At 70.2% G+C, this 115,343-nt stretch carries 103 protein-coding genes, 1 tRNA gene and 4 pseudogenes; 55 read left to right on the top strand and 53 right to left on the bottom strand.

The window, feature by feature from the left end; translation table 11 throughout:
- Positions 1-1,508: 1,508 nt before the first annotated feature.
- Positions 1,509-2,787: pseudogene (locus QYS60_RS21270) on the top strand (ISL3 family transposase).
- 168 nt (positions 2,788-2,955) lie between these two features.
- Here QYS60_RS21270 and QYS60_RS21265 read toward each other — a convergent pair.
- From QYS60_RS21265 to QYS60_RS21240, 6 genes are all read right to left on the bottom strand, one after another.
- Entirely contained in the window at positions 2,956-4,221 is a 1,266-nt protein-coding gene (locus QYS60_RS21265) for an IS256 family transposase (RefSeq protein WP_371384200.1), read from the bottom strand.
- A gap of 77 nt (positions 4,222-4,298) precedes the next feature.
- Complete coding sequence (locus QYS60_RS21260) at positions 4,299-5,696, bottom strand: Hsp70 family protein (RefSeq protein ID WP_371384199.1); 1,398 nt, start codon at positions 5,694-5,696, stop codon at positions 4,299-4,301.
- Between the two features lie 55 nt (positions 5,697-5,751).
- On the bottom strand, positions 5,752-6,273 hold the full coding sequence (locus tag QYS60_RS21255) for a DinB family protein (protein ID WP_371384198.1): 522 nt from the start codon (positions 6,271-6,273) through the stop codon (positions 5,752-5,754).
- Positions 6,274-6,348: 75 nt separating this feature from the next.
- Positions 6,349-8,091: a selenocysteine-specific translation elongation factor gene (selB, locus tag QYS60_RS21250; RefSeq protein WP_371384197.1), complete on the bottom strand. Its 1,743-nt coding sequence runs from the start codon at positions 8,089-8,091 to the stop codon at positions 6,349-6,351.
- Positions 8,091-9,395 carry an L-seryl-tRNA(Sec) selenium transferase gene (gene selA / locus QYS60_RS21245; protein ID WP_371384196.1) on the bottom strand — a complete coding sequence of 435 codons (1,305 nt, stop codon included), beginning with the start codon at positions 9,393-9,395 and terminating at the stop codon, positions 8,091-8,093. The genes selB and selA overlap by 1 nt, the downstream gene beginning before the upstream one ends.
- Before the next feature lie 32 nt (positions 9,396-9,427).
- Positions 9,428-9,522: transfer RNA gene (locus tag QYS60_RS21240), tRNA-Sec, on the bottom strand.
- Positions 9,523-9,579: 57 nt separating this feature from the next.
- Between QYS60_RS21240 and selD the strand changes: the two genes are divergently transcribed.
- The 5 genes from selD to QYS60_RS21215 all read left to right on the top strand — a co-directional run bounded on the left by selD (position 9,580) and on the right by QYS60_RS21215 (position 17,319).
- The gene (selD, locus tag QYS60_RS21235; RefSeq protein ID WP_371384195.1) at positions 9,580-10,602 is read left to right on the top strand and encodes a selenide, water dikinase SelD; all 1,023 of its coding nucleotides are present in this window, start codon (positions 9,580-9,582) and stop codon (positions 10,600-10,602) included.
- Positions 10,603-10,710: 108 nt separating this feature from the next.
- Complete coding sequence (fdh, locus tag QYS60_RS21230; RefSeq protein WP_371384194.1) at positions 10,711-14,034, top strand: formate dehydrogenase; 3,324 nt, start codon at positions 10,711-10,713, stop codon at positions 14,032-14,034.
- The gene (locus QYS60_RS21225; RefSeq protein WP_371384193.1) at positions 14,031-14,945 is read left to right on the top strand and encodes a 4Fe-4S dicluster domain-containing protein; all 915 of its coding nucleotides are present in this window, start codon (positions 14,031-14,033) and stop codon (positions 14,943-14,945) included. The genes fdh and QYS60_RS21225 overlap by 4 nt, the downstream gene beginning before the upstream one ends.
- Entirely contained in the window at positions 14,942-15,961 is a 1,020-nt protein-coding gene (gene nrfD / locus QYS60_RS21220; RefSeq protein ID WP_371384192.1) for an NrfD/PsrC family molybdoenzyme membrane anchor subunit, read from the top strand. The genes QYS60_RS21225 and nrfD overlap by 4 nt, the downstream gene beginning before the upstream one ends.
- 35 nt (positions 15,962-15,996) lie before the next feature.
- Positions 15,997-17,319, top strand: a complete 1,323-nt coding sequence (locus tag QYS60_RS21215) for an OFA family MFS transporter (protein WP_371384191.1) — start codon at positions 15,997-15,999, stop codon at positions 17,317-17,319.
- 115 nt (positions 17,320-17,434) lie between these two features.
- Here QYS60_RS21215 and QYS60_RS21210 read toward each other — a convergent pair whose 3' ends face one another.
- Positions 17,435-17,998, bottom strand: coding sequence for a helix-turn-helix domain-containing protein (locus QYS60_RS21210; protein ID WP_371384190.1), 564 nt, complete (start codon positions 17,996-17,998; stop codon positions 17,435-17,437).
- 78 nt (positions 17,999-18,076) lie between these two features.
- Here QYS60_RS21210 and QYS60_RS21205 point away from each other — a divergent pair, with 78 nt between their 5' ends.
- Both QYS60_RS21205 and QYS60_RS21200 read left to right on the top strand, forming a co-directional pair.
- Entirely contained in the window at positions 18,077-19,648 is a 1,572-nt protein-coding gene (locus QYS60_RS21205) for an FAD-dependent oxidoreductase (protein ID WP_371384189.1), read from the top strand.
- 527 nt (positions 19,649-20,175) lie between these two features.
- Entirely contained in the window at positions 20,176-24,732 is a 4,557-nt protein-coding gene (locus QYS60_RS21200) for an AAA domain-containing protein (RefSeq protein ID WP_371384188.1), read from the top strand.
- Between the two features lie 504 nt (positions 24,733-25,236).
- Here QYS60_RS21200 and QYS60_RS21195 read toward each other — a convergent pair.
- A complete protein-coding gene (locus QYS60_RS21195) occupies positions 25,237-26,346 on the bottom strand; it encodes an alpha/beta hydrolase fold domain-containing protein (protein WP_371384187.1) in 1,110 nt (369 codons plus the stop codon).
- 343 nt (positions 26,347-26,689) lie between these two features.
- Positions 26,690-27,994, bottom strand: a complete 1,305-nt coding sequence (locus QYS60_RS21190; protein WP_371384186.1) for a hypothetical protein — start codon at positions 27,992-27,994, stop codon at positions 26,690-26,692.
- 375 nt (positions 27,995-28,369) lie between these two features.
- Between QYS60_RS21190 and QYS60_RS21185 the strand changes: the two genes are divergently transcribed.
- From QYS60_RS21185 to QYS60_RS21175, 3 genes are read left to right on the top strand one after another with little or no spacing between them, the layout of a single operon-like run.
- Complete coding sequence (locus QYS60_RS21185) at positions 28,370-29,923, top strand: succinic semialdehyde dehydrogenase (RefSeq protein WP_003939364.1); 1,554 nt, start codon at positions 28,370-28,372, stop codon at positions 29,921-29,923.
- A gap of 57 nt (positions 29,924-29,980) precedes the next feature.
- Positions 29,981-31,312, top strand: a complete 1,332-nt coding sequence (locus QYS60_RS21180) for a diguanylate cyclase domain-containing protein (protein ID WP_371384185.1) — start codon at positions 29,981-29,983, stop codon at positions 31,310-31,312.
- Between the two features lie 51 nt (positions 31,313-31,363).
- Positions 31,364-32,467: a CapA family protein gene (locus QYS60_RS21175; protein ID WP_371384184.1), complete on the top strand. Its 1,104-nt coding sequence runs from the start codon at positions 31,364-31,366 to the stop codon at positions 32,465-32,467.
- 10 nt (positions 32,468-32,477) lie between these two features.
- On the opposite strand, the gene QYS60_RS21170 is transcribed toward QYS60_RS21175, so the two are convergent.
- Both QYS60_RS21170 and QYS60_RS21165 read right to left on the bottom strand, forming a co-directional pair.
- Positions 32,478-33,320 carry a DUF427 domain-containing protein gene (locus QYS60_RS21170; protein WP_371384183.1) on the bottom strand — a complete coding sequence of 281 codons (843 nt, stop codon included), beginning with the start codon at positions 33,318-33,320 and terminating at the stop codon, positions 32,478-32,480.
- Positions 33,321-33,361: 41 nt separating this feature from the next.
- Positions 33,362-34,837, bottom strand: coding sequence for a flavin-containing monooxygenase (locus tag QYS60_RS21165; protein WP_371384182.1), 1,476 nt, complete (start codon positions 34,835-34,837; stop codon positions 33,362-33,364).
- Between the two features lie 92 nt (positions 34,838-34,929).
- On the opposite strand from QYS60_RS21165, the gene QYS60_RS21160 reads away from it, so the two are divergent.
- Positions 34,930-35,523 (top strand): TetR/AcrR family transcriptional regulator, encoded by a 594-nt coding sequence (locus tag QYS60_RS21160; RefSeq protein ID WP_371384181.1) that lies wholly within the window; start codon positions 34,930-34,932, stop codon positions 35,521-35,523.
- A gap of 13 nt (positions 35,524-35,536) precedes the next feature.
- Here the strand turns inward: QYS60_RS21160 and QYS60_RS21155 are convergent, their stop codons facing one another.
- Positions 35,537-35,839, bottom strand: coding sequence for a DUF1540 domain-containing protein (locus tag QYS60_RS21155; protein ID WP_003939370.1), 303 nt, complete (start codon positions 35,837-35,839; stop codon positions 35,537-35,539).
- A 148-nt stretch (positions 35,840-35,987) separates the two neighbouring features.
- On the bottom strand, positions 35,988-37,376 hold the full coding sequence (locus QYS60_RS21150; protein ID WP_193788748.1) for an MFS transporter: 1,389 nt from the start codon (positions 37,374-37,376) through the stop codon (positions 35,988-35,990).
- Positions 37,377-37,570: 194 nt separating this feature from the next.
- On the opposite strand from QYS60_RS21150, the gene QYS60_RS21145 reads away from it, so the two are divergent.
- From QYS60_RS21145 to QYS60_RS21130, 4 genes are all read left to right on the top strand, one after another.
- Positions 37,571-38,074, top strand: a complete 504-nt coding sequence (locus QYS60_RS21145; RefSeq protein ID WP_371384180.1) for a MarR family winged helix-turn-helix transcriptional regulator — start codon at positions 37,571-37,573, stop codon at positions 38,072-38,074.
- A 78-nt stretch (positions 38,075-38,152) separates the two neighbouring features.
- Positions 38,153-38,779, top strand: coding sequence for a TetR/AcrR family transcriptional regulator (locus QYS60_RS21140; RefSeq protein WP_371384209.1), 627 nt, complete (start codon positions 38,153-38,155; stop codon positions 38,777-38,779).
- Between the two features lie 25 nt (positions 38,780-38,804).
- Complete coding sequence (locus QYS60_RS21135) at positions 38,805-41,993, top strand: carboxyl transferase domain-containing protein (RefSeq protein WP_371384179.1); 3,189 nt, start codon at positions 38,805-38,807, stop codon at positions 41,991-41,993.
- A 44-nt stretch (positions 41,994-42,037) separates the two neighbouring features.
- Positions 42,038-42,676, top strand: coding sequence for a UdgX family uracil-DNA binding protein (locus QYS60_RS21130; protein WP_371384178.1), 639 nt, complete (start codon positions 42,038-42,040; stop codon positions 42,674-42,676).
- Positions 42,677-42,731: 55 nt separating this feature from the next.
- Here QYS60_RS21130 and QYS60_RS21125 read toward each other — a convergent pair whose 3' ends face one another.
- Genes QYS60_RS21125 through QYS60_RS21115 form a run of 3 tightly spaced genes read right to left on the bottom strand, consistent with a single transcriptional unit; the run spans position 42,732 to position 45,890 of the window.
- The gene (locus tag QYS60_RS21125) at positions 42,732-44,111 is read right to left on the bottom strand and encodes an MFS transporter (protein WP_371384177.1); all 1,380 of its coding nucleotides are present in this window, start codon (positions 44,109-44,111) and stop codon (positions 42,732-42,734) included.
- Positions 44,108-45,031, bottom strand: coding sequence for an NAD(P)-dependent oxidoreductase (locus QYS60_RS21120; RefSeq protein ID WP_289379166.1), 924 nt, complete (start codon positions 45,029-45,031; stop codon positions 44,108-44,110). The genes QYS60_RS21125 and QYS60_RS21120 overlap by 4 nt, the downstream gene beginning before the upstream one ends.
- 46 nt (positions 45,032-45,077) lie before the next feature.
- Positions 45,078-45,890, bottom strand: a complete 813-nt coding sequence (locus QYS60_RS21115) for an SDR family NAD(P)-dependent oxidoreductase (RefSeq protein ID WP_371384176.1) — start codon at positions 45,888-45,890, stop codon at positions 45,078-45,080.
- A gap of 143 nt (positions 45,891-46,033) precedes the next feature.
- Here QYS60_RS21115 and QYS60_RS21110 point away from each other — a divergent pair, with 143 nt between their 5' ends.
- A complete protein-coding gene (locus tag QYS60_RS21110) occupies positions 46,034-46,795 on the top strand; it encodes an IclR family transcriptional regulator (RefSeq protein WP_371384175.1) in 762 nt (253 codons plus the stop codon).
- A 363-nt stretch (positions 46,796-47,158) separates the two neighbouring features.
- Here the strand turns inward: QYS60_RS21110 and QYS60_RS21105 are convergent.
- From QYS60_RS21105 to QYS60_RS21095, 3 genes and pseudogenes are all read right to left on the bottom strand, one after another.
- A pseudogene (locus tag QYS60_RS21105) lies at positions 47,159-48,798 on the bottom strand (alpha/beta hydrolase).
- Between the two features lie 50 nt (positions 48,799-48,848).
- Positions 48,849-49,229 carry a PLDc N-terminal domain-containing protein gene (locus QYS60_RS21100; protein WP_003939381.1) on the bottom strand — a complete coding sequence of 127 codons (381 nt, stop codon included), beginning with the start codon at positions 49,227-49,229 and terminating at the stop codon, positions 48,849-48,851.
- Between the two features lie 159 nt (positions 49,230-49,388).
- Positions 49,389-50,321, bottom strand: coding sequence for a helix-turn-helix domain-containing protein (locus tag QYS60_RS21095; RefSeq protein WP_371384174.1), 933 nt, complete (start codon positions 50,319-50,321; stop codon positions 49,389-49,391).
- A 300-nt stretch (positions 50,322-50,621) separates the two neighbouring features.
- Here QYS60_RS21095 and QYS60_RS21090 point away from each other — a divergent pair, with 300 nt between their 5' ends.
- A complete protein-coding gene (locus tag QYS60_RS21090) occupies positions 50,622-51,266 on the top strand; it encodes a DUF998 domain-containing protein (protein ID WP_371384173.1) in 645 nt (214 codons plus the stop codon).
- Here the strand turns inward: QYS60_RS21090 and QYS60_RS21085 are convergent.
- The 5 genes from QYS60_RS21085 to QYS60_RS21065 all read right to left on the bottom strand — a co-directional run bounded on the left by QYS60_RS21085 (position 51,219) and on the right by QYS60_RS21065 (position 54,846).
- Positions 51,219-51,947 (bottom strand): ABC transporter substrate-binding protein, encoded by a 729-nt coding sequence (locus QYS60_RS21085; protein WP_371384172.1) that lies wholly within the window; start codon positions 51,945-51,947, stop codon positions 51,219-51,221. The two genes, QYS60_RS21090 and QYS60_RS21085, sit on opposite strands and share 48 nt — an antisense overlap.
- A gap of 156 nt (positions 51,948-52,103) precedes the next feature.
- Complete coding sequence (locus QYS60_RS21080) at positions 52,104-53,051, bottom strand: CopD family protein (protein ID WP_371384171.1); 948 nt, start codon at positions 53,049-53,051, stop codon at positions 52,104-52,106.
- A gap of 16 nt (positions 53,052-53,067) precedes the next feature.
- Positions 53,068-53,643 carry a copper resistance CopC family protein gene (locus QYS60_RS21075; RefSeq protein ID WP_099528116.1) on the bottom strand — a complete coding sequence of 192 codons (576 nt, stop codon included), beginning with the start codon at positions 53,641-53,643 and terminating at the stop codon, positions 53,068-53,070.
- A gap of 31 nt (positions 53,644-53,674) precedes the next feature.
- A complete protein-coding gene (locus QYS60_RS21070) occupies positions 53,675-54,160 on the bottom strand; it encodes a hypothetical protein (protein ID WP_371384170.1) in 486 nt (161 codons plus the stop codon).
- A gap of 11 nt (positions 54,161-54,171) precedes the next feature.
- Positions 54,172-54,846, bottom strand: coding sequence for a DUF6474 family protein (locus QYS60_RS21065; protein WP_371384169.1), 675 nt, complete (start codon positions 54,844-54,846; stop codon positions 54,172-54,174).
- A 106-nt stretch (positions 54,847-54,952) separates the two neighbouring features.
- On the opposite strand from QYS60_RS21065, the gene QYS60_RS21060 reads away from it, so the two are divergent.
- Positions 54,953-56,545: a TM0106 family RecB-like putative nuclease gene (locus tag QYS60_RS21060; RefSeq protein WP_371384168.1), complete on the top strand. Its 1,593-nt coding sequence runs from the start codon at positions 54,953-54,955 to the stop codon at positions 56,543-56,545.
- Positions 56,546-56,594: 49 nt separating this feature from the next.
- Here the strand turns inward: QYS60_RS21060 and QYS60_RS21055 are convergent, their stop codons facing one another.
- From QYS60_RS21055 to QYS60_RS21025, 7 genes are all read right to left on the bottom strand, one after another.
- A complete protein-coding gene (locus QYS60_RS21055) occupies positions 56,595-57,410 on the bottom strand; it encodes an alpha/beta hydrolase (RefSeq protein WP_371384208.1) in 816 nt (271 codons plus the stop codon).
- 65 nt (positions 57,411-57,475) lie between these two features.
- The gene (locus tag QYS60_RS21050) at positions 57,476-58,243 is read right to left on the bottom strand and encodes an SDR family NAD(P)-dependent oxidoreductase (RefSeq protein WP_003939392.1); all 768 of its coding nucleotides are present in this window, start codon (positions 58,241-58,243) and stop codon (positions 57,476-57,478) included.
- A gap of 182 nt (positions 58,244-58,425) precedes the next feature.
- A complete protein-coding gene (locus QYS60_RS21045) occupies positions 58,426-59,646 on the bottom strand; it encodes an MFS transporter (protein ID WP_371384167.1) in 1,221 nt (406 codons plus the stop codon).
- The gene (locus QYS60_RS21040) at positions 59,643-60,062 is read right to left on the bottom strand and encodes a MarR family winged helix-turn-helix transcriptional regulator (protein WP_003939394.1); all 420 of its coding nucleotides are present in this window, start codon (positions 60,060-60,062) and stop codon (positions 59,643-59,645) included. Before QYS60_RS21040 ends, QYS60_RS21045 begins: the two co-directional genes overlap by 4 nt.
- Positions 60,063-60,188: 126 nt before the next feature.
- Positions 60,189-60,893, bottom strand: coding sequence for a TMEM165/GDT1 family protein (locus QYS60_RS21035; protein WP_371384166.1), 705 nt, complete (start codon positions 60,891-60,893; stop codon positions 60,189-60,191).
- 254 nt (positions 60,894-61,147) lie between these two features.
- Complete coding sequence (locus tag QYS60_RS21030) at positions 61,148-61,675, bottom strand: hypothetical protein (protein WP_003939396.1); 528 nt, start codon at positions 61,673-61,675, stop codon at positions 61,148-61,150.
- 179 nt (positions 61,676-61,854) lie between these two features.
- The gene (locus QYS60_RS21025; RefSeq protein WP_003939397.1) at positions 61,855-62,478 is read right to left on the bottom strand and encodes a superoxide dismutase; all 624 of its coding nucleotides are present in this window, start codon (positions 62,476-62,478) and stop codon (positions 61,855-61,857) included.
- A 275-nt stretch (positions 62,479-62,753) separates the two neighbouring features.
- Here QYS60_RS21025 and QYS60_RS21020 point away from each other — a divergent pair, with 275 nt between their 5' ends.
- The 3 genes from QYS60_RS21020 to QYS60_RS21010 all read left to right on the top strand — a co-directional run bounded on the left by QYS60_RS21020 (position 62,754) and on the right by QYS60_RS21010 (position 65,273).
- Complete coding sequence (locus QYS60_RS21020; RefSeq protein WP_371384207.1) at positions 62,754-63,857, top strand: acyltransferase family protein; 1,104 nt, start codon at positions 62,754-62,756, stop codon at positions 63,855-63,857.
- A 9-nt stretch (positions 63,858-63,866) separates the two neighbouring features.
- On the top strand, positions 63,867-64,535 hold the full coding sequence (gene msrA, locus QYS60_RS21015) for a peptide-methionine (S)-S-oxide reductase MsrA (RefSeq protein ID WP_003939399.1): 669 nt from the start codon (positions 63,867-63,869) through the stop codon (positions 64,533-64,535).
- 141 nt (positions 64,536-64,676) lie between these two features.
- Positions 64,677-65,273 carry a hypothetical protein gene (locus tag QYS60_RS21010; protein WP_371384165.1) on the top strand — a complete coding sequence of 199 codons (597 nt, stop codon included), beginning with the start codon at positions 64,677-64,679 and terminating at the stop codon, positions 65,271-65,273.
- A gap of 13 nt (positions 65,274-65,286) precedes the next feature.
- On the opposite strand, the gene QYS60_RS21005 is transcribed toward QYS60_RS21010, so the two are convergent.
- Entirely contained in the window at positions 65,287-66,213 is a 927-nt protein-coding gene (locus tag QYS60_RS21005; protein WP_371384164.1) for an LLM class F420-dependent oxidoreductase, read from the bottom strand.
- Positions 66,214-66,682: 469 nt separating this feature from the next.
- On the opposite strand from QYS60_RS21005, the gene QYS60_RS21000 reads away from it, so the two are divergent.
- From QYS60_RS21000 to QYS60_RS20985, 4 genes are read left to right on the top strand one after another with little or no spacing between them, the layout of a single operon-like run.
- Complete coding sequence (locus QYS60_RS21000) at positions 66,683-67,024, top strand: rhodanese-like domain-containing protein (protein WP_003939402.1); 342 nt, start codon at positions 66,683-66,685, stop codon at positions 67,022-67,024.
- The gene (locus tag QYS60_RS20995) at positions 67,024-68,010 is read left to right on the top strand and encodes a DUF4328 domain-containing protein (protein ID WP_371384163.1); all 987 of its coding nucleotides are present in this window, start codon (positions 67,024-67,026) and stop codon (positions 68,008-68,010) included. Before QYS60_RS21000 ends, QYS60_RS20995 begins: the two co-directional genes overlap by 1 nt.
- Positions 68,007-68,780: a glycerophosphodiester phosphodiesterase gene (locus QYS60_RS20990; protein ID WP_003939404.1), complete on the top strand. Its 774-nt coding sequence runs from the start codon at positions 68,007-68,009 to the stop codon at positions 68,778-68,780. Before QYS60_RS20995 ends, QYS60_RS20990 begins: the two co-directional genes overlap by 4 nt.
- 9 nt (positions 68,781-68,789) lie before the next feature.
- The gene (locus tag QYS60_RS20985; protein WP_371384162.1) at positions 68,790-69,704 is read left to right on the top strand and encodes a DUF5926 family protein; all 915 of its coding nucleotides are present in this window, start codon (positions 68,790-68,792) and stop codon (positions 69,702-69,704) included.
- Between the two features lie 35 nt (positions 69,705-69,739).
- On the opposite strand, the gene QYS60_RS20980 is transcribed toward QYS60_RS20985, so the two are convergent.
- Positions 69,740-71,026, bottom strand: a complete 1,287-nt coding sequence (locus tag QYS60_RS20980; RefSeq protein WP_371384161.1) for an LCP family protein — start codon at positions 71,024-71,026, stop codon at positions 69,740-69,742.
- A 79-nt stretch (positions 71,027-71,105) separates the two neighbouring features.
- On the bottom strand, positions 71,106-71,909 hold the full coding sequence (locus QYS60_RS20975) for a CPBP family intramembrane glutamic endopeptidase (RefSeq protein WP_371384160.1): 804 nt from the start codon (positions 71,907-71,909) through the stop codon (positions 71,106-71,108).
- A gap of 249 nt (positions 71,910-72,158) precedes the next feature.
- Here QYS60_RS20975 and QYS60_RS20970 point away from each other — a divergent pair, with 249 nt between their 5' ends.
- Positions 72,159-72,428: a GlsB/YeaQ/YmgE family stress response membrane protein gene (locus tag QYS60_RS20970; protein WP_003939408.1), complete on the top strand. Its 270-nt coding sequence runs from the start codon at positions 72,159-72,161 to the stop codon at positions 72,426-72,428.
- A gap of 16 nt (positions 72,429-72,444) precedes the next feature.
- Here the strand turns inward: QYS60_RS20970 and QYS60_RS20965 are convergent, their stop codons facing one another.
- Positions 72,445-75,486 (bottom strand): kelch repeat-containing protein, encoded by a 3,042-nt coding sequence (locus tag QYS60_RS20965; RefSeq protein ID WP_371384159.1) that lies wholly within the window; start codon positions 75,484-75,486, stop codon positions 72,445-72,447.
- 65 nt (positions 75,487-75,551) lie between these two features.
- The gene (locus tag QYS60_RS20960) at positions 75,552-76,316 is read right to left on the bottom strand and encodes a DUF2470 domain-containing protein (RefSeq protein ID WP_289382569.1); all 765 of its coding nucleotides are present in this window, start codon (positions 76,314-76,316) and stop codon (positions 75,552-75,554) included.
- 82 nt (positions 76,317-76,398) lie between these two features.
- Between QYS60_RS20960 and QYS60_RS20955 the strand changes: the two genes are divergently transcribed.
- From QYS60_RS20955 to QYS60_RS20940, 4 genes are all read left to right on the top strand, one after another.
- The gene (locus QYS60_RS20955) at positions 76,399-77,100 is read left to right on the top strand and encodes a hypothetical protein (protein WP_371384158.1); all 702 of its coding nucleotides are present in this window, start codon (positions 76,399-76,401) and stop codon (positions 77,098-77,100) included.
- Between the two features lie 55 nt (positions 77,101-77,155).
- Entirely contained in the window at positions 77,156-78,070 is a 915-nt protein-coding gene (pheA, locus tag QYS60_RS20950) for a prephenate dehydratase (protein ID WP_289381932.1), read from the top strand.
- Positions 78,067-78,729, top strand: a complete 663-nt coding sequence (locus QYS60_RS20945; protein WP_371384157.1) for a histidine phosphatase family protein — start codon at positions 78,067-78,069, stop codon at positions 78,727-78,729. The genes pheA and QYS60_RS20945 overlap by 4 nt, the downstream gene beginning before the upstream one ends.
- Before the next feature lie 119 nt (positions 78,730-78,848).
- Positions 78,849-79,496, top strand: a complete 648-nt coding sequence (locus tag QYS60_RS20940; protein ID WP_054373410.1) for a TetR/AcrR family transcriptional regulator — start codon at positions 78,849-78,851, stop codon at positions 79,494-79,496.
- A 9-nt stretch (positions 79,497-79,505) separates the two neighbouring features.
- On the opposite strand, the gene QYS60_RS20935 is transcribed toward QYS60_RS20940, so the two are convergent.
- Entirely contained in the window at positions 79,506-80,288 is a 783-nt protein-coding gene (locus QYS60_RS20935; RefSeq protein WP_289381935.1) for an enoyl-CoA hydratase, read from the bottom strand.
- Between the two features lie 32 nt (positions 80,289-80,320).
- Entirely contained in the window at positions 80,321-81,289 is a 969-nt protein-coding gene (locus QYS60_RS20930; RefSeq protein WP_289381938.1) for an NADPH:quinone oxidoreductase family protein, read from the bottom strand.
- 188 nt (positions 81,290-81,477) lie between these two features.
- Here QYS60_RS20930 and QYS60_RS20925 point away from each other — a divergent pair, with 188 nt between their 5' ends.
- The 11 genes from QYS60_RS20925 (at position 81,478) to QYS60_RS20875 (ending at position 91,178) form a co-directional block, all read left to right on the top strand.
- Positions 81,478-82,278 carry a crotonase/enoyl-CoA hydratase family protein gene (locus QYS60_RS20925; protein ID WP_003939417.1) on the top strand — a complete coding sequence of 267 codons (801 nt, stop codon included), beginning with the start codon at positions 81,478-81,480 and terminating at the stop codon, positions 82,276-82,278.
- A gap of 100 nt (positions 82,279-82,378) precedes the next feature.
- On the top strand, positions 82,379-83,572 hold the full coding sequence (locus tag QYS60_RS20920; protein WP_289381939.1) for a thiolase family protein: 1,194 nt from the start codon (positions 82,379-82,381) through the stop codon (positions 83,570-83,572).
- A gap of 32 nt (positions 83,573-83,604) precedes the next feature.
- Positions 83,605-84,366 (top strand): 3-hydroxyacyl-CoA dehydrogenase, encoded by a 762-nt coding sequence (locus QYS60_RS20915; RefSeq protein WP_371384156.1) that lies wholly within the window; start codon positions 83,605-83,607, stop codon positions 84,364-84,366.
- Between the two features lie 37 nt (positions 84,367-84,403).
- Entirely contained in the window at positions 84,404-85,042 is a 639-nt protein-coding gene (locus QYS60_RS20910; protein ID WP_371384155.1) for a TetR/AcrR family transcriptional regulator, read from the top strand.
- 46 nt (positions 85,043-85,088) lie between these two features.
- Positions 85,089-86,246, top strand: a complete 1,158-nt coding sequence (locus tag QYS60_RS20905; RefSeq protein ID WP_371384154.1) for an acyl-CoA dehydrogenase family protein — start codon at positions 85,089-85,091, stop codon at positions 86,244-86,246.
- Positions 86,247-86,274: 28 nt separating this feature from the next.
- Entirely contained in the window at positions 86,275-87,033 is a 759-nt protein-coding gene (locus tag QYS60_RS20900) for an SDR family NAD(P)-dependent oxidoreductase (protein ID WP_371384153.1), read from the top strand.
- 46 nt (positions 87,034-87,079) lie between these two features.
- The gene (locus QYS60_RS20895; protein WP_371384152.1) at positions 87,080-87,367 is read left to right on the top strand and encodes a putative quinol monooxygenase; all 288 of its coding nucleotides are present in this window, start codon (positions 87,080-87,082) and stop codon (positions 87,365-87,367) included.
- A gap of 147 nt (positions 87,368-87,514) precedes the next feature.
- Positions 87,515-87,673 carry a hypothetical protein gene (locus QYS60_RS20890; protein WP_371384151.1) on the top strand — a complete coding sequence of 53 codons (159 nt, stop codon included), beginning with the start codon at positions 87,515-87,517 and terminating at the stop codon, positions 87,671-87,673.
- A gap of 77 nt (positions 87,674-87,750) precedes the next feature.
- On the top strand, positions 87,751-88,809 hold the full coding sequence (locus QYS60_RS20885; RefSeq protein WP_289381694.1) for a RimK family alpha-L-glutamate ligase: 1,059 nt from the start codon (positions 87,751-87,753) through the stop codon (positions 88,807-88,809).
- A complete protein-coding gene (locus QYS60_RS20880; RefSeq protein WP_289381692.1) occupies positions 88,806-89,879 on the top strand; it encodes a SagB/ThcOx family dehydrogenase in 1,074 nt (357 codons plus the stop codon). The genes QYS60_RS20885 and QYS60_RS20880 overlap by 4 nt, the downstream gene beginning before the upstream one ends.
- 6 nt (positions 89,880-89,885) lie before the next feature.
- On the top strand, positions 89,886-91,178 hold the full coding sequence (locus QYS60_RS20875) for an MFS transporter (RefSeq protein ID WP_371384150.1): 1,293 nt from the start codon (positions 89,886-89,888) through the stop codon (positions 91,176-91,178).
- On the opposite strand, the gene QYS60_RS20870 is transcribed toward QYS60_RS20875, so the two are convergent.
- The 4 genes from QYS60_RS20870 to QYS60_RS20855 all read right to left on the bottom strand — a co-directional run bounded on the left by QYS60_RS20870 (position 91,071) and on the right by QYS60_RS20855 (position 93,801).
- On the bottom strand, positions 91,071-92,048 hold the full coding sequence (locus QYS60_RS20870) for a nitronate monooxygenase family protein (protein WP_119699302.1): 978 nt from the start codon (positions 92,046-92,048) through the stop codon (positions 91,071-91,073). The genes QYS60_RS20875 and QYS60_RS20870 overlap by 108 nt on opposite strands.
- 68 nt (positions 92,049-92,116) lie before the next feature.
- The gene (locus tag QYS60_RS20865) at positions 92,117-92,515 is read right to left on the bottom strand and encodes a nuclear transport factor 2 family protein (RefSeq protein ID WP_371384149.1); all 399 of its coding nucleotides are present in this window, start codon (positions 92,513-92,515) and stop codon (positions 92,117-92,119) included.
- Positions 92,516-92,584: 69 nt separating this feature from the next.
- Positions 92,585-93,442 carry a crotonase/enoyl-CoA hydratase family protein gene (locus tag QYS60_RS20860; protein ID WP_193788770.1) on the bottom strand — a complete coding sequence of 286 codons (858 nt, stop codon included), beginning with the start codon at positions 93,440-93,442 and terminating at the stop codon, positions 92,585-92,587.
- A 110-nt stretch (positions 93,443-93,552) separates the two neighbouring features.
- Positions 93,553-93,801, bottom strand: a complete 249-nt coding sequence (locus tag QYS60_RS20855; RefSeq protein WP_289381684.1) for a WhiB family transcriptional regulator — start codon at positions 93,799-93,801, stop codon at positions 93,553-93,555.
- 520 nt (positions 93,802-94,321) lie between these two features.
- On the opposite strand from QYS60_RS20855, the gene QYS60_RS20850 reads away from it, so the two are divergent.
- Entirely contained in the window at positions 94,322-95,083 is a 762-nt protein-coding gene (locus tag QYS60_RS20850; protein WP_010596001.1) for a crotonase/enoyl-CoA hydratase family protein, read from the top strand.
- Positions 95,084-95,162: 79 nt separating this feature from the next.
- Here the strand turns inward: QYS60_RS20850 and QYS60_RS20845 are convergent.
- Positions 95,163-95,557, bottom strand: a pseudogene (locus QYS60_RS20845) (DUF1269 domain-containing protein).
- Positions 95,558-95,833: 276 nt separating this feature from the next.
- Between QYS60_RS20845 and QYS60_RS20840 the strand changes: the two are divergent.
- The 3 genes from QYS60_RS20840 to QYS60_RS20830 are packed head-to-tail and all read left to right on the top strand — an operon-like array spanning position 95,834 to position 98,240.
- Entirely contained in the window at positions 95,834-96,238 is a 405-nt protein-coding gene (locus tag QYS60_RS20840) for a hypothetical protein (protein WP_102031845.1), read from the top strand.
- Between the two features lie 30 nt (positions 96,239-96,268).
- Positions 96,269-96,808 carry a potassium channel family protein gene (locus QYS60_RS20835; protein WP_102031846.1) on the top strand — a complete coding sequence of 180 codons (540 nt, stop codon included), beginning with the start codon at positions 96,269-96,271 and terminating at the stop codon, positions 96,806-96,808.
- A gap of 13 nt (positions 96,809-96,821) precedes the next feature.
- Positions 96,822-98,240 carry a DUF2252 domain-containing protein gene (locus QYS60_RS20830; RefSeq protein WP_102031847.1) on the top strand — a complete coding sequence of 473 codons (1,419 nt, stop codon included), beginning with the start codon at positions 96,822-96,824 and terminating at the stop codon, positions 98,238-98,240.
- A gap of 75 nt (positions 98,241-98,315) precedes the next feature.
- Here QYS60_RS20830 and QYS60_RS20825 read toward each other — a convergent pair whose 3' ends face one another.
- The 3 genes from QYS60_RS20825 to QYS60_RS20815 form a co-directional block, all read right to left on the bottom strand.
- The gene (locus tag QYS60_RS20825) at positions 98,316-98,588 is read right to left on the bottom strand and encodes a hypothetical protein (protein ID WP_140188181.1); all 273 of its coding nucleotides are present in this window, start codon (positions 98,586-98,588) and stop codon (positions 98,316-98,318) included.
- Positions 98,589-98,811: 223 nt separating this feature from the next.
- Positions 98,812-99,282: a DUF6325 family protein gene (locus tag QYS60_RS20820; protein ID WP_289381678.1), complete on the bottom strand. Its 471-nt coding sequence runs from the start codon at positions 99,280-99,282 to the stop codon at positions 98,812-98,814.
- Positions 99,283-99,583: 301 nt separating this feature from the next.
- Positions 99,584-100,798, bottom strand: a complete 1,215-nt coding sequence (locus tag QYS60_RS20815) for a cation:proton antiporter (protein ID WP_371384148.1) — start codon at positions 100,796-100,798, stop codon at positions 99,584-99,586.
- A gap of 281 nt (positions 100,799-101,079) precedes the next feature.
- Between QYS60_RS20815 and QYS60_RS20810 the strand changes: the two genes are divergently transcribed.
- Positions 101,080-103,434, top strand: coding sequence for an arylsulfatase (locus tag QYS60_RS20810; RefSeq protein ID WP_371384147.1), 2,355 nt, complete (start codon positions 101,080-101,082; stop codon positions 103,432-103,434).
- Positions 103,435-103,499: 65 nt separating this feature from the next.
- Here the strand turns inward: QYS60_RS20810 and QYS60_RS20805 are convergent.
- Positions 103,500-103,638 (bottom strand): annotated as a pseudogene (locus QYS60_RS20805) (SUMF1/EgtB/PvdO family nonheme iron enzyme); the annotation flags it as partial.
- A gap of 112 nt (positions 103,639-103,750) precedes the next feature.
- A complete protein-coding gene (locus QYS60_RS20800; RefSeq protein WP_289379669.1) occupies positions 103,751-104,164 on the bottom strand; it encodes an SHOCT domain-containing protein in 414 nt (137 codons plus the stop codon).
- Positions 104,165-104,403: 239 nt separating this feature from the next.
- Between QYS60_RS20800 and QYS60_RS20795 the strand changes: the two genes are divergently transcribed.
- The 5 genes from QYS60_RS20795 to QYS60_RS20775 all read left to right on the top strand — a co-directional run bounded on the left by QYS60_RS20795 (position 104,404) and on the right by QYS60_RS20775 (position 108,858).
- The gene (locus tag QYS60_RS20795) at positions 104,404-105,021 is read left to right on the top strand and encodes a hypothetical protein (RefSeq protein WP_289379667.1); all 618 of its coding nucleotides are present in this window, start codon (positions 104,404-104,406) and stop codon (positions 105,019-105,021) included.
- A 64-nt stretch (positions 105,022-105,085) separates the two neighbouring features.
- Positions 105,086-105,313, top strand: a complete 228-nt coding sequence (locus QYS60_RS20790) for a hypothetical protein (protein ID WP_289379664.1) — start codon at positions 105,086-105,088, stop codon at positions 105,311-105,313.
- Between the two features lie 71 nt (positions 105,314-105,384).
- Entirely contained in the window at positions 105,385-105,846 is a 462-nt protein-coding gene (locus QYS60_RS20785; protein WP_371384146.1) for a hypothetical protein, read from the top strand.
- 130 nt (positions 105,847-105,976) lie between these two features.
- Positions 105,977-107,503, top strand: a complete 1,527-nt coding sequence (locus tag QYS60_RS20780) for a hypothetical protein (protein ID WP_371384145.1) — start codon at positions 105,977-105,979, stop codon at positions 107,501-107,503.
- Positions 107,500-108,858 carry a diacylglycerol kinase family protein gene (locus QYS60_RS20775; RefSeq protein ID WP_371384144.1) on the top strand — a complete coding sequence of 453 codons (1,359 nt, stop codon included), beginning with the start codon at positions 107,500-107,502 and terminating at the stop codon, positions 108,856-108,858. Before QYS60_RS20780 ends, QYS60_RS20775 begins: the two co-directional genes overlap by 4 nt.
- Here the strand turns inward: QYS60_RS20775 and QYS60_RS20770 are convergent.
- From QYS60_RS20770 to QYS60_RS20755, 4 genes are read right to left on the bottom strand one after another with little or no spacing between them, the layout of a single operon-like run.
- Positions 108,822-110,480: an MFS transporter gene (locus QYS60_RS20770; RefSeq protein ID WP_289379658.1), complete on the bottom strand. Its 1,659-nt coding sequence runs from the start codon at positions 110,478-110,480 to the stop codon at positions 108,822-108,824. The two genes, QYS60_RS20775 and QYS60_RS20770, sit on opposite strands and share 37 nt — an antisense overlap.
- 45 nt (positions 110,481-110,525) lie before the next feature.
- Positions 110,526-111,401: a class II glutamine amidotransferase gene (locus QYS60_RS20765; RefSeq protein WP_289379656.1), complete on the bottom strand. Its 876-nt coding sequence runs from the start codon at positions 111,399-111,401 to the stop codon at positions 110,526-110,528.
- Positions 111,402-111,460: 59 nt separating this feature from the next.
- Positions 111,461-112,219: an SDR family oxidoreductase gene (locus tag QYS60_RS20760; RefSeq protein WP_371384143.1), complete on the bottom strand. Its 759-nt coding sequence runs from the start codon at positions 112,217-112,219 to the stop codon at positions 111,461-111,463.
- Complete coding sequence (locus tag QYS60_RS20755) at positions 112,216-113,103, bottom strand: slipin family protein (RefSeq protein ID WP_289379653.1); 888 nt, start codon at positions 113,101-113,103, stop codon at positions 112,216-112,218. The genes QYS60_RS20760 and QYS60_RS20755 overlap by 4 nt, the downstream gene beginning before the upstream one ends.
- A gap of 181 nt (positions 113,104-113,284) precedes the next feature.
- Between QYS60_RS20755 and QYS60_RS20750 the strand changes: the two genes are divergently transcribed.
- On the top strand, positions 113,285-113,659 hold the full coding sequence (locus tag QYS60_RS20750) for a glutaredoxin domain-containing protein (protein ID WP_371384142.1): 375 nt from the start codon (positions 113,285-113,287) through the stop codon (positions 113,657-113,659).
- On the top strand, positions 113,659-114,291 hold the full coding sequence (locus QYS60_RS20745) for a class I SAM-dependent methyltransferase (RefSeq protein ID WP_371384141.1): 633 nt from the start codon (positions 113,659-113,661) through the stop codon (positions 114,289-114,291). Before QYS60_RS20750 ends, QYS60_RS20745 begins: the two co-directional genes overlap by 1 nt.
- Before the next feature lie 100 nt (positions 114,292-114,391).
- Here the strand turns inward: QYS60_RS20745 and QYS60_RS20740 are convergent, their stop codons facing one another.
- Positions 114,392-114,694: a metal-sensitive transcriptional regulator gene (locus QYS60_RS20740; protein WP_003939454.1), complete on the bottom strand. Its 303-nt coding sequence runs from the start codon at positions 114,692-114,694 to the stop codon at positions 114,392-114,394.
- A 124-nt stretch (positions 114,695-114,818) separates the two neighbouring features.
- On the opposite strand from QYS60_RS20740, the gene QYS60_RS20735 reads away from it, so the two are divergent.
- Positions 114,819-115,343 (top strand): MBL fold metallo-hydrolase (locus QYS60_RS20735; protein WP_371384140.1); only part of this gene is annotated, 525 nt, incomplete at its 3' end.

The raw sequence follows: 115,343 nt of genomic DNA, 5'->3' as shown, positions 1-115,343 counted from the left end.
AAGTTCCGCCGGAACGATTGGGGCTTCCTTTGCAGGCCTGGCAGGTTAATAGTGGGACGAAGTGCTTCTCGCATTGCAACATTATCTAGTTTCCTTCCCAAAATTCACTTCTTGAACTCAAAGGTTGCTTTCACCTGACCGGTGAGCCGACTGGCTGAATTGATCATCTGAGGCATACTCGTAATAGTGCTTTGACTCCATGATGAGCTCGGCGATCAATCAACCTTTGGTGGTCGGAAGATCTACATAGGTAGGTGTGGTGTGCCGACTTCGGGCGGTCTGCTCGCTAGCTCGACTAGCCCGTTCGGTTTCGACTGTGCAAGGACTGTGCAAGTTTGCCGGTAGGCTGCTTCGGTGGTAGTCATCTGAACCTCGACCCGTTACCGTGTCCCGATACTTTGGCGTGTGATGGTGTCCGATGCCGTCGGTTGACCGGCCGCACGTCCCACCGCACCTCACTGCGTGGCACGTAATAACGACCACGCTCTCCGTTCGCGCTTCACGGGATCGTCCCCCGGCGCCGATCTCCGAACAGTTCTCATTATCGCAGGATAGAAACCTGACTGGTCGGATTTGCGGAATTCTTGCGGCTAGCTAGGCCGGAAGCTCTGCCAGCGCCGTCCCGACCTGAACGATCGGCGATCACTTCCCTGTGTACGGTGCATGAGGTTTTCTCGTGTGCCATGAACGGGCTGGTACGTGAATCTGAGGTGACCGGCAGGGCGAAGCCACCCGGCGCAGCCGGGTCGGGGGATTTGGTCCGGCGTTCGAGGGGTGCGCAACTCGTCCACGAGTGCATCCGCGTCGACCTGGCTGCGTGCCATGTTCACTACGAGGGCATTGTCGGGCAATTTCGCCAGAACGGAGCCACGGCATCTCCCGTTCGGCCGTTACGTCCAATTATGTTGCATCGAAGGATAATTGGTGGATAATCGTGCTTATCTATCATCTCAGCCTGGATCTGGCAGGCGGTGCACCTGCGTCCCGGCTCGATGGGGCGTCGACAGACGCGGACCCGCAGTCCTGATCGTCCAGCGAGCCGAAACGAACATCCCGCCAGAACTCGCGCAGCGGAGTCGGCGAGGCGTGCTGATCCCGCTCCCGTAGCGCTGCTACGTACCAGGCCGCGCCGACGTCCTGCTCGAGGACTTGCGCACCGTGCTGGACGGCCTGTAGTCGCTCTCGAGGTGTCCACTGAGGACTGCTACTACCGGAAGCGATGGTAGAGATGACGATCGACGAGCCGGTTACGGCCGCAGAGAACAAGCAGCGGCCTGCCGGTACCGTGTTCCAGGCACAGCCTGTGGACCGGTGCGGTAATCAGGCTCTTCCGGAAATGGAGTGCGCTTGAAGGCGAAGTGAGGTGTTCGGTGCCGTCGGTGTCGTTGACGTAAGGCGGGCCCCAGGTGGCAGATGATGAAGGTTCCTACACCGAATCGTCATCCACACCCGGGAGCCCTGTGTCCGAGCCTACTTGCCTGGCCGCCTCGATCGTCGCCGACACGATCATGCGCACGATCGAACTCGGTGTGACGATCACCGACGCCGCCCTCGACGACGAGGTCACCGTGGTGTTCTGCGATCTGCTGGTCGACGGACCCGGCCGGTGCCCGGGCTGCAGCCAGGCAGGGACGTACCGGGACACGATCGTGCGCACCGTGACGGATCTGCCGGTGGTCGGCCACCCGCTCCAGTTGCGGGTGCGGGTGCCCCGCTACCGGTGCGAGAGCGCCTCGTGTGAGCGGGAGGTGTTCGGCGCACAACACCGATCGTCTGGCTCGTCCCGGCGGGTCGACCACCCGACGCTGTGCCCGGCACATCCTGCGCCGGTTGATGATCGACCGCACTTCGGTGGCCGCGATCGCCCGCGAGCTCGGCCTGTCGTGGGACACGGTCAACGCGATCGCCGTCGAGGCCACCACCGGGCTGCTCGCCGCCGATCCCGCCCGGCTCGATTCGGTGCGGGTGATCGGGGTCGACGAGCACCGATGGGCGCACACCCGCCGGGCGGCCGGCGACGGGTATGTCACCGTGATCGTGGACCTGACGCCGGTGTTCGACGGCACCGGGCCGGCCCGTCTGCTCGATCTGGTGGCAGGCCGGTCCTCGGCGGTGCTCGCGACCTGGCTCGACCGGCAGAGCGCCGCGTTCCGGGACCGGATCGAGGTGGTCGCCATGGACGGGTTCGGCGGCTACAAACATGCCGCGACCAGCCACGTTCCCGATGCGGTGACGGTGATGGACCCGTTCCACGTTGTCGCCCTCGCCGGTGCCAAGCTGGATCTGTGCCGTCAGCGCATCCAGCAGCACACCTGTGGGCACCGCGGCCGTGCGGGCGATCCGCTCTACGGCGTCCGCCGCGCCGCCCGCACCCGGCAGGAGTTGCTCAGCGACCGGCAACGCCGCCGCCTCGAGTCGGTGTTCGCCGAGGATCGGCATCTGCCGTTCGCGGTGACGTGGCGGGTCTACCAGGACGTCATCGACGCCTACGCCGACCACGACCGTCGGCGTGGCAAGAAGCGGTTGATCCGGGTCATCGACGCGATCCGCTCCGGTGTCCCGGACGGTCTCGAGGAACTCGCCCAACTCGGGCGAACCTTGCACCGGAGACGTGCCGATGTGCTGGCCTACTTCGAGTACCGGGCCTCGAACGGACCCACCGAGGCGATCAACGGCCGGCTCGAAGCACTGCGCCGACACGCTCTCGGATTCCGCAACTTACTGCACTACCGAATCCGGTCACTGCTGCACTGCGGCAACCTCACCCACGCGATCGATGCACTCTAGATCCGGAACAGCCGGTAATCACCACCTGCCACGCCGCTTCGATCACCTGTCGTCGACAACTTCGACCATGACCGAAGACGGACCCTCGTTTTCCGAGGTCGTCGATGGTATGTGGGATGAGGGGTGGGAGTGTCAGCTTTCCGGTGGATCCGGTTCTGGCGCATCGGTTTAGTTCTCACTCGGGGTGATCCGGCCCTCGAACGTGATAGCGAAAGCGTTCAGTGCCGGCTTCCACCTCGTTGCCCATCGTGCTCTTCCCTTCCCTGTCGGGTCCAGGGCCCGGGTCGCCAAATACAGACACTTCAACGCGGCTTGCTCATTGGGGAAATGTCCGCGGGCCCGGGTCGCCCGGCGGTATCGCGCGTTGATGCTCTCGATCGCGTTGGTGCTGCAGATGACGCGTCTGATCTCGGGGTCGTAATCGAGGAACGGTACGAATTCGCTCCAGGCGCTGCGCCACAACCGGATGATCGTCGGGTATCGCGAGCTCCATTTCGCGGCGAACTCGTCGAACCGCTCGCCGGCCGCGGCCTCGTTGGCTGCGGTGTAGATCGGCCGCAGATCGCGGCTCATCTCATCCCAGTATCTGCGTGACGCGTAGCGGAAGGTGTTGCGCAGCAGATGGATCACACACGTCTGGACGATCGCCTGCTCCCACACGGTGGTGATGGCCTCAGGCAAGCCTTTGAGTCCGTCACACACCACGATGCACACGTCACCGGTGCCGCGGTTCTTGATCTCGGTCAGGACGGCGAGCCAGAACTTTGCGCCCTCGCCGCCGTCGCCGGCCCACAACCCCAGGATGTCGCGGTGCCCGTCCACGGTCACGCCGATCGCGACGTAGACGGGCCGATTGGTGACCTGCCCGTCGCGAATTTTGACGTGGATGGCGTCGATGAAGAGCACCGGATACACCGGGTCGAGCGGCCGGGCCGACCATTCGGCCATTTCGGCGAGCACCTTGTCGGTGATCTTGCTGATCGTCTCCTTCGACACCGTGGCGCCGTAGACGTCGTCGAAGTGGGCGGCGATCTCACCGGTGGTCAGACCCTTCGCCGACAGCGACAAGATGATCTCGTCGACCCCGGTCAGGCGCCGCTGACGTTTCTTGACGATCTGGGGGTCGAACGAGGCATCAGTGTCTCGCGGGACTTGGATCTGCACCGGGCCGATCTCGGTCAGCACGGTCTTGGTGCGCCGGCCGTTGCGGGAATTCCCGCTGTTGCGGCCTTCGACCTGGTGTTTCTCGTAGCCGAGGTGCTCGTCCATTTCCGCTTCGAGGGCGGTTTCGAGCACGGTGGCGGTGAGTTGGTTGAGTAGTCCGTTCGGGCCGACCAGCTCGACGCCGTCGGCTTTGGCCTGGGCGAGCAGTTGTTGCGCCAGCTGTTGGGGATCGATCTTCGGCTGATCCATGGGATCGAGTGTTTCGGTCATGATCGTGCCTTCTCGCCAAGCAAGCTCGGCGTGTCGGCCAGAACCAGATCAACCTTTATTCCGACAGTCCCTGAGGGTCAGAGCCCGGGTATCCGGGGCAACTCCGGTAGGGGGAGCGGCGGCGGAGGCGGGGGAAGTGTCGGCAGCTGGAACTGTGGCAGACCGGGTACGAGCGGGGCCGGTTCCGGCGGGGGTGCCGGAGCCGATGCGTCGGCGGGCGCGCTGTTCTGCGTCTGCGGGGTGAAGGGTGCCTGAGTCGCGCTCTGGGTTTGCGGCTGGTCCGCGGTACGACCCTGGCCGGGGGCCGGGGGCTGCGTGCCGGCCACCGGTGGGGTGCTTTCCGGAGGCGGAGCTACCGCCGGGATCTTCATGGGCTGTGGCAACACTGCTTGCCGCGCCGGTGCCTGCGTGTTCTCTTGCGTGACGGTGGGGTGTGCGTCGGAACCCTGCAGCAACGCGGCGCCGAGGCCGATCGCAGCGACGGCGGTGACGACACTGCCGGCGAGAAGAAGGCCCCGACGCTTCCGCGACGGTGGGGTGGTGTCGACGGTGTGCCGGGTGTCGACGGTGTCGCTCGTCTCGTGTGGCGCGGGTACCTCGGTCGGGAACACGGCCGCGCCGGTTGCCGGGCGGGCCAGCAGCGCCGCACCCTCCGCCGCGACGAGCTCGGGCTGTGCGGGCACGATCACCGGAAGCTCGAGCCACGACTCCATCACGGACGTGACCAGCGGAATGTTCGCGCCGCCGCCGATGAGAACCGCGGCGTCGGGGGTGCGTCCCGAGCGGCGGATGACCTCACGGGTGAGGCGGGCCGACGCCTTCACAGGGCTGTCGATGAGCGAATCGAAGTTGTCCTGGGAGAGCAGCAGCAGGCCACCGTCGCCCGGCATGCACACCGCGCCCTTGGTGGACAGCTGCTCCTTCGCGTCGCGGCACCTGGCGGCGAGGGCGAGCTGTGCTGCGGTGTCGTCGGGCTGGGTGAAGCGGTGCAGTGCGAGGTGGTGGTCGTAGATCAGCCGGTCGACGAGGTCGCCGCTGATCTGGTCCGAGCGTGCGGTGCTCAGCACGATCCCGGTGGTGCGGTCGACGACGGTGACGGTGAGACCGGAACTGCCGAGGTCGTAGAACACGAGCGTCTCGTGGTCGCCGAGCTCCCCGGACGTCTCCAGCATCTCGAGCGCGGCCGTCACTTCGGGCACCAGGTGGAAGTTGCCGATCTCCAGTCGGGTCATCGCGGCCTGGACGGCACCGGCCTGCGCCTGGTTCCGGTACGCGACGCCGATGGCGTCTACCTCGTCGATCTCGTCGGTTTCGGTGAGCACCGTTTCGAGGGATTCGGCGGTCGGGTCCCCCGGCCGTTCGAGCGTCGCGGTCACCGACCGTGACCGGAAGATCGGGCCGTGGGGGCTCTCGGCGTCGCGGCATGCGAAGCGCACAGCGCTGGCCCCGACCGACACACCGAGAACTGACGTCATGACGCCGACTATAACGGTTCGGTCACGGGTCGCGCGAGGTGCCGACCCGGCCGGATCAGCCCGCGACGTCGTGCAGATGGTGCTCGACGTCGTGCAGCAGATACCGGCACAACTGCGTGATGGTGAACCTGCGGCCGTCACTGCGCAGGCCGTCGCGCTCCCAGTCCTCGACGCCCTCGACGATCTCCGCGGTCTCGTCGGTGCGCGCCGCGATCTGCCGGGCGACCTCGGCGGGATCTGCTGCCCAGAACCGCCGACGGATCGCCTCGGCCTCACCGTCGTAATCGGCGAACACCGGGGTGTCCTCGTTGATCATCGCCCGCACTCGTTGTCCGAGGACGGAGATGAGGTCACGCGAGTGGCAGGCATACTCGAGCGTCGACCACACCGTCGGAGCGGGACGCTCGGCGACGTCCGGCCGTCGCAGCACGGCCTGCCAGCGGGGCACGCCCGCTCGCAATCGTGCACCGGTCGTGGCCGGATCGTGCAGCGCGTACCCGCACTCGGGGCACCCTCCGTCGAGCACGAAGGTCCAGTCGCGAGTGTCGGGCGTAGCGGGTTCGGGCGCGATGTCCATGGCACCCATGGTGCCGCCGTACGGGCTCCTCCGGATCCGGATCGATCGGGTCGCCTCGGTATCGCTGTAGCGGCCTTACCGGGCGACCTCGCGGCGGTCGTCGGCGAGCCGTCGCGTGCGGCCCGCCCGGTCGAGTTGGTCGAGCAGCGGGAGCACCACCCGGCGAGTCGTCTGCAGCCGCTCGCGCGCGGCACTGGTCGTGAACGGCTGTTCGAGCTCCCGGAGCCGTGCGACGGCTGCGTCGCCGGCGTCGGGGAGCAGGACGATCCCCGGGGCGACCCGCCACAGCTGCCCGCTGCGATGCGCTGCTCCCAGAGCGCGGTCGTCGAGACCGAGTTCGCGAAGCCGATCGGCGGTCGGGGCGACGAACGGAGCGGCCAGCAGGTCGCGGCGCACCGCGTCGACGGCCTTCCGGACATCGCTCGGCAGCACGTCGGCGCCGGGTCCGACGACCCGGCCTCCGACGACCCGCAGCGGCGGGCGCACCAGCGCTCGGACCAGGTCGGGGGCCGGGAGTCGCAGCTGCGAGGCCAGAACGGTCAACGGGACGGCCGGATCCAGCGGGTGTGCGCGGGCATGCTCTTCGACGAGTGCGGGCAGCCGGTCGGCGACCGCTTTCGCGAAGGCGGGTGCGACGAGCCACGGCCCGACCACCAGGTGGTCGCCCTCCTGGCGAGGAATGCCCAGCTGACGTAGCCGATCCTGGTGCAGGAGTCCGCGGCGGCCGAGCTCGTCGGCCAGGTGTGGAGTGCCGTCGGCGCCCGCGAGTCGGCGGGCGCGGCGTGCCGCGGCACCGCGGCGCCGCAGGCGGGGCGGGTCCGGATCGAGTACGTCGGCCCGCCAGATCATCCGGCGGCCCGGGTCGCGCAGCAGGGCACGGTCACCGATTCGGAGTGGCAACGGCCGGTCGAGGGTGAGTCTGACGAGATCGTCTCCGAGTGGGCGGCAGCGGACACCGACGTCCGCGGCCCCGACGTGCAGCACGGGGCTGACAGGGGGCCGGTCCGAGCCCGTGATGCGCACGTCCACGACGGAAGTGTGATGCCACGCGCCGGGGGTCACGAGCACACGGCCGCGGGCCAGGTCGTCGATTCGGCCGGTGACATTGAGAGCGACCCTGGCCACGCCGCTCACCGCCTCCCGGTCGCGCCCGAGTGCCTGAACCCCGCGCACCCGCAGCGGTGTGTCGCCGAGAGCGAGGGTGTCGCCGACCCGGACCGTCCCGGCGGGAAGCGTTCCGGTGACGACGGTCCCGGCTCCGCGCACGGTGAACCGGCGGTCCACCCAGAGCCGGACATCGGCGTCCGGGTCCGGGTCCGGCAGAGCAGCGACCGTCGTCGCCAGAGCGGCGCGGAGGTCGTCGAGGCCCTCTCCGGTGTGGCCGCTCACGGCGACGACGGGAGCTCCCACCAGACCGGTGCGAGCGACCTCCGCGGCGGCCCGCGCGGCGGCGGGACCCGGATCGGCGAGGTCGGCGCGGGTCACCGCGACGACCGCGTGCCGCACACCCAGGGCGTCGAGCGCGGCGAGGTGCTCGGCTGCCTGGGGCATCCACGGGTCGTCGGCGGCCACCACGAACAGGGCGGCCGGGACCGGGCCCACCCCGGCGAGCATGGTGGTCAGGAACCGCTCGTGTCCGGGGACGTCGACGAAGGCGACCTCTCCCACCCCCGGCCAGGAGGTCCAGCAGTAGCCCAGCTCGATGGTCAGCCCCCGCCGCTGTTCCTCGGCCAGCCGATCGGGGTCGGCCCCGGTCAGCGCTTTCACCAGCGTGGACTTGCCGTGGTCGACGTGCCCCGCGGTCGCGACGACGTGCATCAACGCTCCTCGAGCTCGGCGGCACGTCGTACGGCATCGACCAGGTGGTCGTCCTCCTCGGGAGCGACCGTCAGCAGGTCGAGCAGCAGCCGGCCACGCTCGAGGCGGCCGACGACGGGGGGCTCGCCCCGGCGCAGCGGACCGGAGAGGCGCTCGGGCAGCGCGATCGCGATGCTGGGCAGGGCCACGTCCGGGGCTCCGCCGCCGCCCACCACGCCTTCGGAATCGACCACCTCCGGCTCCGTTTCGGCCGGGAGCGCCGCGCAGATCGTCCGGGCCCGGTGCCGAAGGTCGTCCGGCCGGCGGGCCAGCGCAGCCGGTACGGGAGGCGTCGGTCCGGTCAGCGTGGCCTCGAGCGCCGCCAGGGTGAGCTTGTCGACGCGCAGCGCACGGGCGAACGGGTCGCGTCGCAGCCGCTCCACCAGTCCGGCCTCGCCGAGCAGCAGCCCGGACTGCGGGCCCCCCAGCAGCTTGTCGCCCGAGGCGGTCACGAGGTCGGCTCCGGCGCGCAGCACGCTGGTGGCGTCGGGCTCGTTCGGCAGGCGCGGATGAGGGGCCAGCAGTCCCGACCCGATGTCGGCCACGACGGGAACGCCCAGTCCCGTCAGCTCCCGGACCGACACCGACGACGTGAAGCCGCTGACCGTGAAGTTGGAGGGATGCACTTTGAGAACGAAGGCGGTGTCGGAGTCGACCGCCGCGGCATAGTCGCTCAGGCGCACCCGGTTGGTCGTACCGACCTCCCGCAACCTGGCGCCCACCGACTCCAGCAACTCCGGGATCCGGAAGCCGTCGCCGATCTCGACCAGCTCGCCCCGCGCGATCACGACCGAGCGGCCGCCGCGGGCGAGCACCCGGGTGACCAGTGCGAGGGCGGCGGCGCCGTTGTTGACCACGTGGACGGCGCCGGCGTCGGGCACCTGCGCGGCGAGTGCCTCGAGAGCGCCGCGCCCGCGCCGGCCGCGCCTGCCGGTGGCCAGATCGAGCTCGACGTCGGTCGCGCCGGCCGCCGTGCTCACGGCGTCCACCGCGGCGCGAGAAAGCGGGGCGCGTCCGAGGTTGGTGTGCACCACCACGCCGGTCGCGTTGACCACGCGGCGCAGGGTGGTCGCGCCGGCCGGCAGCAAGGCGACCGCGTGGTCGACGACGGCGGCCGGCTCGATCTCGCCGTCGCGGCACCGCTGCTGGGCCGCGACCACCGCTTCCTTGACCAGACGGGTACCGAGCCGGTCGACGGCCGCACGCAGGCGCGGCTCCGCCAGGACCTGGTCGGTGCGGGGGATTCCCCGCCTCGGATCCGGCACGCGCCTCCTCATCCCACGGCTGACGGAAGAACTGGCGGAGGCGGACGGGAATCGAACCCGCCTGGCCCAGCTACTGGGCCACAACGGTTTTGAAGACCGCGTCCGTCACCAGACGAGAACCGCCTCCGCGCTCACCTTAACCGGAAGTCGAACCCGGGGTCGCAGTCGGCCGTATGTTGAGGCCATGACCGCACACGTCGACCTGCCCGAGGGCACCTTCCGGCTCACCCAGTTCGCCGCCGGTGGCGGCTGCGCCTGCAAGGTCCCGCCGGGTGAGCTCGAGCGAGTGCTCGGTGGCCTACCGGGAGGCCGCGCGACCGGCGACCTGTTGGTCGGTGTGGAGAACGGTGACGACGGCGCCGCGGTCCGGATCGACCCGGCGCCCGACGGGAGCGGCCGGGCGGTGATCGTGACTGCCGACTTCTTCACCCCGGTCGTCGACGACCCCTACGACTGGGGACGAATCGCCGCCACCAACGCCATGTCCGACGTCTACGCGATGGGGGGCACGCCGATAGTTGCGGTCAACCTGCTCGGCTGGCCGCGGGAGATCGTCCCCTTCGAACTGGCCGCCGAGGTGATGCGGGGCGGTGCCGACGCGTGCGCCGAGGCCGGCGCTCACCTCGCCGGCGGACACAGCATCGACGACCGCGAGCCGAAGTACGGGCTCGCGGTCACCGGGCTGGGGGACCCGGATCGGTTGCTGCGCAACGACGCTGCCGAGCCGGGCCTGCCGCTCACCCTCACCAAGCCGCTCGGTCTCGGCATCCTCAACAACCGCCACAAGGCCACTGGCGAGCGGTTCGGCGAGGCGGTCGCGGTGATGACGACCCTCAACCGCGACGCGGCACAGCTCGCCCACGCGGGCGGGGTCCGTGCCGCCACCGACGTGACGGGCTTCGGCCTGCTCGGGCACCTGATGAAGATGATGCGGGCCAGCGGCACGACTGCCGTCCTCGACGCCGCGAGCGTGCCGTATGTCGGCGGGGCGAGGGAATCGCTCGCCGAGGGGTTCGTGCCGGGCGGGAGTCGCCGCAACCTCGAGTGGGTTCGCGAGGAGGTGGATGCCGACATGGACGAGGACGAACTGCTCCTGCTCGCCGACGCGCAGACGTCCGGCGGCCTGTTGGTCGTCGGGGAATTGCCCGGTCATCCCGTCATCGGCGAAGTGGTTCCCGCGGGCGAGCACGCGATCCGGGTGCGCTGACCCCACGGCCGGCGGACAGGCCGCACACCTGCACGGGATCCCGAATACTCGGCACGAAGTGTGGGTAGACGGTAACTTCGAGAACGAGCGCGCAGGAGAGGAGGACCGATGGCGGAGAAGGACTCGTCCCTCCCGTGGCCCGTCCTGCGCCAGTTCCTCGGTAAGGATCTGCTCGGGCGCGGCAAGGCGGCGCGGTCGCGACGTACCGACGAGATCGAACCGCGCACCTCGACCGCCGATCGGGTCGCGCGCAGTGTGTGTCCCTACTGCGCCGTCGGATGCGGACAGAAGATCTTCGTCAAGGACGAGCAGATCGTCCAGATCGAAGGGGATCCCGACAGCCCGGTGAATCGGGGGCGACTGTGTCCCAAGGGATCTGCGAGCAAGAATCTCGTCACCAGCGACCTGCGCGAGACCCGGGTCCGCTACCGCCGGCCCTACGGCACCGAATGGGAAGACCTCGACCTCGACACGGCCATGGAGATGGTCGTCGACCGCGTGCTGCAGACCCGGCACGACACCTGGCAAGAACTCGACGAGAAGGGTCGCCGCGTCCGGCGCACGATGGGCATCGCCAGCCTCGGCGGTGCCACGCTGGACAACGAGGAGAACTACCTCATCAAGAAGCTGTTCACGGCGATGGGGGCGATCCAGGTCGAGAACCAGGCCCGCATATGACACTCCGCCACCGTCCCCGGTCTGGGGACCAGCTTCGGGCGCGGCGGCGCCACCGGCTACACAGCCGATCTGGCCAACGCTGACTGCATCGTCATTCAGGGCTCCAACATGGCCGAGGCCCACCCGGTGGGCTTCCAGTGGGTCGTGGAGGCCCAGAAGCGGGGTGCCCGCGTCATCCACGTCGATCCGCGCTTCACCCGCACCAGCGCGGTGGCGGACACGCACGTGCCGATCCGGGTCGGCAGCGACATCGCCTTCCTCGGCGGCATCGTCAACTACGTACTGAGCAACGAGCTGGATTTCCGCGAGTACGTCGTCAACTACACCAACGCCCCGGTGCTCGTCAGCGACAAGTTCGTCGACACCGACGACCTCGACGGTCTCTTCTCGGGCTTCGATCCCGAGAAGCGGACCTACGACCCGACGAGCTGGCAGTACGACGTCGAGGACGAGCCGGGCGACCTGCACGAGTCCCAGGCCGACACCTCCGAGGATCACGCGAAGCACCGGGCGACCGCTGCAGGTATGCAGCACGAGGCGCACGGCATCCAGACTGCGGGCCACCCGAGGCGCGACGACACCCTGCAGCACCCCCGCTGCGTCTACCAGATCCTCAGGAGGCACTTCGCCCGCTACACCCCCGAGATGGTGGAGCAGGTGTGCGGCGTCTCGCAGGCGGATTTCCTCGACGTCTGCCGAGCGTGGACGGAGAACTCCGGTCGCGAGCGGACGACCGCGCTGGTCTACAGCGTGGGCTGGACCCAGCACAGCGTAGGTGTGCAGTACATCCGCACCGGCGCAATCCTGCAGCTGTTGCTCGGCAACATGGGCCGTCCGGGCGGCGGCATCATGGCGCTGCGCGGCCACGCGAGTATCCAGGGCTCCACCGACATTCCGACCCTGTACAACCTCCTTCCGGGTTACCTGCCGATGCCCAATCCCGACGAGCACGGGTCGCTCTCGGACTGGATCGACGCCGTCCGCAAGCCCGGGAGCAAGGGCTTCTGGTCGAAGGCCGACGCGTATGCGGTGAACCTGCTCAAGGCGTACTGGGGCGACGTGGCCACCGCGGACAACGACTTCTGCTACGACTACATGCCCAAGATCACCGGCGACCACGGCACCTACCGGTCGGTGCTCGACATGATCGACGGAAAGGTCAAGGGCTACTTCCTCCTCGGCCAGAACCCGGCGGTGGGGTCCGCCCACGGCCGGGCCCAGCGGCTCGGGATGGCGAATCTCGACTGGCTCGTGGTGCGCGATCTGTTCGAGATCGAGAGTGCGAGCTTCTGGAAGGACGCGCCGGAGGTCGAGACCGGGGAGATCGTGACCGAGGAGTGCGGCACCGAGGTGTTCCTGTTCCCGGCGGCCTCCTATGCGGAGAAGGAAGGCACCTTCACGCAGACCCAGCGGATGCTGCAGTGGCGCGAGAAGGCTGTCGAGCCGCCGGAGGACTGCCGGTCGGAGTTGTGGTTCTTCTACCATCTCGGGCGCATGATGCGGGAACGCCTGGCAGGGTCGACCGACGAGCGCGACCGTCCGCTGCTCGACCTGGCGTGGGATTATCCCGTGCACGGGGAGCACGACGAGCCCAGCGCCGAGGCGGTGCTGAGGGAGATCAACGGATACGACATCGCGACCCGACGGCCGCTGTCGTCGTTCACCGAGATGAAGGCCGACGGCTCCACGCTGGGTGGCTGCTGGATCTACTCCGGTGTGTATGCCGACGGGGTCAACCAGGCCGATCGCCGCAAGTCCCGCCACGAGCAGTCGCTCGTCGCTCCGGAGTGGGGCTGGGCGTGGCCGATGAACCGCCGCATCCTCTACAACCGGGCCTCCGCCGACCCCGAAGGCAGGCCGTGGAGCGAACGCAAGGCCTACGTGTGGTGGGACGCCGACACGCAGCAATGGACCGGCGAGGACGTGCCGGACTTCGAGAAGACGAAGCCGCCGAGCTACCGCTCGGCCGTGGGCTCCGAAGGTATCGAGGCCATCGAGGGCATCGATCCCTTCATCATGCAGGGCGACGGCAAGGGTGCGCTCTACGTGCCGCAGGGACTCGTCGACGGCCCGATGCCGACCCACTACGAACCCGTCGAGTCGCCGTTCCGCAATCCGTTCTACGGGCAGCAGGCCAACCCGACGCGTGTGGAATACCGGCGCGACGACAACCCGATGAACCCGGCACCGCCGGAGGAACACGTCGACGTCTTCCCCTTCGTCTTCACGACGAGCCGGCTCACCGAACATCACACCGCGGGCGGCATGAGTCGCTATCTCGAACACCTCGCCGAACTGCAACCCGAGATGTTCGTGGAGGTCTCTCCCGCCCTGGCCGCCGAGCGCGGACTCGAGCACATGGGCTGGTGCCACGTGATCACCGCACGTTCGGCGATCGAAGGCCGCGTGCTGGTGACCGACCGACTGCGACCGCTGAAGGTCGAGGGCCGGACCGTCCACCAGGTGTGGATGCCCTATCACTGGGGCAGCGGCGGCAAGGTGACGGGCGACTCGACCAACGATCTGATCGGGATCGCGCTGGACCCCAACGTGCTCATCCAGGAAAGCAAGGTCGGCACGTGCGATGTGCGTGCAGGACGCCGCCCGACCGGAGCGGCGCTCCGGGAGTACGTCGAGGGATACGCGCGCCGGGCCGGGGTAACCGACGGTGTCTACCCGCCCATCGTCACGGTCGCGAGCGACCCCATCGGCACCGTCTCGGACGGTGCGCGCACCCCGGAGGAGAACGAGTGACCGGCCGCAACAGTCTTTTCGGACCGCTCGATCCGGCACCCGACGCCGGTTACGAGGATTCGCCGGCGCGGAAGGGCTTCTTCACCGACACCAGCGTGTGCATCGGCTGCAAGGCCTGCGAGGTCGCCTGCAAGGAGTGGAACGACGTCCCCGAGAACCTCTTCGCGATGCTCGGCACGTCCTACGACAACAGCCATTCGCTCAACGCCAACCAGTGGCGTCACGTCGCCTTCATCGAGCGACCGGCCGAGAAGCAGGCATCGGTGTCGCTGGGGATGCCCACCGTCGGGGCGGGGGCCAGCGACCGCCCGGACGAGGAGAAGCCGGATTTCCAGTGGCTGATGTCCTCGGACGTCTGCAAGCACTGCACCCACGCCGCCTGCCTCGACGTGTGCCCCACCGGGTCGTTGTTCCGCAGCGAGTTCGGCACGGTGGTCGTGCAGGACGAGATCTGCAACGGCTGCGGTTACTGTGTGGCCGCCTGTCCGTACGGCGTCATCGACCGCCGCAAGGGACCGGACGGTGACCCGAAGGTCGGCATCGCCCAGAAGTGCACGCTGTGCTACGACCGGCTCACCGACAACCAGACACCCGCGTGCGCGCAGGCGTGCCCCACCGAGTCGATCCAGTACGGCGACGTCGAGGAATTGCGTGCGCGGGCCGACGAACGACTCGCCCTGTTGCACGAGCGGGGCGTGGCGGAGGCACGGCTGTACGGCAACGATCCCGAGGACGGGGTCGGCGGAACCGGCGCCTTCTTCCTGCTCCTCGACGAGCCCGAGGTCTACGGCCTGCCTCCGGACCCGGTGGTGACCACCAAGGACCTGCCGGAGATGTGGAACCGGGCTGCCGTCGCGGCGGTCGCGATGCTGGCGGGCGCGGCCGTGTCGTTCCTGAGGAGGCGCGGATGACCCAGGTGCAGCACGGCGGCAGCCCGGGCAGCCCGCACCGGTCGGGAGCCGGTCGCGGTGGCGACCAGCTGATGGTGCCGGAGGCCGACTTCGACTCCTACTACGGGCGCCCCATCGTGAAGCCGGCACCCTGGGAACACGACATCGCCGTCTACCTGTTCACCGGAGGGGTGGCGGCCGGATCCTCGTTGCTCGCCGCGGGCGCGGACCTGACCGGCCGTCCTGCGTTGCGTCGGGTCGCCCGGTTCGGGTCGCTCGCGTCATTGCTCGTCAGTGTGGTCGCCCTCGTCCACGACCTGGGCAAACCGAGCCGTTTCCTCAACATGCTGCGGGTGGCCAAGCCGACCTCGCCGATGTCGGTCGGCACCTGGATCCTGTCCCTGCACGGTCCGTTCGCGGGCGTCGCCGCGGCAGCGGAACTGGCCGCAATGCTGCCCATCCGATGGCAGCGCGGACCGGTCCGGCTCCTGCTCGCCCTCGGCCGGTCCGCCGGGATCGTGGGGGCCGTGACCGCGCCACCCGTGGCCGCCTACACCGGAGTGCTGCTGTCCGACACCGCCACCCCGGCCTGGCACTCCGCCTACAAGGAACTGCCCTTCGTGTTCTGCGGGTCGGCGGCCGCCGCGTCCGGCGGTCTCGGCATCCTGGGTGCGCCGGTCGCCGAGGCCGGACCCGCGCGCGCCTTCGCTGTGGGCGGCGCGCTCGTCGAACTCGCGACCGAGCAGCGGATGGAACAGTCGATGGGTCTGCCGGCCGAGACGCTCCACCGGGACAGGGCCGGACGACTCATGAAGGCCAGCAAGGCATTGACGACGGCAGGTGCCGTCGGTGCCCTCGTCGGCCGTCGCAACCGGGCGCTGTCGATGGTTTCCGGTGCCGCACTCATGGCCGGTTCGCTGTGCACTCGTCTCGGCGTCTACGAAGCCGGCATCGCCTCGGCGAAGGACCCCAAGTACACCGTCGTCCCGCAGCGTGACCGGGTCGATCGCGGGGAACCCGTGCGTTATCGGAGCTGACGGTCCGGCTCCCGGGCACAACGAAGGAGAACGGCATGGACTCCGAGAAGGTTACGCACGAGCGGCGCGACATCACTGCACGGGACGCACAACCGCCGGGAAGCTTCCGCTGGTTGCTGGTGGCCGGAGGACTACTGCTGCAGTTCTCGATCGGCGCGGTCTACGCCTGGTCGGTCTTCGGCGGTGCACTGGAGAGCGCCGACTCCTGGCAGCTCAGCACGGTCCAGGCCTCGTTGCCGTTCACCGTCACCATCGGCATGATCTTCGTCGGCACCTACGCCGGGGGTCGACTACAGGACGTGAAGGGCCCCCGCATCGTCGCGCTCATCGGGGGTGTCGTCTACGCCCTCGGCATCCTCCTCGCCTCGTTCACCAACGGTGCCGAGGACTACTGGCTGCTCATCCTCGGATACGGCATCATCAGTGGCTTCGGGCTGGGCTTCGCATACATCGTCCCGATCGCCATGCTGCAGAAGTGGTTCCCCGACAAGACCGGTCTCATCACCGGATTGGCGGTGGGCGGCTTCGGATTCGGCGCAGTGCTCACGTCGCCGGTCGCGCAGTGGCTGATCAACCGGAACCCCGAGGACCCGACGAGCGCGTTCCTGCCCCTGGGCATCGCCTATCTCGTGATGTCCCTGGCCGGCGCAGCACTCTTCCGCAATCCGCCCGAGGGCTATACGGTGCCCGGGTACGAGCCTGCTTCCGAGAACGGGGCGGGAGCCGACGGTGGTAAGGAGTTCACCCAGGGTGAGGCCTTGCGCACGCCCCAGTGGTATCTCCTGACCGCGATCCTCACCCTCAGCGTCGCAGCGGGAATATCCCTGATCTCCCAGGCCAAGCCGAGCGCTACGGACATCGCGGGCTTCAGCGTCACCGGTGCGGCGGCACTGGTGGGTGTGCTGGCGATCTTCAACGGAGCAGGCCGGATCGTGTGGGCGGCCGTTTCCGACTACCTCGGCCGGATGAAGACCTTCACCGCCATTCTCGTGCTCCAGGGTGTGTGTCTGATCGTGTTGCCGCACGCCGACAACATGGTCCTGTTCTCGATCCTGGCTGCGATCGTCTACCTGTGTTACGGCGGCACTTTCGGCACCATGCCCGCCACCGCCGGCGACTTCTTCGGGGTCCGCCACGCCGGTGCCATCTACGGATTGATGCTCGTCGGCTGGAGCCTCGGGGGCATCATCGGCCCGATCGTCACCTCCGCGCTGATCGGCGAGGACAAGGCCTACACCCTCGCCTACACCACCATCGGCATCATCGCTCTGGCGTCGGTGCTGCTGACGGTCGTCACCAAAGTTCCCGCAGCACGACGGACTCCGCCGCGATCCAGCTCTGAGGCACGTCTGCTGTGACGTGGCGAATCCACTGCTGAGCAAGGGCGTCGATCGAGGCCCATCGTCGAGCCAGCGGGGGCCCGCCGGTGTGGGGTGGGGTGTCGGGGGCGCGAGGGCGGGGACTGGGCGCTCGTCATGAGCGCACGTGCATTCGTTCTCCTTGGGGGCCGAAGATTGCGAGTACTTCGCACGGGGTGGGTCCGGGGTTGCCGATCCAATGTGGGGTGCGGGTGTCGAATTCGACTACCTCCCCGGGTTCGAGCACCATGTCGCGGCTGCCCAGGATCAGGCGCAGCCGACCGTTGAGCACGTAGAGCCATTCGTAGCCTTCGTGGGTTTGCAGCGTCGGGTGGGCGGCGTCGTCCACGGTGGGCAGCACCATCTTGAACGACTGGAGGCCGCCGGGGCGGCGGGTCAAGGAGATGAAGGTCCGGCCGTGCCGGGTCACCGGCTTCGACCGGATTCTGGGGTCGCCGGTGTCCGGGGCGTCGACGAGTTCGTCCAGGGCAACCCGGTGGGCGCGGGCCAGTGGAAGCAGCAGCTCGAGGGTGGGCTTGCGCTGTCCGGATTCCAGTCGTGAGAGGGTGCTGAGCGAGATTCCGGTCTCCTCCGCCAGATCGCTCAGGGTGGCTTCACGTTCCAGTCTGAGCTGTCGCAGCCTCGGGCCCACGTTCTTCAATACGTCCTGGTCCGCCATGTCGCCCAGTGTGCCGGAGCTTTGCCATTTCGGCAAGAATGTTTGCTGATATGCGGGAGGGGCCTGCACCCTGGAGACATGACTGAGAACGAGAGCTTCGATGTGGTGGTCGTCGGCGGCGGCGCTGCCGGTCTGAGTGGCGCGATGGTGCTGGGGCGGTCCCGTCGCCGGGTGCTGGTGATCGACGCGGGCGAGCCCCGCAACGCCCCCGCCGATCATGCCCACAACTATCTAGGCCGTGAGGGGGTCCCCCCGCTCGGCCTGCTGGCCGACGGCCGGGCCGAGGTGGCGGCGTACGGCGTGGAACTGGCGAGCGACCGCGTGACGGCCGTGACCCGTACCGAGTACGGCTTCACCGTGGCCACCGGAAGCGGATGCGAAATCACCGCCCGGCGGGTGCTGGTTGCTGCAGGGGTAGTCGATGAGCTACCCGATGTCCCCGGCCTGGCCGAACGCTGGGGCCGCGACGTGTTGCACTGCCCCTACTGCCACGGCTGGGAGGTGCGCGGTCGAGCGATCGCGATACTGGCGACCAGCCCAGTCGCGGCACACCAGGGTCTGCTTTTCCGCCAGCTCACCGACGACGTCGTCCTCGTCGTCGCCGACGGAGTCGAATTGCCACCCGCCGACGTGGAGCGGATGGCCGCGATCGGCGTGCGGATCGAGCACGGCACTGCGCGTGAGGTCGTCACCGACGGCGACCGGCTGATCGGGTTGCGCTTGGCCGACGGCTCGCTGCTCGAGCGCGAGGCGATCGTGGTGGCCTCCCGGCCGCAGGTACACCTCGACTTCCTGGCACCCCTCGGCCTCGAGCCGCAGCCCGTCGAGCTGGGCGGGGCGCGGTTGGGCTCGGTGATTGCGGTCGACCCCGTAGGGGCAACCACGGTGCCGGGCCTCTACGCTGCCGGAAACGCCACCGACATCAGCATGACCCTGATCGGCTCGGCCGCTCACGGCAACCGGGTGGGAGCCTTCCTCAACGCCGACCTGGCCACCGAGGACGCCGACCGTGCGGTCGCCGAGCGCCGCGCCGAGATGTTCGAGCAGCCCGCCTGGGAAGATCGCTACAGCGGGGAGCGGGTCTGGAGCGGACGGGTCAACCCCCAACTCGAGGCCGAGGCCTCGTCCCTGGTGCCCGGACGGGCCCTGGACGTGGGCTGTGGCGAGGGCGCCGACACGGTCTGGCTGGCCGGCCGCGGCTGGTCGGTGACGGCCCTGGACTTCGCCGTCGCCGCCCTGGAGAAGACTGCCGCGCACGCCGCCGAGGCCGGCGTCGGTGACCGTGTCACCACCCTTGCCGCCGACGTCCGCAGCTGGCAGCCCGGCCGGCAACGATGGGATTTGGTTTCCTCGCAGTTCCTGCATCTTCCCGGCGGCGGGATGGTCGACCTGACCCGGCGCCTCGGCTCCGCGGTCGCCCCCGGCGGCACCTTGCTCGTGGTCGGTCACCACCCCGACGACCTGGCCACCGGGCTCCGTCACGGCCATCACTCGTTCCTCTTCACCCCCGAGTCGCTGATTCCGGCGCTGGAGGACGGTGGATGGGAGATCGAGGTCTGCGAGGTCCGGTCCCGGACCACGGCCCACCCGCACTCCGGGGAGCAGGTCACCGTCCGCGACTCGGTGCTGCGGGCGCGACGACTCGACTGAGCCTGCACGGTCGTGACGAGACAGGCCATCGACCGTGCAGTCGACACCCCCTACCGCGCACCGCCGGTCGCTGTTGCCGAGCCCGTGGCACCGCTCGACGCTTCCCATCGTGTCGGGGTTCACGACCGACGACCCCGGCCGGGTCGGCGGCAGGTACCCGAGTAAGGGGAGGGAGGTTGTCATCTGAAGGGGAACAACGCTTTTCATGCAGCGAGGGACAGCGTCGACGTCGGTGTCGTCGCCGGTCCGCGGCAGACGCGCATCAGGAGATATCGATCGGTGGGAACGGACCGTCTATGAGCGTGCGTCCGCCGTGACCTACCCGCCCGTACCATCCCCGTGCACTCGATAACTGTTCTTCCCGCCGGCCAGGGGCGATCGCAGTGATCAGTTCGGTGGGAGGCAATCGGCGACACGCGAGACCGGACACGGGCATGCCGGCGAGGGTTCCTAAGCTGGGGTTGCCCGTTTCCGTCGACGGGCGGAAGGACGTCCGCAGGGTGAGTGGAGTGGGTGTGGAGCCGAGGGTGAGCGAACCTGAACTCAGGGATCGCGTGCAGCGCCTGCTTGCCTTTCTGGCCGAGCTCGTCAAGGCACGTAGCGCACCTGTCCGCACCCTCGACAAACACCGTGCCGTGCTGTCTCTCGACGCGAAAAACCTCGACGTCGGCCTGTCCGCCGACGCCGCGGCAGGCGACGTCTTCCTCCGTGTACGGCGCGTTGTTCTCGAAGATCCCCCGCGTCCTCCCGCGCTGGTCGCGAAGTATGTGCAGGGGGCGATCGACAACTCTGCCGCCGAACCCACACTCGACCCCCAGGCCCCCGACGCCGTCGACGGTGTCGGGACCTGGTTGGCGCGATGGCGGGCGTGGGCGGCCGTGGATCGGCAACGACGGCCCGCGTCGCAGCTGTACACGTTCCTGCAGCACGCGATGCTGGACCTCGACGCCCAACCGGAATCGCTCGAGCTCGTCGTCGCATCGGGGTTGCTGCACCTGTCCGACGATGTTGCGGGCGCGCGGGTGCACACGCACTTGATCACCCAGTCCGCCCTCGTCGAGCGGCACGAGGAATCCGGCGACCTGCTGGTCCGCCTCGATCCCGACGCCGTCCCGTCGCTCGAAGACACCCAGCTCCTCACCGGACTGGACGTGTTCGATCCCTCGAGTACCCGCGACCTGCACCGATCCCTCGCCACTCAGGTCGCGTCGCCGCTGGACCCCGCGGCTCGGGTGTTTCTCGAGGACTGGACCGACCGGGCGCTCACCGTGCGCGTGGACGTCGTCGACCAGGCGGAGGAGGCATCCTCGCCCGAGGCGTTCGTGAGACCGTCGCCGGCCCTGGTGCTCCGCAAACGCGGCGCCTTTGCACTCATCGAGTACTACCACCGCATGAGCGAGGCGATCGCCGACGAGTCGAACCCGGTGCCGCTGGGTCTGGCACAACTCGTCGAAGCGATCGAACCGGCCGAGCGTGTCGCATGGCTCGACCGCATCGGCACACCGTCCGCGCTGTTCGCCGAGGATCCGTTGTTCCCGCTACCCGCGAACGACGAGCAACGCGACATCCTCGATCGGCTCACCGGCGACAGCGGCGTCGTGGTCGAAGGCCCACCCGGTACCGGCAAGACCCACACCATCGCCAACCTGGTGTCCGCGCTGCTCGCGGGTGGCCAGCGCGTGCTGGTCACCAGCGAGAAGGCGCAGGCGCTGCGTGTACTGCGCGACAAACTTCCGCCCGAACTGCAGGAGCTGTGCGTGGCGGTGACCGACCCGGTGCGCGGAGGGTCTGCGGAGCTCAACCGCAGTGTCAGCGAGATCGCTACCCGCAAGGCGCAATTCAACGGGCGGCGCGCAGCGCAGCGCATCGAGGAGCTCACCACGCACCGCAACGACGTGCTCAGCCGTCGGGCGATGCTGACGGAACAGATCCGGCAGACGCGCGCGCAGGAGACGGTCGTTCACACCGCGGTCGCCGCCGGTTACGAGGGGACGGTCGCGTCGATCGTCCGGAGGGTCCGCGCACAGGAATCCCGACAGGGGTGGCTGCCCGCACCGCTGTTCACCGACACCCCACCTCTGAGCGTCGAAGAATTCATCACCCTCCATGCGCTTCATCAGCGGTCGAGCGTCGAGCGGGCGCGTCGCCGGCACCAAGCGTTCCCCGACTTGTCCCTGCCCACCCAGAAAGAGGTGCAGGACGCGTGCGCCGCGGTCGCACAGGCATCGCAGGACGTGACGGGCGAGATGCCGGAGTTGCTGCGGGTACTCGAGGGCGCCTCCCCCGACAGGCTCGCTCGTATCCGCGATCTCTGCGAACAACTGCAGGGCGCTCTGCACGATGCAGAACGGCTCGACGTGGGATTTCGACGCGTGGCCGACGATGTCCTGTCGGGGAGGGCGCAGCACCTGTGGGGAAAGACCGCCGAGTTCGCAGGTCTCGTGCAGGCCGCGCAGGAGGCCGATCGCGTCGTCGGTGCCAGCACGGTGCAGACGCCGGTGACCGGGCGGCTCGCGTTCGAGGCGTACGACGCGCTGGCGCGCAAGCTGGAGGCGGGGGACCCATGGCGCAGTGGCTTCTCCCGGTTCCGCAGGAGCGACGAGCAGTCGGCGGTCGAGGCGCTCGGCGAGCCCGCGACCGTCGACGGGGTCGCAGCCACTACCGCCCACTCGGTGCGTATCGTCGCCGAGCACCTCCGGGCGCTCGACGCGGTGCGGGTCGTGGGGATCGTCCTGCGCGATCTCGGTATCGACATCGCGCTCGACGACTCACGCAGCCGTGCCATCGGCACCCTGGCCCTGATCAACCGGGACCGGGGCATCGTGGACAACCTCGTTACCCGGGTACGAGATGTCGAATCGGCGCTGCGGGACCTCCACCCTGGTGCGCCGCGGATCGTGAGTGTCGAACACGCGCGGTCGGTTGCGGAGTCGGCGCGCGCAATCGCCGCGGTCGGCACTGCGCACGCGAGCAAGGCCCGGCTCGAATCCGTCGGCCTGTACGTGCGGGGCCAGATCGCCGGGGGAGCGTCGCCCGAAGGGCGCGCCCTGGCACGGGCCTTCCATGATGCGGACGTCGACGGCATCAATGCAGCTCTGGATGCATGGGATCGTGCGGCCGGTGAACAGCGTGAGGAGCTCGAACTCTTGTCGCTGCACGCGCGTGTGACCGACGCCGCACCGGCGCTCGCGCAGGCCATCGCAGAAAATCCGTCGTGGCCGCAGTGGCCGGTTCGTCTGGCAGACATCGAGAGCGCGTGGGCGTGGCGTCGCGCAAAGGAGTGGGTGCGGAACCTCGACGAGAGGCGTGAGGACGGGCAGCTCGAACGCGACCTCGACGCGGTCGAGAAAGACCTCTCCCGTTTGACCACGCAGCTCGTCGCGGAGAAGGCGTGGAGCGCGTGTCTCGACCGCACCACCGCCGAGCAGGTCCAGGCCCTGCACTCGTACCGCGACCATGTCGCGAGCATCGGAAAGGGTACCGGCAGATACGCAGAGCGGTATCGGGCTGCAGCGCGGGAGGCCATGCAGGTTGCGCAGGGCGCGGTGCCGGCGTGGGTGATGCCGTTGCAGCAGGTGCTGTCTTCGGTTCCGCCCGTGCAGAACTTGTTCGATGTCGTCATCGTCGACGAAGCAAGCCAGGCCGATATCGGTAGCTTGTTCCTGCTGTGGTTGGCGCCGCGTGTGATCGTGGTCGGGGACGACAAGCAATGCGCGCCGAGTGCGGTGTCGTTGGGTGCGCTCGACGGAGTGTTCAGTCGTCTCGATTCCTCCCTGCCCGATATCCCGAAGTACCTGCGCGACAGTTTCACTCCCCGCTCGAGCATGTTCTCGTTGTTGCGTTCGCGGTTCGGGAGCATCGTCCGGTTGCGTGAGCATTTCCGATCGATGCCGGAGATCATCGCCTGGTCGAGCGAACAGTTCTATGCAGACGACCCTTTGGTTCCGTTGCGGCAGTACGGGTCCGATCGCCTTCCGCCCCTGCGCACCACCTACGTCGACGGTGGTGTCGTCACCGGGCAGAACTCGACGTTGACGAACCGTGTCGAGGCCGCTGCCCTCGTCGAGGCTCTCGTGCAGTGCGTCGACGACCCCGCCTACGACGGGAAGACCTTCGGCGTGGTGGTCCTGCAGGGGCAGTCGCAGGTCGACGTCATCCAGAACGCACTGCTCGACCGGCTCACCCCGCACCAATGGGACGAACGCAGACTCCGCGTCGGGACTCCTCCGGATTTCCAAGGCGACGAGCGGCACGTGGTGTTCCTGTCCATGGTGGTCGCGCCCGACCAGAACATCGCGGCGATGACGAGGACCGAATACCGACGACGGTTCAACGTCGCCGCCTCGAGGGCACAGGACCAGTTGTGGTTGTTCCATTCGCGGACCGTCGACACCTTGCGGCCGACGGACCTACGGCATTCGCTGCTCACCTACCTGCAGTCGACTTCGCCGATGCCGGCGGCGCCGATGCCGACGGGGGTGACCGGTGAGGAGCGGCACGAGGCATTCGACAGTCTCTTCCAGCAGGCGGTGTTCCTCGACATCGCTGCCCGCGGATATCACGTGAACCCCCGGGTGGAGGTGAACGGTCACGTCCTCGATCTGGTGGTGACCGGTGCGGCCGGCAAGCTGGCTGTGGCGTGCGACGGCGAACAGTGGCACATCACCCCCGACCGGCAGCGCGCCGACCTCGAGCGGGAACGCGAACTGCGCCGCAGCGGGTGGAGGTTCTGGCGGGTCCGCGAATCCGAGTACTACCTCGACCCGGACGCGTCGATGTCGGGGCTGTGGGGCGAACTCGCGCGGCGCGGCATCACCTCCGATCGTGCGGATATCGTTGCCGTGTCCGACGTCGAGCCGTCCGGATTCACCGAGTCGTCGGTGGCCACGCCGGTGTCGTCAGCGCTGGCCGACTCCATTGTGGAGGCCCTCGGGAAAGAGGAATGTCCGGTCGTCGAGCTTGCCGATCGGCTCGAGATGGACTGGACGGTCGTGCTCGCGGTGCTCGAAGGGCTCGTCGTCGCGGGGCGGGTCGACGCGCTCGTTTCGCCAGGGCAACGGACGACCTATCGGGTTGCGGTGTAGTCGATCGGACTGCCGACAATGGTGCCGGCTTCTGACCGAATCGGATGATTCGTAGATCGGGTTTCGAGACGTCGGTGCCGCTGACCTTCGCAAGCGCGTCGTCCACTCGTCGAATCAGGCACCGCCGAAGCCGAAGAACACTGTCGTACCCTCGAGGAGTGCTTCGCTTCCCACGCCGGGGAGCACGAAAGCTCCAGTGTGGAAATGGGATACGTGTACACCAGCCCGGTGATCGCATCGGACGGCAGCGTCGTCCCCGACGACGACGGTTCGACCTCAGCGGTATCGGGTCTGGCGTCCAGACCGGGATCGGTCAGCCTTCGAACTGCCGAACAGTGCACCGCAGGGAGGGATGAGGACGATCACGGGGCGGCCGCCGGTGCCCTGGCCGACGTGTTCGTCACGGGCGGGCGGTAGCCCGGCACGGTGCGTCGTTCGGCTGGGTGGTGGTACAGATGGTCTCGGCCAATTCCTCGCCGGCACTTCCGTGCTCGACAACAGGGATCAATCCGCGAGTTCGTTCTCCAGGAACTCGCGGAGCTCGTGGCGGACGATCTGGGTGTCCCAGCCACCCCAGGCTCCGTCGAACCCGTGCCTGGCCTCGGGCAGCCGGACGAGGCGGTGGGGGACGCCTTCGTCCTCCAGCCGGTTCGCCAGCAGCTCGGCCTGCTCCGGCGGAGTGACCTGATCAGCACCACCCTGAGCCAGGAACGTCGGCGGATCCGCCGGGTCGACGTGAGATGTCGGCGAGGTGAAGAGGAAGGGCCCCGCTTCGTTTTCGGTGCGGTCTCCCGCGGGGTCGTACTCGTCGCCGAGGCTCGGCCTCCACCACGGCGGTCGCCACTCGTCGAGACCGCCCTGGTCGGTGGCTGCGTAGAAGGCGGCCACGGCCTCGACGCCGGTGTCGCGGACGTCGCAGCTCGGCGCAAGCCGCGGGTCGCCGTCGTCGTAGGCCGCGAGCAGGGCGGCGACGCCGCCGGCGGAGCGGCCCAGGAGAGCGATACGGTCGGGGTCCACGCCGTAGCGGTCCGCATTCTGCTCGACCCAGCCGACCGCGCATTTCACGTCGGCGGTCACTTCCTGCCCGAGCGGTCTCTGCCCGAGCCGGTAGTCGATGCTGAAGACCACGTATCCCTCCTCGGCGAGCCACGCGCTCCAGAGGACGTCCTCGGTGCGGCTGCCGGTGACCCCTCCGCCGCCGTGCACTGTGACCACCGCCGGTCGCGGCTCCGGACCGGCTTCACGACCTTCGGGCGGCGGGCGGCGGATGTCGAGCATGAGCTCCTCGCCCTCCGGCCGCGCGTACGTGACGGTCTCGAGCGGACTGCCCAAGGAGGGGAGGGAGAAGTATTCCGAGAACAAGAGCGGGACGTCCTCCTGCGAGGCGGTGCGCCATCCCTGAGCCACGGGCACCGGGGACAGCGCCACGGTCACCACGCCGAGCACCACCGCCACGAGCGAGGTCCTGCGTAGCCCGGAACGACGCGCGAGAGCGGCCAGGCCGAGGCCGAGTACGGCGAAAAGACCGAGCAGCAGGCTGTACCCGCCGACGAGGACGGCGAGATACATGAGGACCAGGCTCGGCCACAAGCCCACGGCCGGGGTGGCCAGCACGACTAGGAGCCCAAGGAGTAGGCCGACGGTTGCCCACCCCACCGCTGTCACCGCCAGCAGTCGTCGTCGAAACCCGTGTCGGGTATGACCTTTTCCGTCCGCTGGGGTATTCGCGAGTTGCGCGCTGTCCCGAGTATCCACTTCCCCCTCCTCGTGAACCTCGACGGGGCGTCGGTCTGCCCTCGAGCGTCATTTCTGCTCCGGGTATGGCGCAGGAGAGTTCGGACATCGAACTGCTCCAGGCGTGCCGCCTGTGACGACAATGGCTCGAAAGCGCTGCCGGATATCGTGATTCGATCCTGCGTGCCGCCCATTCATGGAACGCTGATCGGATTCCGCCGGCTCACTGTCGTGGTGCCTTGGTTCGAGGCGGCAGAGGTGGCGGTGTGAACCACGGCGGCAGCGGCAGCGTCATCGGTATCTCGGTGGAGGTGTCGTACCAGAGAGCGCAGATGTGGCTCTTCCCGGAGGGATCGTATCCGGGGTCGCGCGAGGTGAATACGACGTGCTGGGTGTGCTCGGGACCGAACGCGTGCCGGAGGTACGGCGGGTCGAAGACGTAGCCGATCGGGCCGCGGTCCAGATGCGGGGCGCCCGTGGCGGCCGTCAGATCGGTGTGGTGCCAGCCGGTGCTGTCCCACCGCAGCTCGTGGATGTGTTCGCCGTCCGGCTCGGCGCCGGGGTAGAGGACGTGCCGGGTGTACCAGGCCGCACACGCGTAGCTCGTCAGTCGTCGAGTGCGTTCCGCGCTGCGCTCGACGGGTACGGCAGGGGCGCCCGCGGCGGCGGTCAGGTCGGTGTGGTGCCAGCCGGCGCTGTCCCACCACAGCTCGTGGAGGTGGCCGTCCGCGCGGCCGATGTAGACGACGTGCTGGGTGTACTGGATGTCGAATGCGTACCCGGAGAGCCAGTACGACCAGTTCGGTTCCGGGGCGCCGGTGGCAGCGGTCAGATCGTGCAGATGCCAACCGTGGATGTCCTGCCATAGCTCCCAGATGTGACCGTTCAGGCTCGCGCACACGACGTGTGCCGTGCCGTGTGCGCGGAATTCGTAGCCGGCCAGAGGCGCCAGCAGCGGGGCGCCGACGGCGGCGGTCAGGTCGGTGTGGTGCCAGCCGACGCTGTTCCACCACAGCTCTCGGACGTGCCGATCAGGACTGATGCCGTGTATCTCGGGCCCGGCGCTGTCGTTGATGTAGATGACGTGCCGGCTGCCCTGGTCCTCGCGCGTGTAACTGGTGGTCGGGATCCCGGGCGGAGTGTTGGTGGCGGCGGTCAGGTCGGTGTGGTGCCAGCCTGCGCTGTCCGACCACAGCTCGTGGATGCGGCCGTCGTAGGGGTGACTGGTGTAGACGACGTGTCGGCTGCCGCCCGCGTCGAACGCGTGACCGGTGGCCGGGTAGCCGGGCGGGGCGCCGGTGGCAGCGGTCGGATCGGCGTCGTGCCAGCCGGTGCCGTCCCACCGCAACTCGCGAATGGACGACACCGTCGGAGTCGCTCCCGGCGGCCCGCCCGCCGGAACGACGTCGCAGGCGGCGTAGACGATGTGTTGGCTACCCGCCGCCTCGGATACGAAGGCGACGGGCTCGGACAATGCCGTCGGCGCCCCCGTGAGGGCGGTCAGATCCTCGAACTGCCACTCGGTCACCCGGAGAGCCCCTCCGCGTCGGCGGAACATCTCTGCGGGAACGTCAACCGCGTCGGCCGCACCTGCACCTGGCCATGCTGTTCCTCGTCACCCCCGTGCACTCCAGAATAAGACTCGAGGAAGGTCGGTCGTGCCGGAACGGGTCCCTCACCCACCCCGCTGAATCCCGGCACCGGACGCCCCGAGCGCCTCCGAGTTCGGCTCCGTCCGAAACGCGAACCCGTGTCGGCGCGGGGGAGGTGCCGAGTGGCAGGAGAACCCATTTCCCCAGTTCGGCGGGGTGGACGAGCGAGGACCAGTCCGCCCTGTGACAAGCGCCACGCCACACGGTAGGTTGGTGTAACTGCCAGAACTACTCACCAGTAGGGGTTCGACATGCCTGCTCCCAGCGCCGCCACCTTCGCACGGTTGGCCGAGCTCATCGCCATCCCGGACGCGGCGAGCCGTCCCACCCGCTCGGTCGTGGAGGCTTTCACCGGTCGTGAACTCGCGACGGTCCCGGTCGGCACCGCCGACGACGCCAGAGCCGCCATCGAGCGTGCTCGCGTCGCGCAGGCCGACTGGGCGCGCCGCTCCGTCGAGCAACGCGCCGAGATCTTCCATCGGTACCACGACCTGGTGCTGGCCCACCGCGAAGAGCTGATGGACATGGCCCAGGCCGAGACCGGCAAGGCTCGCGCCTCGGCGCAGGAAGAGGTCCTCGACATCGCCCTCACCGCGCGCTACTACGCGCGCACCGCGCCGAAGGTGCTGCGACCGCGACGCGCCACGGGCATGCTGCCCGGTCTGACGAAGACCACCGTGCACTACCACCCGAAGGGGGTCGTGGGGGTCATCTCGCCGTGGAACTACCCGATGACCCTCGCCGTCTCCGACGCCGTCGCCGCGCTGCTCGCCGGCAACGCCGTCGTCCTCAAGCCCGACAGCCAGACCCCCTACTGCGCGCTGGCCGTCGTCGAACTGCTCTACCGGGCGGGCCTGCCGCGCGACCTCTTCGCCGTCGTGCCCGGACCCGGCTCCGTCGTGGGCACCGCCCTCGTCGAGAACGCCGACTACCTGATGTTCACCGGCTCCTCGCAGACCGGCAGCCTCCTCGCCGAGCAGGCGGGCCGTCGCCTGATCGGGTTCTCCGCCGAGCTCGGTGGCAAGAACCCGATGATCGTCACCGCAGGGGCGAATCTGCGTGAGGTCACCGACGCCGCCGTGCGGGCGTGCTTCTCCAACTCCGGACAGCTGTGCATCTCCATCGAACGGATCTACGTCGAGAAGTCCGTCGCCCCCGAGTTCATCCGCATGCTCGGCGAGCGGGTGCGGAACATGACCCTCGCTCCGGGCTACGAATACGGCGTCGAGATGGGCAGCATGGTCAACGAGACGCAGGTCAAGGCCGTCTCCGGGCATGTCGACGACGCGGTCGCCAAGGGTGCCACCGTCGTTGCCGGCGGCAAGGCCCGGCCCGATCTCGGCCCCCTGTTCTACGAGCCGACGGTGCTCACCGACGTCCCCGAGGACGCCGAGTGCTATCGGGAGGAGACGTTCGGCCCGCTCGTGTCGGTGTACCCGGTGGACAACGTCGAGGAAGCGATCCGTCGCGCCAACGACACCGAGTACGGACTCAACGCCAGTGTCTGGGCGGGCACCAAGGCGCAGGGCGAGGCGATCGCGGCGCGGGTGCGGGCCGGCACCGTCAACGTCGACGAGGGCTACGCACCCGCATGGGGCAGCACCGACGCACCGATGGGCGGTATGGGCATCTCGGGCATGGGCCGTCGCCACGGCGCGGAAGGCCTGCTCAAGTACACCGAGCCGCAGACGATCGCGACGACCCGGGTGATGAACCTCGGTGGGCCCCGTGGGGTTCCGCCGAAGCTGTGGTCGAAGGTGATGCCGCCGTTCGTCAAGGCGATGCAGTGGCTGCCGGGCCGGTGACGCCGCGCATTTTCCCGAGCCGGACACGAACGGTGCGACGAACGGGATAATTCGGGTGTGGGCGATCGCCAGGTGCTGCACGGTGCGACGGAGAATCTCCGTGTCCAGCGGCGCCGTCTGCTCGCGTGGTACCTGGCGGTCAGCACAGGACTTGTTGCAGTAGGAATCCTTGCGGCTCTGCTGGATCCGACGATCACCCGATCCGGCAGCTTCGTCGGCATGGCCTCGGCGCTGGCGCTGGGCATCGCCGGGCTGGCGATCCTGCGGTGGGCACCACGGCGTCTGGGACGCATCCCCATCGTCGCCGCCACCGCATGCGCGGTCGCCGCGATGCCGGCGGTGATCGCGTTCCACGTCGACCCCTCCCGCATCCTCATCAGCGTCATGGGCTCGATGTTCCTGTCGATGTACCTCGCGGCGTTCTGGCCGCCGCGGCAGGCCGTCCTGTGGATCGGGGCGCTCACCACGGCGACCCTCGCCGCCGCGGCCGTCGCCCCGACGCGCCTGCTGTGGGTCGGTTACGTGATCGTCGCCGCCGCCCTGCTCGGCTCCGGAGCGATCTTCGGGGCCGTCGGGCGCCTGCTGGTGAACGCGGCGACCCGGGATCCGCTCACCGGGCTGCGCAACCGCGCCGGCCTCGACCTCGAACTGCGTTCACGGCCACGCGACCGCAGCAACCAGGTCTGCCTCGGCCTGCTCGACGTCGACGGGTTCAAGGCGTTCAACGACGAGCACGGGCATCCCGCAGGGGACGCCCTGCTCCGTGATGCCGCCGAGGCGTGGGCGCAGCAGGTGCCACGCGGTGGGATCCTCGCCCGACTCGGTGGCGACGAATTCCTCGTCGTCCTCCCGGACACGGGGGAGGAGGAAGGGCGCGCGGTGCTCGAGAACATGGCCCGCGCGAATCCCGTACCGGTCAGTTTCGGCGTCGCAGCCGGCGTCGTGGGCGACCCCATGGACCTGTACCACGACGCCGACATGGATCTGTACCGGGCCAAGGCCGCAGCCTGGGCTCACCTGCCGGACCGGCTGGCCCCACTGCCCCTGCCCGATGTCCTCGACCTGCTGCCCGTCCCCATCCTCGCCGTGCGCGACGGCGGGGCCGTCGCCTACGCCAACCCCTCCTTCGCCGCGCTGTTCGGTGTCGACGCCCGACAGGTGGAGAATCGGCCGCTGAACGAGATCCTCACCGGCGGCACATGGCCCGACGGGGCCGTCACCGTCCGCTCGCTGCACGACCGGACCGGGCAACTGTGCGAGTTCGGCCGGCCGGACGGGACGGTGGTGCAGGCGACGGTCGGCGCCGCCCGGATCCGGTGGGAGAACACCCTCGCGACCCTGGTGGTGCTCGGCGACGTCACCGAACAGCCCAGTTACGTATCCCGATGACCGCCCCTCGGTGACCACGCGGATCCGGGTTCGGCGACTACCCTTTCCTGTGTGCCGCGCACGGTGACGCTGTTCCTCGCCGGAGACGTGATGACCGGCCGGGGCGTGGACCAGATCCTCCCGCACCCCGGAGGGCCGAGGCTGCGCGAGTCCTACGTGAAGGACGCCCGGGACTACGTCGAGCTCGCAGAGACCCACAGCGGGGTGATCCCGCGGCCGGTGGATTTCGGCTGGCCGTGGGGTGTCGCGCTGCCCGTGCTCGACGAATGCGCCCCCGACGTGCGGATCGTCAACCTGGAGACATCGGTGACCACGTCGCGGGACTACGCGCCGGACAAGGGCATCCACTACCGGATGAACCCGGCGAACGTCGAGGTGATCACCGTCGCGCGAGTCGACGTGTGCACACTCGCCAACAATCACGTGCTCGACTTCGGCATCCGCGGTCTGCGCGAGACCGTCGAGGTCCTCACGGCGGCGGGACTGCGGCTCACCGGTGCGGGCGGCGACGACCGGGCGGCACGGCAGCCGGCGACGGTCCCCGTCGGATCGTCCCGGGTCCGGGTGTGGTCGGTCGGTGCGGTGTCGAGCGGGATCACTCCTTCGTGGGCCGCCACGCCGACGCGGCCCGGCGTGGCCCTGCTGCCGGTGTCGGAGGCGGGCGCCGACGAACTGCTCGCCCGGATCGACGCCGACCGTGAGGCCGGCGACGTGGCGGTGGTGTCGGTGCACTGGGGGTCCAACTGGGGCTACGCCGTGCCGGACGCGCACGTGCGGTTCGCGCACCGGCTGGTCGACGGTGGCGTCGACGTCGTGCACGGGCACTCGTCCCATCATCCGCGCCCGCTGGAGATCTACCGCGGCAGGCCCGTGCTCTACGGGTGCGGCGACCTGATCAACGACTACGAGGGCATCGGCGGTTACGAACGCTTCCACGACGAACTGCGGCTGCTGTACCTCGTCACCTTCGACGCGGACACACCGGAGCTGCAGGAGATGCGGATCCTGCCGGTGCGGGCGCGGCGGATACGGCTCGAGCACGTCACGCAGTCGCAGCAGCGGTGGCTGCGCGCGACGCTCGAGGAGGCGTCTGCCGGTTTCGGCACCCGCCTGCAGCCCGGGGACGACGATCCGTGGATCCGGATCGCTTGCTGAGACCGCGTGGTCACCCGCCGGGACGCGGCACGGGCACACCGTCGACGACGAGGTCCACCTTCTCGTTGTAGAACGCGACGTGGCCGGCGATCGGTGCGACGGCGGGAATCGGATCCGGGTACGCCCACGCGACGTTCGCGACTCGCGGCGATCCGGTGAAGGTCCAGTACCGGGCCGTGCCCTTGTAGGGGCACGAGGTATGCAGGTCCGTTTCCTCGAGCACCGAGAAGTCGACGTCCGCGGGCGGGAGGTAGTACCGCACCGGCAGCCGGGTCTCGAACAGCAGCACCGGCGTGCGGGTGTCGGCGACAATCGTGCCGGCGACGGACACCTGCACGTGCCGGCTGCTGGGCAGCGCATCGACTCGGTGATACGGGTCGCGGGGATGAACGAAGATTTCCGTGTCCTCCTCGTACCAGTGCTGAATGCCCGGCCCGCCGGGGTGCTGAATGCCCGGCCCGCCGGGGTGCTGAATGCCCGGCCCGCCGGGGTGCTGAATGCCCGGCCTCTGGTGACCGAACCATTCGAAGCCGACGTACTCCTCGAGCCCCGCGACGTCGAGCCCGAACGCCGCGGCGGGCGACCGGGTCTCGCCGTCGGTCAGGTCGAACCACTGCCCGACGTCGTTCCTGTCGCCCGGTACCAGGGCGGGCGACAGGAGATCGGTGCGCACGTCGTCGCGGGGAAACAGGTAGAAGGGGACGGGGTGGCCGGGCGGCCACACCAGCAGCGCGCGGACGGTGTCGATCACGGTGTGGCCGGCCCACGTTCCGCGGATCCGCCGCTCACTGGGCTCGTACAGGTAACCGTCCGACGGGGGTGGACGGCGGCGGACGGCGGACCTGCGGGCCATGCCCCGACGGTACGCCGGCAATACGTGCGCCGAGGCCCGGATCACCCGGCGGGCACGCGTTCGTCGTCGCGCGTGACGGCGTAGACGTCCGGGTCGAACGCCGACACCCGGCGCCGGAGCGCGGCCGACGACCACGGCCAGTTGAAGCTGTTGCGGCCGTTGACGTCGAAGAAGTAACTGCGGCATCCGCCGGAGTTGTAGACGGTGCCCGGGAGGGCGGCCTGAACCTCGTCGTCGAAGGCGTCCTGGGCCTCCCGGCGCACCTCGAGGGTGCGCCAGCCGTCGCGCAGGGCCGTGTCGATCGCCGTCACGACGTGGTCGAGCTGGGCTTCGAGAATCAGGAAGGCCGACGTGTGGCCGGTGCCGAGGCTCGGTCCGAGCAGGACGAACGCATTGGGGAAGCCCGCGACCGACGAGCCGAGGTAGGCCCGCGGGCTGCCCTGCCAGTGCTCGTCGAGGCTGCGGCCCTGCCCGTCGAAGACCCGGCCCGCGATCGGCATGTCGAGAATGTGGAAACCGGTGCCGAAGACGATCGCGTCGACCTCGGTCTCGCTGCCGTCCCGGGCGATCACGGTGGAGCCGCGGATCTCCTGTACCGCTGCGGGGTGGACCTCGACATTGGGCCGGGTCAGGGCCGGGTAGTACGTGTTGGACATGAGCAGCCGCTTGCAGCCGAGGGTGTAGTCGGGCGTCAGGACCCGGCGCAGCCGCGGGTCGCGCACCTGGGCGCGGAGCTGGGCCCGACCGATCCACTGCAGCCGGCGCATGATCCAGGGGTGCCGGAAGCCGAGGCCGAGGGCCTCCATCAGGCCGTATTCGATCGTCTCGACCAACCGTCGCGCGCCCGGCAGGCGAGCGAGCAGCCGGCGTTCGGTCGCGGACAGGTGCCGGTCGGGTTTGGGCAGCACCCACTGCGCCGTCCGCTGGTACAGGTGCAGGCGTGCGACGTCGGGTGCGATCTCGGGGACGAACTGGACCGCCGAGGCGCCCGTGCCGACGACGGCGACGCGTTTGCCGCGCAGGTCGTAGTCGTGGTTCCAGCGCGCGGAGTGGAACACCTCGCCGGGAAACTGCGACAGACCGGGGATCTCGGGCACGAGCGGTTCGTTCCACGGCCCTGCGGCGGCGACGAGGAAGTGCGCCCGGACGGTGCCGGCGGTGGTGGTGATCGTCCAGCGCGCGTCCACGTCGTCCCAGTCCGCTCTCAGGACCTCGACTCCGAACCGGACGTGGGACGTCACGCCCTGTGCGTCGGCGGTGTGCTCGATGTAGTCGCGGATCTCCCGCTGCCCGGCGAACAGGCGGCTCCAGTCCCGGTTCCGGGCAAAGGAGTACGAGTACAGCAGCGACGGCACGTCGCACGCGCAGCCCGGGTAGGTGTTGGCACGCCACGTCCCGCCGAGGCTCTCGGCCTTCTCGAGGACGACGAAATCGGTGATGCCGCGCCGTCGCAGGGCAATCGCCGCGCCGATGCCGGATATCCCGGCGCCGATCACCACCACCCGGTGTTCGCCCATTGCGTTGCCTCTCGTCCGCGTCCGATCCGAATACCGACGGTATTCGGATAACCACAGTATCCGAATTTAGGTCGCTCCGGTACCGTCGAGCCGTGGCACGACAGACCCGGCAGCAGACTCAGGCACGCACACGCGAGGATCTGCTGGCCACGGCGACCGAGCACTTCCTCGACCGTGGTTACTCCGCGGCGTCGCTCGAGCAGATCGCCGAGGACGCCGGCTATTCCAAGGGCGCGGTGTACTCGAACTTCCGCAACAAGGACGAGCTGTGCTTCGCGGTGCTCGACCGGATCCGGGCCGAGCGCATGGGCGAGATCGCCGCGACGCTCGAGGGCGGTGCGTCGCTCGACGACTCGGTGGCCGCCTTCGGCGCCTGGGCCGAGCGCACCATCGGCGACCGGAGGTGGACCCTCCTCGAGATCGAGTTCTCGGTGCGCTCCCGGCACGACGAACTGATCCGTTCCCGCATCGCGGCCGGTGCCGCCGGGGTGCGGACACTGATCGCCGAGCTGATCCGATCGCTCGCCGCCCGGTTCGGCCTCGAACCGGCGGTCGAGCCCGAACAGGCGGCGACGATGCTGCTCGGGCTCGGCATCGGCCTCGGCCTGCAGCGCGCGATCAGCCCCGACCTGCCGGCCGCGGCGCTCACCGGCGCCGTGCGTGCGGTGCTGGGAGTGGGACGATGACCGGTTCGACCCGCTAGCGGGCCTGATAGGTCAGGCAGTTGGCGGCGTGCTCGCCGCTGCCGCTGCCACCGACCCGGATCTCGCTCGCAGTGCACTCGAGATCCTGGTTGTGCACGCAGTCGGCGCGCTGGCAGGCGCCGACCATGCTGGTGACGGTGTCCAGGCCGCCCTTGGTCGACAGCGGGATGAACGTCTCGCAGTCGGCGCTGCCGTTGTGGCCGGCGACGTTGATGGCGTAGGCGTGACAGCCGTCGTGGTTGTAGGAGCAGGTGCTGACGCTGCACTCGGTGACGTGCGGCATTTCCATCGTGGTCATGATCGAACCTTCCCGAAGGGGGTTGTCCACTGAGGGCTGACCACCATGCTAGTGCCGCGCCAGGCGTCCGGACAGGTCGATCGGCCGACGGATGTCGTTGATACGCCGCCCATTTCGGATACGTCGCTGTTGCGCAATACCCGTGGGCTCACGTCCGGGCGGGCTCGTGCACCGGCTCGAGGCCCGGTCGTCGGGCGGGGATGGCGAAGGTGACAGCTGCGGCGACCAGGGCGACACCGCAACCGATGAGCATCCCGGTGCGGAACCCGGCCTCGGTGGGCAGGGTGTAGCCGCCGGCCTGCACGCTCATCTGCGACAGGACCACGCCGACGACCGCGGCCGACACCGAGGTACCCACAGCGCGCATCAGGGCGTTGACGCTGTTCGCCGAGGCCGTCGCGGACTGCGGCACCGCACCCATGATCAGCGCGGGCATGGCCCCGTAGGCGAAGCCGACCCCGGCGCTGCAGATGCAGACGACGAGCATCAGACCCCACGTCGAGCCCATGAGTAGCAGCGACGAGCCGTACCCGGCGGCGATGACCAGGCAGCCGACCAGCAGGGTGACCTTCGGGCCCCGGGTCGCGGACAGCTTGCCGCCGATCGGTGACACGGCCATCATCACCAGGCCGCCCGGTGCCATCCACAGGCCCATGGCCAGCATCGACTGGCCGAGGCCGTAGCCGGTCTCGGCGGGCAGCTGCAGCAGTTGCGGCACGATGAGCGACTGCGCGTACATCCCGAAGCCCACCACGATCGAGGCGGCGTTGGTCAGCAGCACGGGGGGCCGGGCGGTGGCCCGCAGGTCCACGAGCGGATGCGGTCGGCGCAGCTCCCACCAGCCCCACAGCAGCAGTGCGACGAGGGCGGCGACGAACAGATCGAGTGTCGTCGTGCTCGTCCACCCCCAGTCGGCGCCCTTGGACACGGCGAGCAGCAGGCACACCAGGGCGATGCCGAGCCCGATCGCCCCGACGACGTCGAAGCTGCCGGCTCTGCCGTGCACCGGGATCTCGGGGATCACGACCCACAGCAGCGCGAAGATCGCGACGCTCAGCACCGCGACGGCCCAGAACAGCACCCGCCAGTTCGCGTGCTCGGCAACTGCCGCCGCGACCGGTAGGCCCAGGGCCCCGCCGATGCCCATGGACGCACTCATCAAGGCGATGGACGAGTGCAGGCGGTGTGGGGGAAGCAGGTCCTTGAGGGCGCTGATACCCAGCGGGATGAGGCCCACACCGACGCCCTGCAAGGCCCGGCCCGCCACCATCGGCAGCAGCGACGACGACAGCGCGCACACCACCGAGCCCGCGACCAGTGGAACGGTGCAGATCAGCAGCATCCTCCGCTTGCCGTACATGTCACCCAGGCGTCCGGTGACGGGCGTGGCGACCGCACCCGCGAGCAGCGTCGCGGTGATCACCCACGACGCATTCGACGACGTCGTGCCCAGGATGGCGGGCAGATCGGCGATGAGGGGCACCACCAGCGTCTGCATCAGTGCGGCGACGATGCCGGTGAACGCCAGCACCCCCACCAGGGCGCCAGGTCGCACCGAGGGTGGTACGGGCGGTGCCGTGGCCGTTGTCGATCCGTCCACGCGGGTTCTCCCTCCGGGCGCGGGCCTGCGCCTCGCAATGTGTACTACACACAGAGTATGCATTATGCACATTTGGCGGCGATCAGCGGCCGGATAATGAGGACGGACGCTGTCGCCGACGGAAGAGACACATGGACAAGCCCACGCACTCGATCGAGTTCGAGATGATGCTGCTCGGCCGGCACCTGAACCTCTTCGGGCCCAAGGGCCGGGACGCCGGTCGGCTCGACCGCAGTGCCTACACCGTGCTCAGCCGACTCGCCGTGCAGGGACCGATGTCCATCGGCCAGCTCAGCGACGCCTTCGGCCTGGACGCGTCCACGCTGAACCGGCAGACGGCCGCGCTGCTCAAGGCCGGCCTCGCCGAGCGCATCCCCGACCCCGACGGGGGGATCGCGCGCAAGTTCCGCATCACCGCGGAAGGGGTCCGTCGTCTCGACGACGAACGCGCCAGCTCCGTCGCCGGCCTCGAGCGGGTGCTGGTGGACTGGGATCCGTCCGAGGTCGCCGAGTTCGCTCGCTGGCTCGCACGGTTCAACACCGACATCGAGCGCCTCACGGGACACCCCTGGCCCCGTCCGGCGGGTTCGCGCGGACCGTCCCCGTCCCGCAGCGAGGGCGACGGCGGGTCCTGACCGGCGCAACCGCCCGGGAGGGGCCTCGGACCGGTTCGGTCCCGATCGTTGACATTGACGTCAATGTCCACGCATGCTGTGCGGGTGACCACGAGCGAAGCCCAGGAGCGGGCCCGATCCGCGCGCCGCGACAGCGACGGACCGCGCCGGCGGGAACTGCTCGACGCCGCCCGCGACTGCTTCGGTGAACTCGGCTACGAGCGCACCACCGTCGCGGTGATCACCGACCGCGCCGCCGTCTCCCGCGCCACCTTCTACGCCTACTTCTCCTCCAAGGAGGAGGTGTTCCGCGCCCTCGCCACCCTCGTGTGCCGGCAGTTCCTCGACGCCCAGCACGTGGAGGGACCGACGGTGGACGATCTGCGGGAGGTGCTGCGCACGACGACCCGGGCTTCCATCGAATCCATGTACGCCAACGGCCGCATTCTCGAGCTGATCGAGCACCGTGCCCGCCTCGACGACGAGGTGGGCAAGGAATGGGAGAGCGTGCGCGAGCGGCTCGTCGGGCGCTACGTCCGCTTCGTCGAGCGCATCGACGCCACCGGCGACGTCACGCTCAGCGCGCACCCGGAACGGATCGCGCGCACCCTCGTCGACGCCCAGCGTGCCGGCGCCGTGCGCCTGCTCGACGCCCCGCGACAGGAACAGCTCTCCTACATCGACGACATGATCGCGATGTCCGAACGGCTCATCGGCTTCCGCTGACCGGCCCCGACCGACAGGACCACCCATGCTGCTCGTAGCCAACCGCGGCGAGATCGCGCTGCGCGTCGTCCGCTCCGCCACCGAACTCGGCATCGACACCGTCGCCGTGTATGCCGAGGACGACGCCGACAGCCCCCACGTCGCCGCCGCCACCCGCGCCGTCGCGCTGACCGGTGCCGGGCCCGCCGCCTACCTCGACGGTCAGGCCCTGCTGCGCGCCGCCACCGAGACCGGCTGCACCCTCGTCCACCCCGGATACGGATTCCTCAGCGAGAACGCCGAATTCGCCGACGCCTGCGCCGCGGCCGGGGTGACGTTCGTCGGACCCGACCCGCAGGTGCTGCGGATCTTCGGCGACAAGGCCGCCGCCCGCCACGCCGCCGTCGCCGCCCGGGTGCCCGTGCTGCCCGCCACCGACGGGGGCGTCACCGTCGACGCGGCCCGCGACTTCCTCGCCGCCCACCCCGGCGGCATCGTCCTCAAGGCGCTCGCCGGTGGTGGTGGCCGCGGCATGCGGGTGGTGCGCGACGCCGCGACCCTCGACGACGCCTTCCGGGCGTGTACCACGGAGGCGGAACACGGCTTCGGCAACGGCGCGCTGTTCGCCGAGGCGCTGTGCGACCGCGCCCGGCACATCGAGGTGCAGATCGTCGCCGCAGCCGACGACGCGGGCGGAGTGCGCGCCCTCGCGCTCGGCGACCGGGACTGCAGCGTGCAGCGGCGCCACCAGAAACTGGTGGAAGTCGCTCCCGCGCAACGGCTCGACGCGACCGTGCGACGCACGCTGCACGAGGCCGCGGCCCGGCTGTGCGCGTCGGTAGGGTACCGCGGCCTCGCCACCGTCGAGTTCCTCGTCGCCGGCGATCAGGCGGTGTTCCTCGAGGTGAATCCGCGAATTCAGGTGGAGCACACGGTGACCGAGGAGGTCACCGGCATCGACCTGGTCGCGACGCAGGTGGCGATCGCCCGCGGTGCCCGGTTCGGCGAACTCGGCCTGCCCGGCGGCGTCACCGCCGACGGCGCCGGGGTGCGTGGTGAGCCCGCCGCCGCGCAGGGGATCGCCGTCCAGGCCCGCGTCAACACCGAGACCATGCGCCCGGACGGACGGGCCGTACCCGCGTCCGGCACGCTCACCGCGTTCACCCCGCCCACCGGGCCGGGCGTCCGCGTCGACACCTACGGCCGTCCCGGGCTGACGACCAGTCCGCGCTACGACTCGTTGCTGGCCAAGGTGATCACCCACACCCGCATCGACGACTTCGCCGCGGCGCTGCGCAAGACGGACGCGGCCCTCGGGGGCCTGCTCGTCGCCGGGGTCGCCACCAACACCGAGTTCCTGCAGAACATCCTGCGCGACAAAGACTTCGCCGCCTGCGACGTGCACACGTCGTGGCTGGACGAGCGGATCGCCGACCTCGCCGTCGCCGGCCCCGACGACGCACCGGCCGTCGCGCCGGAACTGCACGCCGGGGAGGAGGCGGTGCGGGCCGACATGGTCGGCACCGTCGTCGAGACCGCCGCCGACGGCGACGCGCTCACCGCGGGCGCTCCCGTCGTCGTGCTCGAGGCGATGAAGATGCAGCACGTGGTGTCCGCCTCCGGACCCGCCACCGTGGTGCGGCTGCTGGTGCGGCCCGGACAGACCGTGCAACCGGGGGAGGTGCTGGCCGTGGTGCGCGCCGAGTCCGGCGCCGCAGCCGCCGGTGACGACGGTGAGCGCGACCTCGACACCGTGCGCGACGACGTTGCAGAGATCCGCGACCGGCACGAACGCACCCTCGACGCCGCCCGGCCCGACGCCGTGGCCAAGCGGCACCGGACCGGCCGCCGCACCGCGCGGGAGAACATCGCCGACCTCGTCGACGACGGCACCTTCGTCGAGTACGGGCCGCTCGTGCTCGCCGCGCAGCGCAGCCGGCGCAGCGAGGAGGACCTGATCGCCAACACCCCCGCCGACGGCCTCGTCGGCGGTCTCGCCCGCATCGACGGCGCCGAATCGGTCGTGGTCTCCTACGACTACACCGTCCTCGCCGGCACGCAGGGCATGCGCAACCACGCCAAGACCGACCGGCTGCTCGCACTCGCCGCCCGGCGCGAGGTACCGCTCGTGCTGTTCGCCGAGGGCGGCGGCGGGCGCCCCGGTGACGTCGACGCCGGACCCGGACAGGGCCTGGAACTGTCGACCTTCCGGGCGATGGCCGCCCTGCGCGGACGCGTCCCGACGATCGCGGTGGTCTCCGGTCGGTGCTTCGCCGGCAACGCCGCCCTCGCCGGCGTGTGCGACGTGCTGATCGCCACCCCCGAGGCCAACATCGGCATGGGCGGTCCCGCGATGATCGAGGGCGGCGGTCTCGGCGTCTTCCGGCCCGAGGACATCGGCCCCGTCGACGTGCAGCGCCGCAACGGCGTCGTACACCTCGCCGCGCACGACGAGGCGCACGCCGTCGAGCTGGCGCGGCAGTACCTCGGGTACTTCACCACCGCGACCGACGACTGGCAGGCCCCGGATCCGCGGCTCGCGCGGCACGTGGTTCCGGAGAACCGGTTGCGCGCCTACGACGTGCGCGCCGCGATCGACGCGATCGCCGACGTCGGCTCCGTGCTCGAACTGCGCGGCGACTACGGCGTCGGCATCGTCACCGCTCTGGTCCGCGTCGAGGGCGCCGCGTACGGGGTGCTCGCCAACAGCAGCCACCACCTCGGCGGCGCGATCGACGCCGAGGCCGCGGACAAGGCCGCCGACTTCCTCGAACTGTGCCAGGCGCACCGAATGCCCGTCGTGAGCCTCTGTGACACACCGGGATTCATGGTCGGACCCGAGTCGGAGAAGGAGGCCACGGTGCGCCGGTTCGGGCGGCTGTTCGTCGCCGGCGCGCGCCTGACCGTCCCGTTCGGCACGATCATCCTGCGCAAGGGCTACGGGCTCGGCGCCATGGCGATGGCCGGCGGGTCCTTCCACGCCCCCGAGTTCACCGTGGCGTGGCCCACCGGCGAGATCGGCGGCATGGGACTCGAGGGTGCGGTGCGGCTCGGCTTCCGCAAGGAACTCGAGGCCGCCCCCGACCCGGCCGCGCGTGACGAACTGTTCGCGCAGCTCGTCGCCGCCGCCTACCAGCACGGCAAGGCGCTGCAGGCCGCGACGATCTTCGAGCTCGACGACGTCATCGATCCGGCCGACACCCGGGCCTGGGTGTCGCGGCTGCGCATGTCCTGAGCGAGGGCGGGTACCCGTCCGGCACCGACGTGAAGGAGGTGGCGGTGAGCAGGCAACCGGGAGCCGGGGAGTTCGTGCCGGAAACGACCGACCTGGCCGAGCTGGCTGCCGCGGCGAGCGGCTGCCGCGGATGCGATCTGTACCGGAACGCCGAACGCACCGTGTTCGGCGCCGGTCCGGCCACGGCCCGGCTCGTGCTCGTCGGCGAACAGCCCGGCGATCAGGAGGACCGGGTGGGGGAGCCGTTCGTCGGCCCCGCCGGGCGGCTGCTCGACCGGGCCCTCGAGGAGGCGGGCATCGATCGCGGCGAGGTGTACGTGACCAACGCGGTCAAGCACTTCAAGTTCGAGCGGGCCGCCGCGGGCGGGCGTCGCATCCACAAGAAGCCGGCACGCGGCGAGGTCGTCGCGTGCCGGCCTTGGCTGGTCGCCGAGCTGCAGGCGGTGCGACCCGAGGTGCTCGTGTGCCTCGGCGCCACCGCGGCCCAGTCGCTGCTCGGGCCGTCGTTCCGGGTGACCGCACATCGCGGGGAGATCCTGCACCCGGATGCGGAGATCCCGTCGGATCCGGCCGTCGTCGCCACGATCCACCCCTCGGCGATTCTGCGCGGACCGAGCGAGCAGCGGGAGGAGGCGCTCGCCGGGTTGGTCGCGGATCTGCGGGTGGCCGCCGGGGCGCTGTAACGGGCGTCCTCCAGGACCACTTCGTGATCTACCTCCTTCTCGAGCTGTCGATTCGTCAGACCGAGTTCTCGGACCCGGCGCCGACAGCGTCCTCTCTCGTAGAAGCATCGACGTTTCCACGCTCACCTGCATCAGAGTCCGCTCCGAGCGCTACCCCGCGCGTTTCGGCGGTCAGAGCAATGGCGACGATCGAGATCCCGGCGGTCGCGGCAATGATCAGGCTCAACGGCCAACTGCCCCCACCGAGCGCTGCGAGCAGGGCGCTGGCGATCAGAGGTGTGAAGCCGGCACCGATCAGGCTTGCGCCCTGGTAGCCCAGCGATGCTCCCGTGTACCGCACGGTGGCGCCGAACATCTCCGACAGCAGCGGCACCAGCGGAGCGAACATGATGTTCTGGATGACCTGTCCGATGACCAGGCCGACGACCAGCAACACCACCGAGCCGGAGTCCACGAGCATGTACAACGGAAACGCGTAGAGCACTGCCGCGACGGCGCCGGTGAGCACGATCGGTCGGCGCCCGACTCGATCGGACAACGCTGACGACAGTGGGATGACGACCAAGGAGACCACCGACAACAGCACCAGCACCTGCATGACGGTGGATCGCTCGTAACCGATCCCGGTCGTGTAGGAGATGATGTGCGAGGTGATCAGCGCCGTCAGCGCGAACGGCGCGATACCGGCACCGCAGGCGAGCAGTACGGGGCGCGGCGTCCTCAGCACGCGCGCCAACGGTATGCGGTCGGCACTAGTGGCGGCAGCCTTCTTGACCGCCTGCTCGAAGATGGGACTCTCGGTGAGCTGCGAGCGAATGTAGAGACCGACCACCACCAGCAGTGCGCTGAACAGGAACGGCACGCGCCAGCCCCAGGTCTCCAGGCTTTCGTCGGGTAGCAGACTGACGGTCGCCACCGCGACGGTTGCCATGAGAAAGCCGATGGGCGAGCCCAGGTTCATCACGCCGGCCCACTTGCCGCGGTTGTCGGCATCAGCGTGCTCGACGACCATCAAGGCCGCGCCGCCCCATTCGCCGCCGATGGCAATCCCCTGCGCGAACCGCAGTACGACGAGCAGTATCGGGGCTGCCACACCGATGGTCGCGTAACCGGGCAGCAGCCCGATGAGGAAGCTCGCGCTACCCATCAGGGCCATAGTCACGAACAGGATGTATTTGCGGCCCACGCGGTCACCGAAGTGGCCGAAGATGAGCCCGCCCAGTGGCCGCGCAACGTAACCCACGGCCAGGGTCCCGAACGCGGCGATCGTCGACACTGCCGGGTTCTCTCCGGGAAAGAACACCTCCCCGAACACCAGGGCGGCCATTGTGCTGTACAGCAGGAAGTCGTAGTACTCCAGAACCGTTCCGAACAGGGCCGAGAGTGCGACTTTCCGAATGTGCTTGTCGGTGCCGGTGCCGGTGCCGGTGCTCATGCGACGCTCCGTTCGTACTCGCGGACCGTGTTCACCAGGGCGTGGATCGCGCGGGTGCAGTCGCCTCGGGGGTAACCGAGCACACGCAGTGTCTCGGCGCTGGGCTCATAGGAGAGGGTGTTCCCGCGCCCCTGCATGATCGCCGCATCCGGCAAGAGCGGGTGCGGCTCGTCACGTTCGACGATCGTGCGCCCACCCCCGGCCGCGTCGACGAGACGTTGGAAGAACTCGCGGTACCGAAGGTTCTCGTCACCGACCAGGTACGCAGCACCGGGCTCGGCGTTGCGCAACGCTCCAGCGATGGCATGCGCCAACGACTCGGCAGACATGTAGTTCGTGCCGCCCGGCGGGGCGAAGTCCGGGATCTGCGGCTCGTTGCCCGCCGCCCACGAGACGAAACGGCGGTACCGCTCCGATGAAGGCCCCGGCACGACCCCGATGATCGACGGCGGGTTCAGCGTGCACGCGACAAACGAATCGTCCGCGAGTGCCCGGGTCTGTTCGTCAGCTTCCTTACGCGCGGCGACGTACGGATTGCCGTCGGCGAATCGCTCATCGAGTTGGTGGTAGTAACTGCCTACCTGCACGAAGTGGCGAACTCCCGCCTCTTTGGCGAGAGCAGCGAAGCGAGGCACGCCAGCACTTTGGGTGTCACGCCAGAAACGTTCGTCGTCGCTTTCCCGCGGCTTGTGCCGCACATCCTGTCCTGCGGCGAACACGATGCCGTCGAACACCGACAACTGCTCCGCGGTGAAAGTGGGGACCGTATAGTCGCCGGCCGAGACTGGAAGGCCGGCCACCGGCGAAGCGCTCGGTACCGGGCCGCGCGCTGCGACGGTGACGTCGTCTCCCAGCTGCTGGAGAAGAGTCGCGGTGGTGGCGCCGATCATGCCGGTGCCGCCGACAACAAGGATCTTCATTACTGGACGTCCTTCGGGAAGGTGGGCGGGTCAGGGTCGGGTGTGGTCAGGGGTTGCGGGGGCGATTGGTCCACCCGGATCCGCGCGGCACCCAGCCGCCGGCCGCGTGAGTGCCGCCGTCGACGTGAATGGTTCCGCCGGTGACGAATCGCGCCAGGTCACTGGCCAGGAACAAGACGGCTCCGGCGACGTCCTCGGGCTGCCCGGGGCCACCGAGTGGCGACCAGTTCGGCCACAACGGCACGTCGTCGAGCGGAACAAGAGTGGCGTACGGGACCTGCACCGTTTCGATGAGATCAGGTGCGACGGCGTTCACCCGGACCCCCGACGGGCCGACCTCTGCGGCCAACGACCGGGTGAACTGCGTGAGCGCAGCCTTGTACGCCGAGTACACGGACTGCCCGGGGATGGCCCGGTGCGATTCGACTGTCGTCAGATTGATGATCGAGCCGCCGCCGCGCTCCACCAGTCCCGGCAGCAGCGTCTGGGTCAGGCGCAGGACGTGCGCGAAATTGATCTCGTGCAGCTCGTCCCACAGCGAGGCAGCGTTGTCTGTGAACGGTTGCTGCGCGTGTAGGAAGTGTCCGACGTTGTTGACGATGACGGACGGCCGGTGATCGACGACTTCCGCAGGGCACGGCGAGGTGCGCACGTCCCAGTCGAGGGTGGTGACGGCACCACCGGCGGCGTCGTCGAAGGCAGGAGGAGGTGCCGGTGTGCTGTCCACCACGAGGACGTGGGCGCCGTGTGAGGCGAACGCTGCGGTGATCGCGGCGCCGATCCCCGCCGCCCCGCCGGTGACGACAGCGCGCCGGCCCGCCAGTAACGCTGTTGGTGTAAACCGCTGTGCTCCGGTCATGTCCCGATTACAGGCCCGCCGACCGCATCGTCCTAGCCGTTGTTCCAGTGAATGGAAGAACCGGTGAGGTGGGACATGCGGACTGTTACTACTTGACGGGCGGCACTACCGACCGACCCAGCGATCGTGTGTAAGGACACAGAATGAGATCGAGGAACCCGGAGGAACAGGACCCAGGACAACCGCCGACCGGAGTCCTGCGGCGGGCGGCACGGATCCTCGATGTCTTCGCGGCCAAGGCCGGCACGTCCCCGGCGGGGCTGACCCTGACGCAGGTAGTTGTGGCCACCGGTCTGCCGCAGGCGTCGGTGCACCGGGCGCTGGAGCAGCTGGTAGCGCTGCACTGGATCCGCCGCGAGGGCATGGAGTATCGACTGGGGATGCGTATGGTCGAACTGGGTTCGGCGGCTGTCGACGCCGACGCTCTCCGCCTGGCGGCCCTGCCCAGCCTGCGATGGCTTCACCAGCAGACCGGTTGCATCGTCCAGCTCGGGGTTCTCGACGGCGACGACGTGGTCTACCTGGAACGAATCGGCGGTGAATCCCTTCCCGCGATCAAGACGCGGGCAGGCAGCAGGACGCCGGCACGACAATCCACGATCGGCACGGCTCTGCTTGCGCTCGAATCGGCATCCTCCGTCGTCGACCTCGAGATCGTGCGTGTGCGTGAATCCCGCATTGCCTACAAGCGCGACGGCTGTCTGGAAGGATTCGCCTGCCTCGCGGCTCCCATCGGCCCGCAGGGATACGGTCGCCCCGCCGCCATCTCGGTGTTCGGATCGGCACGGCGGGTCGACAACGAGCAACAGGTCCGCATACCGCTGCAGAGCGCTGCCGCCGCCATCTGGCAACGACTCAACGCGCCGGCAACGCGCCACCCTGTGGCGGAGAAAGTACGGGCCTGAACCGCATTTCGTGCCACGAGAGGGTCGCGTCGGGACAACTCACGAAGGCCGACGATCGCCGAGGCGCCGGGTAACCCGCAACTGGAAGGTCCAGATCCTCTGCTTGAAAAATCTGGACGATCGAAGTCTCGTGTCACATTGCGATGCAGTACTTTTCATGGGATTTCGGATCGACCGACTGGGGCGGTCCCGGCCCTGAACGAGCCTGAACGTGTGTTCGCGCGCGACATGGGCACCGGCGTCAGGGCAACGCGTTCGCCCCGCCGCGAGTTCCACGAGCACGCAGGCTTTTCGGTGATTCTTGTCGAGCGTGGCCAGGACCGTGCCCATTCCGTCGTAGGGAGTTCGACCGGGACGGGATGTTCAGCTGGGTGAGGTATCGCCGCCGAGCGCGTCGACCACCCGCTGGGTGACCGCGTCGTTCCAGCCCTCGGGGGCCAGGATGTCTGCCCACAACTCGGCGGCCTCGGGACCGTAGGCGTGCCCGAAGCCGGACGGCACGTCCGCGGAGAACACCATGTCCAGCGTGACCTGCCAGAACGTGACGAACGGCAACCAGCGCATGCCGGGTCCACATCCGGGCCGAGCGGTTCGCGCAGCCAGTCCGGCCGCTGCAGCAGCAGCCGGAACGACCACCAGGTGATCGGATCGCTCGCGTGCTGCCAGAACACCACGCGGGGGAACTCCCACGGCCCCGGCAGAACCGCATCGTCGGGGCGGGACGCGAACCGGATGTTGCGGCCGTCGTCCACCACGGGCAGCCGCTCGAGGGAGCCGGGGTCGCGGTCGGCGGTGATCCGGCCCCACGGTTGCGCGAAGTTCGGGGTGCCCACCAGCAGCGCCCCGTCGGTGCGCGCCACGATGTCCTGACCCGACGCGAACGCGGCCTGCCCGCCGTACGAGCCGAGGCTCTCGCCGAACACCACCAGCTTCGGACGCTGCCCCTCGGGCCGGGCCGACCACTGCCGGTACACCGCCTCGAACAGGGCCCGCCCGGCCTGCTGCGGGGTCTCGCGGTCGGCGACGAACGACAGCGCGCTGGGCAGGAACGAGTACTGCATGGCGGCGATCGCCGAGTCCCCGCCGTTGACGTACTCGAAGGCCCCCGCGACGTTCGCGTTCACCCAGCCGCGGCCGGTGGTGGTCACCACCGCCAGCACCTTGCGGTCGAAGGCGTTCGTGCGTTCGAGTTCGGCGACGACCCGCTCGGCGATGCCCTCGACGGAGTCCGCGGATTCGCGCCCGGCGTACACCCGGACGGGGGTGCGTGCGGGCGCGCCGGTGATGGCTTCGATCTGCTCGGCGGTCGGGCCGCCCGCGACGAAGGTGCGGCCCTCCCGGCCGAGGCTGTCCCACGGCTCGTTCGACGCCGGCGACCCGGATCGTTCCGTCAGCTGGGGCTGGGTGACGCCCTCGGCGGTGCCGGTGTCGGCGACCGCCGCCGACCGCTCCGCGACGCCGAGCAGGACCCGGTCGACGGCGCCGTCGAGCACGAACACGGCCAGCACCACGACGACGAGCACCGCCGCCAGGCGGGCGACGGGACCGGGAACGAACCGGCCGCCGAAGCGGGTCAACCGGTCGGTGCCCCGGCGCACCGCCCGGGCCGCCGTGAGCAGCAGCAGCGCGACGGCCAGCGCGATCAGCAGCACCAGCAGGTAGAAGGAACGCTGAGCCCGCGGGACGCCCACCAGATCGCGGATGATCTGCTGCCACCATGATCCGAGCACCAGGAAGGTCGGCACCAGCACCAGCGCCGCGCCGGCGAGCACCCACCAGCCGATCCGCCGGGTCCGCTCGGACCAGTGCGGATCGACGCCGCAGCGCCGGACCACCCAGGCGATCAGACAGCCCACCCCGTAGCCGATGGCGACGCTGATTCCCGTCGCCACCCCCTGCAGGTACCACACGCGCGGCAGCAGCGACGGCGTCATCGACCCCACGAAGAACACCAGCGCCAGACCCAGCCCGACCGGGTGGAACCGGCGCCCGTAGCCGCGCAGCCGAGTGCGCGGGGTGCCCGCCTGCGCGGGTCGGAGTTCGGCGGTGGTGCTCAGCGCAGGGCCTTGGTCTTGAGCCGGTCGAACTCGTCGCCGGTGATCGTCCCGGCCTCGAGCAGGGCCTGGGCCTCGGCGATCTCGGCGGCGGGGGATCGTCCGGCCACCTTGCGGATGTAGTCGTCGGCGGCGTGCTGGGCCGCGTCGTGGGCAGCGGCGGACCGCTCGGTCATGCCGCGGCCCCGCACCAGCAGGTAGACGAACGCGGTCAGGTACGGCAGGACGATCAGGAAGACGATCCACACGACCTTGACCACGGCGGACGTGGAGCGATCACGGAACAGGTCCGTCAGCACCTGGAACAGGATCAGCAGGTAAGCGACGAACGCGAAGACGACCAGCGTGTACCACAACAAGTCCCACAACGAATCCAGCATCACACACGCCCTTCAGGTTCGGAGGTGCCCTGGAACCGGACGGAAAGGACACCGGACGCAAAACAGGTACACCGTCTTCGCCGCACATTGGAACACGGTGACGCGGAATGTGCGGCTGTGACGCGAAATGCACCACGCCCCTTCCGGGGGCAATCGAGCTCAGCGTGGTCGAGCTCGGCGTGGTCGCAGCTCAGCCGGGCTCACCCCGCGCACCGTGCGAAGGGCGCGACGCAGCTCGGCGCTGGACGCGAAACCGGTGATCGCAGCGATCTCGGCGACCGTTGTGCGGGTATAGGCGGGTTCCTGCAGAAGCGCCGCCGCGCGGTGCGCGCGCAGCCGCCGGATCTGGAACGCCACCGTGGTGTCGTGGGCTGCGAACGCGCGCTGCAGGCTTCGCAACGACAGCTGCAGTCGTTCCGCGATCACAGTGGGGCTCAACGTCGGGTCGTGGTGATGGGCTCGGATCAGGGTGAGGGCGCGGGCGTAGACGCTGCCACGCAGCTCACCCGAATCGGCGCCGTAACCGAGCGACTCGTGGTGCAGACCCACGACGAGCTCGATCAGGGCGTTCTCCACGCCGCGGGGGGCCGCGGTCGTGTTGCGGCGACCGCGTTCACGAAGCATGGCCATCCCCACCGCATTGAGCGCGTGCACAGACATGGTGGGCTTTGCCTGCCCGAACGTCACGGACGTCTCCTCGAGATCGAGACCCCGTTCTTCGAGCCGGTGCCGGGGGATGCGCACGAGGAGAAGGTCCGACCCGTCCGCATCCACGGCATCGTACCGATTCCACCCGACCTGCAGGACTATCCGGCCGACCTTGATGTGCACGCGGGTCGTGCCGTCGTCGACCACCTGCTCGCCGGAGAGCATCAGACACACGTTTGCGACCTCGCCGTCCTCGACGAGGCCGGGCAGAGCACGATGCGGTGACATCTGCACCCGGCCGACGGTGAGCGCTCCGACGTCGCAGATCTCCATCCGGAACCGGAACTGCGTCACGTCGGGGACGGACAGCTCGGTGCGGTTCCCGGCATCGGAGGCCATCGCCTCGAAGCCCGGCCGGCCGCGCAGTTCGATCTTCCGATACACCGTCGCTCCTTCCGCCCCGGAGCGTCCGTGGCTCGGTGCGTCAGCGTGGCACGCGGCACCGGCCGGCGCGGGGGATACGGGCAGACGGATGGCTCACACTCAGCGGACGATCGGGTACGAAGGTCTCTGGCGCCGCCTCCCCGGCCGGATCATGCTGGACCCATCGGGCGCCCGCACCGACGAGTCGGCGTCCGGGGGAGGTCGACGGTGTCCACTCCTGGTTCGTACACATCCCAGGTTCGGCGCGACGGTCCGCGGCGTCCGGACACGGCGTCGACGGTGCTACTCGCCTGCGGGATCGTGTCGTCGCTGCTGTATGTGGGAGCGCACGAGGTACTCGCGGCCGCCCTCTACGACGGCTACGACCGCTTCGATCAGGCGATCAGCGAGTTGACGTCGGTCGGCGCGCCGACGCGGGCACCCCTGACCGTCGTGGGATTCGTGTACGACGCGCTGATCGTTGCCTTCGGAATCGGCGTGTGGCGCACGGGCCGTGGCGTCCGCCCCCTGCGCATCGTGGGAGTTCTCCTGGTGGCCTACGCATTCGTGGGACCACTGTGGCTACCGTTCCCGATGACCGGACGCGAGAACATCGAGGCCGGGGCCGCGATGCCGCTCGCCGACACGATGCACCTGGTGCTCAGCGCGGTGACGGTGTCGCTGTGGTGCGCGCTCATCGGGTTCGCGGCCGCTGCCTTCGGTACCTGGTTCCGGGTCTACTCCGCCGTCACGGTCGCGACGATCCTGGTGTTCGGCGCATGGACGGGCCGGTACGTCCCGGCCGTCGCCGCCGCCGAACCCACCCCCGGCATGGGCGCGGTCGAACGGGTGATGTTCGGTGCGTTCGTGCTGTGGATCGCGGTGCTGGCGGTCGTCCTGCTCGCCGGCCGACCGGCGTCATCGGGTGCCGAGCGACGTGCCGTCGTCCGGGGCGAGCCAGCGTGAGATCAGCGCATCGAGGGTGCCGTCCTGCGCGAGTGCACGTTGCGCATCCTCGAGTTCGCCACGCAGCACGTCGTCGCCGAGGCGCACCGCGAGCGCGATCTCCTCGCGGGTGATGCCGTACTCGACGACGTCGACGTGGGGGCGGTCGCGCGTGAGCCACCTCAGCACGGGACCGAGTTTCATGAAGGCGTCGCAGCCGCCGGTCGACAACTCGTCCAGGGCACGGTCGATCTCGTGGTACGCATACACCCGGATTCCGCCGATGCGGCCTTCGGCGAGAAGGCGTTTCACCACCGGTTCGCTGGTGTTGCCCTGCTGCACCCCGACGGTCAGGCCTGTCAGGTCTGCCACCTCTCGCACCGCGGGATGGCGGGCGGTGTCCACCGCCAGGGACTGCCCGGACCCGAAGTACGGCGCGCAGAACGCGGCCCGCTCCCGGCGCGACCCGGTGACGGTGGTGCCGGAGGCGACGACGTCGAAGCGCCCCGAGGCCAGCTCGTCGAAGATCGTCTCGAAGTCGTCGCCCTCGTGCGGGACCAACTCCCAGCGCCGGCCGAGACGCCGGGCAAGCGCCCGGGTGAGATCGATGTCGAATCCGACGGGCCGGTCCCGCTTGTAGAACTCGAACGGTGGGTCGGGCATCGCCGATCCCACCCGGAGCGGGGAGGCCGGGGTGGTCATCGCGGGCGGCCCGGGTGAGGCCGGACCCGTGTCGTCACATCGGTTTCGGACATCGGCAACGGTCCCGTCGGTTGTGCCTGTCCGTTCCGTCGCACACTTGTCGGCACCCACTCATTGTGCGCGGCCGCCCGCCCGCAATCCAGATTCGCGAGCGGTTCAGGCGCTGGTGGCCAGCGCCGCTGCGAGCCCGAACGCGACGGACGTCGCGGCGACCTCGAGCACCGCGTTGCGCAGCGACACCTCCGCGGTGACCCGGTGCGCGGCCGCGGCCGGCACCCACGTCCGTCGCCACCACCACGCCAGCGCCAGCAGCGCCAGCAGGGTCAAGGCCTTGGCGAGCACGATGCGGCCGTAACCGGTGTCGATCAGGGCCTCGACCGAGCCGAGCCGAACGGCAGCGTCGACGACGCCCGTCGCGGCGAGCACGACGACGCATCGCGCCGCGAGCACCGAGTAGCGGGGGAGCAGCCGGGCCCACGCGCCGCGGGACCGGACCGTCAGGGCCAGCGCGACGAGGGTGCCGAGCCACAGCGCCGCAGCGAGCGCGTGCGCCGCGTCGAGCGGCGATCCGAGGATCTGCTGCGACATGTGCCCGGTGACCGGCCGGGCGATGAGCGCCAGCGCCGCGGCGACGAGGACCGGCACCGTCGACCACGTCGCCGACCGGCGATATGCGAGTGCCGCGACGACGGTGCACACCAGCACGCACACCAGCGCGGCCACCCCGATCCGGCCGGTGCCCGCGCTGCCGAGATACTCCGCGAAACGCGACAGCCCGAGCCGGGACACCGGGACGTTCGTCGTGTCCGCGGCCTGTTGCACGAGTTGCACGAGCTCCGTCAGGACCCAGATCCCGCCGAGCCCGGCGATCGCGCGCCAGAGGTCGGCCGGGGCGACTGGGGGCCGCCGCTCGTCGCGCACCATGACGCCGAGCGCGGCCAGGCCGAGCACCGTCGCGCCCAGGCACAGCGACAGCGCCCGGACCCAGCTCGACGCGGCCGGGTTCGCCAACAGCCAGCCGGCGACGACGCCCGCGGTGGCGCCGACGCCGGCGGTGAGCAGCCACGCGCGGTGCGCGGCGGTGCCGGTGCCGCTCGTCGTCAACGCTCGGCCACCGGCGTCAGGCCTTCTTCGGCTTGCGCAGCACGAACCACAGCACGCCGGCGAGGACGACGACGCCCACGACGACGAAGATCCACACGGCCGGGCCGCTGTCCTCGTCACTGTCGGACGCGGGCGCCGCGGCACCGGCGGCGGCCGCCGCACCGGGGGCGCCCGGGCCGTCCTGCGTGAGGGTGAAGACCTGGGTGCCGGTGACGGGATGCCCGTCCGCGGAGGTCACCCGGTAGGCGATGGTGTACTCGCCGGCCGGTCCGAGATCGCCGACCGCCACGGACACGGTGGCGTCCTCGACGAGGGGGTCGCCCTTGGACCACAGGTTGCCGTCCGGGCCGACGACGGTCAGGGCGGCGAAGGATTCCTGCAGGGCCTCGTTGAAGGTCAGGCTCACGCGTTCGGGGCCCTGGGCGATCTGCTCGCCCGGTGCGGGCGTGCTGGCGATGACGACCGAGTGGGCGGCGGCCGGCCCGGCAGCGAACAGCAACGCTGCCGCGACCGCGCCGAGGAGCCCGGCGAGCCGGGCGAGAACGAGTGGGGTCTGTCGCCGGCGTGCGGCGACCGTGTTCGGAATGTTCATGGATTTCTCTCTCCGGTGGGGTGGGTCGCGGTCATGCCGCGACCGGCGGCCCCCGCCGGGAGATGCCCGGTGCCGCCCGTGCTGCCGCGATCGACCGCGCCGTCGCGGGTGGCAGCAGCGTCCGAACCGCCTCGACGCGAGGAGGCGCGGTGAGCCACGCGGCCCGCACCGCCCGGGTCAGCGGCCCGCACAGGCGTTGCGCCGCCTCGAGCAGGACCGCGCACGCGACGACCGCGACGGTGTGCGCGGCAAGCATCGGCACCGACGTGTGCAGATGGCCCGTGGTCACCGCGGCCAGCACCAGGTGCGTCGCCACCTGCCCGCCCGCGAGCAGCACGATGGTGGGCACCGCGCGCAGGTGGGCCGCGACGAGCCCGACCCCGGCCGCGACGGCGACGAGCAGCGTCACCTCGGCATTGCCGGGCACGCCGCCGCCCGCGCTGCCGTGGGCGGCGACCGCCAGGGCGGCGGTCAGCGCTCCCGCGGCGGTGCCGCGCAGGGTCGAGCCGGGTGCCACGGTGGTCGTCGCTAGCGCACGCCGAGCCGGGCCAGCAGGTCGGCCTCGATGCCGTCCAGTTCCCGTGAGATGCCGGCGTGTGCGGCCTTGCGGCGCGGCGCCGGCATCTGCTCGGCCGCGTGCACCGCCGCCGTCAGGTCGCTGAGCCGGCCACGGATGGCGTCGGCGAACTTCTGGGTTTCGGCGTCCTTGGGGTGGCGCTCGAGGATCTCGGCGAGCGACTTCTCGGCCCCGGCGATGCGGGCGCTCAGGTGCGCGCCGTGCCCGGTGTACTCGCCGAGCTGGTCGACGGCGACGCCCATGCGCTGGGCGCGCGCGGCGTCGAGCTGGCCGCGCAGCGCGGTCACGCCCTGGTACACCAGCGGCACGAGGACCGGTGCGAGCAGTCGCACGACGGCGAGGTAGCGCCGGACCTTCGCCGCGGTGAAGCCCTTCTGCGTGGCGGCCTTCTCCTGTGCCTTGAGCGTGGCGATCTGCTGCTTCTCGACCCGGGACTGCGAGGCGATCAGCGCCTTGTCGGCCTTGACCTGCGCCTTGGCCGCCTTGATCTCGGCCTTCGCCAGGCGGCTGTCGCGCCTGCGCTGATTCTTCGCGTTGAGTTTGGCCTCGAGCTTCGCCTTGTGCTTGAGAGCCTTCGCCTCCGCCTTGCGGGTGGCGCGGCGCTTCCGCCTGCTGAACAACGCCATCGAACAGGACCCTCCATTCGGTGTACGGCGCCCACGGCGCCACGATCAGCCTATCCGTGACGGTCGTTTCCGGTTGATCCTAGGTGGGCGAATACTGTTCTTCACTGTGAACGTATCCAGCGAGAGGCGGACCTCGCCGGTCCTGATCGAGGCGAGCGCGCTGACCCGGTGCCGGCACCGTGTCCATCTGGACGCGGCTTTTCCGGACGCGTTGAGCGCGGCCCCGGAGCACCCGGGAGCCAAGCAGCGGCAGGAGGCGGCGGCCACGCACCGCGAGGCCGTGCGCCAGCGGCTGTTCGACGCGAACCCCGGCGAGTGGGTGTGGATCGATCCCGAGGGACCGGCGTCGCGGCGCGCCGAAGCCACCCTCGACGCGTGCCGTCGCGGCGTGAACCGGATCTGGGGCGCGGTCCTGCCGGCGGAACCCGACACCGGCCGGCGCGGCCGGGCCGAAATCCTGCTGCGCGACGTCGAGCGCGGCGGCTACATCCCGGTGATCGTGGTCAATCACAAGGTCACCGACCCGGGCCGCGGTGCGACGACCTCGGGGCTGTTCGTGTGGGAGCCGATGGTCGACGAGACCCGCAAGGTGCGCGGGCAGGTGCGCGACCAGATGCGGGTGGCCCACCTGTACCGGATGCTCGAGCGTCACGGGCTGGCCAGCCCCGCGCAGGTCGGGGGCGCCATCGGCTACGGCGGCGACTGCATCCTCGTGCACGACCTCGGCGCGATTCTCGAGGACTACGACACGCGGCTGGCCGACCGGCTCGCGATCGCCCGGGGCGAGACCCCGACGGAACCGTCGCAGATCGGGGAGTGCAAGACCTGCCCGTGGTGGCCACGGTGCCGCGAGCAACTGAGCGCGACGCACGACGTGTCCCTGGTGGCGCCGGGGCAACGCGCGACGGTGCTGCGCGAGCTGGGTGTGCACACGATCGACGAGCTGGCCCGCTGGGAGGGGGACCCGCCCGAGGTCTGGCCGCAGGGCTCGTTCGAGGACACCGTCGTGGTGGCCAAGGCGTGGCTGGCGGGTGCGCCGCTGGTGCGACGGCACGACCACGTGCACGTGCGACGGGCGGACATCGAGATCGACATCGACATGGAGAGCTACCACGAGCACGGCGCGTACCTGTGGGGCACGCTGCTCAACGTCGACGGGATCTCCGCGTACCGGGCGTTCGTCAGTTGGGATCCGGTGCCGACCGACGACGAGGCCCGCTCGTTCGCGGAGTTCTGGACGTGGCTGTCCGCGGAGCGCGCCGCCGCCGCGGCGAGCGGCAAAACCTTTGCAGCCTACTGCTATTCCCGTACCGCGGAGGACAAGTGGCTGCTCGGCTCGGCCCGCCGGTTCGCCGGCTTCCCGGGGGTGCCGACCGAGGCCGAGGTGCGCGAGTTCATCGACTCGCCGCAGTGGGTGGACATCTACCAGGTCGTCACCGATCAGTTCGTGTGCCCGAACGGCAAGGGGCTCAAGAAGATCGCGCCGATCGCGGGTCACCGCTGGCGCGACGAGGAGGCCGGCGGCGAGGCGTCGATGAGCTGGTACCGCGAGGCCGTCGGCTACGACGGGGATCCGGACCCGCAGCAGCGACGCCGGCTGCTCGAGTACAACGAGGACGACGTGATCGCCACGAAGGTGCTCCGCGAGTGGATGAGCGAGCGTGCGGTGCACGAGATCCCGCACATCTCGGACCTGTAGGTCACTGCCGCGGTGCGGCGCCAGGTCACTGCCGCGGTGCGGCGCCAGGTCACTGCCGCGGGGGCGGCACCGCCTCGGCGAGCCTGATCAGGGCGTCGACCACCGGTGGGCCGAACATCACGGGATCGTTGTGCTCGGCGCCCGGCAGGGCCACCTTCTCGACGAGCCGACGGGCGGCGGCGGCCACGGTTTCGCTCTGCCCGGGCGGGACGATCGTGTCCGCGGTCCCGTACACGACGGTGATCGGCACGTCGAGTCGCGCGACGGTCTCGGCGACCGGGAAGCGGTCCCACATGAGCGCGGTGGGCAGCAGCGGGTAGTGGTGCCGGCCGACGGTGGGCAGATCGACGAACGGCGAGCGCAGCAGCATGCCGGCGGGTGGATGCTCGGCGGCGAGACCGGTCACCACCCCGGTGCCCAGGCTCTCCCCGAGGTAGAGCAGCCGGTCCGGAGGGACGTTCTCGCGCTCGAGGAGGTACTGCCGGGCGGCGCGCACGTCGCGGGCGAGGCCGTCCTCGCTCGGGCGGCCGGGGTTGCCGCCGTAGCCGCGGTAGTCGAAGAGCAGGGTGTCGAAACCCGCCTGGGCGAGTGCCGTCGCCAGCGGAGCGCGGTCGAGGCGGTTGCCGCCGTTGCCCGAGGCGAGCAGCACCGTGAAGCCGCGCTCGGAGTTGCCGGCCGGGACGAACCAGGCGCCGAGTTCGAGCCCGTCGGAGGTCGTCAGCCGCACGTCGCGGGCTCCGGGGATCAGCGACTGCGCCGGCGGGGGCGGGGACCGGTCGGGCAGGTAGATCAGCCTGCGCTGCCCGAACCACAGCACCGAGGCGAGCACCGCGACGACCGCGACCACGAGCCATACCAGGCGCATGAGTTGCATGGTGTGTCCTTCGGGCGGCCCTGGCAACCCGAAGGACACACCGGCGGCGGAGCCGCCTACCGCGGCGCCATGCGCAGCGCGCCGTCCATGCGGATGGTCTCGCCGTTGAGGTAGTCGTGCTCGGCGATCATCTGCACCAGCTGGGCGTACTCGGCCGGCTGGGCGAGGCGGGACGGGAAGGGCACGCCCGCCTCGAGGCCCTTGCGGTACTCCTCGGTGACGCCGGCGAGCATCGGGGTGTCGACGATGCCGGGGGCGATGGTGTTGACCCGGATGCCGTACTGGGCCAGGTCGCGGGCCGCGGGGACGGTCATTCCGTGGACGCCGCCCTTGGAGGCCGAGTACGCGATCTGGCCGATCTGGCCCTCGAACGCGGCGACGGAGGCGGTGTTGACGATGACGCCGCGCTGGCCGTACTCGTCGACGGGCTCGGTCTTGGACATCGCGTCGGCTGCCAGGCGCAGCACGTTGAACGTGCCGAGCAGGTTGACGGTGATGACGGTGCGGAACAGCTCGAGGTCGTGCGGGCCGTTCTTCGACAGCACCCGGCCGGCCCAGCCGACGCCGGCGCAGTTGACGACGATGCGCAGCGGCACGCCCGAGGCGACGATCTGGTCGACGGCGGCCTGCACGTCCTCGGCGCTGGTGACGTCGGTGGCGATGAGGGTGACGCCGGCGGGCGCCTTGTCACCGACGCGTTCGATGGACTGTGCGAGGTCGAGACCGAAGACGGTCGCGCCGGCGTCGGCGAGACGCTGGGCGGTGGCTGCGCCGAGACCGGACGCCGCGCCGGTGACCAGTGCGGCGGTTCCCTGAATTTCCACTGCCGTGCTCCTTTCGTGGCGCCACCGTTCGGCGTGCGCCTTGTCGACGGTGGCACCTTAGCGCGCGCTAGCTCCGCTCGGTGCGCGGCGGCGGGCCGCATGCCGTCCTCTGGGGAGGGCGCGGACGTGGTTGCCGGTGCCGGTGGAGCCGCTCGACACCCGCCGGCGCGCAGAGCCGGAACCTACCGCCGGTCGCCACGTCCGAGGCGCATCGCGCCGATTCCGGCGGCGACGAGGCACGCCGCGGCGCCGAGCAGCAGCCCGGCCCGCCCGCCCCACTGCTCGCTGACCCACCCCGCGATCGGGCCGCCGACGGCGGTGGAGCCGAGGAAGGCCACGGCGAACAGCGCCATCACCCGCCCGCGCATGCCGGGGGCCGCGGCGAGCTGCAGGGAACTGTTGGTGGTGGCGGTGAACGCGACGCTGAGGACGCCGACCAGCACCATCGCGGCGAGCATGAGCTCGAGGGTGGGCGCTGCCGCGGCCGCGAGCAGCACCACGCCGAACACTGCGGAGGTGACCACCACAGCGGTCGTGCCGGTGCGACCCCAGGTGGCGACGGCGAGACCGCCGACGACGGCACCCGCACCCATCGCGGCGGTGAGGAATCCGTAGGTCTCGGCGCCGGCATCGAAGGTCTGTCGGGCGACGACGGGCAGCACCACTTGGAACTCGTACGCCAGGCAGCCCACCAGTGCCATCATCAGCAACGGAACCGCGAGAGCCGGGGTCTGCCGCACGTGCGCGAAGCCTTCGCGGAGCTGCCCGCGGGCACGGGCGGCGGGTGGCGACGGGCGCAGCAGGGACAGGTCCAGGCCCGCGAGCGAGGCGACGACGGCGACGAAGCTGAGCGCGTTGAGCAGGAAGCACACCCCGAGGCCGCCGACGGCGATGATCAGTCCCGCGACGGCCGGGCCGATCAGGCGCGCGACGGACGCCAGCACCGATTGCAGACTCACGGCGTTGCGCAGGTCCTCCGGCCCGACGAGCTCGAGCATGAACGACTGGCGGGCGGGGTTCTCGAAGCACTGCTCGAGGCCGAGGCCGACGGCGAGGACGTAGACGTGCCACAGCTGGACGGCGCCGGTGACGGTGAGCAGACCCAGGACGAGGGCCTGCACGCCCATCGCGGACTGCAGGCCGATCATGAGCCGGCGCTTGTCGACGCGGTCGGCGACCACACCGCCGTAGGGGCCGAGCAGCAGCATCGGCACGGTCTGCAGGGCCAGGACGAGGCCGATGGCCGTGCCGGAACCGGTGAGTTCGAGCACCAGCCAGGACTGGGCGACCGTCTGCATCCACGTGCCGATCAGGGAGATCGCCTGTCCGCTGATGTAGCGACGGAAGTTGGCGCCGCGGAAGGCGGCGAAGGTCTGTCCGCGCAGGTCGGCGAGGACGGTCATCGGCGTTCCTCTGCGGAGCGACGGCACATCTGCTCGGCGAGCGCTTCCAGCGCCGGCAGGGCGTCGTGCAGGGCGTGGAGCCGATCGGGGGACAGTTCCGCGAGGTGCTCGGTGAACACCGCGGTACGCATGCGACGCAGGTCGGCGAAGGTGCGGGCACCGGTGTCGGTGATGTGGGCGCGGACGACGCGCTTGTCGTCGGGATCGGGGGAGCGGGTGAGCAGCCCGGCGTCCTCGAGCTTGCCGAGCATCCGCGAGAGCATGGTGGGGTTGAGGCCCTCGATCTCGGCGAGTTCGCGCACGCCGACGGTCTCGCGGCGGGCGACGGTGGCGAGGATCGAGAACTGGGAGCGGGTGAGTCCACCCGCCCCGGTGGTGCGGCGGTCGACGCGGCGCGCGATGCGGCCGAGCGCCACGCGCAGGCGGTTGACGTCTTCTTCGTCGAAGCGATCGTGTGCGGTCGTGATGCCACCTCCATTTAGTTGCCTATCGGCAAGCATACTCCTGGGGAGGCGGCCGCGTAGGCGTCCGGGGTGCGCGCTCTACCGTTCGGCGGAGTCCGAGGGAACGGGGACCGGTCGAGCTTCGGCGCGGCGGCGCAGCAGGGCACGACCGGCCACGGCGGCGAGCGCGAGGGAGAACGTCGCACCGCCTGCGACGGGGCCGACGGGCGAGCCGGGGACCAGGCCCTCGCCGAGCATCCAGGCGCCGAACCCGAAGAACAGCGCCGCCGCCGCCAGCCGGATCGCGTTCTCCGGCAGGTGCCTGCCGAGGACGGCACCGAGGACGATGGCCAGGGCGTCGGCGGCCACCATGCCGACCGTCGAGCCGACCCACACGCCGGCCCAGTCGTTGTCCGCGGCCAGGGTGATGGTGGCGAGCATGGTCTTGTCGCCGAGTTCGGCGAGGAAGAAGGCCGACAGGACGGCCAGGAAGGCCGAGCGGGTGACGCGGGCGGCCTTACCCTGCTCGTCCTCGTCGAGGGAGTCGCCGCGCAGTGTCCACAGGCCGAAGAACAGGAAGGCCAGGCCGCCGACTACCGCCATGGCCGAGGTGGGGATCGCAAGACCCAGGTAGTGACCCACGGCGACGGAGACGAGGTGCACCGCGGTCGTGGCCGCGAGAATGCCGGACAGCACCACCCACCACCGGTAGCGAAGCGCGAACGTCATCGCCATGAGCTGCGACTTGTCGCCGAGCTCGGCCACGAACACCACGGCGAAACTCAGAACCAGGGCGGACCACATTCCGGGTTGCTCCTCCTCGTGTCGATGTGGAGGAGGTGGGGACCTTCCTCCGGCCGGGCGACGCGGATGCGTCACGGCCGAAGGTCTCGCCCACCGGTGCGGATTCCGGTTCGCCGGGCCGGGCTGAACGCCAGTATGTCGACCGGGCGATTGCGGGCTACTCCCCTTCGCTTAGGCAACCATAATTGGCACGGCGCGAAATCGCAAAGGCGCCAACAAGTTTGGTAACCCGAACTTTCGGCTGCGGGTACCGGTCAGGAGGCGAGCAGCATGGCCAGAACCGCGGTGTCGGGATCGCTGTTGGGGTCCACGCCGACCCGGCTGACCAGCGACGTCACCGTCCCGTCGGCCTCCGCCTCCACCCACGCGGCCCGGTGTTCGAGACCCAGGTGCGGCAGCCCCGGCAGCAGCACGCAGCCCGAGGCCGCCCCCGTGCACTCCGGCAGCGACGGCCGGGTCTCGGACGGCGGGTGGAGCACGATCAGGGCGGGCGGCTGATGCGCCGCGAACCGGCCCGGTTCCACCGCCTCGTCGCCGATCACCGGTCCCTCCGCGAGGACCAGGCCCACCGTGCCCGGCTCGGGGTCGTCCGGCAGCTCCTCGCGCACCCCGAACACCGTCGAGGTGGTCAGCAGGCCGGGCAGCGACGCCACCCGCACCGTCACCGCGAGCAACTGCGCCCACTCGCGCGTGCTCTCGGGCCACCGCCCCGACACCACGAATCCGCGCAGGGATCCTGCGGTGTGGAAGGCGGCGAGGCCGATCTGTTCGTTCCCGTTCATCCCGCTACCTCCTCGGTGTGACCACAGTCGATGACCGATACACGCCGTTGGGTAGGTGAAGAATGACCGTTTCGTCCGCTGGCACACAAGAGCCCCCGAGTGCCAGCTACGTCCGAGGCCCCTCGAACACGTGGAGGGGACGCCGGAATCCGGCGTCCCCTCCACGGCGTGCGACGCGACTAGACCAGCAGACCGGAGGTCTGGGTGCGGGCGCGCTCGAAACGGGCCTGCACGTCGGCCCAGTTGACGATGTTCCAGAATGCCTTGACGTAGTCGGCCTTGACGTTCTGGTACTGCAGGTAGAAGGCGTGCTCCCACATGTCGAGCATGAGCAGCGGGGTCAGGCCGATCGGGATGTTGCCCTGCTGGTCGTACAGCTGGACGATGATCAGGCGCTGGCCGATGGAGTCCCAGGCCAGGATGGACCAGCCGGAGCCCTGGATCGAGTTGGCGTTCGCCGAGAAGTGGTCGCGGAAGGCGTCGAAGGAACCGAACGCGTCGTCGATCGCGGCACCGAGCTCACCGTCCGGCTTGTCGCCACCCTCCGGCGACAGGTTCTTCCAGAAGACGGAGTGGTTGGTGTGGCCGCCGAGGTGGAAGGCCAGGTCCTTCTCCAGCTTGGTGGCCTGCGCCGCCATCGTGCCGTTCTCCCGCGCCTCCGCCATCTTCTCGAGGGCGGTGTTGGCGCCGGCAACGTAGGTCGCGTGATGCTTGCTGTGGTGCAGCTCCATGATCTTCGCCGAGATGTGCGGCTCGAGCGCGGCGTAGTCGTAGGGCAGGTCCGGAAGTGTGTACTCAGCCACGAAGGGTCCCTTCTGTTCGGGCCCGGTGGGGCCCGTGCGTGATTTTCAAGTACTCCTGGGTTTCCACCCAAACCCATAAGTACACCCTCTGCAAGATCGCCCCCGCAGCCGGTCGGCGCCGGGACATCGGGCGCCGCCACGTCGACCTGGAGCAGACGGGTCGTCTACCTGCGGAAACGCCGCGCAATTCGGCCGGCACGTGAACGCCCGCTTAACATCGGCGGGTGTTTCGGCCCTTCGCGAGCGACGGGACGCGCGATGCCCCGGCGCCGCGCGTGGACCTGCCGGGTGTGAACCTGCTCCGCACCATCGCGGTCCTGGCGGTGCTGTACTCGCACATCTCCTTCTATCTGATCGACGACCTCGGCACCGGCTGGTGGGTCATCGACGTCGTGTACCGGGTGTTCGTCGAGGGCGCGGGTCTCAACCAGCACCTGTCCTTCCTCGGCGTCGCGATGTTCATGACCCTGACCGGGCTGCTCATCACCCGCTCCGCCATCCGCGACGAACCGCGCCGCTTCCTCGTCGCCCGCAGCGCGCGGCTGATCCCGGCGTTCTGGGTTGCGATCCTGGTCGCGATCCTGCTGGTGCGGCTCGGGGTCAACGGCATGTTCAGCGGCCAGACCGGCGTCTCCGACGTCGAAGCCGTACTCAGCTTCTTCCTGGGCGGGTTCTTCCTGAAGCCCGAGGTGGCGGTGCTCGGGGTCACCTGGACCCTCGCCGTGCAGATCACCTTCTATCTGTACTGCGTGGCCGCCCAGCCGCTCCTGCGCACCCGGCCCATCGTCGTCCCCGTCCTCGGGGCAGTGGTGTGCATGCTGGTGCTGCTGTACAACCTGTACCTGCCCGAGCCGTACACCGTGCCGTTCCTGTCCAAGGTCGCGGCCACGATGCCGACCGTGTTCCTGGGTCAGATCGTGTACCTGGGCTGGGCACGGGCGACGTCCCGTCGCTGGCTGATCGTCGCGTTGCTCGCCCAGGTCCAGGTGATCCACCTGGCTACCGACTACCACGTGTACTGGGCCGGCAGCCGCTACCTGTGGACCATCGTCGTGGTCACCGCGTGCGTGGTGCTGGTCTCCCGCATCGACGGCCGCTTCGCCCGCTCGCGGGTGCTGCACTGGACCGCAACCCGCAGCTACGCGATCTACCTGGTGCACACGCTGGTGCTGTACCGGGTGTACGAGAACACGGTCGCCCACCTCGGGCGCACCGGGGCCGTGCTCGCCTTCCTGGTGGTGTGCGCGGCCGTCTCCGAACTGCTCTACCGCGGCGTCGAGGTGCCGGCCGCCCGCTGGATCAGCGCCCGGTGGCTCCCACCCCGCCCGTCGCCCCAGGTCACGGCCGAGGCAGAACCCATGGATAAGCCGCGCGCGTAACATCGAGGCATGTCCTGGTTCGACGACATCCTCGCCCGTGCGGGTTCGAAATCGGTGATGGTCGCGCAGGAGCAGGCGCTGCCCGGTCGCGCCGAGCCGCTGCCCGTCCCCGACACCCACTACGTGAACGGACACCGCCTCACTCCGCCGTTCCCCGACGGAATGCAGACCGCCGTCCTCGGGATGGGGTGCTTCTGGGGAGCCGAGAAGGAGTTCTGGCAGCTCGAGGGCGTGTACTCCACGGCCGCGGGATATGCCGGCGGATACACCCCGAACCCCACCTACGAGGAGGTCTGTTCGGGCCGGACCGGGCACACCGAGGTGGTGCTGGTGGTGTTCGATCCGAAGGTGATCTCCTACGAGGGCATCCTCAAGCAGTTCTGGGAGAACCACGATCCCACCCAGGGCATGCGGCAGGGCAACGACCACGGCACCCAGTACCGCTCGGCGATCTACACGTTCGACGAGGGACAGATCGAGATCGCCGAGGCCACCGCCGAGAGTTTCGGCGCCCGACTCGCCGCCGCCGGCTACGGCGCCGTGACGACCGAGATCGCGCCGCTCACGCAGTTCTACTACGCGGAGGACTACCACCAGCAGTACCTGGCGAAGAATCCGAACGGGTACTGCCCCGTCCACGCCACCGGGGTGAGCTGCCCGGTCGGGCTCGGCGCCTGACGGCAGCGTCCCGTCCCGGGCGGATCGGCCGCGGCGACGTCCGGAGCTTCTGTGACGTTGGCCGCGACACCTTGCAGTCCTTAGCTGTGCGTATCACTCTGGAGTGAGGGAGCTGTCGCGGGGGAGAGGATCGAGGCCGAGATGACGGGGAACACGAGCGAGTATCTGCGGGTTCTGCGGCGAGGGCTGCGGGGTCGCGACCCGCTGGTCCGGCGCACCGATCGTGTCGAGGCGCGACTCGCGGTCGCGGTGCTGGTTCTTCTCCTGGCGGCTATCCCCCTCGCGGGCTGGGTCGGCGCCCGCACCTGGGACACCCAGTCCGCCCTCGCCGTGCAGCAGACGGCCGAGCGCACCCTCGTGACGGCGACGACGCAGGCCCCGGCCGAGACCACGGACGTCACTGCCGGCGAACTCGCGATGACGGCCTCCGCGTCCGCACCCGCCACCTGGACGTGGCGCGACGAGAAGCGCCGGGGCGACGTGACCGTGGACTACGGCACACCGGCCGGCGCCGACGTGCAGGTCTGGGTCGATCCGAACGGCGAACAGGCTCTCGCGCCGCTGAGCGCGACGAGCGCGAAGATCTCCGCGATCCTGGTCGGGGTCGCCCTCTGGTGCGCCGCGGCCCTGCTCGCCGCCGCGGTGTTCGGCTACGGCCGGTGGCGGCTGGATCGCACCCGCCGCCGGGAGTGGAGCCGCGAGATCGCGGCCTTCCTCGGTTCCACCAGCAGCCACTGACCGAGCCGGTTCGTCACACCTCCGGCATGACCTCCCGCGCCACCAGTTCGAGGTGGTCGAGGTCGGCCAGGTCCAGCACCTGCAGGTAGATGCGCTGCGACCCGGCCTCGGCGTAGCGGCCGATCTTGTCGATCACCTCGGCGGGTGTGCCGGCGAGGCCGTTCTCCCGCAGCTCGTCCACCTCGCGTCCGATCCGGGCGGCGCGGCGGGCGATCTCTGCCTCGTCGCGACCGCAGCACAGCACGAGCGCGTTGGAGTACGTCAGTTCGGCGGGATCGCGGTCGGCCGCGCGGCACGCCTCCTGCACGCGCGCGAACTGGGCCGCGGTCGCCTCCGACGACTGGAACGGGATGTTGAATTCGTCCGCGTACCGGGCGGCGAGGGCCGGGGTGCGGCGTTTACCGCCACCACCGATCACGATCGGCGGACCGGAACGCTGGTGCGGCTTGGGCAGCGCCGGCGAATCGACGATGCGGTGGTGCGCTCCCTCGTACGAGAAGGTCTCACCCACGGGCGTCTGCCACAGGCCGGTGATCACGGCCAGGGACTCCTCCAGCTTGTCGAAGCGCTCCCCGAGCGAAGGGAACGGGATCCCGTAGGCGAGGTGCTCCTCCTCGTACCAGCCTGCGCCCAGTCCGAAGTCGACCCGGCCGCCGCTCATGGCGTCGACTTGAGCGACGGAGATCGCGAGGGGGCCGGGGTGCCGGAAGGTCGCGGAGGTCACCAGCGTGCCCAGCCGGATCGTGGAGGTCTCCCGCGCCAGGCCGGCCAGCGTGATCCAGGCATCGGTCGGACCGGGCAGGCCGGCGGAGTTCATCGCGAGGTAGTGGTCGGAACGGAAGAAGGCGCCGTAGCCGAGCCGCTCGGCCGTCTGCGCGACGACGAGCAGGTCCTCGTAGGTGGCACCCTGCTGAGGTTCGGTGAAGATCCGTAGTTCCATGCCGTCGATCATTTCAGTTCGACGAAGACGATGTGGGTCGGCGTCGCACCGGCGTTCTCGGCGGAACGGACCCGCACGGGAGCCGGCCGCACTCCTCGGGCGCAACCGATCCCGACGTTTCGTCCCCGAGGCCCTTTCGCCGCACCCGCGGATCCGCCGGGGAAGCGGACGACGCGGTCGATCTTCGCGCTGCTGTGCGTGGTGGTGCAGAAGATGTCTGTGGGGCAATGGATGACGTGGGTACGCCGTCGTCTCACGGCCGAAATGTTCCCGGAGTGAGGCGATGTGCCGCTGTGGAAACTGTGCCTTCTGTGGATGAAGCTGTGGAAACTGTGGATAACTCCCGCGCGGAGGCGATTTCACGCGAGGCCCGGGACCCGGCGAATCGGACGGGTTCCAGTTTCGGCGGGGCCGCGCGGGATGCCTGTGCTCGCTGCATACGCCCCAGCGGCGTGCCAGTATTGACGATGTGAGCTTCTCCGACGTGCCCACCGTCAACGTCTCGGACGTGCCGCCGATCGGCCCCGAGGTCGTACTGCTCGACGTACGCGAAACCGACGAATGGGATCTCGGGCATGCGCCCGGGGCCCTGCACATCCCCATGAGCGACGTTCCCGCCCGCCTGGACGAGATCGACATCGACGCCGAGGTGTACGTCGTGTGCCGGCAGGGCGGACGCTCCCTCGCCGTCGTCGAATACCTCGCCCACGTCGGCTACGAAGCTATTCAGGTCCACGGCGGAATGGTGTCCTGGCAGCAGAACGGACTACCCCTCACCGCCGACGGCGAGACCCCGGCGAAGATCTATTGATGGCTGCCTACCAGATCTGCGTCCGCTGCGGGCACCGCTGGCCCGTGTCCTGGCAGCCCCGGCAGTGGTGCCCGGGCTGCCGCGGCCTGTTGCTGTCGCCCGACGACACCGCCGCCCCCGTGCTGCCGGGGCGCCGCAACTTCCGCTGGGTCGCACGGCCGCCGCAGGCCCGGTCCGCCGCGGACGGCCACCGGCCCCGGCGCCGGTCCGCTGGACCGACCCCGCACTACCGCGAGGTGCCGCGCTGGGGCCTTGCCGACCCGCGTCCGGTCGACGAACCGGCGGAGCCGTCGCGGGAGGAGACCCTCGCCGACCTCGCCCCGACGCTCCTCGCGGGCGCGGCCGTCGTGTTCGGTCTCGCCGCAGTCGCCGAGGCCGTGCGGTACGGGCTGCTGCTGTACAACCGCACGCGCCTCGTCGACCCCCTCGCTCTCGCCGCCTCCGACGCCCTGGTGTGGGCAACCCAGCTGTGCGGACCCGCCGTCGCCCTCGCCGCGGGTGTCGCGGCGACGCTGCGCCTGATCCGGGTGCGGCGACGACTGTTCGCCGCCCGCGGGCTCACCGACCCGCGCAGCCGGCTGTCGCTGCTGCTCGGCTGCCTCGTGCCCGGAGTGAACCTCGTGCTGCCCGGCGTCTTTCTCACCGAGGTCACCGGGCCCGACGACCCGCGGCTACGACGAGCCGTGCGTACGTGGTGGGTGCTGTGGGTGCTCGGCGGCGTGCTGTTCGTCGTCAACGTGTTGTGGCGGCAGCGGGACGCCCTGCAGGCGCAGGCCGACGGCGTGCTGCTCGCCGCCGTGACCGCGGCCCTCGCCGCGACCGTCGCCGTCGCGGCCCTGCACGTCGTGCGGCTGTTCGACCACCACGATCTGCGCGGCCGTCCTCGTCGCCTGCCCCGGCACACCGTGGCGACCGGCCCGAAGTACGAGCCCATCGCTCCGATCGAACCGGTCGGCGCTCGCACCGACGAGGTGCCGGCCTCGTGACCGGGGGCCGGGAACCGCGGGTCGTCGCGCACCGGGGCGCGTCCGCCGCCAAGGCCGAGCACACCCTCGCCGCCTACGAACTGGCGCTGCAGGAAGGCGCCGACGGTCTCGAGTGCGACGTACGGCTGACCCGCGACGGGCATCTGGTGTGCATCCACGACCGCACCGTCGACCGGACCTCCACCGGCAGCGGCATGGTGAGCGAGATGACCCTCGCCCAGCTCGAGGAACTCGACTACGGCACCCCCGGCGAGCCGGCGCGGCTGCTGACGCTGCGGCAGCTGATCGAGCTGACGCTCGATTGGACCAGCCGGCCCGTCAAGCTGTTCGTCGAGACCAAACATCCCGTGCGCTACGGCGGTCTCGTGGAGGCGAAACTCCTCGCCGAGCTGGCCCGCTTCCGGCTCGCGACCCCCGCCTCCGCGGACTTCTCCCGCGTGGTCGTGATGTCGTTCTCCGCGGCCGCGGTGTGGCGGGTGCGCAGGTCCGCACCGCTGCTGCCGACGGTGCTGCTCGGCGAGACGTCGCGCTATCTCGGCGGCAGTGCCGCCACCACCGTCGGTGCCACCGCGATCGGCCCGTCGATCTTCACGCTGCGTCAGCATCCCGAACTCGTCGACAAGGCGGCTGCCGCGGGCCGCGCCACCTACTGCTGGACCGTCGACGATCCCGCCGACGTCGACCTGTGCCGCGACCTGGGCGTCGGCTGGGTGGCCACCAACCATCCGGGGCGCACCAAGCTTCTGCTCGGCGCCTCCCGCGGCGTGTAGTTTTGCGCCGTGGCCAAGAAGAGTAAGAGAAACAGCGGACCCAAGCCCGGCGGCAACCGCGCCGCGAAGCTCGAGCAGCGGCGGCTCGCCCGGGAGGCCGAGGCCGCCACGGTCACCCGGCCGTTCGAGGGTCTCGCCCTCGAATGCGACCTGGTGGCCCTGCGCGAATTCGTGCCGTCGGCGGTGTTCCCGTTGCCGACGACAACCCCCGGCCGGGTCGTCCGGGCGGCCACGGTGCTGCCCGGCGCCGTCGCCGCTCTCGTCCGCGAGGAAGGGGACGAGACCGCCGCGTACATCGGGCTGCAGCTCGCTGCCGCCGGCCCCGACCCGGCCGCCGAACTCGGCGCCGCGCTCGCGTGGGCCCGGGAGGCGGACGCCGGGTCGTCCCTCGCCGTCGCCGAACCCGGACCGGACCGGCCGCGCCTGCACGACCTGATCGACGTCGACGTCGTCCCGGAGATCACCGTGTACCGGGATTTCGACTGGTGGATCCCCGAGGGCGTCGAGGTCTCGCCCGACGTCGCGAACACCGTCCGGCACGCCAACGATGCGATCATGCCGTCCGCGCGGCTCGAGGGCGAAGGACTCGTCGCCGCGTGGTGGGTCGACGCCGGGGAGAAGGCGCACCTGCGCTGGGTGCGACCGGAGGACGAGGACGCGCTGATGGCCGCGCTCTCGCGCGTACACGCCGCGGGCGGGCTGCACCTGGGGGACGGTTCCCGGTTCGCCGGGTCGTTCCGCACCCACGGGCTGCTCGTGCCGGTGTTCGATCTCGATCCCGAGCGGCACCCGGACGAGTGGGTCGCACCCACCGCCGAGTTCGGTGCCCGGCTCGACGAGGCGCTGGCCGTGGACGCGCCGCTCACCGGCGCCGAACGGCGCTCGCGTGACGGCCTGCGCAGCCGTCAGGTCACTCTGCGCTGAGCGAGTTCCGGCGGCAGCGACCCGGCCGGCGCGGGTCACGACGGCGGCGTCAGCAACTCCGGTGAGATCTGCTCGTCCCGGGCCAGGGCGTCGAAGAACGGGACGGCTCGCGACCGATCCCACACGAGCACGTTGCCGATCCCGGAGACGTCCTCGAAGCCGCCGACCGGGACGGTGGCGGTCACCGTCTCGCCCCGCATCGCCCACCCGAGCCGGGCCAGGTGCCACATGTGGTCGCCCTCGTCGACCCGCAGGGAACCGGCGACCCCGGAGGCCAGCGACCACATCCGGACCGGGTTCAGCAGCGTGCTGAGACCGGTGGCCTTGCTGAGCAGGGCGGACATGAACAACCGCTGGTTGTTCATCCGGTCGAGGTCGGCCAGCGCCGTCGCGCGGGTACGCACGAAGCCGAGGGCTTGCGGACCGGTGAGTTCCTGGCATCCCGCCGGCAGGGAGATTCCCGCCAGCGGATCGTCGATGGCCTGCGGCAGGCACACGTCCACACCGCCGAGGTCGTCGACGATCGAGGCGAAGCCCCCGAACCCGATCTCGGCGTAGTGGTCGATGTGCACCCCGGTGGCGCCCTCGACGGTCTGCACCAGCAGCGACGGGCCACCCAGCGCGAACGACGCGTTCAGCTTGTCCTGGCCGTGGCCGGGGACCGGGACGTACGAATCGCGGGGGAGGGACACCATCGTGGTGGGCCCGCCACCGCTGGGCACATGGATCAGGATGACGGTGTCGGTGCGGTCCGGGCCGGTCTCCCCGCCCGTCGCGAGTTCCTGCTCCTGCTCCGCGCTGAGGCCGGTGCGACTGTCCGAGCCCACCAGCAGCCAGTTGGTCCCCGGGGTGTCGCCGATGCGGTCGGGGTAGTCGGCGAGCGCCTCGACGCGGGTGAGCTTGCCGTCGAGGTAGACGGCACCGGCGCCGACGAGGGCGATCAGCACGAGCACGACGATCGCGGCACGGCGCACGACGCGACGGGCGACGCCGGGCCGGCGGCGCGGGGCCGGTTCGGGCGCGGGCGGGGCGGGCCGGCGCCGCGGCGGGGGCGCCGACGGTGGGGGCGGCGCCGCGCGGCGCGGCTCGTCGTACCGCTCGGGAGTCTGGGTGGGCGCCCAGTCGCGCTGTTGCCTCGGCGGCGGTGGTGGTGGCGCCGGCCGCTGCTGCCGCGGCGGGGGCGCCGGCGGCCGGTACTGCGGGGTGGGCGCCTGCGACCAGGCCTGCTGCGGGCCGGGGGGACGTCCGTCGCGGCGGATGATCTGCGGTCCCTCCGGCGGTGGGGGCCGGTCCATCGGTGCCGGTCGGCGCGGCGGCGGCATCTGCGGAGGCTGCCGCGGCGGCCGGGGTCGAGGGTCGGGATGGTCGCCGTTCACGACCTCCCAATGTACGCAGGCCGGGTCAGGGCAGCCAGGACACGTGCCCGCGAAGTGCCTGGTAACCGACAAATGCGACGCTGTCGATCAGGGCGTGCGCCACCACCAGCGGCCACAGCTGCGACGTGCGCTGCCAGTACCGGCCGAACACCAGGCCCATCACGACGTTGCCGATCCCGCCTCCGACCCCTTGGTACAGGTGGTAGCTGCCGCGCAGCAGCGCCGACGCGAGCAGGGACGAGTTCTCCGACCAGCCGAGCTGCCGCAGCCGGGTGATCAGGTACGCGACGACGAGGACCTCCTCGGCGGCGGAGTTGGCGATCGCCCACAGCACCAGCGCCGACAGCCGCCACCAGTAGTCCTCGAGGGTGCTGGGTGCGACGGTGAGGTTGAGACCCACCGCGCGCGCCACCAGGTACAGGCCGAGGCCGGGGATCCCGATGAGCGCGGCGAGTCCCACTCCCGGCAGCAGGCCACGCCGGAACTGGTCGCGGGCGAAACCGATCGCCCTCGGGCCGATGCCGCTGCGCCAGAGCAGGTACACGCCCAGCGCCGCCCACGCCAGCAGCCGCACGATGCCGAGCAGCTGCCGGGCCAGGTCGATGAACTGCTGCGACGAGCGGGGAACGTTCAGCGCCACGGTCTGGTCGGACAGCGGCGCCGGCGCCAGCGCCGACTCGAGCAGCGACAGCATCGACGACAGGCCGCTCAGGCCGAACGTGACGAGCAGGACGATGGTGATCTCGATCCACAACGCGCGCCGGCCCGACGGGTCGAGGGGCTCGGCCGGTCGGCGCGGGGGCGGGGTCAGCCAGGTGCGGATCGTCACGGTCGCGATTGTGCCGGGTCGCCGCGGACCGCTCACCTCCTGATCGCGTCCCGGCGGGAGTCGAGGCCCGGCTTGCGGGAGATCGAGCGGGGCGATCTCCTCCGCCGTCCTCGGTGTGCGGAGGTAGGCGAGTATCTCCCGCTCCCGGGCGGACAGCCCGACGGCCGGGACCCCCGCAGCCGCGAGAATGACGAAAGACGTTCGCTCCGATAATCATTCGAATTCGGAGTCGGCGTCTATGCTGTCGCCATGTTGCTCATCGGAATCCTCGTGTTCGGGATGGTCGTCGGCGCCGCGGCCCAGTTGCTGCTGGGCAGGTCGACGGGAGGGATCAATTGGCCCCTCGCCTTCGCTGCCGGGCTCGCCGGGTCGTTCGTCGGCGGGCTGCTCGTCAGTCTTCTGGCCGGCGACGGACTGTCGCTACGGCCGAGCGGGATCATCGGCTCGCTCGTGGGGGCGCTGCTCGTCACGGGTGCGGTGGGCTGGTGGCGGGCGCGTTCCGCCACGCCGAAGCCTTGATCCGCGGAGCGGCCTGTCACCAGAAGTCGAGGGCTTCCGCGAGCGCGGTGGACTGGGCGTGGGTGGGCCGCTGCGCACCGTCGACGGTGTAGACGGTGGTGCCGACGGTCGCGACGACGAGTCCGTGCCGGGCGACGCCCATCGGCGGCAGCTCGGACCAGGTGCCGGTGGTCAGGTCGAACGCTTCGACGTCGGCGAGGACGCGGGTGGGTTCCTCGCCCCCGGCGGCGACGATGCGGCCGTCGAGATGGGTGACGCCGAGCCCGCCGCGCGGGGTAGGCATGTCGGGCAGGGCGGTCCAGGTGTCGGTGCCGGGGTCGTACCGCTCGACGGTGGCGACGTTCTTGTCGGCGGACAGGTCGCGGCCGCCCACCGCGTAGGCGTAGGTGCCGTCGGTGGTGGCGCCGAGATGCTCGCGTGGGGTGGGCAGGTCCGCGACGCTGCTCCAGCTGGTGCCGTCGTACACGTCGGTGGTGGTGAGGAGGGTGTCGTCGGCCTGCCCGCCGAACACGTAGATCCTGTCCCCGATGGTGACGGCGGCCCCGGCGGCCCGCGCCTGCGGCATGGCGGGCAGTTCGGTCCACTCCCCGCCGCGCAGCGCGAACACCCGATCGGACGGCTGGGCGGTGAGATCGGCGCCCTCGGGCACCCATCCGCCGAGCACCACGAGTTCGTCCGCGTATTCGACGGCCATCGCGTGGTTGAGCGGAAGGGGGAGGTCGGGTCCCACCTTCCAGGTGTCGATGGCCGGGTCGTAGCCCTCCACCCGGGCCGTGGATCCGTTGTTGTCGAGACCGCCGAGGACCCACACGGTGCCGTCGGCGACGGCGGACGCGGTCTGCTGGCGGGCGGTGGGGGCGTCGCGCAGCTGCCGCCACGCCGGGCCGGGCTGGACGCGGCGCGGCGGGATCTGCAGCGCCTCGGTGACGGAGGTCGACTCGGCGTGGGTGGGTTCGGTGGCGCCGTCGATGGCGTAGACGGTGTCGCCGACCGCACCGAGTGCCAGCCCGTGCCGCGGCGTCCGCAGATCCGGTAGCTCGGACCACGTCCCGGTGGTCAGGTCGAACGCCTCGACGTCGGCGAGGACACGGGTGGGTTCCTCGCCGCCGGCGGCGACGATGCGGCCGTCGATGTAGGTGGCGCCGAGCCCGCCGCGCGGGGTGGGCATGTCGGGCAGGGCGGTCCACGATCCGGTGGTGGGGTCGAAGCGTTCGACGGTGGCGACGTTCTTGTCGGCGGACAGGTCGCGGCCGCCGAGCGCATAGGCGTAGGTGCCGTCGGTCGCGGCTGCGAGGTGCTCGCGTGGGGTGGGGATGTCGGCGACCGTGCTCCAGGCGGTGCCGTCGAACACGTCGGTGGGCCGGATCAGGGTGTCGTCGGCCTGACCGCCGAAGACGTAGATCTTGTCCCCGATGGTGACGGCGGCCCCGGCGGCCCGGGCGCGGGGCATGGGCGGCATCTCCACCCATTCACCGTTGCGGACGGCGAAGACCCGGTTCGACGGGGTGGCGGTGAGGTCGGGCCCGTCCGGGATCCAGCCGCCGAGGACGACGGGCACGCCGTCCCACGTGACGGCCATCGCGTGGTTGAGCGGGATCGGCAGGTCCGGTCCAGCCTTCCAGGTGTCGATGGCCGGGTCGTAGCCCTCGTGGGCGGGCGACGCCCCGGAGTCGTCCAGGCCGCCGAACACCCACACGGTGCCGTCGGCGACGGTGGCGGCGGTCTGCTGGCGGGCGGTGGGTGCGTCGCGCAGCGGTCGCCACTCGGCAGTCGGGGCGACCTCGGTGGTCTCGCCTGCCGCGGCGGTCCCGGCGTCGCCGGCCTGCCGGGTCGCCACGTAGACGGCCGTGGCCGCGACGGCGAGCAGTGCGACGGCGAGCACGGCGAGGAGAACCGGTAGACGCACGGTCCGTCGCGCGGGGGACTCGCCCGGGCGGGGTGGACCGGACGGTGGCCGCGACCCGGATGTGGGCGGAGGACCGGAGGAGGGCGGGGGACCGGACGACGGTGGTGGACCGTTCGGGCGCGGTGGGGCGGACCCGGCGGAGACCGCGGTGACCGTGGCAGGCGCGGCTGTGCCGGACCCGGTACTGCCAGGCCCGGCTGGGTGGGGTCCGGCGAGGGGGTGCCGGCCCGTCGGCTGGTCGTGGAACCGCGACTCGCCCGGCAGGGCCATGTCGTCGACGTGGCGGCCGTGCCGGGCCTGGGTCTGCTGCAGCTCCCGGCCGAAGTCGGCGGCCGTGGCGGGCCGCCGGGCCGGATCCACCGACATGGCGTGCTCGATGGCGGTGCACACGTCGTCGGGGATGCCGTGGGGGCGCAGATCCGGGATGGGCTGGCTGGTGATGCGCAGGAACTGGGCGATGATCTCCTCACCCGTGCGTCGCTCGAACGCGGCGCGGCCGGTGATGAGGGCGAACAGGGCGGCGCCGAGGCCGTAGATGTCCGAGGCGGGGGTGGGTGGCTTGCCCTCGAGCACCTCGGGGGCGGTGAACGCGAGCGATCCGGTGAACGCGCCGGTGGCGGTTTCGAAACCGCCGGCGATGCGGGCGATGCCGAAGTCGGTGAGCTGTGGCTCGCCGTACTCGGTGACGAGGATGTTGGCGGGCTTGACGTCGCGGTGCAGGGTGCCGGCGCGGTGAGCGGTCTCGAGGGCGCCGGCGAGTTTGACCCCGACGCGGACGACGTCCCACCACGGCATCGGCCCGTCGCGGCGAACCCGCACCGCCAGCGAGTCGTTGGGGTGGTACGGCATCACGATGTAGGGCCTGCCGGTGGAGGTGACGCCCACCTGGAGGATGTTGACGATGTTCGGGTGGCCGGACAGTCCACCCATCGCGAACCCCTCGCGCAGGAACCGTTCGCGGTTCTCGGCGTCGAGGTCGGAGGAGAGCACCTTGATCGCGACGGTGCGTCCGAGGGAGCGTTGCCGGCATCGATAGACCACTCCGAAGCCGCCGCGGCCGACGACGAGGGCGTCGTCGAATCCCGCCGCGGCGAGTTCGGCCGCGATCCCCTGTCCCGCGGGGCGGGTGGCTTCCGGATCGAAATCGGCCATGGTTTGCGGCTTTCGACATGCGACGCACTGCTGACTCGAGGATACCGCCGAAGCGGGCGGGAAGATCAGTGCCGGGCGCGCAGTCCGTTGGCGAAGGGGCAGCCCACGAGTCGGCGCAGGGCGCGACCGAGGGAGTCGGCGTCGGCGACGGGTTCGGGGAACGGAATCCGCACGTCGTGGTCGCCGTGCCCGGACTCGAGGCGCAGGCGCAGGCCGTAGCGGTCCAGGCCGAGGGGCCGGATGCGGCCACGCCGGTCGGCGGCGGGGATGTGCCGGGCGATGCGGTGGACGAGGTCGCTGTGGTCCTGCTCGAGGTGCTCGAGCCAGGCGGACTCGACGGCGGCGAACGGGTCCGGGGTGGCGGCGAGGACATCGGCGACCTCCACGGCCTCGGCGCCGGTGGTGTCGGCGGCGACGACGGAGGTGAGCCGCAGGCGCAGCAGTTCGGCGCGGTGCCCGACGTCGAGCAGCGCGGGGTGCGGCAGGATCGCGGCGATGTCGGCGGCGAGCTGCCGGGGCTCGGCGACGGTGTGAGCGGTGCCGCGGAGCCAGATGAGCGAGCGGACGGGGTTGCGCAGGCGCAGCGGCGAATGGTCGGTCAGTTCCAGCACGGCATGCAGACCCGCGGCGCCTTGCTGCCAGGTCAGCGCGACGGCAGCGCAGTCGTCGGGGACGACGACGAACAGGTCGCCGTCGCTGTGCAGGTGGTGCAGCACCGTGGTCACGGGCGCGGCTCCGTCGGTGGCGAGCACGGCCGAGTCGGCACGGACCACGGCGGTGCGGACGGTCTCGGCGGTGGAAGGCGCGGGGAGTGCGGTGGTGGCCGGCATCGGAACCTCCTCGGGTAGTAGGTGAGGCAAACCTAAGTCATGGTGACCGGGGTCGCAACACCCCGGCGACTAACCTGGTGAGGTGCCCATCCCGCTCACGCTCGGAATGCCGCCGTCCCGTGAGGAGCCCCGCGGCCTGCTCACCGCCCTGCTCACTCGTCGGCACCCGACCCTCGCCGATGCCCTCGACGCCCCCGACCACGCCGCGATCGGCGACCCCGTGGTGCCGGTGTCCGCGCTGACCGAGGCTCCCGGGGCGGCCGCCGCGCTGCGGATCGTCGGTGAACTCGACGTCGCGCCCGACGCCGAGCACCTGTCCGGCCTGCACCCGGCCCCGGTCCGCTACCAGCTCGACTGCCCCGCGGCGGAGCTTGCCGAGGCGCTCGCGATCGCCGTCCCCGCCCCCCTGACCGTCTACGTCGACACCGGTGACCTGCCCGAGACGGCCCGCGCTCTCGTCGGCGCCGGGCACAGTCCTGGTCTGCCCGCCGGACGCGACGCCGGCGAGATCGCCGACTTCCTGTCCGTCCTCGCCCATGCCGGCACCGGCTTCGCCGCGCGTGCTCGCGACGCCGGCGAGGTGCTCGCCCTGCTCGCCGCCACCGTCGCCGCCCTGCGCGGCGACGACGTGCGCGCCGCGCTCGCCGCACCCGACCCCGCCCGGCTGACCGGCCTGATTCCCGAGGCCGCGGCCGCGGTGCGCGAGATCCTGCTCGCCGTCGAGGTCGACGACCCGGCGGCCGTCGCGCGGGACCTCGCCGGCCTCGGCCTGCCGCCGCGATGATTCCGTTTGCCGCGACGACAGGGTCCGGACGAATTCGGTGCGTACCCTTCTAGGCGTGCCACGCATCGCCTACTTCGGTCCCACCGGAACCTTCACGGAGATGGCCCTCGCCCGGTTCGAGGACGCCGGAACCTTCGACGGTCCGGTCGAGCGGGTGTCGGCCGCCAGCCCGCCCGCGGCGCTGCAACTCGTGCGCGACGGCGCGGTCGACGCCGCCGTGGTGCCGATCGAGAGCTCGGTGGAGGGTTCCGTGCCCCCCACGATGGACGCCCTCGCGGTGGGCCCGCGCCTGCAGATCGTGGCCGAGACCGAGCTGGACGTGGCCTTCACGATCGTGGGCCGGCCCGGCGTCACGCTCGGCGACGCCCGCACCGTGCACGCCTACCCGGTGGCCGCCGCGCAGGTGCGCCAGTGGATCGCCGAGCACATGCCGCGCGCCGAGGTGGTGGCCGCCTCGTCCAATGCCGGGGCCGCCGAGGACGTCGCGGCCGGCAAGGCCGACGCGGGCGTGTCCACCGCGCTGGCCGGGCAGCGACTCGGCCTGCCGGTCCTCGCCGACGGCGTCGCCGATCACGCCGGCGCCCGCACCCGCTTCGTGCTGGCCACCCGGCCCGCCGCCACCCCGGCCCGTACCGGCGTCGACCGCACCGCGGTGATCCTGCAGCTGCCGAACGAACCGGGCTCCCTCGTGCGGGCCATGACCGAGTTCGCCACCCGCGGCATCGACCTCACTCGCATCGAGTCCCGCCCCACCCGCCAGGAATACGGGACCTACTTTTTCCACTTGGACTGTGTCGGCCACATCGACGACGCACTCGTCGCCGAGGCGCTCAAGGCGCTGCACCGCTTCGCGCAGGTGCGGTTCCTCGGCTCCTGGGCGGCGGTGTCCCAGCACGGTGTGGCCCCGGTGTCGGACGAAGAGGATGCGCAGTGGCTGCAACGGCTGCGGCGCGGGGAGGAAGAGCGTTGAGCGGCCGATTGATCCTGGTCCGGCACGGACAGACGGTGGCGAACGTCGCGCGTCGCCTCGACACCAAGCTGCCGGGCGCCGAACTGACCGAACTCGGCGTCGCGCAGGCCCGCACCCTCGGGCGGGGGTTCGCGCAGCAGCCGCCGACAGCCCTGTTCGCCTCGCAGGCCCTGCGCGCCCGGCAGACCGCCGAGCACGTCGAACTCGCCGCAGGGGTGCCCACCGTCGTCCGCGAAGGCCTGCACGAGGTGCAGGCCGGGGAGCTCGAGGACCGCAGCGACGAGGAATCCCACACGCTGTTCATGAAGGTGTACGAGTCCTGGCACACCGGCGACCTGCGCGACCGGGTGCCCGGCGGCGAATCGGGCATGGAGGTCCTGGATCGCTACCTGCCGGTGGTCGAGTCGGTGCGGGCCGACTATCTCGACAACGGTTCCGGGGACGTCGTGGTGGTCAGCCACGGTGCCGCCATCCGCCTCGTCGCCGCCCACCTCGGCCGGGTGCCGGGCAGCTTCGCGACCGGCAACCACCTCGCCAACACCGAGAGCGTCGAGCTGGTCCCGCGGCCGGGTGGCGGCTGGGAGTGCGTCCGCTGGGGCACCTTCCATGGGCCGTTCCACGACACCGGACGCGCCGGCGCCGACGATCCGATGGGCTGAGTTCGCGCCCGACCGTCCGCACTCGGGAGCGTCCGGGCGCGGAGGCGTCCCGCGTGCTGCCGGCGCACGGGTATCCTCGAGCCGTCCGAATGTAGCGATCGATAGGTTGGGTACGGCACATGGGAACTTCCACCGACGGCACCGTCGCGGACGGTGTCGCTGGGCCGGACTGGCGACGTCTCGAGCCGATGGAGCTGACTCCCATCCTCTCCGCGGCGCTCGATGCGTTCTACGAGACCGGGTTCCACGGCACCTCGGTACGGGAGATCGCCCGCCGGGTGGGCGTCACCGTGCCTGCCCTGTACTACCACCACGAGAACAAGGAAGGCCTGCTCATCGCGCTGCTCGAGCTCTCGACCAGTGACGTGATGGCGCGCGCCTACGCCGCGGACGCCGACGGCGGCGACGACCCGGTGCAGCGGCTCGCCAACGCCGTCGAGGCCATCGTGCTGCGCATGACGAACCGTCCCCGGCTGGCCGCACTCGAGGGCGAGGTGCGCTACCTCAGTCCCGAGAACCGGCAGCGTTACCGCGCGGTGCGCAAGGAGATCGAGAAGCTCGTCCTCGAGATCGTCGAGGACGGGACCCGGCGCGGGGTGTTCGACGTCGACGACCCGGCCGAGACCACCCGCGCGTTGCTGGGCATGTGCCAGTCCATCCCGCGGTGGTATCACCGCGAGGGCTCCCTGACTCCGGAGGAGGTGGCGCGCAAGTACGTCGCGATCGCCCTCAAGACGGTCGGCGCCACCCCTGCCTCGACGTCCTGACAGGCGGGCTCAGCTCCGCCCGAACACCGCCGTCCGCTTCTCCTGGAACGCGCGCACGCCCTCGTGGAAGTCCGCGGACGCCAGCAGCTCGAGCTGGCCGGCCCGTTCGCGGCCGAACGCGTTGTCGAGCTCGCCGAGGGTCGCGTCGTTGATCGCGTCCTTGGTGGAACGGAAGGCCTCGACGGGGCCGGCGGCGAGCCGGACAGCGAGCGCGTCGACGGCGGCCGCGAAGCCGTCGTCGGGGTACACCTCGGCGATCAGCCCGGCCGCCAGAGCCTCGCTCGCGGGCAGCCGTTCGGCGAGCAGCGCCATCTTCAGCGCCCGGGCCCGGCCGATCGACGCGGCGACGAGTGCCGTCGCACCGCCGTCGGGCATGAGGCCGATCCGGGTGAAGGCGAGCAGCAGGTAGGACGACTCCGCCGCGACGGTGAGATCGCAGCCCAGGGCGAGGGACACACCGACGCCGGCAGCGGGACCGTTGACGGCGCCGACGACCGGCCGGGGGAAGGCGCGGATCGCGGCGACGGTGCGGTTGGCCGCGTCGATGGTCTCGGCCGACGGCGGCGCGGACAGGTCCTTGCCGGCGAGGTCGGCGCCGGTGCAGAACGCGCGGCCGGCGCCGGTGAGGACCGCGACGCGCACGGCGTCGTCGCCGGCGTACTTCTCGAAGGCGTCGGCGACGGCCTCGAGGGTGGCGGTGGTGACGGCGTTCATCCGGGCGGGCCGGTCGAGGGTGATGCGCAGGATGCCGTCGCCGACGGTCACGTCGACACCGATCGGGTCGATGGTCATAGGGTCCTCCGGGGGTCGGGTGCTCGGGACGATCAGGGGCGCAGGCTCAGGGCGACTTTGCCGGTCGCGGTCCGGTCGGCGAGCGACCGCAGTGCCTCGGCGGCGTGCGCCATGGGGTGGACGGTGGGTTCGGGGACCTGCAGGGCCCCGGAGCGCAGCAGCGGTTCGAGCTGCGCCCATTGGCGGGCGGTGTAGTCGGGGAAGGTGCGCACGTACTCGCCCCAGCCGGCGCCGAGGACCGAGATGTTGTTGAGCAGCAGGCGGTTGACCTTGACGGTGGGGATCTCACCACCCGTGAAGCCGAGGACCACCAGGCGTCCGTTCGGTGCCAGGCTGCGCAGGCTGTCGGTGAACCGGTCCCCGCCGACGGGGTCGAGGACGATGTCGACCCCGCGGCCGCCCGTGAGTTCGAGGACCCGGCCCTTGAAGCCGTCCGCGAGGACGGTGTGGGTGGCGCGGTTGGCCTTCGCGACCGCCGCCTTCTCCGCGGTACTGACCACCGCGACGGTCTCGAGGCCGAGGGCGGCCGCGACGTGCAGGGCGGCGACGCCGACACCGCCCGCGGCGCCGTGCACGAGCACCGTCTCGCCGGCGCGGTATCGGGCCCGTTCGTCCAGCGCGAAGTGGACGGTGAGGTAGTTCATGAGGAACCCGGCGCCGGCGGTCAGGGACACCGAATCGGGAAGTGGGAACACCGATTCCGGGGCCACCGCGACGGTCTGCTGCCACGCGCCCGCGGCGGCGAGCACGGCGACGCGCTGCCCCGGTGTCAGGCCGCTGCCTTCCGGGGCGGAGCGCACGACGCCGGCCCCTTCGACGCCGAGTACACACGGCAGGGGGCGGACGACCTGGTAGCCGGCGGTGGTCTGCAACAGGTCCGGAAACGAGACGCCGGCGGCGTGGAGATCGACGAGGACACTGCCCTGTGGGTCGGGTTCGGGGAGGTCCACGAGCCGCACGCCGTCGGGCCCGGTTCTGTCGGTCAGCTGCACGGCCTGCATGGGCTCTCCTGCCGTCCTTGTGGCCGAGCGGGTTTCGGTGCTCCGCGGCCCGGTGATCGCGTACCGCTCATCCATACCAGAACGTCCTGATCGGACGCTAGCTCGAGGAAATCGTTGACCGATCGATCGATCCGTGATAGTGATTTAGCGATCGATAAGTAGACCTGACTGTTTCCGGGAGGAGCCCCATGGCCGACGAGTCCACCGTCACCGAAGCCGCCGCGCTGTACGAGCGGCGCGGCAACGTCGCCGTCATTACGCTCAACCGTCCGAAGGCGCTCAACGCCGTGAACGCGGCGCTCTCGACAGCGGTCGGCACGCTGCTCGAGCAGGCCGAAGCGGACGAGCAGGTGCGCGTGGTGGTCCTCACCGGTGCCGGCCGGGCGTTCTGCGCGGGCGCCGACCTCAAGGTCCTCGCCACCGGCGGGAGCATCGCCGCCGACGGGCATCCCGAATGGGGCTTCGCCGGCTACGTCCAGCACTGGATCAGCAAGCCGACCATCGCCGCGGTCAACGGCTTCGCCCTCGGCGGCGGCACCGAGCTGGTGCTCGCGTCCGACCTCGCGGTCGTCGACGAGGACGCCGAGCTCGGCCTGCCCGAGGTCAAGCGGGGCCTGTTCGCCGCGGCGGGCGGGGTCATCCGCCTGCAGCAGCAGATCCCGCGCAAGATCGCCCTCGAGATCGCGCTGACCGGCGAGCCGATCTCCGCCGCCCAGGGCAGGGAACTGGGCCTGGTCAACCGGGTCGCCCCCGCGGGGACCGCGCTCGAGGTGGCGCTCGAGCTCGCCGAGACGATCGCCGCGAACGCGCCGCTGTCGGTGCGCGAATCGAAGGCGATGATCCACCGCACCGCGCACGGCGACGACTGGGAGCAGGGCGTCTGGGACGCCAACGCCGCCGCGCTGAAGGTGGTGTTCACCAGCGAGGACGCCAAGGAAGGCCCGACCGCGTTCGCGCAGAAACGGGCCCCCGTCTGGACGGGTCGCTGATCCCCTGATCTCGGCCCGGGGTCTCGCCGATCCCCTTCGGGGCAGTCACCTCGACCCCTCCGGGGCCCCGGGCCGCTCCAACTCTCGAAAGGAACTCCTCATGACCAACGCTGTCATCGTCGACGTGGTCCGCACCGCGGTCGGCAAGGGCAAGCCCGGCGGCGCGCTGTCCGGCACCCATCCCGTCGAACTGCTCGCCCACGTCCTGCGGGAGATCACCGCCCGCAACGACCTCGACCCCGCGCTGGTCGACGACGTCATCGGCGGCTGCGTCAACCAGGCCGGCGAACAGTCCCTGAACATCTCCCGCACCGCGCTGCTGTCGGCCGGGTTCCCCGAGTCGGTGCCGGCCACCACCATCGACCGCCAGTGCGGCTCGAGCCAGCAGGCCGCGCACTTCGCCGCGCAGGGCGTCATCGCCGGCGCCTACGACATCGTCATCGCGTGCGGTGTCGAGTCGATGAGCCGCGTGCCGATGGGCACCTCGTCGATGGGCCAGGACGCCTCCGGCCCGGGCATCGCCGCCCGCTACCCGGAGGGCCTGGTCAACCAGGGCATCTCCGCCGAACTGATCGCCGCGAAGTGGAAGTTCGACCGCGAGGCGCTCGACGCGTTCTCGGCGCAGTCGCACCAGCGCGCCGCCGAGGCGATCGCCGCCGGGTTCTTCGACCGCGAGATCGTCCCGATCACGGTCACCAACGCCGCCGGCGAGCAGGTCCGGCACACCGTCGACGAGACGGTGCGCGCCGCGACCACCGTCGAAGGCCTGGCCGGACTGAAGCCGTCGTTCTACACCGAGGCGTACGCCCAGCGCTTCCCCGAGGCGCAGTGGCTCATCACCCCGGGTAACTCGTCGCCGCTGACCGACGGTGCCTCCGCGGCACTGATCATGAGCGAGGAGATGGCGAACAAGCTGGGCCTGACCCCGCGGGCCCGGTTCCACTCGTTCGCCGTCGCCGGCGACGACCCGCTGTTCATGCTCACCGCGCCGATCCCGGCCACCCGCAAGATCCTCGCCAAGTCCGGGCTGAGCATCGACGACATCGACGCCTACGAGGTCAACGAGGCGTTCGCCCCGGTGCCGCTGATGTGGGCACACGAGTTCGGCGCCGACCCGGCCAAGCTCAACCCGCGCGGCGGCGCCATCGCCCTCGGCCACGCCCTCGGCTCGTCCGGCACCCGCCTGCTGACCACGCTGGTGAACCACCTCGAGGCCACCGGCGGCCGCTACGGCCTGCAGACCATGTGCGAGGGCGCCGGCATGGCCAACGCCACCGTCATCGAACGCCTCTGACCGACAACCACACTCGAAAGGATCCTCACCACATGATCGTCAACGACAGCGTCGCCGTCGTCACCGGTGGCGCCTCCGGCCTCGGCCTCGCGACCGTCAAGGCCCTGCTCGCCGACGGCGCCCAGGTCGTCATCATCGACCTGCCGTCCTCGAACGGCGAGACCATCGCCAAGGAACTCGGTGACCGCGTCCGCTTCGCCGCCGCCGACGTCACCGACGAGGCCGCCGTAACCGAGGCCCTCGACCTGGCCGAATCGCTCGGCCCGCTGCGGGTGGCGGTCAACTGCGCCGGCATCGGCAATGCCGTCAAGACCGTGAGCAAGAAGGGCGCGTTCCCGCTCGACGCGTTCAAGAAGGTCGTGGACGTCAACCTCTTCGGCACGTTCAACGTCATCCGCCTGGCCGCCGAGCGCATCGCGAAGACCGAGTCCGTCGACGGCGAACGGGGCGTCATCATCAACACCGCGTCCGTCGCCGCGTTCGACGGTCAGATCGGGCAGGCCGCCTACTCGGCATCCAAGGGCGGTGTCGTCGGCATGACCCTGCCGATCGCCCGCGACCTCGCGTCGCTGCTCATCCGCGTCGTCACCATCGCACCGGGCCTGTTCAAGACCCCGCTGCTCGGGTCGCTGCCGGAAGAGGCCCAGAAGTCCCTCGGCCAGCAGGTCCCGCACCCGGCCCGCCTCGGCGACCCGTCCGAGTACGGTGCCCTGGCTGCGCACATCGTCTCCAACCCGATGCTCAACGGCGAGGTCATCCGCCTCGACGGCGCGATCCGCATGGCCCCCCGCTGATCGTCGCGGACGATCGACATGTGAGAGGACGGGGTCGATGACTGCCCAGCCCACACCCCGCCGGTTGGCGAACTGGCGGGAGTTCGAGGCGCTGCAGCTCGACCCTATCCTCGAGCATGCCCTGGACGCCTTCGGCGAGAACGGTTTCCACGGCACCAGCGTCCGGGATCTGGCCCGCCGGATCGGAGTGACGGTACCCGCGCTGTACTACCACTACGAGAACAAGGAAGCCGTCCTCGTCGCGCTCCTCCACACCGCCGTACGTGATCTCACCGAACGCGCCCTCGCGGCCGTCGCCGCGGGCGGCGACGACCCCGTGCGGCGCTTCACCCACTTCGTCGAGGCGATCGTGCTGAACTCGACCTACCGATCCCGGCAGTCCGCCCTCGACTCCGAGCTGCGCCACGTGTCGCCGCAGAATCGCCGCCACTACGCCGAGACCCGCAAACATATCGAGTTGATCGCCCTCGACCTGGTCGACGAAGGCGTCGAACGCGGCGTGTTCGTCGTGGACGACATCGCCGAGGCGGTGCGGGCCCTGCTCGGCATGTGCCAGTCCATCGCCCGCTGGTACCGGATCGGCGGACCCTTGACCCCCGACCAGGTCGCCGCGCGCTACACCGTCATCGCGCTGCGCATCGTGGGTTGCCCGTCCGCCTCGGCGCGCGCACGGTGACTGTCGCGCCGCACCGCCCGCCCTGCACACCGAGGTAAGGACTTCCATGAAGCGCCACTTCTTCGACGCCGACCACGACGCGTACCGGGAGACGGTACGCGAGTTCCTCGCCCGCGAGGTCGAACCGAACTGCGAACGCTGGGAGGACGAGCGGCTCATCGACCGCTCCGCCTGGATTGCCGCGGGCAAGGCGGGCGTCGTCGGCCTCGGCGTTCCCGAGGAGTACGGCGGCTCCGGCGTGACCGACTACCGGTTCCGCTGCGTCGTCGCCGAGGAGATCGCCCGCACCGGCACCACCTCTTTCGGCTCCGGCATGAGCCTTCAGGACGACATCGCCGTCCCCTACATCGCCGACCTCGGCACCGAGGAGCAGAAGCGCCGCTGGCTGCCCGGCATGGCCGCCGGCGAACTCATCGGGGCCATCGCCATGACCGAGCCCGGCACCGGGTCCGACCTGCAGGGGATCAAGACCACCGCCGTGCGCGACGGTGACGACTGGATCCTGACCGGGCAGAAGACGTTCATCACCAACGGAATCCACTCCGACCTGGTGATCGTCGTGGCCCGCACCGACCCGAAGGCCGGCGCCCGCGGCTTCTCCCTGCTCGTCGTCGAACGCGACATGCCGGGCTTCACCCGCGGCCGCAAGCTGCGCAAGGTGGGCCTGGCCGGCCAGGACACCGCCGAGCTGTCCTTCGACGCCGTGCGGGTGCCGGCGGGCAACCTGCTCGGGACCGAGGGTCAGGGATTCGTTCACCTCATGGAACACCTTCCCCTCGAACGTATCTCCATCGCCGTCGGTGCCGTCGCCGCGGCCCGGGCGGCGTACGAGTGGACCAAGGACTACGTGTTCGAACGCACGGCATTCGGCAAGCCGATCGGCGCCCTGCAGAACACCCGCTTCGCTCTCGCCGAGATGCTCACCGAGATCGAGGTGACCGGTTCGCACGTCGACCGGTGCGTGCTCGCGCTGAACGCCGGGGAGCTGACCGCCGTCGACGCCGCCAAGGCCAAGTGGTGGGCCACCGAGCTGCAGAAGCGCGTCGTGGACCGGTGCGTGCAGTTGCACGGCGGCTACGGGTACATGATGGAGTACCCCATCGGGCGCGCCTACGTCGACACCCGCATCCAGACCATCTACGGTGGCACCACCGAGATCATGAAGGAGATCATCGGCCGCGACATCGCTGCCGAATTCGCCTGATCCACTCCACCTTCGAAGGAGCGACACGATGTTCGATCTGTCCGGTAAGCGGGCACTCGTCACCGGCGGCTCGGCCGGCATCGGCCTGGGCATGGCGCGCGGGCTCGCCTCCGCGGGCGCCGACGTCGCGCTGTGGGGCCGCGGCACCGAACGTCTCGCGAAGGCGGCGGCCGACCTCGAATCGACCGGGGTCCGCGTGCTCACCCGATCGGTGGACGTGTCCGACGAAGCGGCCGTCCGTGACGGTGTCGCCGCGACGGTCGAGGAACTCGGCGGGCTGGACGTCGTCGTGGTCAACGCCGGAATCGGGGGGCGGCCCGCGCGGTTCGTCGACTCGAGCACCGAGGACTACCGGAAGGTGATGGCGGCCAACCTCGACGGCGCGTACTTCACCCTGCGCGAGACGGCCGGGGTCCTCGTCGGCCAGGGCACCGGCGGATCGATGATCGTCACGTCGAGCCTGGGTGCGATCCAGGGCGCCGGACGCAATCAGGCATACGCCGCCACCAAGGCCGGGGTCCTGGCTCTGGCCAACGGCTGCGCGGTGGAACTCGCCCGGCACCGCATCCGCGTCAACAGCGTGCTGCCCGGCTGGATCGCCACCGACATGACCGGGCCGCTGCAGGACTCGGAGACGTTCGAGTCCCACGCGATCTCGCGGGTGCCGTTGGGCCGGTGGGGAACTCCCGAGGACTTCGCCGGCATCGCCGTGTACCTTGCGAGTGACGCCTCCGCGTTCCAGACCGGATCGTCCACCCTGATCGACGGCGGATACTCGATCTTCTGAACCGCCGGAAGTGTTGTCCAGCAAGATTCGACCACGAGGAGGAGCTATGGCACTGACCGCATTCCTGGAGCTCGAGTTCAAGCCCGAGACGCTCGGGGAGGCCCGCGCACTGATGGACCGGGTTCTGAAGGAGACCCGTGCGTTCGACGGCTGCCTCGGCATCGAGGTGCTCGCCGACCGGTCGAACGAGGCGCACTGGGTCGTCGTGGAGAAGTGGGAGTCGGAGCAGCACGACGCCGCCTACCGCGAGTTCCGGGCCGGGCCCGGCGCAATTACCGATCTCGGTCCGCTGCTCGCCGGCGCGCCGAAGCTGACCTACTACGACGAGGTCTGAACAGTAGGGGTGAGCAGTAGGGGGTGAGCAGATTCCGCCCTGGGGTGCCTGGGCGGGGGCGGCGCCGACGCCGACGATCGGTATGTCGGATCGACGCCCGCCCACCCGGTCCCGGGACGGCGGAACCTCCCAGGAAAGGCGGACGCCATGAACGTCGAAGAGATGGCCCGGACCCTGCTCACCCTCGACGACGACGCGGCGCTGCGCAGCGCCGCAGCGATCGAGGACGCCACCTTTGCCGCCTACGCGAGCGACTACGTCGAGGCCATGACCCGGCCCGGCTGCAAGGGGTGTCACGGCGGCTGATCGACGGACGTGCAGCGGCCGGAGTACCACGGTGCTCCGGCCGTCCCGTCCCCACGACCGCCACCGAAGGAACCCTCATGACCGCTGCGCTGCCGCTGCTGCTGCGCTCGCACCCCCATCTCACCGCGGCCTCCGCCGAATCCCTGGACTTCCAGGCCCGCGTCGGGCATCCCACGGGGCCGGATCCCGCGCCGTGCGTCCTCGTCCTCACCCGTGCCGCCGACCGCGAGGTCGACGATCTGTCGCTGTGGCTGGCCGCGCGCGGCACCGCGCTGGTGCGGCTGGACAGCGACCGGTGCGCCGGCACGGACGTGCAGTGGGATCCGCTCACCGGCCTGCTCGTCCGTGACGGCCGGACGTTCCGGCCCCGGGTGTGCTGGCTGCGGTACTTCGACGTGGACGCCCTGCGCAGCGGGCACCCCGCGCCCGACGCGACGCTGCACGTGCGTGACCAGTGGCAGGCGTTCGTCACCGCCCTCACAGCGCACGAGGGGGTGCGCACGCTCAATCCGGCCGCGCGGCCCGGAACCCCCGATCGCCTCACCCAGCTCGCCGCCGCTCGGGCGGCCGGGCTGCGCGTCCCCGCGACCCTCGTGACGACGCGGCTCGACGTCGCGGCCCGGGCTCTGCCGGGCACCGGCGATCTGCTGGTCAAGAGCCTCGGCCGGCACTGCGTCGAACCGCGGCCCGGCCGTCTGCTCGGTGTCTACCCTCAGCGCATCCCCCGCACGGCACTCGACGGTACACAGCACACGGGCGCCCCGGTGCTCGTCCAGGAATATGTGGCCGCCGACCGGGAGCTGCGCATCCACGCCGTCGGCGGAACGCTGATCGGGTACGCCGTCACGCGACCCACCCCGGAGTCGCTGTGGACCCGCCCGGAGTCGATCACCGTGCGGCGCTGCGACATTCCCGCCGACGTCGCCGAGGCCGTGCGGGAGCTCCTCGACCGGTTCCGGCTCGACCTCGGCGCCGTCGACCTGCTCGACACCCCCAGCGGTCCCGTCTTCCTCGAGGTCAATCCCGAATTCGACTGGCGCTGGGCAGAACACGGCGCCGGTGACTCCGACACCACGAACGCGGTGCGTGCTCTGATCGCCGCCGCCGTCCCCGCACACCGAGGAGAGAACCGATGACCCGTGTCGCCGTCGCCGAGTACGCGGTGCTGTTCTGGCGCAACGGCACGCTGGTGTGGGACGACTACTTGCACCACCGGCAGTTCGCCCTCACCCCCGACAGCGAGCGGGTCCTGCGCTGGTTCGCGTCGTGGCGCGAACTCGACAGCATCGCCGAGCTGGGGGAGTTACCCCTCGGAATCGCCCGCCGGCTGCTCGAGGCACAGGTGCTCGTCGCCGAGGGTTCGGCCGAGCACGCCGAGCAGGAGCAGATGCTCGTCGAATGGGGCACGTGGGGCCCGTCGGCCCGTTACCTGCACTTCGCGGCCCGCACCGGCTCCGACGTCCGGTTCGCGGACGTGGTCGACGACGAACTGCGGTCGGCCGCCAAGGCGAGCGAGCAGCCGGCGCCCGCAGCCGCCAAGTCCTATCCGCAGCACCCGATGATTCCCGTACCCGGCGATCGGCCGGACTCGTCGGGATGGCAGCGTCCGGGCCTCGTCGAGGCCCTGTTCGAGCGCCGTTCGGTCCGGCAGTTCACCGCAGATCCCGTGTCTCTCGACGCCGTGGGCACCGTCGCGCGCGTCGCGGCGGGGCCCGTCACGGTGATCGACCATCCGGAGGTCGGGCAGGTGCTGCTGAAGACCAGCCCGTCCGCCGGTGCCCGCACCCCCCTCGAGCTGTATCTCTACGCGAACCGCGTCGACGGGCTCGAGCCGGGGTTCTTCCACTACGCGCCGATGCGCGGTGGGCTGGAACGGATCGGGCAGAGCGTGCCCCGGTCCGTGCTGGACGCGGCGCTCGGCGAGCAGCCGTGGCTGTCGGACTGCCCGGCGCTGCTCATCTACACGGCGGTACCGGCCCGGACCCGGTGGCGGTACGAACATTCGCGCGCCTACCGCGACATCCTCGTCGAGCTCGGCCACGTCAGTCAGACCGTCCTGCTCACCGCCACCGCGCTCGGACTCGGTGCGGTGACGGCGACGGCGATGCGCGACCGCGAGCTCGAAGACCTGCTCGGCTGCGACCCCACCGCCGAACCGGTCCTGGCGGTCACGGCGCTCGGGCACCCTGCCGCCGGACTCGGGTGAAGTCCGGTGTCCGATGCGCTCCGCAATCCCGACTTCGCGCGGCTGTGCGCCGGGCAGGCGGTCGCGCAGCTCGGCAGCCGCGGCTACGGCGTCGCGATCATGCTGTGGGTGCTCGCGGTCAGCGGGTCGGCCGCGACGGTCGGTCTGGTCTCCACCGTGACGATGGGTGCCTTCACGGCCGCCACGGTGCCCGCCGGCTGGATCGTCGACCGCTTCGATCGCCGCCGCGTCATGCTCACTGTCGACGCCTGCTCGGCCACCGCCGCCGCGGTGCTGGCGTTCTGCGCGTGGCGCGGCACGTTCGACCCGGTGCCCGTCCTCGCCGCCGTGTCGGTGCTCGGGGCGGGGTGGGCGGTGCGCGGCCTCGCCGAGGACGCGGCGGTGCCGCAGGTGGTCGAGCGCGAACAACTCGGCGCGGCGTACGGGCTGTTCGAGGCACGGGGATATGCGACGGGCGTGGTCGGGCCACCGCTCGCGGCCACCCTCTACGGCCTCGGTGCCGCGCTGCCCTTCGCAGGACATGCCGTGTCGTTCGTGGTGGCAGGGGCAGCGGCGTCCCGGGTCCGCACCCCGCTGCAGGCACCTCGCGTCCACGGCCCGGTCGTGGAGCGGCCGTGGGTCGCGATCCGGGAAGGGTTGCGCTGGTTCGCAGCCCACCCGTTCGTTCGTACCACCGCGGCGCTGACGGCCGTCGCCGAGTTCGTGGTCAACGGCTGTGGCCTGGTGGTGGTCGTGCTCCTGGTCGGCAGCGGCGCGCCCTCCTCGACGGTCGGCATCGTGCTCGCCGGTGCGTACGGCGGGGGCATGCTCGGAGCCGTGGCGGTGCCGTGGCTCCGGCGCCGGGTTCCGGCACACCGTCTGCTCGTGCTCTCGGCGGCCCTCGGGGCTCTGGCGGTCCTCGCGGCGGCCACGGGATCGCCGGTCGCGGCGGCCGCCGGTTACGCGGCCCTGCTGGCGGTGACCCCGTCGTGGTCGGTGGTGGTGACCGCTCGCTGTGCCGAACTGGTACCCGACGAGGTACGGGGACGGGTCGGCGCGGCGACCGGTCTGGTCACGTCGCTGCCGGCGATGTTCGCTCCACTGACGGTGGGCGTGCTGACGACGACCGTCGGCGCGGCGAGCACCGCGGGGGTGCTCGCCGCGCTCCTCGGCGGGGTGCTCGTGGCGACCGCCGTCAGCCGGACGGTGCGCCTACAGGCCGGCGAGCCGCTCGCGTGCCGCGCGGTACTCGGTGGTGAGCCGGTCGACGAGTTCGGCAGCGGGTACGACGGCGTCGACCGCGCCGATGCCCTGTCCTGAACCCCAGATGTCGCGCCACGCCTTGGCCGCCGGTGCCGATCCCGAACTCTCGCCGGTGCCGAAGTCCATGGCCGACGGGTCCGACACGGCGAGGTTGTTCGGGTCGAGGCCGGCGGCTTCGATGCTGCCGCGCAGGTAGTTGCCGTGCACGCCGGTGAACAGGTTCGAGTAGACGATGTCCGCGGCGGTCGAGTCGACGATCATGTCCTTGTAGCGGTCGTCGGCGTTGGCCTCTTCGGTGGCAATGAATGCCGACCCGACGTAGGCGAGATCGGCGCCGGCGGCCTGCGCGGCGAGGATCGAGCGGCCGTGCGCGATCGAGCCCGACAGCAGCAGCGGGCCGTCGAACCACTCGCGGATCTCCTGGACCAGCGCGAACGGGGACTGGGCGCCGGCGTGCCCGCCGGCGCCGGCGGCGACAGCGATGAGACCGTCGGCGCCCTTGTCGATCGCCTTGCGCGCGAAGGTGTTGTTGATGACGTCGTGCAGGACGATGCCGCCGTAGGAGTGGATGGCGTCGTTGACGTCGGTGCGGGCGCCGAGGGAGGTGATGACGACCGGGACCTCGAATTCGACGATGGTGGCGAGGTCTTCTTCGAGACGGTCGTTGGAGCGGTGCACGATGAGGTTGACCGCGTAGGGAGCGGACGGCGCCTCGGGGTGGTTGGCGTCGTGCTTGGCCAGGGCCTCGGTGATGCGGGTGAGCCACTCGCGCAGCATCGCCTGGGGACGGGCGTTGAGCGAGGGGAACGAGCCGACGACGCCGGAGGTGCACTGGGCGATCACCAGGTCCGGGCCGGAGACGATGAACATCGGCGACGCCACCACGGGCAGGCGCAGCCGGTCTTGCAGGATCGGGGGCAGGGCCATGCGGAACTCCTTGTGCTGTGCGGTCTTACGGTGCGGTCTTGCAGGCGGTGCGGTCCTACGGTGCGGCCTTACGATTGCCCGAGCTGGGTGGCCATGAGCGGCATCAGGGCGTGCAGGCCCTTGACCGGCCGGATCATCACCTTGAACGAGGTGATCTGCCCGGCGTCGTTCCAGTGCATCATGTCGATGCCGTCGACGTGGATGCCGTCGAGGTCGGCGGTGAACTCGAGCACCGCCGACCCGTCCGAGTACCACTCGCCGACGTACCGGAAGTCCCGCCCGGTGAACACGGCGAGCGCGGCCCGCAGGTAGGCGAGGGTCAGGGCTTTGCCCTCCTGCGGCGTGAACACCGCGGGGGAGTAGAAGACGGCGTCGTCGGCGATCAGATCGTCCAGGGCTGCCTCGTCACCGTGCTCGACGATGTGGTGCCAGCGTTCGACGACGTCGGGTCGGACGTGGGTCGGCATGCGGATCCCCTCTCGGTTCGTCGCCCCCGAGCGTAGGGGCCTCCGACCTAAACAGTCAATGGTGACCGTTCAGGGATGGAACGGCGGCGTCGGCAGGTCATCGCCGAACAGGTCGGGCAGATCGCTCGACACCCGGTCCGGGAACGACGCGGGGCGCTTCTCGAGGAAGGACGAGATGCCTTCCCGGGCGTCGGGGCCCGTGCCGCGGATGTTGATGCCGCGAGTCTCGATGCGGTGCGCGATCATCGGGTGCTCCGCGCCGAGCGTGCGCCACATCATCTGCCGTGACAACGCCACCGAGACCGGCGCCGAGTGTTCGGTGAGGCTGCGGGCCAGCGCACGGGCCCGATCGAGCAGATCGGCTGCGGGATGGAGCGCGTAGACGAGCCCGGCCGCGTGGGCCTCGGTCGCGTCGAAGATCCGTCCCGAGTACACCCAGTCCAGGGCGGTCTGCAACGGAACCAGGCGGGGCAGGAACCAGGTGGAGCACGACTCGGGGACGAGGCCGCGGCGGTTGAAGACGAAGCCGATGCGGGCGTCGTCGGCGGCGAGGCGGAAGTCCGCCGCGAGCGTCATGGTGATGCCGACGCCGACGGCCGGGCCGTTGATCGCCGCGATGATCGGCTTGCGGCACTCGAACATGCGCAGGACGACGCGACCGCCGCCGTCGCGCCGGACGTCGTCGGCACCCGGTTCGTCGAGTCGCTGCGCGAACGTGTCGGCGCCCGCGGAGAGATCTGCACCGGCGCAGAAGGCGCGTCCGGCGCCGGTGATCACGACGGCGCGTACGGAATCGTCGGCGTCGCAGCGGTCGTAGGCCTCGATCAGCTCGTGCTCCATCGTGGTGGTGAAGGCGTTGAGCTGGTCGGGGCGGTCGAGGGTGATGGTGGCGATGCCGTCGGCGACGGACAGGGCGATGTGTTCCACGTCGGTCAGCATGACAGGTTTACTGAGCGATCGGTAGGTGTGGGGTCGCGCACAGCGCGGCGCCCCCGTCGGAAGCCGATGACGGGGGCGCCGGCGCGACGTGCAGGGGGCTATCCGCGGGTCACGCGGCCGCGGCGGAACTCCTTACCGCCCCAGATGCCGGACTGCCGGGTCTCGCCGGCGTAGGTGGCGCATGCGGCGACGAGGGGGCAACGGTCGCACACCCGGCGGGCGTAGTCGAACGACTCCGACGGGTCCGGGAACCAGGCGTCCGGTGTCGCGTCGCCGCGGCACGCGGCCAGGTCCCAGTCCGGTGTGGTGTCCGACGGGGCGAGCAGGTCGGTGAGCATCATGGTCACGGGCAGGCCCTCCTTCCGAGGATGGAATGCGGGTTCGGTCGGGGCGGCGCAGTGCCCCGGCATGAAGTCGTGGCAGAACGAAACGCGTTGTGGCGCAGAACGGTGTCGAGGAACGGACGGACGCGGAGGCGGCGGTCAGCAGGTGCCGGTTCGCGTCGTCGGCGACCCCGCCTGCCGGGGTCCCACTGGGGGAAAGACGCACGCGACGGGATGTCGCATCGGCTGCGGCGCCGGTCGTTCCGGCGGGGCAGCCGGTGGCGCTGTGCGCATCGCGTGTCTCCTTCCACGTCGTGGTCGTCGTCGATCGGTCGAGTCCAACGTCCCCCGCCGCCGGGTTCTTCCCCTCGGTGCGAGAACAGTGACGGGTACCTCACGGTCCGGGTTCCGCTACATAGGTTTCGGCTATGGGTCGATCTCCCGTTCGGACTTTGTCCCGGGCGCCGGTCCGGTGATCGACTCGACGGGACGCTCCGGCGGCGCCGCGTGCGCGGCCGGAACCCCCGCGACGAGGAGACGCCACGTGAGCGCTGTACTGACCGAGTTCGGCGACGGCATCGCCGTCATGACCATCAACCGGCCCGAGGCGCGCAATGCCGTCGATCTCGAGGTCGCCAAGGCACTCGCCGCCGCCGTCGACGAGTTCGAGGCCCGACCGGACCTGGTCGTCGGGATCGTCACCGGCGCCGGCGGCACCTTCTGCGCCGGCATGGACCTCAAGGCGTTCACCCGGGGCGAGCGGCCGTCGCTGCCCGGCCGGGGATTCGCCGGGCTCACCGAGCGTCCGCCGACGAAGCCGCTGATCGCCGCGGTCGAGGGCTGGGCTCTCGCCGGCGGATGCGAACTCGCGCTCTCGGCGGACCTCGTCGTCGCTGCCCGGGGCGCCAAATTCGGGCTGCCCGAGGTCAAGCGCGGACTCGTCGCGGCAGCCGGCGGCCTGCTGCGCCTGCCCAAGGTGCTGCCGTACCAGCTCGCCATGGAGATCGTGCTGACCGGCGACCCGCTCACCGCCGAGGTGGCGCACGCGCACGGTCTGGTCAACACCCTCACCGAGCCGGGTGCGGCGCTGGACGGGGCGCGGGCGCTCGCCGCCCGCATCAGCGGCAACGGGCCGCTCGCCGTCCGTGCGTCCAAGCAGATCATGTCCTCGGCGGTGCAGTACACCGATGCGGAGGCGTTCGCGTCGCAGCGGGCGCTCGTCGAGCCCGTGTTCGCCTCCGCGGACGCGCAGGAAGGCGCCCGCGCGTTCGCCGAGAAGCGCGCGCCCGTGTGGCGCGCGGAGTAGTGAACTCCCGGAAACCGCTACGAGCCGAGGTCCGAGTTCTCGGCCTCGAGCTCGGTTTCGGTCAGCGCTCCCTGGCACTTCAGGTCTGGTCTTCGAGCACCTCGAGTGAGGCGACGAGTCGGGTGCCGTTGCGGCGCACGGTGGCCGCGAAGGGTGCGGCCCTGGTGTTTTCGTAGACGACGATCGCCGCCGACCACCCGAGGGCCGCACCGGTCTCACCGAGGTCGGTGTCGTCGAGCATGCAGGTGGCCGCCCCGGCGAAGAGGATCACGTCGATGTCGTCCTCGAGCCGATCTCGGAGACGTCGATCGCGCTCAGGGAGCCGTCCATGTCCTTGCGGACGAAGGCGAGGTCCGGCACCGGGATGATCCCGCGCGCGACGAGGCCGTCCGGCAGCGGCAGGGCCGAGCCGTCGGTCTGCGGGAACTGGACGACGAGATGGTCGACGGGACTCAGGATGTCGGCATCGCTGATGGGATTCCTCTTTCCACTGTGCCGGGAACGGGTGGCCGGGCCGTGTCCGGCTGTGTCGACGCGGTGACCGGAGGGCACAACCGGCAGTGGCCGTTGTTCTCCGCTCGGCCGCAGACGACTCGCCCTTCGGTCGGTGTGGTGACCGAAGACCTTTCGGATCCCTCCCGCGCAGCCATGCGGTCGGGATCGCACGAAGATCGTCAACTCGATGCGGGGCGACCGGTGGCGCGCGCACAATACCGTACGTCGGGCCGGAGCGAAGGGAAGGCGAGTGGCATGTCCCAGGACACGAGTGTCAGACAGGGCGTGGCGGCCGGTACGTCCATCGGCGCCGCGATCATCCTCACCACGATCGGTATCCTTCAGATCTTCCAGGGGATCGCCGCGGTGGCCGAGGACGAGTTGTTCGTCGTCGGGATCGAGTACACGTACAAGTTCGACTTCACCACCTGGGGATGGATCCACATCGTGCTCGGTGCGGTGATCGCGCTGGTCGGCCTTGCGCTCTTCACCGGCGCGACGTGGGCGAGGGTTGCGGCCATCGTGCTTGCGGCACTGTCGATTCTCGCCAACTTCATGTGGCTGCCGTACTACCCGTGGTGGTCGATCCTCATCATCGCGCTCGATGTAGTCGTCATCTGGGCGGTGTCGACGTGGAACCCGCGCCGAGACTCCTACTGACGGCACCGCCGGCAGGCCGGGACGTCGCCGATGACCGACGGTGACGTCCCGTCCGGCCTGCCGGACGTAGGAGGCCGACGGCTGCTCTGGCTGGCGGTGCTGCGGCCGCTGCTCACCACGGTGTTGCTGGTGATCGCGTACTTCGTGCTGCCGCTCGAGGACATCGACGACGTCTCCACCCTGACAGTGCTGATCGGCGGAACTCTCCTGGTGTGCGCAGTGTGCGCCTGGCAGATCCGGCAGGTGCTGCGGTCCCCGTACCCGGCCGTGCAGGCGATCGAGGCGCTGCTGCTGTCGGTCGCCGTCTACCTCGTCGGGTACTCGACGGTGTATCACGTCCTGTCGTACAACTCGCCGGGATCGTTCGACGAGCCGCTCTCGCGGATCGATGCCCTGTATTTCTGCATGACGGTCTTCGCGACGGTGGGCTTCGGCGACATTGTCGCAACCACCGAGACCGCGCGGGTGCTCGTCACCGCGCAGATGGTCGGCAACCTCGTCCTCATCGCGCTCGGCCTCCGGTTCCTGACCGCGGCCGTGAAGTGGCGCCAGCAGCAGAAGAAGACGTGAGAGGAAGAACCCGATGGCCGAGACCTCGAGAAGCGCAAGCGCAGTCGAACACCTCACCAGGGAGGAGCGGGCGGAACGCGGCCGGGCCGCCCGCGCCGGGACCCCGCTCTCCGCGCTCGCCGAGTTCGAGACGAGCGGTCGGCCCGATCCGCTCGACCTGCTGGAGCGGCAGGCGACGTCCCGGGTGCCGGAGCTGGTCCCCGTGCGGTACGGCCGCATGGCAGAAACTCCGTTTTCGTTCTATCGCGGTGCGGCCCTGGTGATGGCCGACGATCTGTCCCGCGGACCGACCACGACCGTCCTCACTCAGCTGTGCGGGGACGCGCACCTGAGCAACTTCGGTATCTTCGCCACCCCGGAACGCAAGCTGACCTTCGACATCAACGACTTCGACGAGACGTATCCCGGGCCGTTCGAGTGGGACGTCAAGCGGCTCGTCGCCAGTCTCGTGATCGCCGCGCAGGACAACGGTTTCACGAGCAAGCAGCAGGCGCGCATCGCCCGCGCCTGTGCCGCCGAATACCGCGAGACGATCGCCCGGCAGGCGGAGCGTGGGAATCTGGCGGTCTGGTATTCGCACATCGAAGCCGGCGCGGAACTCGCGGAGCTGCGCGACGAACTCGACTCGTCCATGAAGAAGCGCCTGCGCAAGACTCTCGAGAAGTCCCGGCACCGGGACAGCGTCCAGGCGCTGGCCAAGTTGACCGAGGTGGTCGACGGCCGGCGCCGGATCATCAGCAACCCGCCACTCATCGTCCCCATCGAGGAGGTGCTGCCCGACGCGGACGCGGACGAGCTCTACGCCGACCTGCACCAGCGCCTCCGCCAGTACCGCTCGACCCTCCAGTGGGACCGGCGGGTATTGCTCGAGCAGTTCGAGTTCGTGCAGGCGGCGCGCAAGGTGGTCGGTGTCGGTAGCGTCGGGACCCGGGCGTGGATCTTCCTGTTGCGCGGCACGGGTGACGACGACCCGCTCTTCCTGCAGGCCAAGGAGGCACAACGATCCGTGCTCTCGTACTACGTGGACGGACCGACGTTCGCCAACGAGGGCGAACGGGTGGTCAACGGCCAGCGGCTGATGCAGGCGGCCAGTGACATCTTCCTCGGCTGGCAGCAGGGCCCCGGCCCGGACGGGATCCGGCGCGACTTCTACCTGCGGCAGCTGCGCGACGGCAAGGGCTCGGCGGTCGTCGAGGCGATGACTCCCACCGGCATGACGCTGTACGGGCGGCTGTGCGGACGGGTGCTGGCGTACGGGCACGCCCGATCCGGCGACCGCATCGCGATCGCCGCATACCTCGGGTCTGGAACCGAATTCGACGATGCCATAGCGGCTTTCGCGGTCGCCTACGCCGAGCAGAACGTCCGGGACCACGCTGCGCTCGTCGATGCGATCGCCGCGGGGCGGATCACCGCTCAGCGCGGTCTCTGATCCGAGGGAGCACCGCCCGCCCCGTCCCGGCGTTGCTGTCCGGACGCCTGCCGGACCGCCTCGCCGAGCTGGAGCTCAGGCTTCCTCCAACGCCTCGCCGATTCCCTGGAGCAGGCGGTGGTGATGCGCCTCGGCCAGAAGGTGGCCCGCGGTGATGGCAACCGCCACCGGCCACTCGAGGAGCTCGAGGGCCACCAGAGTGCCGACACCCGCCAGGTAGGCGAGTTGCTCGGGCGGCGGGAGGCTGATGTGGCCCATGACGGGCAGATCCAGGACGAGATGTTCGGCCTCACGCAACCGTTCGAGGGCGGGACGACGCGGCGACACCGCTGACGTCGTGGCAACCATGGCAGTCCCTTTCGTTGTCGGGCTCACGGACGAGCCGACCGTGTTCCGGCCGTCGGGTCAGCGCCGGTCTCTGCGGTCCTCTCGTCGATCTTCCCGGCGGTCGGAACGCCGGCGGACACCGTGGGCGACTACCGCCGCCGTCGCAACGGTGGTGGCCGTACGTGCCACGGGTGCGGGTCCGATCACCGCGGCGCGACGCATTCGCCTGGCTGCGAGTGGCATGTCAGTCTCCTTCTTGTTCGTCGGCCTCGATTGCGGCCAGCAGGGCCTGTACGGGAATGCGGCCGCTGGCCACCAGCTGCCCCCCGGCGCGGCGGATCGCCGACGCGAACGGCGCGGCCCACAGGTTCTCCCACACCAGCAAGGCCGCGGTGCTGCCGGGCTCTACGGCCGCGGCGACCGCCTCGACGTCCTCCTCGCTGAGTAGCATCGCCAGCTCGGCTTCGTAGGAGCGCAGCGCGCCGATCTCGGCTTCGTCCAGGTCGGCGAGCTCGAACGCTTCGAGCGATCCGTCGGTGTCCTTCCTCAGCAACAGCAGATCCAGGACGCGTACTGTTCCGCGTTCGACGAGTTCTTCGAGGGCGGGTGCGATCTCGCCCCTGAACCTGCTGCCCGGGAACTCCACTACGATCCAGTCCACCGGACCGAGTTCGTCGATGTCACTGTCGATTTGTCGTTCGACCTTTTCGGTCATCGCGTCGTCTCCTTTGCCGAGTTGTCGTCGATGGAGTGGCAAGGCCACGTACCCGTGGTGGGTTCCACGTCCGGTTCGGCGGCGTCCACGTGCCGCCTCGTCCCGGACGGCCGGCTTGTCGGAGAGTCCGATGACGACCTGGCAAGTCGGTCTGCCGGTGGGTTCTACGCAATCGACGGTAGACCTGATGGCTGCGCCCGGAAAGGAGCTCGGTGAAGACCGCTCGATCCGGTGACCTACGGCGCCTGAAATGGACCCGAGCAGGACAGATCGGATATTCCGGACGCAGGTGCCGCGGCGTCTACGCCTCGTGTGCCGGCTTCCGTTCGGGTCGGGGGTGGCGGCGGAACCATGCGGCGTACCGGTCGGCGAGGGGGGCGGCGGTGACTCCGTGGGCGAGGACCGACAGGCCTACGGTGACGACAGCGGTGAGCAGTAGCAGGTCTTCGTGGGGCAGGGTACCGGGTTCTTCGAGAATCAGGATGACGAAGACGATGGTGGCCAGTCCGCGGGGGCCGAACCAGCCGAGGAAGGCGAGGGTGGGGGCGCGGGCATGCGTGCCGAGCAGCGACAGTGTGACGGGGACCATGCGCACGACGGTCAGGCTCAGCGTGGCGTAGGCGAGTACCGGCCACGACAGGTGTTCGAGGGCCGGCCCGAGCAACACCGCCCCGAAGACGATGAACGTCACGGCGTTGAACACATCCCCGGCCTCGTCGATCAGTTGGGAGACCTCCTCGTCGGCGCGGTGCCGGATCGTCCCGAAGGTCAGCCCGCCGACGAACGCGGCGATGAATCCCGAGCCGCCGAGGGGCACGGCGGCGGTGTAGGCCAGCGTGGCGGCGGCCACCGGCACGATCTGAACCCACAGGGGGTCGATCGTGCGGTGCCGGACGGCGAGGATCAGTACCGCCGCCGCGACCGCTCCGGCACCTACCCCGGCGAGGATGCCGTAGCCGATCTGCTCGGTGACCAACCGTACGGCTGCACCGCCGCCGATCGCCCCGGACTCGGCGCGTGCGATCGCCAGCACGATCAGGAACAGCGGTACGCAGATGCCGTCATTGAGGCCGCTTTCGACGTTGAGTCCCTGGCGCACCCGCGTCGGCAGGATCGGCAGGGTGACCACCGCCTGCCCGAGAGCGGCGTCGGTGGGCGCGAGGATCACGGCGAGCAGCAGCGCCTCGGGCCAGGAGAGGTCGCCCAGGACGAGTACCGCGGTGGCGAAGCCGGCCGTGATGGTCAGCGGTAGTCCTATACCGAGAAGGCGTGCAGGAAGCGAGATCTCGGACCGTAGAGCGGTCGGGTCCACACCAGCGGCGTCGGAGAACAGCACGAGGGCAAGGGTGACCTCGGCGAGCAGTTTCACCGTTTCGCTGTTGGCCTCGACGTCGATCAGCCCGGCAGCCTGTGCGCCCAGCACGAGGCCGCCGACGGTGAAGACCATCGGAGCCGTGACGGAAGTGCCCGCAACCCGTCCGGAGATCGCCGCGAAGACGAGCAAGATGCCGGCCATCGGCGTCCGCGCGGCAGAACGAGAGCTGCCACACCCGACCACAGGGGAACTCCCAGGAACACCAAGATGATCCACATCATGAGTCGGGTCCTTGCCTCGCCGCACCGGAGTTCCGGGACAGGCGCGACCGGAGGGGCGGCGTCGTCATATTCTGCCGAATCCGAGACATCGTGCGACGAAATTTCGGCGGATCGCGCCGTTTGCACGTGCGGCGATTCGGCCGGTCGATACGCTCGGAATGCCGGAAAACGACAGGTCTGCTCGAGATCGGGAGCGTTGCCATGGCAAGAACCCACCACGGAAAGATCGCGGTCGACATTCGTGATTCCGTCCCGGATTGGGCGCCGTATCTGCCCGCGCAGGCGCCGGAGGGTGCCCCGAACGTTCTGATCATCGCCTGGGACGACGTCGGGTACGGCAGTATGGACATCTTCGGCGGCCCGATCGAGACCCCGACGATGCGGCGGATCGCGGACCGCGGCGTGAAGTACTCGAACTTCCACACCACCGCGCTGTGTTCCCCGACCCGGGCGTCGCTGCTGACCGGACGCAACGCGACGACCAACGGAATGGCGACCATCGCCGAATTGAGCTCCGGATTCCCCGGCATCAGCACCCACATCCCGTTCGAGAACGGGTTCGTCTCGGAGGTCCTGGCCGAGCGGGGGTGGAACACCTACTGCGTCGGCAAGTGGCACCTGACGCCGGGAGAAGAAATGAACATGTCGGCGGTCAAGAGCCGGTGGCCGCTGGGCCGCGGATTCGAGCGCTTCTACGGATTCCTCGGCGGCGAATCCAGCAGTTGGTACCCCGACCTGGTCTACGACAATCACCCGATCGAAGCGCCCGGAACGCCCGAGGACGGTTACCACCTGTCCAAGGACCTTGCGGACAAGGCGATCGAGTTCATCCGCGACGCCAAGACCATCGACCCCGACAAGCCGTTCTTCTTGTACCTGGCCCCGCAGGCCGGGCACGCCCCGCACCACGTGTTCACCGAATGGGCCGATCGGTACAAGGGCAGGTTCGACCAGGGCTACGAGGCCATCCGCGTCGAGATCCTGCAGCGGCAGAAGGACCTCGGGTTGTTGCCCGGGAACACCGAGCTGTCGCCGATCAATCCGCACGGGGAGCCGGCCACCACCGGGCCCGACGGTCAGCCGTGGCCGCTGCTCGACACCGTCCGGCCCTGGGACTCGCTCACCGCCGACGAGCAACGCCTGTTCGTCCGGATGGCCGAGGTCTTCGCCGGTTACATCTCCTACACGGACGACCAGCTCGGCCGGGTGATCGACATGCTCGAAGCGAGCGGTGAGCTCGACAACACCCTCGTCGTCGTGGTTTCCGACAACGGTGCCAGCGGGGAAGGAGGACCCAACGGATCGTTCAACGAATGGCGCTTCTTCAACGGGATCCCCGACACCACCGAGGGCACCCTGCCGCACCTCGACGAACTGGGCACACCGGCGTCGTACAACCACTACAACACCGGCTGGGCGTGGGCCTTCGACACCCCGTTTCCGTACTGGAAGCGCTGGGCCGGCTACGAAGGTGGAGTCGCCGACATGTGCGTGGTCTCGTGGCCGGCGCGGATCGAGGCCTCGGCCGAACCTCGCTCGCAGTACGTCCACGCCGTCGACGTCGTCCCGACGATCTACGAGCTGCTCGGCATCACCCCACCCGCGGTTCTGAAGGGATACACCCAGAGCCCACTCGAGGGAGAGAGCTTCGCGGCCTCCCTGACCGATCCCGCAGCACCGGGCAAGGACGTGCAGTTCTACACGATGCTGGGGCAGCGTTCGCTGTATCACGAAGGGTGGCTCGTCTGTTCCGTGCATCCGCCCCTGTCCGGGTGGGGGCACTTCGACAAGGACGTGTGGGAGCTGTACCACCTTGCGGAGGATCGAGCCCAACTGCACAATCTCGCAGACGCCGAACCCGAGCGGCTGGAAGCTCTGAAGAGCCTGTGGTTCTACTACGCGGGTCGTCACCACGGGCTACCGCTGGACGATCGCAGCGCCCTCGAACAGGTGCTCGCCGAACGTCCCCACCCGGGCAAGAAGCGCGACCACTATGTCTACTATCCGGACTGCGCGGACGTCCCGGAGGCGGCCGGCGTCGCCATCACCGGACGGTCCTACACGATCGTCGCCGGTGTGCACGTGGACTCGGCCGCTGCCGAGGGAGTCCTGTACGCCCACGGCGGTCTGGCCGGCGGCCACAGCCTGTACGTCAAGGACGGCCGTCTACGCTATGCCTTCAACTGGGTCGGCACGCACCTGCAGACCGTGGTCGCCGACCGGGACCTGACCCCCGGCGCTCACGTGTGCACCGCCGAATTCGCCGTATCGGGGAAGAACACCGATCCGGCAATGCCGGGTTTCGCCGGCACCCTGACTCTCTATGTCGACGATCAGCAGGTGGCCTCCGATGAGATCGTCACCCAGCCGGGGGCGTTCTGCCTCGTCGGTGACGGCATCTGCGTCGGGCGCGACAGCGCCTCGCCGGTCACCCCGGACTACGTGTCCCCGTTCCGCTTCACCGGAGGCACGATCGACAAGGTCGTCGTCGACGTCTCCGGCGAGCGCTACGTCGACCACGAGGCGCAGGTGCGGGCCTGGTTCTCGATCGATTGACCCGCGTCGCTCAGCGGCCACGGGAACTCGCCCTGCCAGGTGTCGGCGAGGTACCGCCCCTTCGGGGTGTCCTTCACGAAACGCCGGCCCTCGGCGACGGTGACCGGACGAATGTCCATCCGGAACCCGTCCACACCGACCTGGCCGACCGGACGCTCCTCGATGGAACTCCTCCGACCCAATCCAGAAGGTTCGGCCCGGAATCCAGGTCGTCTTCTTCGGTGCTCGACCCGTCGGCGCTGCCGGCTGCCGGCTTCGAGCATCCCGGGATCGGCTCGCTGCGAACCGATCTTCGGTAAACCGCGTAGGTCCCGGCCTATCGGACCTGCATCCCGGCCTGACCCGAGGAGGCCTGTCCCAGAGCCGTGGCCTTGAGCTGTTCGAACTCCGCCTGAGTGATCACTCCCGAGTCGTAGAGCGCCTTCGCATCGGCGATGTGCTCGGCGGGGGACTTTCCGGCGACCTGCCGGATGTACTCGTCGGTGGCCTGCTTGGTCTCCTGCTGGGCGCGCATCGACCGCTCCGCCATACCGCGGCCCCGGGCGATCAGATAGACGAAGGCGGTCAGGTACGGCAAGAGGACCAGCCCGATGACCCAGAGGGTTTTGGCGAAGCCGGACACGGTGTGATCGCGGAACAGGTCGACCAAGATCTGGAACAGCACGATCAGGTAGGCCACGAAGGCGAAGACGATGATCGTGTACCACACGTAATCCCAGAACGAATCCATGATGTGCACCTCCTGTGTGCGGACCCCGGGTGGGGCGGAGCTCCCGAGGACCCGGGCGACTCACATCGAGAATGACACCGCGACCGGCCTCTCCCCAGGGGAGAAAGACCCTCGATCCCACCGCCGGGCGGAGGCCCCGGATCCTTTTCGCGACCACCGAATCGAGCGGTGACCTTGTGCTCTACACCACTGGCCGTCGACGGCGGAACACTGTAGTCGAGCAACGCAGGAGTATCGAGATGAACGCAGAGCAGCCCCTGGCCCTCCGGTTGTGGCGCCGCGCTCCGTGGAGCGGCAATCCCCTGATGCGACGATCCGAGCGAGTGGAGTCCGCACTCGTCCTGGCCGTGGCACTGTTCGTGCTCGTTCTGATTCCGTTCGCCGCCGCCTACGGGACGGCGACCTACGCCCGGATCGGCGAGCTGGCGATGCAGGAGCATCAGCAACGGCACCAGGTGGCCGCGGTCCTTCTCGAGGAACCGGCACCTGCGCGAGCCGACGCACTGACGGACACCGCGACACGGGGTCCGGGCGACCCGGAGCGGGCGACCGCGCGGTGGACGACCGGGACCGGTGAAACACGCACGGGCAGGGTGGAGGTGCCCTTCGGTGCGAAGCCCGGCGAGACGATCGACATCTGGATCGACTCGAACGGCGATCCCGTCGCCGCGCCCAGAACGGGCTCGGACGGCGTCGTGGCCGGTATCGTTGCCGCGCTTACGGTGTGGGGGATGAGCTCCGGTGTCGCGCTGCTGCTCCTCTACGGAGTGCACCGGGTCGGTACGAGGCGGAGGATCTCGGCGCTGGATCGGGAGTGGAACGACGTCGGGAGGAGCCCGGGATGGTCGATGGGTTGACCGTCGGCGCGAAGCGGCATTCTCGATCTTCTTGCCGGGTAATATGTTGCGTCGGGAGGCCCGGATGAGCGACTGGGTGTGCCGGCTGATGATGCCGAAGGATTCCGGCGGCAGTCCGGCTCAACTGCATCTGGTGCTCCGCGACGATCTCACGGACGCGGAGGTGCTCGCCCACGTCCTCGGGCTGGTTCACGAGTTCTACGGTCCCCGCGTGCAGGTCGACGATCTGAGGCCCGAGTCCTGGGCGCAGCCCCGGTTCGCGTCCCGGCTCCGAAGCTCACCCGCCGGATGAGGAACGGAGGCGATACGGCAGGTCGTTTCACCGCAGATCATCGAGCGGGATCTCAGGGAAGGGGACGGGGCGTGTCCGAGGATGTGCGTGTCGGTCAGGGCGGTGCGGGCCACGGCAGCGTGAGCCGGGGCAGTACCGCCGAGAGGAGCGTCGGGCAGAAGATCGCGACGGGCATTTCGGTCGGTGCCGCCGTCGTTCTCGCCACCGTGGGAATTCTGCAACTGCTGCAGGGCATCGCGGCGGTCGCGGAGGACGAACTGTTCGTGGTGGGGCAGAAATACACGTTCGAGTTCGATCTCACGACGTGGGGTTGGATCCACATCGTCACCGGTGCCGTCCTCATAGTGGTAGGCGCTGCCCTCCTCACCGGGGCCACCTGGGGGCGGGTCGCGGCGATCGTCGTCGCAGCCCTGTCGATCCTGCTCAACTTCATGTGGTTGCCGTACTACCCGTGGTGGTCGATCCTGATCATCGCTCTCGACGTGGTGGTCATCTGGGCGGTATCGACCTGGGATCCACGGCTGGACTACTAGGTTCGCGTGAAGGCCGGACCGAGGTGATCGACCCGGGCCGTCCACCGATCGGCGGAATATCAAAGGGTGCAGAGGTTTCAATCCCCCTGGAGCGCTTCGTCCGCCGCCGTGTCACACCGAGTGGAATGAGATGACGATGGACAGCGAGCCTACGCGCAGCGGCACGGGCACCGCTCCGCTCGACACCGCCGAACGGGCCGAGCTGGAGCGGTTGCGGGCCGAGGTGGCCGCACTGCGGGCGCGGGCGGAGGCCGCGCCCGAGGCGCCCCCGCAGTCGCCCCCGCCCGTGTCGCGTCCGCCGCGGCACGGGCTGCGCTGGACTGCGGTAGCGATCCTGACCGTGCTGGTCGCTCTGCTGGCGATCACGTCGGTGACGGCGCGGTTCGTCCGCAGCGAAATCCTCGACACGGATCGGTACGTCACCACCGTGGCCCCGCTCGGTTCCGATCCCGCGGTGCAGACCGAGATCGCGGGCACGGTCACCGACGAGATCTTCGCGCGAGTCGATGTCGAAGGCCTCACGTCCGACGCGCTGACCGCCCTGACCGATGCCGTTCCGGCGACCGCGGACGCGCCCCGCGTGGACCGGGCGGTGGAGGGCCTCGCGCCGGTGATCGCCGGGCAGGCACGCAATTTCGTGTACGAGACGGTGCTGTCGCTGGTGCAGACCGACCAGTTCGAGGACCTGTGGATCCAGGCCAACCGAGCCGCCCACACCGGTCTGGTGGCAGTCGTCACCGGTGAGGGCGGGCCGTCCTCGGTGACGGTGGACGAGAGCGGCACGGTCAGCATCTCCCTCGGCACGATCATCGAGAACGTCAAGGCTCGTCTGTTGGACCGGGGATTCTCATTCGCCGAGAAGATCCCCGACATCGACAAGCAGTTCGTGCTGTTCCAGTCGCCGGAGCTCGTCAAGGCGCAACGGGCGGTCAGCGCCCTGAACACGGCGTCGGATGTGCTGCCGTGGCTCACGATCGCCGCCGCTGTGGCCGCGGTGGCCGTGGCTCCGCCCGGCCGTCGCCGTCGTGCCCTGGCGTTCGTCGGGACGGCACTGCTCGTGGGGATGCTGATCCTCGCGATCGCGCTGATCGTCGCCCGGTCCCTCTACCTCGGCGACATTCCCCCGGACGTGCTGTCCCCGGACGCTGCCTCGGCGATCGCCGACACGGTGCTGGTGCCGCTGCGGACCGCGCTGCGGGCGGTGGCGGTCCTCGGCCTGGTGATCGCGGTCGGGGCGTACCTGACCGGGGGATCGGCCTCCGCGGCAGCCGTCCGTCGTGGATTCGGGCGAGGCATGGACGCGGTGCAGCGGTCTCGTAAGCCGCGGCCACCGAACCAGGTGGAAGCCGGGGCCTACCGGGCCCGGACCGCGTTGCGGCTGGCGATCATCGGCGTCGCCGCCCTGATGCTGATGTTCTGGCGCTATCCGACCGGTCTCGTGGTCGTGTGGATCGTTCTCGGTGCCCTGCTGGCGTTGCTCGCGCTCGAGGTGCTGATCCGGCCGGCACGAACCTGGGACCAACCGACGGAGGACGTGGTGTCGGCACCGCCGACGGAGGACGTGGTGTCGGCACCGCCGACGGAGGGCGTGATGTCGGCACCGCCGACGGACGAACAACCGACGGAGAAACTCCCGGGCACGAAGACGGGGACGTGAGCCCGGTGGACGCCGTTCCCGGCGACCAGGTGCCGGCCTCGCGCCGATGGTGGGCGCGTGCGGCGTTCGCCGCCGTCCTCTGCGCTGTCGCCCTTCCGGTGATCGTCGCGGGCCTGCGCGGCGCCCTCGCGCTCCTGGCGGTGAGCGTGGCGGTGGCAGCGGTGACGGTCGCGGCCCTGTACTGGTTCCTCGCGACCCGGGGGCTGCTGCGTGCGCTGTCGCTGGGACTCGCGGTGGTCGCCCCCCTCGCCCTGCCCGTGCTGTTCGTGCGGGAGCGCGTGCTCTGGCTCGCGTTGGTGTCGGTCGCCCTGGTGCTGCTCGCCCTGGCGTGCGCGCGGGCGGCCCTGCGCCGCGACACAGAGCAGGGGATGCCCGAGTATCCGGCTCCGCCGGTCCACCGCCCGTTCCTGGTGATGAACCCCCGCTCGGGGGGTGGCAAGGTCGTGAAGTTCGACCTGCAACGCAAGGCCGAGGAACTCGGTGCCGAGGTGGCCCTGCTCGCCGGACCGGGCCCCGTCGACGTCGAGGCCCTGGCCCGGCAGGCGGTGGAGCGGGGCGCCGACCTGCTCGGCGTCGCCGGAGGTGACGGGACACAAGCCCTGGTGGCGGCGATCGCGGCCGAGCACGGACTGCCGTTCCTGGTGATCAGCGCCGGCACGCGGAACCACTTCGCGCTGGACCTGGGACTGGACCGGGAGGACCCGGCCGCGGGCCTGGACGCGCTGCGGGACGGGGTGGAACTCCGCGTCGATCTCGGCAGGATCGGGGGACGGGTGTTCGTGAACAACGCCTCGTTCGGTGTCTACGCCGACGTGGTGCAGAGCCCGGAATACCGGGACGACAAGGCCGGGACGGCCCTGCGGATGATGCCCGACCTGCTCGCCCGCGACAGCGCCACCCGGCTGCGGGCCCGCATCGACGGCGACACGACGGTGGAGGGCGCGCAGGCCGTCCTGGTGAGCAACGACCCGTACGCGACCGACGACCTCGCGGGGCTGGGACGCCGGCCCCGGCTGGATCGCGGGGTGCTCGGGGTGGTGACGATCTCGGTAGCCGGCGCGGGGCAGGCGGTCGACCTGCTGCGCCGCACGCACAGCCGGGGGCTGGTTCAGCGCGTGGCTACCGAGGTGATAGTCGACGCGGAAGCCCCGGAGATTCCGGTCGGGGTGGACGGGGAAGCGTTGATGCTGCCCACGCCTGTGCGATGCACCGTCGAACCGCAGGCGCTGCGGGTGCGGGTGCCCCGGCGCCGTCCGGGAACCCTGGTCTCGGCACCGACCTGGGACTGGGCGCGGCTCCGGGACCTGGCCTTCCGGCCTCAGCGCTCCTCGTCGGTCTCGTCGGGCTTGCGCTGACTCTCCCCGGGTCGTGTGCCCACCGGCACACGCGGCAGTGATCCGGTGCCGAACAGGGCGGCGACGGCGAGCAGCGCCGTGACGCCGAAGGCCACTTGGAGCGCCTCGAGGCGCGCGTCCGAGTTGACCTCGACGATCGCATCCGCGGTGGACTCGTCCACCCCGGCATCGGCCAACGCCCCCTCGAGCTGGGTGTCGGACAGGAACGGCACCCCGGCAGCCATGTCCGTGGTGGCCTGCTGCTGCACCGAGTCCGGTACCGCCGGGTTGTTCTCGATACCGGCGATGACAGAGGTGGTCAGGGTGGCGATGAGGATAGACCCGATCAGGGCGGTTCCCAGCGACGCGCCGAGATTGGTCGCCGTGTTCTGCAGACCGCCGACCTCGGCGCTCTGCGAGTCCGGCACCGCGGACACCGTGACCGCACCGAGCTGGGAGGCCAGCGCCCCCAGGCCGAGACCCATCAACAGCATCGGGATCGACACGACCGCCGCGCTGGCGCCGGGATCCATTCCACCCACGAGGAGGAGGATGCCGACGGCCATGGTCCCGAGACCGAGCCGGACGACGAGCCGGGGATTCGCGTGAGGTCGCAGCTTCGGGATGCCGACGGCCGCCAGGACCAGAGCGATCGACAGCGGAAGGATCCGCACGCCCGTCTCGAGCGCACTGAGTTCGAGGACCACCGACAGGAACAGGGGGACGGAGAAGAACACCCCGGCCTGGATGAGGAACTGGGCGAAGAACATGCTCAGCCCCCCGACGAGCTGGCTGTTCTTCAGCAGCGCGGGATCGACCAGCGGTTCGCCGCCCGACTTCGCCAGGTACGTCTCCCGGCGCAGGAACAGGTAGAGCACGAACAGGCCGCCGAGCAGCAGCCAGATGACGGGGGACAGACCCAGGATCTGCGGTCCGCCGGGTTTGGCCTGGATCCAGCCCCATTCGCTCGAGCGCAGCACGCCGTAGACGAACATTCCCAGGCCGGCCACCGACAGGAGCGAGCCGACGAGGTCGAGCCGGATCCGCTGGGGTGGAATGTCTTCCACGCGGCGCAGCGCGAGCAGGATCAGGACGACGATGACGACCTCACCGAAGAAGACGTAGCGCCAGGACGCGAACGTCGTCACCGCCCCACCGAGCAGCGGCCCCACCGCGACTGCCGCAGCGCCCGCGGCTGCCACCAGTCCGTAGGCGGCGGGACGGCGTTCGGCGGGGAAGTTCGCGGCGACAAGGGAGACGATCGCGGGCATGATCAGGGCCGCACCGATGCCCTCGAGCAGGGACCAGCCGATGAGCAGGACGGTGAGATTCGGTGCGATGCCGGTGACGAACGAGCCGGCACCGTAGATGATCAGGCCGAGCCCGAACGCACGGCGCCGGCCGAGAATGGTGCCGACCTTGCCGCCGGTGATCATCAGGGTCGCCATCACCAGCGTGTACAGGGTGATGGCGGTCTGAATGCCGGTGATGGTGGTGTTCACGTCCGCGGCCACGGTCGCCATCGACACGTTCATCACGGAGCTGTCGAGCGTCATCAGGAACTGGCCCGCAGCCAGCACCGCGAGCACCAGGGTGGAACCCGAGGCCGTCGCCGGCCCCTTCTGTGAACTCTCGAGACTCATGGCATCGACCTCTCGGGGCCCTCGGCACTGCTGCGTTCACGCAGGTTAGACCATCGCACGCTGCCGACGCACGGCTACAGGGCACAACGTCCCCGATCTCGGCTCCACCGGCTCGAGCGGCCGGAACCGCCGGATGTCGTTGCCCGCGGGGCCGACCACGGCGGCCGAGGACTCGGGCATCTCGTTCCATGCGCCCGGCAGATCGCGGAGCGGTTCGGACACGACGAACCGGGCGTCGATGCCCAGGCGATGGAACATCTCCACCGCGGGGTGCAGCTCGCGGAGCTCGGCGACCTCGGTGGAGGAGAACAGAGACCGGGTCCGGCCCTCCGTGGAGTAGCGGAACACCCAGATCGTGTCGCCGGCTGTGGTGGCCACGGTCATCTGTACGGGGTCGTCGATCCCGTGGTCGCGGGCGACCTTCTCGACCATCCCGACCGCGCGGCCGACCGCGGTGAACGGATCGTCCCGGAGACCGAATGTGAGAGCGAGGAAGAACAGCACCTCGGAGTCCGTGGTACCCGCGATGTCCGGGTACAGCGACGGATCCACAGCCATCATCAGTTCTCGTTTGATGTCCCGGAAGCCGAGGATCTCGCCGTTGTGCATCCACAGCCATTTCCCGTGCCGGAACGGGTGGCAGTTGCTGCGCTGCACCTGCGTGCCGGTCGAGGCGCGCACATGCGCGAACAGTAGCGGGGCGCGGATCTGCGCGGCGATCTCCCGCAGGTTGTGGTTGTTCCATGCCGGGTCGATGCTCTTGAACAGGGCTGGTTCGGAAACTGTTCCGTACCAGCAGATTCCGAATCCGTCACCATTGGTGGTGGCTCCGAGATGGGAGTGCAGGCTCTGGTCGATGAGCGAATGCTCGGGCTTGAACAGCAGGTCCTCCACGAGGATCGGCTCGCCCGAGTAGGCCATCCATCTGCACACCCGGTCATCGAATCACTCCACCGGCGCCGGTGCTCTGGTTTCCCGAGCTATTGTGTCGCTGGGGAATCCGTTGTCTCGAGGTCCAGCACCGAGCCGGTGGTGGCGCCCCCGTCGACGAGGAATTCGGAGCCGGTCGAGTAGGTGGCCTCGGTGACGACGAATCGCACCATCCGGGCCACCTCCTCGGGACTGCCGAAGCGGGGGATCGGCTGCGTGGCGGCGATGCCGCGGTCCATTCCCGCCGTCATCGGTGTGTCGATGGGGCCGGGGTGCACCGAGCACACCCGGACCCCGTCGGGGGCGAACTCGAGCGCGGCGGTTTTCGTCAGGCCGCGCAGGGCCCATTTGCTCGCCACGTAGGCGCCGAGGCCGGCGTAGCCGATGAGGCCGGCCGTCGAGGAGTCGTTGACGACGACCCCGCGCCCGCGACGCAACGCCGGGCCGGCGACGTGCATTCCCAGCCACTGGCCGACGAGATTGACCTGCAGCACGCGTTCGAACTCGACTCGGGTCTGCTCCTCGATGGTGCCGACGGCCAGGATGCCGGCGTTGTTGATCAACGCCCGCAACGGACCGATGGATTCGGCCACGGCGACCGCCTCCGACCATTGCGCTTCGTCGGTCACGTCGAGGTGCACGAACTTCGAGCCGTTGCCGAGTGTCGCGGCGTGGCGGGTGCCTTCGTCGTCGAGCACGTCGGCGACGACGACACCGGCGCCTTCACCGGCGAGGATCGTGGCGACGGCGGCGCCGATGCCGCGGCTGCCCCCGGTGACGAGGACCGAACCTCCGTCGAGTTCCGTCATGACCCCAACCCCTCGTGTGCCGATACCGTTGGTGCCGGGGTGCCGTTTCGGGCGATCTCGGATTCCGGTGGTCGTGCGCTGTCCGCGGCGCTCCGCGGCGGACCCGCCGTGGCGGCGGTGATCTCGCGGTCGAGGAACGTCTTCAGTTCGGAGATGGCGCTCATCATGGGGGCCGGGAACACCACGGTCGTGTTCTTCTCGACGCCCAGTTCCACCAGTGTCTGCAGGTTGCGCAACTGAAGGGCGAGCGGGTGGGCCAGCATCGTGTCGGATGCCTGTCCGAGGGCGGTCGCGGCGATCGACTCGCCCTCGGCGGCAATGATCTTGGCCCGCTTCTCCCGCTCCGCCTCGGCCTGCCGCGCCATGGCCCGCTTCATGCTGTCGGGCAGCTGGATGTCCTTCAGTTCCACCAGCGTCACCTCGACGCCCCATTCCAGAGTGGACACGTCGAGAAACTCGCGGATGTTCGCGTTGATCACGTTCGTCTCGGACAGTGCCTCGTCGAGCGTGTGCCGGCCGACGACCCTGCGCAGCGTGGTCTGGGCGATCTGATCGATCGCCGCTGCCACGTTCTCGATCGCGACGACCGACTTCACGGCATCGATGACCCGGAAGTACGCCACGGCAGAGATGTCGACACTGACGTTGTCGCGGGTGATGATGCCCTGGGACTGGATCGGCATCGTCACGATCCGCAGCGACACCTTCGTCAACCGGTCGACGAGAGGGATGATCAGATGCAGTCCGGGCTCCTTGACGCCGATGAGCCGGCCGAACCGGAACAGCACGCCCTTCTCGTACTGGGTCACCACATGCACGGCCTGCGACAGGACGAACAGCGCGACCATCAGGAGCACGCCGGCCAGGACGATCCACGCGGCCACGGCTCCTACTTCCGCATCGCTTCGCGGCTGTGGTTCCACGGTCCACCCCTGGGGCATCGCCGGAAAGGGTCGAAGGTCACCGTGCCGGGAACGGTGTCGGACGCGCAGCGCGGACCGGGCGGTACAGTGAAGCCTGTATACCCCCTTGGGTATGCCGAGCCTACGTGGAGGGAGTGTCGGGATGACATCGGCCGACTTCGTCGACGGAGTCGAGATGCTGTGGCGACCGGGCTGCCCGTTCTGCTCGAGGCTGCGCCGGGGCCTGCGCAGGCGCGGTATCGAGACCGCCGAGACCGACATCTGGCAGGACCGGACCGCCGCCGAACGGATCCGCGCGGTGACCGGCGGTGACGAGATCGTGCCGACCGTCTTCATCGGACCGGTCGCACTCGTCAATCCCTCTGTGCAAGAAGTCGAATCGGCGATCGAGCGGTATCTCCCCGGCCGGGTCGGCGAGCTGGTCGGGCCCCGGCCGACGACGCTGTGGTCCCGACTGTCCGAGACGTTCCGCAACCGGCCGCTCGAATCCCCGTCCCGACGATCGAAGGAGTCGTGATGTCCGAACATCCTCAGGACGAAGAACTCTGGGACGAGCGCTACCGCTCCCGCCCTACGCTGTGGAGCGGTGAGCCCAACCGTCACCTCGTGGGGGAGGCGGCCGATCTCGCACCCGGGCTCGCCCTCGACGTAGGCTGCGGCGAGGGCGCGGACGCCATCTGGCTCGCGCAGCGCGGCTGGCGCGTCGACGGCGTGGACGTCTCCGGCGTCGCCCTGCAACGCGCCGTCGAGCATGCGGAGCGGGCCGGCGCCGAGGTCGCCGGCCGCATCTCGTGGCTGCACGAGAACCTGACGGCCTGGGATCCGGGCCGAGGGCGGTACGACCTCGTCTCCGCGCAGTACATGCACCTGCCCCAGCCGGAACGTGATGTCCTCTTCCGGCGGCTCGGGGAGGCGGTCGCCCCCGGCGGCACGCTCCTGGTCGTCGGACACCATCCCTCCGACCTGCAGACCACCGTGCCGCGTCCGCCGCGACCCGAGTTGTTCTTCACGGGGGCGGACGTCGTGGCACTGCTCGATCCCGACGGCTGGGACGTCGTCACCGACACCGCCGTCGCGCGGCCGGCCACCGACCCGGACGGACGGGTCGTCACGGTGCACGACACCGTGGTCAGGGCCCGACGGCGCTGATCCCGTCGAACATCGTCACCGGGCGGTAGCCCTCAGTGTCACCGGGCGGTAGCCCTCAGTGTTGCCGGGCGGTAGCCCTCGGCGTTGCCGGCGGTAGCCCTCAGGCCAGTGCGAGGAAGAGGCGCTCGAGCTGCTCCTCGGTGAGCCGGTCGGGGCACGTGTCGTCCTCTTCGTCGAGCATGCATCGACGAAGCTGCGCGGCAACGATTTTGAAGCCGGCACGGTCGAGTGCCCGGGAGACGGCGGCGAGCTGGGTCACCACGTCCCGGCACTCGCGGCCGGATTCGAGCATGGCGATGACACCCGCGAGCTGCCCCTGGGCGCGGCGCAGCCGGTGCAGCACCTGGGTATCGGCTTCGGGGGTGACGGCGGTCCGGGCGACGGGGGCGGCGGGAGTGTTCATCGGTGTGCTTCCGGTAGGGGAGGGATTCGTTCGGATACCCCACGGGGTACTTGACATACCCTATGGGGTATGTGGCAGGGTTGTCCATAGCGAGGACGAAATCGACTCATACGGAGGAACCACGATGATTCTCGAGCAGTACTACATCGAGTGCCTGTCGCACGCGTCGTACCTGATCGGTGACGAGAGCACCGGCCGGGCGGTCGTGGTCGATCCGCGCCGCGATATCGGCGAGTACCTCGACGACGCCCGTAAGCACGGGCTGACCATCGAGGGTGTGATCAACACCCACTTCCACGCCGACTTCGTCTCCGGGCACCTGGAACTGGTGGAGGCGACCGGGGCGTGGATCGGGTTCGGTGAGGCCGCCGAGACCGACTACCCGATCCGCCGGCTGCGCGACGGCGAGCACCTCTCGCTCGGGGAGGTGGACCTCGAGATCCTGGCCACCCCGGGGCACACCTGGGAGTCGATCTCGGTGCTGGTGCGTGAGCATCCGGGGGCGACCCCGACGGCGGTGCTGACCGGGGATTCGCTGTTCATCGGGGACGTGGGCCGGCCGGATCTGGTGAACCTGGGGGAGTCGTCGACCGAGGATCTGGCCCGGGCGATGTACCACACGGTGCACGAGAAGCTGCTGACCCTGCCC

It is taken from the genome of Rhodococcus sp. GXMU-t2271 (assembly GCF_041414735.1).
GTDB classification, from domain to species: Bacteria; Actinomycetota; Actinomycetes; order Mycobacteriales; family Mycobacteriaceae; genus Rhodococcus; species Rhodococcus indonesiensis.
This window is presented reverse-complemented; position numbering and strand designations above follow the sequence as displayed.

Coding starts and splice junctions, on each gene's coding strand:
- QYS60_RS21265 (WP_371384200.1), bottom strand. CDS start 4,221: ATGACCGAAACACTCGATCCCATGGATCAGCCGAAGATCGATCCCCAA.
- QYS60_RS21260 (WP_371384199.1), bottom strand. CDS start 5,696: ATGACGTCAGTTCTCGGTGTGTCGGTCGGGGCCAGCGCTGTGCGCTTC.
- QYS60_RS21255 (WP_371384198.1), bottom strand. CDS start 6,273: ATGGACATCGCGCCCGAACCCGCTACGCCCGACACTCGCGACTGGACC.
- selB (WP_371384197.1), bottom strand. CDS start 8,091: ATGCACGTCGTCGCGACCGCGGGGCACGTCGACCACGGCAAGTCCACG.
- selD (WP_371384195.1), top strand. CDS start 9,580: ATGACCGCACACGTCGACCTGCCCGAGGGCACCTTCCGGCTCACCCAG.
- nrfD (WP_371384192.1), top strand. CDS start 14,942: ATGACCCAGGTGCAGCACGGCGGCAGCCCGGGCAGCCCGCACCGGTCG.
- QYS60_RS21215 (WP_371384191.1), top strand. CDS start 15,997: ATGGACTCCGAGAAGGTTACGCACGAGCGGCGCGACATCACTGCACGG.
- QYS60_RS21210 (WP_371384190.1), bottom strand. CDS start 17,998: ATGGCGGACCAGGACGTATTGAAGAACGTGGGCCCGAGGCTGCGACAG.
- QYS60_RS21205 (WP_371384189.1), top strand. CDS start 18,077: ATGACTGAGAACGAGAGCTTCGATGTGGTGGTCGTCGGCGGCGGCGCT.
- QYS60_RS21185 (WP_003939364.1), top strand. CDS start 28,370: ATGCCTGCTCCCAGCGCCGCCACCTTCGCACGGTTGGCCGAGCTCATC.
- QYS60_RS21170 (WP_371384183.1), bottom strand. CDS start 33,320: ATGGCCCGCAGGTCCGCCGTCCGCCGCCGTCCACCCCCGTCGGACGGT.
- QYS60_RS21165 (WP_371384182.1), bottom strand. CDS start 34,837: ATGGGCGAACACCGGGTGGTGGTGATCGGCGCCGGGATATCCGGCATC.
- QYS60_RS21155 (WP_003939370.1), bottom strand. CDS start 35,839: ATGACCACGATGGAAATGCCGCACGTCACCGAGTGCAGCGTCAGCACC.
- QYS60_RS21145 (WP_371384180.1), top strand. CDS start 37,571: ATGGACAAGCCCACGCACTCGATCGAGTTCGAGATGATGCTGCTCGGC.
- QYS60_RS21135 (WP_371384179.1), top strand. CDS start 38,805: ATGCTGCTCGTAGCCAACCGCGGCGAGATCGCGCTGCGCGTCGTCCGC.
- QYS60_RS21125 (WP_371384177.1), bottom strand. CDS start 44,111: ATGAGCACCGGCACCGGCACCGGCACCGACAAGCACATTCGGAAAGTC.
- QYS60_RS21120 (WP_289379166.1), bottom strand. CDS start 45,031: ATGAAGATCCTTGTTGTCGGCGGCACCGGCATGATCGGCGCCACCACC.
- QYS60_RS21115 (WP_371384176.1), bottom strand. CDS start 45,890: ATGACCGGAGCACAGCGGTTTACACCAACAGCGTTACTGGCGGGCCGG.
- QYS60_RS21110 (WP_371384175.1), top strand. CDS start 46,034: ATGAGATCGAGGAACCCGGAGGAACAGGACCCAGGACAACCGCCGACC.
- QYS60_RS21100 (WP_003939381.1), bottom strand. CDS start 49,229: ATGCTGGATTCGTTGTGGGACTTGTTGTGGTACACGCTGGTCGTCTTC.
- QYS60_RS21085 (WP_371384172.1), bottom strand. CDS start 51,947: ATGACCACCCCGGCCTCCCCGCTCCGGGTGGGATCGGCGATGCCCGAC.
- QYS60_RS21075 (WP_099528116.1), bottom strand. CDS start 53,643: ATGAACATTCCGAACACGGTCGCCGCACGCCGGCGACAGACCCCACTC.
- QYS60_RS21065 (WP_371384169.1), bottom strand. CDS start 54,846: ATGGCGTTGTTCAGCAGGCGGAAGCGCCGCGCCACCCGCAAGGCGGAG.
- QYS60_RS21055 (WP_371384208.1), bottom strand. CDS start 57,410: ATGCGCCTGGTATGGCTCGTGGTCGCGGTCGTCGCGGTGCTCGCCTCG.
- QYS60_RS21045 (WP_371384167.1), bottom strand. CDS start 59,646: ATGACCGTCCTCGCCGACCTGCGCGGACAGACCTTCGCCGCCTTCCGC.
- QYS60_RS21035 (WP_371384166.1), bottom strand. CDS start 60,893: ATGTGGTCCGCCCTGGTTCTGAGTTTCGCCGTGGTGTTCGTGGCCGAG.
- QYS60_RS21030 (WP_003939396.1), bottom strand. CDS start 61,675: ATGAACGGGAACGAACAGATCGGCCTCGCCGCCTTCCACACCGCAGGA.
- msrA (WP_003939399.1), top strand. CDS start 63,867: ATGTCCTGGTTCGACGACATCCTCGCCCGTGCGGGTTCGAAATCGGTG.
- QYS60_RS21010 (WP_371384165.1), top strand. CDS start 64,677: ATGACGGGGAACACGAGCGAGTATCTGCGGGTTCTGCGGCGAGGGCTG.
- QYS60_RS21005 (WP_371384164.1), bottom strand. CDS start 66,213: ATGGAACTACGGATCTTCACCGAACCTCAGCAGGGTGCCACCTACGAG.
- QYS60_RS20995 (WP_371384163.1), top strand. CDS start 67,024: ATGGCTGCCTACCAGATCTGCGTCCGCTGCGGGCACCGCTGGCCCGTG.
- QYS60_RS20980 (WP_371384161.1), bottom strand. CDS start 71,026: ATGCCGCCGCCGCGCCGACCGGCACCGATGGACCGGCCCCCACCGCCG.
- QYS60_RS20970 (WP_003939408.1), top strand. CDS start 72,159: ATGTTGCTCATCGGAATCCTCGTGTTCGGGATGGTCGTCGGCGCCGCG.
- QYS60_RS20965 (WP_371384159.1), bottom strand. CDS start 75,486: ATGGCCGATTTCGATCCGGAAGCCACCCGCCCCGCGGGACAGGGGATC.
- QYS60_RS20960 (WP_289382569.1), bottom strand. CDS start 76,316: ATGCCGGCCACCACCGCACTCCCCGCGCCTTCCACCGCCGAGACCGTC.
- QYS60_RS20940 (WP_054373410.1), top strand. CDS start 78,849: ATGGGAACTTCCACCGACGGCACCGTCGCGGACGGTGTCGCTGGGCCG.
- QYS60_RS20935 (WP_289381935.1), bottom strand. CDS start 80,288: ATGACCATCGACCCGATCGGTGTCGACGTGACCGTCGGCGACGGCATC.
- QYS60_RS20930 (WP_289381938.1), bottom strand. CDS start 81,289: ATGCAGGCCGTGCAGCTGACCGACAGAACCGGGCCCGACGGCGTGCGG.
- QYS60_RS20925 (WP_003939417.1), top strand. CDS start 81,478: ATGGCCGACGAGTCCACCGTCACCGAAGCCGCCGCGCTGTACGAGCGG.
- QYS60_RS20920 (WP_289381939.1), top strand. CDS start 82,379: ATGACCAACGCTGTCATCGTCGACGTGGTCCGCACCGCGGTCGGCAAG.
- QYS60_RS20915 (WP_371384156.1), top strand. CDS start 83,605: ATGATCGTCAACGACAGCGTCGCCGTCGTCACCGGTGGCGCCTCCGGC.
- QYS60_RS20910 (WP_371384155.1), top strand. CDS start 84,404: ATGACTGCCCAGCCCACACCCCGCCGGTTGGCGAACTGGCGGGAGTTC.
- QYS60_RS20905 (WP_371384154.1), top strand. CDS start 85,089: ATGAAGCGCCACTTCTTCGACGCCGACCACGACGCGTACCGGGAGACG.
- QYS60_RS20900 (WP_371384153.1), top strand. CDS start 86,275: ATGTTCGATCTGTCCGGTAAGCGGGCACTCGTCACCGGCGGCTCGGCC.
- QYS60_RS20895 (WP_371384152.1), top strand. CDS start 87,080: ATGGCACTGACCGCATTCCTGGAGCTCGAGTTCAAGCCCGAGACGCTC.
- QYS60_RS20890 (WP_371384151.1), top strand. CDS start 87,515: ATGAACGTCGAAGAGATGGCCCGGACCCTGCTCACCCTCGACGACGAC.
- QYS60_RS20885 (WP_289381694.1), top strand. CDS start 87,751: ATGACCGCTGCGCTGCCGCTGCTGCTGCGCTCGCACCCCCATCTCACC.
- QYS60_RS20880 (WP_289381692.1), top strand. CDS start 88,806: ATGACCCGTGTCGCCGTCGCCGAGTACGCGGTGCTGTTCTGGCGCAAC.
- QYS60_RS20870 (WP_119699302.1), bottom strand. CDS start 92,048: ATGGCCCTGCCCCCGATCCTGCAAGACCGGCTGCGCCTGCCCGTGGTG.
- QYS60_RS20865 (WP_371384149.1), bottom strand. CDS start 92,515: ATGCCGACCCACGTCCGACCCGACGTCGTCGAACGCTGGCACCACATC.
- QYS60_RS20840 (WP_102031845.1), top strand. CDS start 95,834: ATGTCCCAGGACACGAGTGTCAGACAGGGCGTGGCGGCCGGTACGTCC.
- QYS60_RS20835 (WP_102031846.1), top strand. CDS start 96,269: ATGACCGACGGTGACGTCCCGTCCGGCCTGCCGGACGTAGGAGGCCGA.
- QYS60_RS20830 (WP_102031847.1), top strand. CDS start 96,822: ATGGCCGAGACCTCGAGAAGCGCAAGCGCAGTCGAACACCTCACCAGG.
- QYS60_RS20825 (WP_140188181.1), bottom strand. CDS start 98,588: ATGGTTGCCACGACGTCAGCGGTGTCGCCGCGTCGTCCCGCCCTCGAA.
- QYS60_RS20820 (WP_289381678.1), bottom strand. CDS start 99,282: ATGACCGAAAAGGTCGAACGACAAATCGACAGTGACATCGACGAACTC.
- QYS60_RS20815 (WP_371384148.1), bottom strand. CDS start 100,798: ATGGCCGGCATCTTGCTCGTCTTCGCGGCGATCTCCGGACGGGTTGCG.
- QYS60_RS20810 (WP_371384147.1), top strand. CDS start 101,080: ATGGCAAGAACCCACCACGGAAAGATCGCGGTCGACATTCGTGATTCC.
- QYS60_RS20800 (WP_289379669.1), bottom strand. CDS start 104,164: ATGGATTCGTTCTGGGATTACGTGTGGTACACGATCATCGTCTTCGCC.
- QYS60_RS20795 (WP_289379667.1), top strand. CDS start 104,404: ATGAACGCAGAGCAGCCCCTGGCCCTCCGGTTGTGGCGCCGCGCTCCG.
- QYS60_RS20790 (WP_289379664.1), top strand. CDS start 105,086: ATGAGCGACTGGGTGTGCCGGCTGATGATGCCGAAGGATTCCGGCGGC.
- QYS60_RS20780 (WP_371384145.1), top strand. CDS start 105,977: ATGACGATGGACAGCGAGCCTACGCGCAGCGGCACGGGCACCGCTCCG.
- QYS60_RS20770 (WP_289379658.1), bottom strand. CDS start 110,480: ATGAGTCTCGAGAGTTCACAGAAGGGGCCGGCGACGGCCTCGGGTTCC.
- QYS60_RS20765 (WP_289379656.1), bottom strand. CDS start 111,401: ATGGCCTACTCGGGCGAGCCGATCCTCGTGGAGGACCTGCTGTTCAAG.
- QYS60_RS20760 (WP_371384143.1), bottom strand. CDS start 112,219: ATGACGGAACTCGACGGAGGTTCGGTCCTCGTCACCGGGGGCAGCCGC.
- QYS60_RS20750 (WP_371384142.1), top strand. CDS start 113,285: ATGACATCGGCCGACTTCGTCGACGGAGTCGAGATGCTGTGGCGACCG.
- QYS60_RS20745 (WP_371384141.1), top strand. CDS start 113,659: ATGTCCGAACATCCTCAGGACGAAGAACTCTGGGACGAGCGCTACCGC.
- QYS60_RS20740 (WP_003939454.1), bottom strand. CDS start 114,694: ATGAACACTCCCGCCGCCCCCGTCGCCCGGACCGCCGTCACCCCCGAA.